The organism is Planococcus donghaensis, from assembly GCF_001687665.2.
In the GTDB taxonomy this organism is placed as follows: domain Bacteria; phylum Bacillota; class Bacilli; order Bacillales_A; family Planococcaceae; genus Planococcus; species Planococcus donghaensis.
Genome location: NZ_CP016543.2, coordinates 115,343 through 230,685 on the forward strand (window position 1 = coordinate 115,343; position 115,343 = coordinate 230,685).

A 115,343-nucleotide genomic window follows, 5' to 3' on the forward strand; every position below is an offset into this window, starting at 1 on the left:
GTCACACCACGAGAGTTTGTAACACCCGAAGTCGGTGAGGTAACCCTTGTGGAGCCAGCCGCCGAAGGTGGGACAGATGATTGGGGTGAAGTCGTAACAAGGTAGCCGTATCGGAAGGTGCGGCTGGATCACCTCCTTTCTAAGGATAAATTCGGAACCGGGCGCCTAGCGCTCCGGGGTTGACGTTTTGCGTTCAGTTTTGAAGGTTCACCTTCAGGCGGCAACGCCTTTTTTTGTGACTTTCAACAACTTGTTCTTTGAAAACTGGATAAAACGACATTGAAACAAATGCAAGAAATTCAAGTACGCGTGACTTTTAGTCACAACTTTTTAATTAACCATTGGTTAAGTTAGAAAGGGCGCACGGTGGATGCCTTGGCACTAGGAGCCGAAGAAGGACGGCACTAACACCGATATGCTTCGGGGAGCTGTAAGTGAGCTGTGATCCGGAGATTTCCGAATGGGGGAACCCACTACTTTTAATCGAGTAGTATCCATGTGTGAATCTATAGCACATGAGAAGGCAGACCCAGGGAACTGAAACATCTAAGTACCTGGAGGAAGAGAAAGCAAATGCGATTCCCTGAGTAGCGGCGAGCGAAACGGGATCAGCCCAAACCAAGAGGCTTGCCTCTTGGGGTTGTAGGACACTCTATACGGAGTTACAAAAGGTAGGATTAGGCGAAGCGACCTGGAACGGTCCGCCGCAGTGGGTAACAGCCCCGTAGCCGAAAACCTTGCCCCTCCAGAGTGGATCCTGAGTACGGCGGAACACGTGAAATTCCGTCGGAATCTGGGAGGACCATCTCCCAAGGCTAAATACTTCCTAGTGACCGATAGTGAACCAGTACCGTGAGGGAAAGGTGAAAAGCACCCCGGAAGGGGAGTGAAATAGATCCTGAAACCGTGTGCCTACAAGTAGTCAAAGCCCGTTAATGGGTGATGGCGTGCCTTTTGTAGAATGAACCGGCGAGTTACGATTGCATGCAAGGTTAAGCTGAGAAGGCGGAGCCGCAGCGAAAGCGAGTCTGAATAGGGCGACAGAGTATGCAGTTGTAGACCCGAAACCAGGTGATCTACCCATGTCCAGGGTGAAGGTAAGGTAACACTTACTGGAGGCCCGAACCCACGCACGTTGAAAAGTGCGGGGATGAGGTGTGGGTAGCGGAGAAATTCCAATCGAACCTGGAGATAGCTGGTTCTCTCCGAAATAGCTTTAGGGCTAGCCTCAAGATTGAGAATCCTGGAGGTAGAGCACTGTTTGGACTAGGGGCCCATCCCGGGTTACCGAATTCAGACAAACTCCGAATGCCAGTGATTTATGCTTGGGAGTCAGACTGCGAGTGATAAGATCCGTAGTCAAGAGGGAAACAGCCCAGACCACCAGCTAAGGTCCCCAAATATCCGTTAAGTGGAAAAGGATGTGGCGTTGCTTAGACAACCAGGATGTTGGCTTAGAAGCAGCCATCATTTAAAGAGTGCGTAATAGCTCACTGGTCGAGTGACACTGCGCCGAAAATGTACCGGGGCTAAACGGATTACCGAAGCTGTGGATGGATCTCGTAAGAGATCCGTGGTAGGAGAGCGTTCTAAGGGCGTTGAAGTCAGACCGGAAGGACTGGTGGAGCGCTTAGAAGTGAGAATGCCGGTATGAGTAACGAAAGACGGGTGAGAATCCCGTCCACCGAATGCCTAAGGTTTCCTGAGGAAGGCTCGTCCGCTCAGGGTTAGTCGGGACCTAAGTCGAGGCCGATAGGCGTAGACGATGGACAACAGGTTGATATTCCTGTACCACCTCCCCGCCGTTTGAGCAATGGGGGGACGCAGAAGGATAAGGTGAGCGTGCCGTTGGTTGTGCACGTCCAAGCAGTGAGGCGTGGAATGAGGCAAATCCCATTCCTGATACGTTGAGCTGTGATGGCAAGAGACTGAGTCTCAGAGTCCCTGATTTCACACTGCCAAGAAAAGCCTCTAGCGAGGCGGGAGGTGCCCGTACCGCAAACCGACACAGGTAGGCGAGAAGAGAATTCTAAGGTGAGCGAGTGAACTCTCGTTAAGGAACTCGGCAAAATGACCCCGTAACTTCGGGAGAAGGGGTGCTCTGGTAGGGTGTATAGCCCGAGAGAGCCGCAGTGAATAGGCCCAGGCGACTGTTTAGCAAAAACACAGGTCTCTGCAAAACCGTAAGGTGACGTATAGGGGCTGACGCCTGCCCGGTGCTGGAAGGTTAAGAGGAGTGCTTAGCGCAAGCGAAGGTGCGAATTGAAGCCCCAGTAAACGGCGGCCGTAACTATAACGGTCCTAAGGTAGCGAAATTCCTTGTCGGGTAAGTTCCGACCCGCACGAAAGGCGTAACGATCTGGGCACTGTCTCAACGAGAGACTCGGTGAAATTATAGTACCTGTGAAGATGCAGGTTACCCGCGACAGGACGGAAAGACCCCGTGGAGCTTTACTGTAGCCTGATATTGAATTTTGGTGCAACTTGTACAGGATAGGTAGGAGCCTTAGAGCCCGGAGCGCCAGCTTCGGAGGAGGCGTCGGTGGGATACTACCCTGGTTGTATTGAAATTCTAACCCACAAGCCTGATCGGCTTGGGAGACAGTGTCAGGCGGGCAGTTTGACTGGGGCGGTCGCCTCCTAAAGAGTAACGGAGGCGCCCAAAGGTTCCCTCAGAATGGTTGGAAATCATTCGCAGAGTGTAAAGGCAGAAGGGAGCTTGACTGCGAGACGTACATGTCGAGCAGGGTCGAAAGACGGGCTTAGTGATCCGGTGGTTCCGCATGGAAGGGCCATCGCTCAACGGATAAAAGCTACCCCGGGGATAACAGGCTTATCTCCCCCAAGAGTCCACATCGACGGGGAGGTTTGGCACCTCGATGTCGGCTCATCGCATCCTGGGGCTGTAGTCGGTCCCAAGGGTTGGGCTGTTCGCCCATTAAAGCGGTACGCGAGCTGGGTTCAGAACGTCGTGAGACAGTTCGGTCCCTATCCGTCGCGGGCGCAGGAAATTTGAGAGGAGCTGTCCTTAGTACGAGAGGACCGGGATGGACACACCGCTGGTGTACCAGTTGTTCTGCCAAGGGCATCGCTGGGTAGCTATGTGTGGCCGGGATAAGTGCTGAAAGCATCTAAGCACGAAGCCCCCCTCAAGATGAGATTTCCCATTGCGCAAGCAAGTAAGATCCCTCAAAGACGATGAGGTAGATAGGTTCGAGGTGGAAGCGTGGCGACATGTGCAGCTGACGAATACTAATCGATCGAGGACTTAACCAAAACCATGTATGCGAAGACTTGCCCGTTCCAATGTCGTTTATCCAGTTTTGAGTGAACAAGCACTCAACCAAATAGTCCAGTGATGATGGCAAAGAGGCCACACCCGTTCCCATCCCGAACACGGCAGTTAAGCTCTTTTGCGCTGATGGTAGTTGGGGGTTTCCCCCTGTGAGAGTAAGACGTCGCTGGGCCATAAAAAGAAAGTCGTTACCGATTCCGGTAACGGCTTTTTTGTATGAAAATAAATACAAGGTACATTATGAATTGCTTATAAGATAGCAGTTATAGTGAATAAAACAGGAACAAAAATTTAAAATGAAATTAATATAACTGAAGCCTTTATTGAAGTAACTGAAAGGCTTTTTTGTTTGATTATCAATTTCGATACTTACTATTTGATAAGTGTAAAAAACTTGTTGTATAATTAAGTCAAATATAGTCAAAGTCAACTTTTTCATATTATGTATCGAAGAGGTGAAAGCGATGCGGAACATTTCGGATGTAATTGAAGGTTATTTGAGGCAAGTTATCGAATTAAGCGAGAGAGACCATATTGAAATTAAGCGCAGTGAAGTGGCAGAAAAATTTCAATGTGTTCCATCTCAAATAAATTATGTTATAAATACTCGGTTTACTGTTGATCGGGGATACTTGGTAGAAAGTAAGCGTGGTGGCGGAGGGTATATTCGCATTAAAAGAATTCGGCTCCATCAAAAATCAGATGTTATAGCAGAAGTTATTGAGCGATTGGAACATGGAGCTACGCAGATAATGGCAGAAGATATCGTTTTTAGACTACTTGATGAAGAAATTATTTCCAAGCGAGAAGCTAAACTAATTCTTAGTGCCATCGATCGGGGTACTTTGCTTCTCCCTCTTCCAACACGTGATGAAATTAGAGCACGTATTCTTATAGCGATGCTCTTCACAATTAAATATCAAACAAACACATAAAGAGGTGAAAAGATGATTTGCGATCAATGCGGAGAGCGTTCTGCATCAGTTATAGTTAAACAACAGCAACAAGGACAGATGGTTGAACGGAATTTATGTCATATCTGTGCTGCTGAAAACCATAGTATTAATATTGCTTTTGAACAAGATCCATTAGCTATTCATCAGTTATTATCAAATTGGTTCCCTAATGCGCAAGCATCCATTAACCCAGTCAGAAAGGAAATAGCAACTTGTCCTTCCTGTGGCTTCACTTTCTCTAAATTTTTACGTATCGGGAAGTTCGGATGTGCTTCTTGTTATGATGCGTTTTCCCCGCAGCTTAATGAGATCTTTAAACGCTTCCATAATGGGAATATAGAACATACCGGTAAAATTCCAGCTTCTTACGGCACAACTTTAAAAATAAAAAAAGAAATTGAAGAACTTCGAAAACAAATGCAAATATCCATTCAAGGTGAGCATTTTGAAGAAGCTGCTAGATTAAGAGATGAAGTAAAAGTTCTAAGTGCAAAGCTTGAAGGGGGTATCCAGGATGGCAGTTGAGCGTTTTCTTCAACCCCATGCAAGTAGCTGGATGGCTAACGATGGTAAAAATGTAGATATTGCAATGAGTACGAGAGTTAGGTTGGCCAGAAATTTAAACAATTTTAAATTCCCATATGCTTTTACAGAAGATGAAGCACTCAAAGTGGACAAAGAAATCTCGTCTGTATTATTAGATAAAGGAAATGAATTAGACTATACTTTTAGCCATATCAGTATTGAAGAGCTAGCTGAGTTGCAAAAAGAGATACTGGTAGAAAAACATTTAATTAGTCCTTATCTTATAAATAGTCATCACTCAGGTTCTGTTTTGTTGTCTGATAACGAAGAGCTGAGTATTATGGTGAATGAAGAAGATCATTTGCGAATTCAAAGTCTTCAGTCAGGGTTTCAACTTCAGCAAGCATATAAAATAGCAAATGAGCTAGATTCTCTTTTGGAAAAAAATTTATCTTATGCTTTCCATGAAAAACATGGATACTTAACTAGTTGTCCAACAAATGTAGGTACTGGGATGCGGGCATCCGTTATGCTTCATTTGCCTGCTTTAACTATGTCTCATCAAATCCAACGAATCATTCCCGCTATTTCAAGACTTGGAATGGTAGTTCGAGGCATTTATGGTGAGGGTAGTGAAGCTTTAGGAAATGTTTATCAAATATCTAACCAATTGACTCTTGGAAAATCAGAATACGAAATTCTTCAAGACCTAGAAAACATGACAGAGCAAATTATCCAACAAGAACGCAAAGCGCGTGAAGCAATTGCATTAAATTCCCCAGTGGTATTAGAAGATCGGATATATCGTTCACTTGGCGTTCTTACCCATTCGAGACTGCTGACGACAGAAGAAGCTGCGACGTGTCTGTCAGATGTTCGTTTGGGTATAGATTTAAAAATGATTCAAGATGTAGATATGTCGATTTTGAATGAGTTAATGATTTTTATGCAGCCGGCATTTTTACAGCAATATGCAGACAAGCCACTGCAACCGAAAGAACGCGATTTTGCTCGGGCGAAGTTGTTCCGAGAGAGGTTGAATAAAAACGGTATAAATAGTGAAGGAGAGGATCTTGCATGATGTTTAATCGATTTACACAACGCGCACAAAAAGTTCTTCAGTTAGCTCAAGAAGAGGCAATTCGCATGAAACATGAATCAATCGGTACAGAGCACATTCTTCTCGGTTTGATTCGTGAAGGTGGGGGGATTGCTGCTAAAGCTCTTGAAGCGATTGAAGTGAATACACAGTTGATCGAAGAAGGTGTTAAAGAATTGGTTGGAGTCGGCGAAAAAGAAGTCGGTCCAATTGTGCATTACACACCGAGAGCCAAAAAAGTTATTGAATTGTCAGTTGATGAGTCCCGTAAATTGGGTCACTCTTATATAGGAACAGAACATTTACTATTAGCGCTTATTCGTGAAGGAGAAGGCGTTGCAGCTCGTGTGTTAGGAAATGCCGGTGTTAGCTTGAATAAAGCGCGCCAGCAAGTATTACAGCTTCTAGGCAGCAATGAGCAGACGTCAACAGGGACGAGCCCGAATGCATCGGCGAATACACCAACATTAGATGGATTAGCTCGTGATTTGACACAAGTCGCTCGTGAAGGCGGGTTGGATCCTGTAATTGGCAGAAGCGATGAAATTACACGTGTGATTGAAGTGTTGAGTCGTAGAACAAAAAATAACCCAGTTTTAATTGGTGAACCTGGTGTTGGTAAAACAGCGATTGCTGAAGGATTGGCTCAACAAATCGTTAACAATGAAATTCCTGAAACATTGCGTGACAAACGCGTTATGGTTTTGGATATGGGTACTGTAGTTGCAGGAACAAAATACCGCGGGGAATTTGAAGATCGCTTGAAAAAAGTGATGGATGAAATTCGTCAAGCAGGTAACGTTATTCTTTTTATCGATGAGCTTCATACATTAATTGGTGCTGGCGGTGCAGAAGGGGCGATTGATGCGTCTAATATTTTGAAACCTTCACTCTCACGTGGAGAACTTCAATGTATCGGTGCTACAACGTTAGATGAGTACCGTAAGTATATTGAAAAAGATGCAGCTCTTGAGCGTCGTTTCCAACCAATTCAAGTAGATGAGCCTTCAGTTGAAGAATCGATTCAAATTATTCGTGGCTTGCGCGATCGTTATGAGGCGCATCACCGTGTGAAAATTACGGATGAAGCAATTGAAGCAGCGGCTAAAATGTCAGACCGCTATATTTCGGATCGATTCTTACCAGATAAAGCAATTGATTTGATCGATGAGGCCGGATCGAAAGTAAGACTTCGTTCTTATACAACTCCACCAGATTTAAAAGAGTTGGAATCTCGTTTAGAAGCGGCACGTTCTGAGAAAAATGAAGCTGTTCAAAGCCAAGAGTTTGAAAAAGCGGCTTCGCTTCGTGATGCTGAACAAAAACTGCAAAACCAATTAGATAAAACGAAGAAAGAATGGAAAGAAAAACAAGGCAAAGAAGAGTCTGAAGTGACAGTAGAAGATATTGCGAAAGTCGTTTCTATGTGGACGGGTATTCCAGTTTCGAAACTGGCACAAACAGAATCAGATAAATTGTTGAACTTGGAGTCTATCTTGCATAACCGTGTTATTGGGCAAAATGAAGCAGTAACTTCAATTTCTAAAGCTATTCGACGTGCGCGTGCAGGGTTGAAAGATCCAAAACGTCCAATTGGATCGTTTATTTTCCTTGGTCCAACAGGTGTTGGTAAAACTGAATTAGCACGTGCCTTAGCAGAGTCTATGTTTGGCGATGAAGAAGCGATGATTCGCATCGACATGTCCGAGTATATGGAAAGACATTCAACTTCGCGTTTGGTTGGGTCACCTCCAGGTTATGTTGGATATGAAGAAGGCGGACAGTTAACAGAAAAAGTTCGTAGAAAACCTTATTCTGTAGTACTTCTTGATGAAATTGAGAAAGCTCACCCGGATGTTTTCAACATTCTGTTGCAAGTTCTTGAAGATGGTCGTTTAACGGATTCAAAAGGTCGCAGAGTCGATTTCCGTAATACGGTTATTATCATGACTTCAAACGTAGGGGCAGAAGAGTTGAAATACAATAAATATGTTGGCTTTAATTTGGAAGATGCAAAAACGGATTACAAAGATATGAAAGGGAAAATGCTTGCTGAATTGAAAAAAGCATTCCGCCCAGAATTCTTGAACCGTGTAGATGATATGATTGTCTTCCATTCTCTTGAAAAAGATAACTTAAGAGAAATTGTGAACTTGATGACAAAACAATTGGTAGATCGCCTGAAAGAGCAGGATATCGAATTGGAATTAACAGATGCAGCGCTTGAAAAAGTAGCAAACGAAGGATATGATCCAGAATACGGGGCGCGTCCATTGCGTCGTTCACTTCAAAAACATGTAGAAGATCGCTTGTCAGAAGAGTTATTGAAAGGTACGGCTCTATCAGGACAAAAAATGATCTTTGATGTTGAAGGCGATGAATTTATCGTTCGAACAAGTAAGCCAGAAAAAGCAAAAGAAATAGCAATAGAAAAAAAATAAGAACATTCCGCTCTCCGGAGTTACTTTCCGGCGAGCGGTTTTTCTATTTAAGGAGGTACGCATGGCTAAGAAAAAGACGAAATTTATTTGTCAGTCGTGTGGCTATGAATCAGCCAGGTGGATGGGGAAATGTCCAGGATGCGCATCATGGAATACGATGACAGAAGAAGTAGAAGTCCAAGCTCCTAAAGGCACACGCGGTTCTTTTCAACATAGTGCATCTGTTCCGCAAAAAGCGACGCCTATCAATGCGATTGAAACACAAGACGAACCACGAGTAGAAACGGAACTAAGCGAACTAAACCGTGTACTTGGTGGAGGCATTGTGCCAGGGTCATTAGTGCTTATTGGTGGGGACCCGGGTATCGGAAAATCAACTTTGTTATTGCAAGTATCAGCGATGCTTGCAAACGGTGGAAACCGGGTATTATATATTTCCGGAGAAGAATCAATTCGCCAAACTAAATTGCGTGCAGAACGTTTAGATGCAACTTCTTCAGAGTTGTTCATTTATGCTGAAACAAACCTTGAATTGATTCACCATACCATTGAAGATGTAGCACCTGATTTTGTTATCGTTGATTCAATTCAGACCGTTCATCACCCTGAAGTCACGTCTGCACCAGGTAGTGTGACCCAAGTAAGAGAAAGTACGGCAGAATTGATGCGAATCGCTAAAACAAAAAACATTGCGATTTTCCTTGTTGGGCATGTAACCAAAGAAGGTCAAATTGCAGGACCACGTATTTTGGAGCATATGGTAGATACGGTATTGTATTTTGAAGGCGAACGCCATCACACGTACCGCATTTTACGTAGTGTTAAAAATCGTTTTGGTTCTACGAATGAAATCGCGATTTTTGAAATGCTTCAAAGTGGATTAAAAGAAGTACTGAATCCATCAGAGTTATTTTTACAAGAGCGTTCGAGTGGTTCGGCTGGTTCAACCGTTGTCGCTTCAATGGAAGGAACAAGGCCCATCTTGGTGGAAATCCAAGCATTAGTCACGCCTTCCAGCTTTAATTACCCGAAGCGGATGGCGACGGGAATTGATGTCAATCGGGTCACCTTATTGATGGCGGTGCTTGAAAAGCGTGTAGGTATGCTTTTGCAAGCTCAAGACGCGTATATTAAAGTTGCAGGAGGTGTAAAACTCGACGAACCAGCGATTGATTTGGCTGTGTTAGCAAGTATTGTATCGAGTTTCCGTGATAAAGCACCAAATGTGTATGATTGTATAATCGGCGAAGTCGGGTTGACCGGTGAAGTGAGACGTGTATCACGTATTGAGCAACGCGTTCAAGAGGCAGCAAAACTAGGATTTAAGCGTGCCATTATTCCAGCGTCTAATTTAGGTGGCTGGGATTATCCGGAAGGAATTCGCGTAGTGGGTGTAGAAAGTGTTAACGATGCATTAAAAGAGATTTTTCCACAGTAAGGAGGCAATGTTGCCTCCTTTTATTTCTAGGCATATGTCTTTGGAGCGTTCTTGTTTTATAATGTGTATAATTAAAAAAGGAGGTGGAGCTCGTGTTAAGACCTATTATTCAAATAATGTTTTTACTTATTGGTGCGACGATCGGAATTTTATTATTACCATCAGCATTTGAACTTATTCCCCTTCTCGACAATCCGTGGATCAGTAATCCTTATGTAGCAGCAATTGTTGGTGCTCTTATCTTTTTCATCTTATCTTTATTATTTGTCGATTCATTGATTCATTTTATGAAATGGATGGAAGAGAAGTTGTTGCGCGCCCCAACCCCGGACCTTTTATTTGGAACGGTCGGGATGGTTATTGGACTTGTGGTGGCGTTTTTAGTTGGATTTGCGTTAAGCACGGTTGATATTCCACTTGTGGCGACAGTAGCACCGTTAGTACTTTCAGTAGTACTTGGTTATTTAGGGTTTCAAGTTGGGTTTCAAAAGCGTGAGGAAATGGTAACAATGTTAACACCCGCTAAATTCGTCCCAGTAAGAAAGCCGGAAATAGAAGAACCGATTGAAAAAACATCTTATAAGTTGCTCGATACGAGTGTCATTATCGATGGACGAATTGCAGACATTTCTGCAACTGGCTTTATGGAAGGTACATTTGTCGTACCGCAATTTGTTTTGTCCGAACTGCAACACATCGCCGATTCATCAGATACGTTGAAACGAACTCGCGGTAGGCGAGGGTTGGATATTTTAAAGCGTCTCCAAAGCGAGCGTGTAGATGCTATTATGATTACAGAAGAAAGTTTCGATGAAGTCAGCGAAGTCGATTTGAAACTAATGCGCGCTGCGAAAAAAATGGGCGGCAAAGTGGTTACTAACGACTTTAACCTCAATAAAGTGTGTGAACTGCACAATGTTCCGGTATTGAATATTAATGATTTAGCGAATGCTGTAAAACCTGTGGTCATTCCAGGAGAAGATATGCATGTCGTAGTCATTAAAGACGGCAAAGAGCAAAATCAAGGTGTCGCTTATTTAGACGATGGGACGATGATTGTCATTGAAGGCGGTAAAGGGTTTATTGGTCAAGCGATCAACGTTACCGTTACGAGTGTGCTGCAAACTTCTGCAGGCCGAATGATTTTTGCGAAACCGCGTGAAAGCAAATAACGTGCAACATATGGATAAAGGATGTTTTTTATGAATTATACAGTCGTCTTGCCTGCTGCTGGCAGTGGGAAACGAATGAAAGCTGATAAAAATAAATTATTACTCGAACTTTTCGGTAAGCCTATTTTTCTATATACATTAGAAGTTTTTCAACAAGATTCAAACTGTGATGCGATTTGGTTGGCGGTAAAAGAGCAAGAGCGGGAACTAATTGAAAACTATGTAAAACGCTATAACTTAACAAAAGTACAAGGTTACGCTACAGGGGGAACGGAACGGCAAGATAGTGTGAGAGCTTGCCTCGAAGCGATTCCACCTTGTGGCGTTGTTTTGGTTCATGATGCAGCAAGGCCATTTATCGACAAAGAAGTCATTGCGAATTTAGTGGAAACAGCTCACACGTCTGGTGCAGCAATAGCCGCTGTTCCGGTAAAAGATACCATTAAAAAAGCAGAAAATGGCATTATTTCAGAAACAGTAGACCGCAATCAATTATGGATGATTCAAACGCCACAAGCATTTCGTTATTCATTAATGTTAGAAGCAGCTCAAAAAGCTCACAACGATGGCTTTATGGGAACAGATGAAGCGATGCTTGTTGAACGGTTAAATTACCCTGTCGCGATTGTTGAGAGTACATACGAAAATATAAAAATGACGACGCCAGATGATTTGATTTATGGAAGAGCCATTCTGGAAAGTCGCTTACAGGAGGAACAGAAATGATTCGAATTGGGCAAGGTTATGATGTGCATCAATTAGCAGAAGGACGCCCGTTTATTTTAGGTGGCGTTGAAATCGAACACGACCGAGGACTTCTTGGTCATTCAGATGCAGACGTATTATTGCATACCATCACAGATGCGGCACTTGGCGCAATTGGTGGAGGCGATATAGGCAAGCATTTCCCAGACACAGATCCGGAATTTAAAAACGCAGACTCTCGTAAATTACTAACGCATATTTGGCAATACGTGAAAGAACAAGGCTATGAGCTTGGCAATGTGGATTGCACTGTAATTGCGCAAAAACCGAAATTGGCACCTTATATTGAACAAATGCGCGAATCGATTGCTAACTTACTTGAAGCAGATATTTCGCAAGTTAGTGTCAAAGCTACAACTTCAGAACACCTCGGATTTGTTGGGCGTGAAGAAGGAATTGCTGCGCTTGCAGTGATCCTACTAACAAAACACCCAGTTTCTCTTGATGTGCCAGAGTGATAGAATAGTAAAAGGATAAACGATATTTTAGGAGGAAATAAAATGACACAAGAAGTTCGCGTACGTTACGCACCAAGCCCGACAGGCCATTTGCATATCGGGGGCGCTCGTACAGCTTTATTTAATTATTTATTTGCACGTCATAACAACGGGAAATTCATTGTTCGCATTGAAGATACAGATACGGCTCGTAATATCGAAACAGGGATTATGTCTCAGTTGGATAACTTAAAATGGTTAGGCATTGAACACGACGAGTCTATTGATGTTGGCGGAGAATACGGTCCTTATCGTCAAATGGAACGTTTGGATACGTACAAAAAGCATTCAGATCAAATGCTCGAAAAAGGATTGGCTTTTAAATGTTTCTGTACTCCTGAAGAGTTGGAAGTAGAACGCGATGCACAAAAAGCAGCGGGTATTGCAGCTCCTCAATACAGCGGAACTTGCCGTAACTTAACGGCGGCAGAAGTGGCTGAAAGAGAAGAGTCGGGTAAGACGTATAGTATTCGTGCAAAAGTTCCTACAAACGTAACTTATGAATTTAACGATTTAGTACGCGGTCCGATTTCATTTGAATCAAAAGATATTGGCGACTGGGTAATGGTTAAAACGACAGGGATTCCGACGTATAACTTTGCTGTTGTTATTGATGATTATTTGATGAAGATTTCTCATGTTTTCCGCGGAGAAGAGCATTTGTCGAACACACCAAGACAAATGATGATCTACGATGCATTTGGTTGGGATTACCCGAGCTATGGTCACATGACGTTAATCATTAACGAAGATCGTAAGAAATTATCGAAACGCGATGAGTCGATCTTACAGTTTATTTCACAATATAAAGAATTAGGCTATATTCCGGAAGCGTTATTTAACTTCTTTGCACTTCTAGGCTGGTCTCCAGAAGGAGAAGAAGAAATTTTCTCGAAAGAAGAATTTATTCGCATTTTCGATGTAGAACGTTTGTCTAAATCGCCATCGATGTTCGACAAGCAAAAGTTAATGTGGATGAACAACCAATACATTAAACAACTGCCGCTTGAAGAAGTTGTGAAATTAGCACTTCCGCATTTGCAAAAAGCAGGGAAATTGCCAGAAGAAATGACACCAGAACAAACAGAATGGGCAAACAAGCTTGTTGCTTTGTATCACGATCAAATGAGCTATGGTGCTGAAATTACTGAGCTATCAGAACAATTTTTCACTGACGATTTAACATATGGCGAAGCTGAAAAAGAAGTGTTAGCTGGAGAACAAGTGCCTGAAGTGATGGCCGCATTTAAAGAGCAATTGGCTAGCTTAGAAAATTTTGAACCCGCTGAAATTAAAGCGGCAATCAAAGCGGTTCAAAAAGCAACAGGTCATAAAGGCAAAAACTTGTTTATGCCAATTCGTGTGGTTATTACTGGCCAAATGCACGGTCCTGAACTACCAGATGCGATTTCTTTATTAGGAAAAGACAAAGCAATTGCACGCGTAGCACAATACGCAAGTGCGTAACGTTGACTTATTCGGCTGACGGTGTAAAATGAATTTACTATCATTAAAACGATGACGAGAAGAAGTACATGCAGCAAGCTCTTTAGAGAAGATCCTCACCGGCTGAAAAGGATCTGTGCCACTGCTGCATGGAAATGCCTCTCCGAGTGCTGAGTCGAAACAAGTAGACCAGACGTTTTGCCTGCGTTATAGGCTTTCGAGAGAAAAGGACGTTTTGTTCTTTTAATCAGAGTGGAACCGCGCAATTATGCGTCTCTGTCATTTACATGACAGGGGCGCTTTTTATTTTGGAACAGAAAGGAAGCGAGAAAAATGTTTAAGTTATTAAAAGACGATGTTGATGTCATTTTTGAACAAGATCCAGCAGCGCGTAATTATTGGGAAGTTATTCTTACGTATTCCGGTCTTCATGCCATTTGGTCGCACCGGCTGGCACATTTTTTCTTTAAGAATAAATTATTCTTTATTGCGCGTGTTATTTCCCAGATTAGTCGGTTTTTTACCGGAATCGAAATTCATCCAGGCGCCGTAATTGGCAGTCGGTTCTTTATTGACCATGGCATGGGTGTTGTGATTGGAGAAACATGTGAAATCGGCGATAATGTGACCTTATATCAAGGAGTAACATTAGGCGGTACGGGAAAAGAACGTGGCAAACGTCATCCGACATTAGAAGATAACGTATTGGTGGCGACTGGAGCTAAAGTTTTAGGATCTATCGTTATCGGTGCAAATTCCAAAGTTGGAGCGGGTTCGGTTGTTCTAAAAAATGTCCCAGTGAATTCTACAGTAGTGGGAATTCCAGGGAAAGTGGTTATACAAAATGGTGTGAAAGTAAAGCAAGATTTAAATCATCAAAATATGCCCGATCCTGTCATGGATAAATGTGATGGTATGGAAGCGAAAATTGCTCAATTGCAGCATGAAATAGAACAGTTAAAAACATCAACGCAGAGAGAAGGGCGAGGTTTATGAGTATCCAAATTTTTAATTCGTTGTCACGACAAAAAGAAGAGTTTATTCCTTTAGAAGAAGGCAAAGTAAAAATGTATGTCTGCGGTCCAACGGTTTACAATTACATTCATATCGGCAATGCTCGCCCGGTTATCGTGTATGATACGGTGCGTCGTCATTTGCAGTACCGGGGTTACGATGTGAAATATGTATCAAACTTCACAGATGTTGACGATAAATTAATTAAAGCAGCGAATGAACTTGGTCAAGAAGTTCCTGAAATTGCAGAGCGTTTTATCGCTGCTTATTTTGAAAATACAAAAGCGCTTGGTTGCGCAGAAGCGGATGTCCATCCGTTAGTAACCGATCATATGGCACAAATTATTGAATTTATCGTGGCATTGATTGAAAAAGGCTATGCTTATGAGTCGCAAGGTGACGTGTATTATAGAACGCGTAAATTTGAGGGCTACGGCAAATTGTCCCATCAATCTGTCGACGAATTAAAAATAGGCGCCCGAGTTGAAACAGGTGATAAAAAAGAAGATGAGCTAGATTTCGTTTTATGGAAAGCTGCCAAACCGAAAGAAATTTCATGGGATAGTCCATGGGGTAAAGGACGTCCAGGCTGGCACATTGAATGCTCGGTGATGGCACGTGAGCATTTAGGTGATACGATTGATATTCACGCAGGTGGACAAGATTTAACGTTCCCCCATCACGAAAATGAAATTGCCCAATCCGAAGCATTTACAGGAAAACCATTTGCGCATTATTGGATGCATAACGGGTATATTAATATTGATAACGAGAAAATGTCGAAGTCATTAAATAACTTTGTGTTGGTAAATGACATATTAAAAGAACTAGACCCACAAGTGCTACGCTTTTTCATGCTATCTGTTCATTACCGCCACCCAATCAACTACTCACAGCAATTGGTAGAAGATGCAGTAGCAGGACTTGAACGTTTACGCACAGCATATGCAAACTTGAAACACCGTTTGAGCGCGTCTGCCGACTTAGGCGATCATTCGGATACGTGGGTGCACAAAATCGAAGAAATCAAGACTGCGTTTATTGAAACTATGGACGATGACTTTAATACAGCAAATGCGATTTCAAGCTTGTTCGATTTGTCTCGTTTGTCGAATACGTATTTACTCGAAAAACAAACAGCAACATCCGTTTTAGAAACATTCATTGCGGTGTTTGATGAATTGGCGGGTATACTAGGATTGCCATTCAACCAACAAGAAGAATTACTAGACGAAGAAGTTGAAGCCTTAATGGCAGAGCGTATTGAAGCACGGAAAAACCGTGACTTTGCTCGTGCAGATGAGATTCGTGATTTATTCAAAGAGAAAAACATAATTTTAGAAGATACAGCACAAGGGACACGCTGGAAGCGAGGGCAATAAATTGAATGTGTTACGAAAAAATGATGTAGATCAATTAAATGCATTGGCTCTTGCGTATATGGGAGATGCGGTTTACGAACAAGCGGTACGTGAGCACTTATTGCGTTCGGGTCGCTCAAAACCGAATATTTTGCATCGTCAATCCACGACTTTTGTTTCGGCTAAAGCGCAAGCAGTGGTGCTGAAGCGACTAACAGAAGAAGAATTTTTAACAGAAGCGGAACTAGCGGTCATGAGACGCGGCCGCAACGCTAAGTCCGGATCGGTTCCTAAAAATACCGACGTACAAACCTATAATTTCAGTACCGCCTTTGAAGCGGTACTGGGATGGTTGTATTTAAAAGAAGAGCAAGCGCGTGTGGACGAAATCATTTCCTATGCGATTGAAATAATTGAAGAGCTGGGAGGCGTATTGAAATGACGGAAGAAGAGTTGGTACCAGAAATTATTGGTGGGAAAAACCCAGTACTCGAAGCGTTAAGAGCAGACCGTGATATCAATAAAATCTGGATTGCTGAAGGCGTACAGAAAAAAGGCATTACCGAATTATTGCAGTTAGCGAAAGATAAAGGCGTTATTGTTCAATCTGTTCCAAAGAAAAAAATCGATGGCTTAACTGATACCAATCACCAAGGCATTGCAGCAGCGGTAGCTGCTTATAACTACGCAAGCTTGGATGATTTGTTTGACGCAGCCTCAGCGAAAAATGAAGATCCGTTTTTCTTGATCTTAGATGAGCTAGAAGATCCACATAATTTAGGGTCTATTATGAGAACGGCTGATGCAATTGGTGTTCACGGATTAATCATTCCAAAGCGTCGTGCAGTTGGTTTAACGGGGGTTGTTGCAAAAGCTTCAACCGGTGCAATTGAACATGTGCCAGTTGTTCGCATTAATAACTTGTCACAAACTGTAGATGAACTAAAAAAGCGTGGAGTTTGGATTGCAGGTACTGATGCAAAAGAATCGGTGGATTATCGAAGAATGGATGCAGCTTTACCACTCGCAGTTATTATCGGCAGTGAAGGCAAAGGCATGAGCCGAATTTTACGTGAGAAATGTGATTTCTTGTATCAATTGCCGATGATTGGACACGTGACGTCGCTCAATGCTTCAGTAGCAGCAAGCTTATTGATGTACGAAGTTTACAGAAAGCGCAATCCATTAGGTTGATGCGATGAATATTCTGCTAGTTGATGGATATAACATCATTGGAGACTGGGTAGAACTGCAAGAACTAAAAAAAGATAAATTGGCAAATGCCAGAGATCGTTTGATTGAGCGAATGGCAGAATACCGGAGCTACAAAGGATGGCGCGTAATTATTGTGTTTGACGCCCATCTGGTTCCGGGAATCGAAGCTAAAAATCTTCACCACGATGTGGAAGTCATTTACACAAAAGAAAGTGAAACAGCGGATGAGCGGATTGAGAAACTTGTAGCAAGTCTACATAACCGCCGCGACCAAATTTATGTGGCGACATCGGATTTAACCGAACAATGGGTCATTTTTGGCAAAGGCGCGTTGCGAATTTCAGCACGCGAATTGGAAATTGAAATGGTTGAAATCCAGGAGAATATCACTAAAAAAGTAAAAGAAATCCAAGAGCAGCGTGGGATTTCTAAAATACCATTGTCTGGAGAAGTAGCCGAAATTTTCGAAAAATGGCGAAGAGGCTTGAAATGAACGGTTGACGCTCATTTTTTCCTTCATGTATACTGAGGATATCGAGGCTCACGCAATCGGAGGGATCAGCCGTGGAAAATCATGAGCAAGTTCAGCTTCAACGATTCACCGACATGACAGATGAAGAACTTGTCAGTTTAGTACACAGTGGAAACACGGAGGCATTGGATTTTTTAATAACGAAGTTCCGGCCTTTTGTTCGAATGAAAGCGCGGTCGTATTTCCTGATTGGTGCTGATAAAGAAGACATTATTCAAGAAGGTATGATTGGTTTATACAAGGCGATTCGGGATTTTAAGAGCGATAAATTATCTTCCTTTCGTGCATTTGCAGAACTATGCATTATCCGTCAAATCATTACCGCCATTAAAACGGCAACGCGTCAAAAGCATATTCCGCTGAATTCATATATTTCCTTGGACAAACCAATTTACGATGAAGAGTCTGACCGCACGTTAATGGATGTATTAACCGGAAACGGTGTAGACGATCCGGAAGATTTGATTATTCATAATGAAGAATTTCAGTATATGGAAGAGAAAATGGGCGAAGTACTTAGCGAATTAGAACGAGAAGTGCTGGCACTTTATCTTGATGGTCAATCTTATCAAGAAATCTCAGAAAAGCTTGAGCGTCACGTGAAATCGATTGATAACGCCTTGCAACGAGTCAAACGAAAATTAGAACGCCACTTGCAGATTAATGAGATGCCTAGCTCTTGATGCGCGGTTGACATGTCTGTTTTAAGGTGATAACCTTGAAAAAGCTGTAAACTTGAATAAGGTGATAAAATGGCTAAAAAAATTGCATTAAGCTGCTCAAAATGTGCAACTCGTAATTATACGGTTCCTGCGAAAGCAGAATCTAGCACACGTTTGGAACTCAAAAAATTCTGTGCTCATTGTAATGAGCATACCGTGCATAAACAAACGATATGAATTTTAACTGAATGCCGGACGATATAGAGTGATTTTGAAATTCGGAGGTTTTTTAAATAATGGGTAACATTGGCAGTTTCTTTAAAAACGTCGTTTCGGAAATGCGGAAAGTTAGCTGGCCAAAACGAAAAGAACTTACACGTTATACAATCGTTGTTCTTGCTACTTGTATTTTTATGGCTCTCTTTTTCACAGTAGTCGATGCAGGTATTTCTAAATTATTCCGTTGGTTCATCGCACTATAAGATCGATAAGAATAATGCATAAAAAATAGCCCGTCATTCTATGAGAACGGGTTTTTTCATTTGGTAAAAAAGGAGGGATGGACGTTTAGTCCGCACGATTATGGAGAAAAATTGGTATGTAGTCCACACCTATTCAGGATATGAAAACAAAGTTAAAGCAAACTTGGAAAAGCGAGTGGAAACTATGGGGATGGAAGATTTGATCTTCCGTGTCATCATTCCTGAAGAACAAGAAACAGATTTTAAAGACGGCAAGAAACGTACAGTAATGCGTAAAACTTTCCCTGGATATGTCTTGGTTGAATTAATCATGACAGATGAATCTTGGTATGTCGTTCGAAATACACCAGGTGTTACCGGGTTTATCGGTTCATCAGGTGGAGGAGCGAAACCAACTCCATTGTTAGATGAAGAAGTTGAATTCATCTTGAAACAAATGGGAATGACGGAACGCAAGGTAGATATCGACTTTGCTGTTGCAGATACAGTTGAAGTTATGGAAGGGCCGTTCGCTAACTTCCAAGGGAAAGTGGAAGAAATTGATGATACAAAAGGCAAAGTTAAAGTGTCGATTGACATCTTCGGACGCGAAACCAAAATGGAACTGGATTTCGAGCAAGTTCAAAAAGTATAAAAGCCACTTGCTATTCTAAATTATTAATGGTATTATTTCATAGGTCAGACTGTCATAGGACACTCTGTACAATTTAGCTAATTCTATCAACATCGTTGACAGACAGATATTGAGTGGGAGGGGAAACCCTATTACCACATCACGGACTTAAGGAGGTGTGTTTCGTGGCTAAAAAAGTTGTTAAAGTTGTAAAATTGCAGATTCCTGCAGCAAAAGCTAATCCAGCGCCACCAGTTGGTCCAGCATTGGGTCAAGCAGGTGTTAACATCATGGGCTTCTGTAAAGAGTTCAACGCGCGTACGGCAGATCAAGCAGGACTGATCATTCCAGTTGAGATTTCAGTATTTGAAGATCGTTCATTTACATTCATTACGAAAACTCCACCCGCAGCTGTTCTATTAAAAGTAGCAGCCGGTATTGAATCAGGTTCAGGCGAACCGAACCGCAATAAAGTAGCGACTGTGAAACGCGACAAAGTTCGCGAAATCGCAGAAACTAAAATGCCAGATCTAAATGCTGCTTCAGTTGAAGCTGCAATGTTGATGGTTGAAGGTACTGCTCGCAGTATGGGAATCGTAATCGAAGACTAATTCGAGCAGTTGTTTTTGGATGGGTTGCGCAGTTCATCATGAGCCGCGCAGCCTTTAATCGTGGGAGGTTCATTCCGTTATACCACAACAAGGAGGACGTTTAAAATGGCTAAAACAGGCAAAAAATTGCAAGACGCAGCAAAATTAATCGACCGTTCTAAACTATACGAAGCGAAAGAAGCTATCGAACTTGCTAAAAAAGCAAGCACAGTAAACTTCGACGCTACAGTAGAAGTGGCTTTCCGTCTAGGAATTGACACGCGTAAGAACGACCAGCAAATCCGTGGAGCAGTAGTACTTCCAAACGGAACTGGTAAAACTCAAAGCGTTTTAGTTTTCGCTAAAGGCGAAAAACTAAAAGAAGCTGAAGCAGCAGGCGCAGATTTCGTAGGCGACGCTGAATATATCCAAAAAATCCAACAAGGATGGTTTGACTTCGACGTGATCGTTGCAACTCCTGATATGATGGGTGAAGTTGGTAAACTTGGACGCGTTTTAGGACCAAAAGGCTTAATGCCAAACCCTAAAACAGGCACAGTTACATTTGATGTAACAAAAGCTGTTCAAGAAATCAAAGCTGGTAAAGTGGAATACCGTGCAGACAAAACAGGTATCATCCATGCGCCAATCGGGAAAGTTTCTTTTGATGACAGCAAACTTGCTGAAAACTTAGAAGCAATCTATGACGTAGTATTAAAAGCGAAGCCATCTTCTGCTAAAGGTACTTACATCAAATCATTGAACGTTACAACTACAATGGGACCTGCTGTTAAAGTAGATCCATCTAAAGTAGTTGCTAAATAAAATATTGACATCGTATTTCCGCTCTGCTATACTAGCGGAGTTGTGAAATACCCATTTGTACCGCAGACAGTAGGGGCGCTAGTCGCTTAATTTATCCCTGCCGAGGACATGATGAATTCAGTAAACATCTTTTTGATGCTGATTTTATGCCTCTGTGTCTGTAATGGACCAGAGGCTTTTCTTATGGACGGTATAAATGAAAAATCTATAGGAGGTGCCAAAATGAGCAAAGCAGTTGAAACGAAAAAAGTTGTCGTGCAAACAATCGCTGATAAATTCAATGCTGCAGCGTCAGTTGTAGTTGTTGATTACCGTGGATTGAACGTTGCACAATTAACAGAACTTCGTAAACAGCTTCGTGAAGCAGGCGTTGAGTTTAAAGTATACAAAAACTCAATGACTCGTCGTGCGACTGAAATGCACGGACTTGAAGCGATCAACGAACACTTTACAGGACCAAACGCAATTGCATTTTCTAACGAAGATGTAGTAGCACCAGCACGTATCATCAACAACTTCGCGAAAGCGAACGAAGCGCTTGAAATTAAAGCGGGTGTTATCGAAGGTGCAGTCGCATCTGCTGAAGACATGAAAGCATTGGCAGAACTTCCATCACGCGAAGGCTTGCTATCTATGCTACTCAGCGTTCTACAAGCTCCAATGCGCAACTTTGCAGCTACAACAAAAGCAGTTGCAGATCAAAAAGAAGAACAAGGCGCTTAATAAGTTAGCCGGCTAAGCACGACAAAAAAATTACCTATCAATAGGAGGAAACTATAATGACACAAGAACAAATCTTAGAATCAATCAAAGAAATGACAGTTCTTCAACTTAACGACCTAGTAAAAGCAATCGAAGAAGAGTTCGGCGTAACTGCTGCTGCTCCTGTTGCTGCAGCTGCAGCTGGTGGCGCTGCTGAAGCAGAGCAAACTGAATTTGACGTAGTTCTTGCTTCTGCAGGCGATTCAAAAATCAAAGTAATCAAAGCAGTACGTGAAGTAACTGGTCTTGGTCTTAAAGAAGCGAAAGCTCTTGTAGACGAAGCTCCTAAAGCAATCAAAGAAGGCGTTTCTAAAGAAGACGCTGAAGAAATCAAAGGCAAACTTGAAGAAGTTGGCGCGTCAGTAGAAGTTAAGTAATTTCATGACTTTATAAAAAAGGAGGAAAGTTCGTCAGTGTATACCGGCGAGCTTTTCTTCTTTTTAATTTATTAAGAAGACGAGCAACGGTCTATAATAAGGTGAATGCAAGGAGGACTAACTATGTCTCAACATTATTATTCCAAAAATCCTCAAACAAAAAGCAATCCTCGAGAATGGACAGACATACTACGAGGCGAGAAATTCCGATTCCAGACTGATGCAGGAGTTTTTAGCAAAAGTGAAGTCGATTTTGGATCGCGGTTATTAATCGAGACATTCCAAGATTCCGCTATAGATGGACCGGTGCTGGATGTCGGCTGCGGTTATGGACCGATTGGAATGACGGTCGCAAAAATATCTCCTCAAAAACAAGTTCATATGGTAGATGTTAATACACGGGCTATTGATTTGGCCAAAACAAACGCAGAGAAAAATAGTATTTCCAACGTTCGAATCTATGAAAGTGATGGATTGAGTGCGGTGGAGGCTAGTGGTTTTTCTGCAATTTTAACAAACCCACCGATTCGGGCAGGTAAAGAAACAATATTTCGTTTTTACGAAGAAGCTGCTGAGAAATTAGCGGACGGTGGATCGTTGTGGGTAGTCATCCAGAAAAAGCAGGGTGCTCCTTCTACACAGGTGAAATTAGAAGAACTTTTTGGTGAAGTAAAAGTGGTCGATAAGAAAAAAGGTTACTTTATTTTTGAAGCTCGAAAAGTTTGACTTGACAAAACGGCTGTGTTATTATAATGAAATGCAAAATTTATTATTTTGAGGTCGTTTGCCCTTTTTCGGGCTACGCATGACGACATAGCTAATCAAGTGTAAACCGAAAATGAGCTGATTTTAGTCTCGTTTTCTTTTTGTCTTTTCGATATCATACACTATTTTGTATAAATCGCAAAGACCTATAATCGTTTTATTGAGGGGTGAATAAGTTGGTAGGTCAACTAGTTCAGTACGGTCAACATCGTCAACGCAGAAGTTTTTCGAGAATCAGTGAAGTGCTGGATCTTCCGAACTTGATTGAAATTCAATCATCATCTTATGAATGGTTTCTCGAAGAAGGACTTCGCGAAATGTTCCGAGATATCTCGCCGATTGAAGATTTCACAGGAAATCTATCGCTCGAGTTTGTTGATTACAGTCTCGCGGAACCGAAGTATCCAGTCGATGAATCGAAAGAGCGCGACGTAACTTATGCAGCACCTTTGCGTGTGAAAGTACGTCTGCACAACAAAGAAACAGATGAAGTAAAAGAGCAAGATGTCTTCATGGGTGATTTCCCGTTAATGACAGAAACAGGTACTTTTGTAATCAACGGCGCAGAACGCGTTATCGTTTCTCAGTTGGTCCGTTCGCCGAGTGTTTATTTCCATGACAAGACAGATAAAAATGGTAAAAAAGGCTTTGGAGCAACTGTTATTCCGAACCGTGGAGCATGGTTAGAATACGAAACAGATGCAAAAGATGTTGTGTATGTCAGAATCGATCGCACGCGTAAATTACCGGTAACGGTTCTTTTAAGAGCGCTTGGTTTCGGATCTGATCAAGAAATCATCGATCTACTTGGAGATAACGAATATCTTCAAAATACACTTGAAAAAGACAATACAGAGAGCACAGACAAAGCGCTTCTTGAAATTTATGAACGCCTGCGCCCTGGTGAGCCACCAACAGTTGAAAGTGCGAAGAGCTTACTATACTCACGCTTCTTCGACCCAAAACGCTATGATTTAGCAAATGTTGGTCGTTATAAAATGAACAAAAAGCTTCATATTAAAAACCGCCTTTTCAATCAGACAATTGCAGAAACATTGGCAGATCCTGAAACAGGCGAAATTTTAGTTGAAGCTGGTACATTGATTGATCGTCGTGTATTGGATCGCTTAATTCCAAACTTAGAAAACGGTGTTGGTTTCCATACGGTTTCTCAAGTAGGTGGCGTTCTAGAAGGCGAAGTTACTTTACAGTCAATCAAAATTTATGCGCCAAACAACGAAGACCAAAAAGAAATTACTGTTATTAGTAATGCTTATATAGAAGATAAGATTAAGCACGTAACACCGGCTGATATTATTTCTTCTATTAGTTACTTCTTTAACCTTCTTTATGGTGTCGGAAACACAGATGATATTGATCATCTTGGTAACCGTCGTCTACGTTCAGTAGGTGAGCTTTTACAGAACCAATTCCGTATCGGTTTATCTCGTATGGAGCGCGTAGTGCGTGAGCGTATGTCGATTAACGATACACAAGCAATCGTGCCTCAGCAATTGATCAATATCCGTCCGGTTATTGCATCAATTAAAGAGTTCTTCGGTAGTTCTCAGCTTTCTCAGTTTATGGATCAAACCAATCCACTTGCTGAACTGACACACAAACGTCGTCTATCGGCGCTTGGACCCGGTGGTTTAACACGTGAACGTGCGGGCTTTGAAGTACGTGATGTTCACTATTCTCATTATGGTCGCATGTGTCCAATTGAAACGCCTGAGGGCCCGAACATTGGATTGATCAACACATTGTCAACATTTGCAAAAGTGAACAAGTTTGGTTTCATTGAAACCCCTTATCGCCGTGTAGATGCTGAAACAGGTGTTGTTACAAAACATATCGATTACTTAACTGCTGATGAAGAAGATAACTATGTAGTGGCTCAAGCCAATTCTAAATTGAATGACGATGGTTCATTCGTAGAAGAAGGCATTGTGGCACGTTTCCGCGGGGAAAACACGATTTACAAACGCGGCAGCATTGACTACATGGATGTTTCTCCAAAACAGGTTGTTTCTGTAGCAACAGCGTGTATCCCGTTCCTTGAAAACGATGACTCCAACCGAGCATTAATGGGAGCGAACATGCAACGTCAAGCGGTTCCGTTATTAAATCCGGAAGCTCCTTTTGTAGGAACTGGAATGGAACATTTGGCAGCGCGTGATTCTGGTGCAGCTGTTGTAGCAAAAAATGATGGTATTGTAGAATTTGTGGAAGCTAAAGAAATTGCAGTCCGCCGCATTGAAGTTGTGGATGGCAATGAAGTTAGAGGCGACCTTGATACTTACAAATTGCAAAAATTCGTTCGTTCTAACCAGGGGACAAGTTATAACCAACGCCCAATCGTTAAAGTTGGAGACCGAGTTTCTAAACGCGACATTCTAGCCGATGGACCTTCAATGGAACGCGGAGAGATGGCATTAGGAAGAAACGTATTGGTTGCCTTCATGACGTGGGATGGCTTTAACTACGAAGATGCGATTATCATGAGTGAACGTTTAGTTAAAGACGATGTTTATACATCTGTTCATATTGAAGAGTACGAATCTGATTCACGTGATACAAAACTAGGGCCAGAAGAAATTACGCGCGATATTCCGAACGTTGGGGAAGACGCATTACGTAACTTGGATGACCGTGGAATTATCCGTGTTGGAGCTGAAGTAAAAGATGGAGATATTCTTGTTGGTAAAGTAACACCTAAAGGGGTTACGGAACTAACTGCTGAAGAACGTCTTTTACATGCTATTTTCGGCGAAAAAGCCCGCGAAGTTCGCGATACTTCATTGCGAGTGCCTCACGGTGCTGGCGGTATTGTATTGGATGTTAAAATCTTCAATCGTGAAGATGGAGACGAACTACCACCGGGTGTTAATCAGTTAGTCCGTGCATACATCGTTCAGAAACGTAAAATTTCTGTTGGTGATAAAATGGCCGGACGTCACGGAAACAAAGGTGTTATTTCAAGAATTTTACCTGAAGAAGATATGCCGTTTATGCCTGATGGCACGCCAGTTGACATTATGTTGAACCCACTTGGTGTACCTTCTCGTATGAATATCGGCCAGGTACTTGAATTACACCTTGGAATGGCTTCTCGTTCACTTGGAATTCATATGGCTTCGTCTGTATTTGATGGAGCAAATGAAGAAGATGTGTTGGAGACAATGGAAGAGTCAGGTATGCCGCGCGATGGTAAAACGATTCTTTACGATGGCCGTTCTGGTGAAGCGTTCGATAACCGTGTGTCTGTAGGGATCATGTATATGATTAAACTTGCCCACATGGTCGACGACAAATTGCACGCACGTTCAACTGGACCGTACTCACTGGTTACACAACAACCATTGGGTGGTAAAGCACAATTCGGCGGACAGCGTTTTGGTGAGATGGAAGTATGGGCACTTGAAGCATATGGTGCAGCTCATACATTACAAGAAATCTTAACGGTTAAATCGGATGATGTTGTAGGTCGCGTAAAAACTTATGAAGCAATTGTTAAAGGTGAAAGTGTACCGGAACCAAGTGTACCGGAATCATTTAAAGTATTAATCAAAGAGCTTCAAAGTTTAGGTATGGACGTTAAAATGTTAACTATTGATGATGAAGAAATTGAGTTACGTGATTTGGATGAAGAAGAAGATCTTCAACCAGCTGACTCATTAAATATCTTACCAATTGCAGATGCAGAAGCACCGGTTGGAACAATTGATTAATAATTACTGGAATCGAGCGGCTTTAACCGGCCGTTCTCCAGTTATTCATTCAGCCATTACCGAGGAAGAGCCGTACAGAAACTCGAGACAAAAGGGAGGTAGGCTCCTTGATAGATGTTAATAATTTTGAGTATATGAAAATCGGATTAGCGTCACCCGATAAAATTCGCTCATGGTCTTATGGAGAAGTCAAAAAGCCAGAAACAATCAATTACCGTACATTAAAACCTGAAAAAGATGGTTTGTTCTGCGAACGTATTTTCGGTCCTACAAAGGATTGGGAATGTCATTGTGGTAAATACAAACGCGTTCGTTATAAAGGTGTTGTCTGTGATCGTTGTGGCGTTGAAGTTACACGTTCAAAAGTTCGCCGTGAGCGCATGGGACACATTGAATTAGCAGCTCCTGTTTCACACATTTGGTATTTCAAAGGAATTCCAAGCCGTATGGGACTTATCCTAGATATGTCTCCACGTTCGCTTGAAGAAGTTATTTACTTCGCTTCTTACGTAGTAATCGACCCTGCGGATACACCACTTGAAAAGAAACAGCTTCTATCTGAAAAAGAATACCGCGCTTACCGTGATAAGTTTGGGAAAAAATTCCAAGCTGCTATGGGAGCAGAAGCAATCAAACGTCTATTGCAAGAAATTGACCTTGAGCGCGAAACGGATTCTTTAAAAGAAGAGTTGAAAACAGCTCAAGGCCAACGCCGCACTCGTGCGATTAAACGCCTTGAAGTCGTAGAGTCATTCCGTAACTCAGGAAACAACCCTGATTGGATGATTTTAGATGTGCTACCTGTTATTCCACCTGAACTACGTCCGATGGTTCAATTAGATGGTGGTCGCTTTGCGACTTCTGATTTAAATGACTTGTATCGCCGCGTAATTAACCGGAATAACCGTTTAAAACGTCTTTTGGATCTGGGTGCACCAAGCATTATCGTTCAAAACGAAAAACGCATGCTTCAAGAAGCTGTTGATGCTTTGATCGATAACGGTCGTCGTGGTCGTCCGGTTACGGGACCAGGTAACCGTCCATTGAAATCTCTTTCTCATATGTTAAAAGGTAAGCAAGGACGTTTCCGTCAAAACCTTCTTGGTAAACGAGTTGATTACTCAGGCCGTTCAGTAATTGTAGTTGGACCTAACCTGAAAATGTATCAATGTGGTTTGCCGAAAGGAATGGCAATCGAGCTGTTTAAACCTTTTGTTATGAAGGAATTGGTTGAACGTGGATTGGCTCACAACATTAAGAGTGCAAAACGCAAAATTGAACGTCTTCATTCTGAAGTTTGGGATGTATTAGAAGATGTGATCAAGGAGCATCCGGTTCTATTGAACCGAGCACCAACTCTTCACAGATTAGGTATCCAGGCATTTGAACCGACACTAGTTGAAGGTAAAGCAATCCGTCTACATCCACTTGTATGTACTGCATACAATGCCGATTTTGATGGTGACCAAATGGCTGTTCACGTACCTTTATCTTCTGAAGCACAAGCTGAAGCAAGATTATTGATGCTTGCAGCTCAAAACATTTTGAATCCAAAAGACGGAAAACCTGTTGTAACACCATCTCAGGATATGGTTTTAGGAAACTATTACTTAACACTTGAGCGTAAAGGTGCTACAGGAGAAGGCGCTACTTTCTCAGGACCTGAAGAAGTTATGATCGCTTATCAAACAGGCCATGTGCATTTGCATACGCGTATTGCGATTCAAGCTGGAGCTGTAAACAACCCGACGTTCACAGAAGAACAAAACAAGATGCTTTTATTGACAACTGTTGGTAAAATTATTTTCAATGAAATTCTGCCGAAGTCATTCCCATATATTAACGAACCGACTGACTTCAACTTGCAGGTAGAAACACCAGCGAAATATTTCGTTCCCACAACGACTGATATTCGTAAGCATATTGAAGAAGCGGAACTTGTAACACCGTTTAAAAAGAAAATTCTTGGTGAAATCATTGCAGAAGTATTCAAACGTTTCCATATTACGGAAACTTCGAAAATGCTTGATCGCATGAAGAGCCTTGGATTTAAATATTCGACACAAGCCGGCATCACTGTTGGTGTGTCAGATATCGTAGTTCTTCCAGATAAGGGAGAAATTTTAATCAGTGCACAAGAAAATGTAGATAAAGTAATGAAACAATTCCGTCGCGGATTGATTACAGAAGAAGAACGATATGCACGTGTCATTTCGTATTGGAGTAATGCAAAAGATATCATTCAAGGTAAATTGATGGCATCTCTTGATAATTTAAATCCAATCTTTATGATGAGTGATTCCGGAGCTCGTGGTAATGCTTCCAACTTTACACAGCTTGCTGGTATGCGCGGATTGATGGCCAACCCGGCTGGGCGTATTATTGAACTTCCGATTAAATCTTCTTTCCGTGAAGGATTGACAGTACTTGAATACTTCATCTCTACCCACGGTGCTCGTAAAGGTCTTGCCGATACAGCACTGAAAACAGCCGATTCTGGTTACTTAACTCGTCGTTTAGTTGACGTTGCACAAGATGCAATTGTCCGCGAAAATGACTGTGGAACAGATAGAGGATTGTTGGTTGGAGCGTTGATGGAAGGTACAGAAGTGATTGAAGAGCTTGATGAGCGTATTGTTGGCCGTCATGCGAAGAAAACAATTCGCCATCCTGAAACAAAAGAAATTATTGTCGCAAAAGACGAATTAATCACACAAGATTTAACTCGTCTTATTGTAGAAGCGGGCATTAAAGAAGTTACAATCCGTTCTGCATTTACATGTAATACAAAACACGGTATTTGTAAGAAATGTTACGGCACGAACTTAGCAACTGGAGACGAAGTTGAAGTGGGCGAAGCAGTAGGTATTATTGCAGCTCAGTCAATCGGTGAGCCAGGAACTCAGCTTACAATGCGTACATTCCATACAGGTGGGGTTGCAGGAGACGATATTACTCAAGGTCTTCCGCGTATCCAAGAAATATTTGAGTCGCGTAATCCTAAAGGTCAAGCAGTTATTTCTGAAATTACAGGTACAGTTACTGAAATTGAAGAAATTCGTGAAGGTCAGAAGGAAGTAACGTTTCAAGGTGATGTTGAAACTCGTAAATATTTAGCTCCTTATAATGCGCGCATTAAAGTTCAAGTAGATGACGCTATTGTACGAGGTGAAGTATTAACAGATGGTTCAATTGATCCGAAACAATTACTTCAAGTAAAAGATGTTCAAGCTGTTCAAGTGTATCTATTGAAAGAAGTTCAAAAGGTATACCGTATGCAGGGTGTAGAAATCGGCGATAAGCACGTAGAAGTTATGGTTCGTCAAATGTTCCGTAAAGTTCGCGTAATTGAAGCCGGAGATACTGAATTGCTACCGGGTTCACTATTGGATATTCACCAATTTACTGAAGCGAATGTAAAAGCGGTTCTAGAAGGTAACTTACCAGCGACAAGCCGTCCTGTAATTCTAGGGATTACAAAAGCTTCTCTTGAAACAGAATCATTCTTATCAGCCGCATCTTTCCAAGAAACGACTCGTGTCTTAACGGATGCAGCGATCAAAGGAAAACGTGATGAGCTACTAGGATTGAAAGAGAACGTTATTATCGGTAAACTTGTTCCAGCTGGAACAGGAATGCAACGTTACCGTCAAATCAAAATTGCTCAAAGCGAAAAAGCAGCGCAGCAAGAAATTGTCGGTACCGAATCATAAAATAGATTTCTTGGATTCCGAGGAGGTTGAAAAATCTCCTCGGAATTTTTCAAGAACTTTGTTGACAGCACTAACATAGGATGATAATATGTTAAGGGTTGATGGTTAACGGTTTGATGCTTTGGAGGATATGCAAATGTCTAATGAAAAAGTAAAACAGACAAGTGAAATAATCATCGGTACAAAGCAGACAGTAAAAGCATTAAAAAGCGGTATTGTCCAAGAAGTAATAGTGGCAAAAGACGCGAACGATCGAATGACCAAACAGATCGTCCATCTAGCTTTAGAAAAAGGTATTCGGATCGAATTTGCAGATTCACGATTAAAGCTTGGCAAAGCATATGGCATTAATGTCGGTGCAGCTGCAGTAGCTATTACTGGATAACAGTTTTTGTGTAAATCACAAAGACTTTGTTTTTTACCCAAAAATGAACCACCTGGATATGTGGTATTAGAACACCTTTTGAGAGGAGGAAAAATCGATGCCTACAATTAACCAATTAGTTAACAAGCCTCGTAAACCAAAGAGCACTAAATCAGATTCACCAGCCCTAAACAAAGGGTATAACAGCTTTAAAAAGTCTCAAACTAACGTGACATCACCACAAAAACGTGGAGTATGTACTCGTGTTGGTACAATGACACCTAAAAAACCAAACTCGGCATTGCGTAAATATGCGCGTGTACGTTTGACTAACCAAATTGAGGTTAATGCTTACATCGGCGGCGAAGGTCACAACCTTCAAGAGCACAGTGTAGTTCTTCTTCGCGGCGGACGCGTAAAAGATTTACCGGGTGTACGTTACCATATCGTACGTGGAGCACTTGATACAGCTGGAGTTACTGGTCGTATGCAAAGCCGTTCTAAATACGGAACTAAACGCCCTAAAGTTAAAAAATAATATTTTAAATTAACGAAGTGACTTCGTTGAAAGGAGGAACATACATGCCTCGTAAAGGTCCTGTAGCTAAACGTGACGTGTTGCCAGATCCAATTTATAATTCAAAATTGGTGACACGCTTAATTAATAAAATGATGGTTGACGGAAAAAGAGGTACTTCACAAAAGATCCTATACGGAGCGTTTGAGTTAGTTAAAGAACGCAGCGGTAAAGATCCAATTGAAGTATACGAACAAGCATTGACTAACGTTATGCCAGTTCTTGAAGTACGCGCTCGCCGTGTTGGTGGAGCTAACTACCAAGTACCGGTTGAAGTTCGTCCTGAACGCCGTACAACTTTAGGTCTTCGCTACCTTGTAAACTATTCACGTCTTCGTGGAGAGAAAACAATGGAAGAGCGTTTGGCTAATGAAATTTTAGATGCTGCTAACAACACTGGTGCAGCTGTTAAGAAACGTGAAGATATTCATAAAATGGCGGAAGCAAACAAAGCGTTTGCACATTACCGCTGGTAATTTCTTTCGAGATGTTTACATCTTAATCCGAAATGGAAGGAGAAAAACAACATGGCTAGAGAGTTCTCCTTAGACAAAACACGTAATATCGGGATCATGGCACACATTGATGCTGGTAAAACGACTACTACGGAGCGTATTTTATACTACACAGGTAGAATCCACAAAATCGGGGAAACACATGAAGGTGCTTCTCAGATGGACTGGATGGAGCAAGAGCAAGAGCGTGGAATCACAATCACTTCTGCTGCAACTACTGCTTCATGGAGAGAACACCGCGTTAACATCATTGATACTCCTGGACACGTAGATTTCACTGTTGAAGTTGAACGTTCATTGCGTGTACTTGATGGTGCAGTTACAGTTCTTGATGCTCAATCAGGTGTTGAGCCTCAAACTGAAACAGTTTGGCGTCAAGCTACAACATACGGCGTTCCACGTATCGTATTTATTAACAAAATGGATAAAATCGGTGCTGATTTCCTTTACTCTGTAGGCACATTACATGAGCGTCTACAAGCAAATGCTCACCCGATCCAATTGCCAATCGGCGCAGAAGATGAGTTCTCAGCTATTATCGATTTAGTTGAAATGAACGCACGTTTCTACGCAAACGATTTGGGAACTGAAATTACTGAAGGTGAAATTCCTGAAGAATATAAAGAGCTTGCTGAAGAATGGCACACTAAATTAGTGGAAGCTGTTGCTGAGCTTGATGAAGAATTAATGGAGAAATACCTTAGCGGTGAAGAAATTACTGTTGAAGAACTTAAAGCTGGTATCCGTAAAGGAACATTAGACGTTGAGTTTTATCCAGTAGTTTGTGGTACTGCATTTAAAAACAAAGGGGTTCAATTAATGCTTGATGCAGTAATTGACTACCTACCATCTCCATTAGATGTACCACCGATGACTGGTGTTCTTCCAGACTCGGACGAAGAAGTATTACGTAAGCCTGACGAAAGCGAACCATTCTCTGCGTTAGCGTTTAAAGTAATGACAGATCCATATGTAGGGAAGTTAACTTTCTTCCGTGTGTATTCTGGATCACTTAAATCTGGATCATATGTTCAAAACTCTTCTAAAGGTAAGCGTGAGCGCGTAGGACGTATTCTACAAATGCACGCAAACTCGCGTGAAGAAATTGCTGAAGTGTATTGCGGAGATATTGCTGCTGCTATCGGTCTTAAAGATACATCTACGGGTGATACTTTAAGTGACGAGAAGCACCAAGTAATTCTTGAGCGTATGGTATTCCCAGAACCAGTTATTTCTCTTTCTGTAGAACCTAAGTCTAAAGCAGACCAAGATAAAATGGGTCAAGCTCTTGCTAAATTACAGGAAGAAGATCCAACTTTCCGTGCGCACACTGACCAGGAAACTGGCCAAACAATCATCGCGGGTATGGGTGAACTTCACCTTGATATCCTAGTTGACCGTATGCGTCGTGAATTCAACGTAGAAGCTAATGTGGGTGAACCTCAGGTATCTTACCGTGAGACATTCCGTCAGTCTGCTAAAGTTGAAGGTAAATTCGTACGCCAATCTGGTGGACGTGGACAATTCGGACACGTTTGGATTGAATTTTCTCCAAACGAAGAAGGAGCAGGTTTTGAATTTGAAAATGGTATCGTTGGTGGTGTTGTTCCACGTGAATACATCCCAGCAGTTGAAGCGGGTCTTCGCGACTCTCTAGACAACGGTGTAATCGCCGGATACCCATTAATCGATATCAAAGCTCGTTTGTTCGACGGATCTTACCATGATGTTGACTCGAATGAAATGGCATTTAAAGTAGCTGCATCTATGGCGCTTAAAAATGCGATCTCTAAAGTAAATCCGGTTCTTCTTGAGCCACTTATGCGTGTTGAAGTTGTTATCCCTGAGGAATACCTTGGAGATATCATGGGTGACATTACGTCACGCCGCGGCCGTGTAGAAGGTATGGAAGCTCGTGGAAACGCGCAAGTTGTTCGTGCTATGGTTCCACTTGCACAAATGTTCGGTTATGCAACTTCATTGCGTTCAAACACGCAAGGTCGTGGTGTGTTCTCAATGCACTTCGATCACTATGAAGAAGTACCGAAATCAATTTCTGAAGAAATCATCAAAAAAAATAAAGGTCAATAATTGAATTTTGATCTTTAATCAAGTATAAATAGTTTGTATGCCTGGAATAATAGGGCCCTATTATTCCGGCACTTCAAATGAACAATCACTTACATTTCGAGGAGGATTTTTCTAATGGGAAAAGCTAAATTTGATCGCTCTAAAACACACGCGAATATTGGTACAATTGGTCACGTCGATCACGGTAAAACTACTTTAACTGCAGCAATCGCTACAGTTCTTGCAAAACAATCAGGTGGGGAAGCTCGTTCGTACGCACAAATCGACAACGCTCCTGAAGAAAAAGAACGCGGAATCACTATCAACACTTCACACGTTGAATATGAAACTGCAACTCGTCACTATGCACACGTTGATTGCCCTGGACACGCCGATTATGTTAAAAACATGATTACTGGTGCTGCTCAAATGGACGGCGGGATCTTAGTAGTATCTGCTGCTGATGGCCCAATGCCACAAACTCGTGAGCACATCCTTCTTTCACGTCAAGTTGGTGTTCCTTACCTAGTAGTATTCATGAACAAATGCGATATGGTAGATGACGAAGAACTTCTTGAACTAGTTGAAATGGAAGTACGCGATCTTCTTTCTGAATATGACTTCCCTGGCGATGACATTCCTGTCATCAAAGGATCTGCTCTTAAAGCTCTTGAAGGAGAAGCTGAGTGGGAAGAAAAAATCGTTGAATTAATGAACGCTGTTGATGAGTATATCCCTACTCCACCACGTGACACTGACAAGCCATTCATGATGCCTGTTGAGGATGTATTCTCAATTACTGGTCGTGGAACTGTTGCTACAGGACGTGTTGAACGCGGACAAATCAAAATCGGTGATAACGTTGATATCATTGGTCTTACTGAAGAACCAAAATCTACAACTGTAACTGGTGTAGAAATGTTCCGTAAATTACTTGACTATGCTGAAGCTGGCGATAACATTGGCGCACTTCTACGCGGAGTTTCTCGTGATGACGTACAACGTGGACAAGTATTGGCTAAACCAGGCACAATTACTCCACACACTGAATTCAAAGCTGAAGTTTATGTTCTTTCAAAAGAAGAGGGTGGACGTCACACTCCATTCTTCACAAACTACCGTCCACAGTTCTACTTCCGTACAACTGATGTAACTGGTGTTTGTAACCTTCCTGAAGGTGTAGAAATGGTTATGCCTGGAGATAACATCGAAATGATCGTTTCTCTAATCTCTCCTATCGCACTTGAAGAAGGAACTAAGTTCTCTATCCGTGAGGGTGGACGTACTGTAGGCGCTGGCGTTGTTGCTACAATTACGAAGTAATAATTGCTAAGTGTTGATTAAAGACCCTGTCTCATTATTTAATGAGACAGGGTCTTTTTTTGCATATTTTTAGTGATAAAGAAGAAGTAAGAATGAAAGAAGAGCCTGTTCATAAAATATTCAAACTTTTTTAAAATTCTTTTAAACCCAATAATAGCAACAATGAAAACGGATACATAATTCTTGAATGTTCAAAATTAACAAAAAACTTGGTGAAAGTCGATTGACACGGGTCGCAATAGACGATATGATAGCAACAATTTACAAAACAAATACAGAATTCGATATATTGCATATTATAAAACTTTCGAGAAAGAAGTGGACATCATGAGTGAACAAGTAATTTATATGAATGGTGAATTCGTGAAAAAGGAAGACGCTAAGATTTCAGTTTATGATCACGGTTTTTTATACGGTGATGGAGTGTTTGAAGGGATACGTTCTTACAACGGTAATGTCTTTCGACTGGAAGAACACCTTGAGCGACTTTACGATTCAGCAAAATCTGTGATGCTCGAGATTCCACATTCTTTTGATGAAATGATTGAGATTGTTGTCCGCACGCTTAGAGAAAACAAGTTTAAAGATGCTTATATTCGTCTTATCGTTTCAAGAGGAGTTGGCAACCTTGGATTAGATCCTTATAGTTGTTCACATCCGAGTGTTATTGTGATAGCCGAACCTTTATCGTTGTTTCCAAAGTCCATGTACGAAACAGGGTTAGAGATTGTTTCTGTAGCTACACGACGAAGCAGATCGGACGTATTAAGCCCGAAAGTTAAATCTTTAAATTATATGAACAACATTCTAGTAAAGCTTGAAGCTAATCTAGCAGGTGTTTCTGAAGCGCTTATGCTGAACGATCAAGGCTATGTAGCTGAAGGTTCAGCAGACAACATCTTTATCGTTCGTAAAAATAAAATATTAACACCTCCAGGGTATGTAGGAGCTCTCGAAGGAATTACGCGTAATGCCATCATAGACATGGCGAATCAAAAAGGTTACGACATTCAAGAAGGTGTTTTCACAAGACATGATGTTTACGTAGCTGATGAAGTTTTCTTAACAGGGACTGCCGCTGAAGTCATTTCCGTAGTGAAAGTAGATGGACGAGTGATAGGTGAAGGAAAGCCAGGACCGGTTACAAACGATCTGCTTGTATCTTTTAGAGAGCTTGTTCAAAACGATGGTGTAAAAGTTTACTCAGATCAGTTAAATGTGGTTTAAAAAAACCGAATATTAGTTCAACTCAATGACGAGGTTAAAGTAAATGGAAGCTGTATTCACAGAGAGCCGGTATAGGTGGAAGCCGGTAATACAACCATTTGCGACATCCCCTCTGAGTGGATTGCTGAAAGGCTGCGGCTGTTTAGGTGATCCCGGTGACTTGTAAGTTAGAAGTTACCGTTATCAGCAGATAAGCATTGCTTATCTATGAGGCTGCGGTTGCGCGGTAAAGTAGGGTGGTACCATGAAACTTTTTCATCCCTATGCAAAGAACAAGTTTCTTTGTGTAGGGATGAAAAAGTTTTTTTGTTTTATAAGAGCTTTAGAAAAGGAGGCGGAAAGATTGGGAGTAAACGTAAAGGTTAGAGAAGAAGTTAAGCAAGAATTAACAGGCAGTGGGGCAGACGTACTAATTCAATCTTTGAAAAATCAAGGAGTAGAAATCATTTTCGGATATCCCGGAGGCGCAGTGCTACCAATTTACGATGCCTTGCATCAAAACCCGATCCGCCACATATTAGCGAGACATGAACAAGGTGCAATCCATGCAGCTGAAGGTTATGCAAGGGTGTCCGGTAAAACCGGTGTTGTACTTGCTACATCGGGTCCAGGAGCAACGAATTTGGTCACGGGTATAGCTGATGCCATGTTAGATTCCTTGCCGCTAGTCATCTTTACAGGACAAGTTGCAACTTCAGTAATTGGAACTGATGCATTTCAAGAAGCGGATATCGTCGGAATCACTCAACCGATTACTAAGCATAACTATCAAGTGAAGAAAGTATCCGATCTACCAAGAATTATAAAGGAAGCATTCTACATTGCTTCTACCGGCCGTCCAGGTCCAGTTTTAGTAGATATTCCTAAAAATATTGCTACAGAATTATTTTTAACTACAAAAGACGAAGAAGAAGTTAACTTACCAGGTTATCAACCAACAACCAAGCCGAACTACCTACAAATTCAAAAAGCTGCTCAACTATTATCGCAGTCGAAAAAGCCGTTAATTTTAGCGGGTGCAGGTGTACTAGCCGCTAAAGCGACAGATGAACTTAAAAACTTTTCGGAGCGTCATCAAATTCCAATTACTAATACACTACTCGGATTGGGCAGCATCGCTGGCGAACATGAACTATTCCTAGGAATGGCCGGCATGCATGGAACTTACACAGCAAACACCGCAATTTGTGATTGCGATGTGCTGCTAAATATCGGTGCCCGGTTTGATGACCGATTAACTGGAAATTTAGCTCACTTTGCACCAAATGCTCAAGTAATTCATATCGATATCGATCCAGCAGAAATTGGAAAAAATGTACCGACAGCAATTCCGATTGTTGCAGATGCAAAAGAAGCATTAATTCAATTGTTGAATCAATCATTTGAAAGCCCGAATACGAAAGAGTGGATAGCAAAATTAACCGGCGATAAAGCGGAATATCCACTTCAGTATCATGTGAAAGGCCGAGAAGGTATTCTTCCTCAACAAGCGGTTGAATTGATTCACCGATTGACTAATGGAGACGCTGTTGTAACGACGGATGTCGGGCAGCACCAAATGTGGGCGGCGCAATATTACCGATTTAACAATCCACATAACTGGGTAACTTCAGGGGGCTTAGGCACAATGGGATTTGGTTTCCCAGCAGCAATCGGTGCACAATTGGCAAAACCAGATGAAAAGGTTATTTCCATCGTAGGAGATGCTGGTTTTCAAATGACGTTGCAAGAGTTGTCGCTGCTTCAAGAGCTACGCCTTCCTGTAAAAATTGTTATCTTAAACAATCAAAGTCTAGGAATGGTAAGGCAATGGCAAGAAACATTTTACGAATCACGTTATTCGCAGTCGTTAATGCCTGTTCAACCCGATTTTGTTAAATTGGCAGAAGCTTATAACGTTAAAGGTTATAAAGTAGAAACGATGGAAGAAGCAGAAGCTGTTTTTACAGAAGCATTTAATTCAAACGAGCCGGTTTTGATTGATTGTCGCGTAGTGCAATTGGAATGTGTGTATCCAATGGTTGCGCCTGGTAAAGGCTTGAATGAAATGATCGGGGTGAAAGGCGAATGAAACGAGTTATTACCACAACGGTGATCAACCAAAGCGGGGTGTTGAACCGCGTTACCGGATTACTGATGAAGCGACAGTTCAACATCGAAAGCATATCGGTTGGTCACACAGAGCAGCCTGGCATGTCGAAAATGACTTTTGTGGTTAATGTAGAAGATAAAGGCAAATTGGAACAATTATTAAAACAACTGCAAAAGCAAATTGATGTAATTAAAGTAAACGATATTACAGATAAAGCCATGGTGATGAGAGAGTTGGCGTTGGTCAAAGTGGTTGTCCCACCAGCAGTCAGAAGTGAAATTCTCAGCATTGTTGAACCGTTCCGAGCAACGGTTGTTGATATGAGCAAAAATGTAACAACATTCCAAGTTACTGGCGACCCAGAAAAAATTGAAGCATTCATTGATTTAATGAGACCTTATGGTGTCAAAGAACTGACCCGAACCGGTGTATCCGCTTTTGTCAGAGAAACACAAAAAACTCAAGTACCACAATTAAACATCCTATAAAAAACCCAAACTCGAGGAGGAAATTAAAAATGGCAAAAATGTATTATAACCAAGACGTAAACGAACAGGTACTTAAAGGAAAGACAATCGCGGTAATCGGATATGGTTCACAAGGTCACGCACATGCTCAAAATTTAAAGGAATCTGGCTTTGATGTAGTAGTTGGCGTACGTCCAGGTAAATCATTCGAGCAAGCAGCAAATGACGGTATGAAAGTAATGACGGCTAAAGAAGCGGCAGAAGCGGCAGACGTGATCATGCTTTTAGTACCGGATGAAAAACAAACACAAATCTATAATGCAGATATCAAACCTTCATTAAAAGCAGGTAAGTCACTTGTTTTTGCACACGGCTTTAATGTTCACTTTAATCAAATTGTTGCACCAGCAGATGTAGATGTATTCTTAGTAGCTCCTAAAGGACCGGGACACCTTGTGCGTCGCACATACGAAGCTGGTGCAGGCGTACCTGGGTTAATTGCTATCCACCAAGATGTGTCAGGTCAAGCTAAAGAAGTAGCATTGGCATATGCAAAAGGAATTGGCGCGACACGTGCAGGCGTTTTAGAAACAACGTTTAAAGAAGAAACTGAAACGGATCTATTTGGAGAACAAGCGGTTCTTTGCGGGGGCGTAACGTCTCTAGTAAAAGCTGGATTTGAAACACTTGTAGAAGCTGGATACCAGCCTGAACTTGCCTATTTCGAATGTATGCACGAATTAAAACTAATTGTTGACCTAATGTATGAAGGGGGCTTGTCAGGAATGCGCTACTCGATTTCAGACACGGCTCAATGGGGAGATTTTGTATCAGGACCACGTATTGTCGATGCAGATACAAAAGCGCGTATGAAAGACGTCCTTACGGATATTCAAACTGGGAAATTTGCAAAAGGTTGGTTGCTTGAAAACCAATTAAACCGTCCAGAATTCACAGCAATCGAAAAAGCAGAAGAATCCCATCAAATCGAACAAGTTGGTCGCGAATTGCGTGCAATGATGCCATTCGTTAACGAAGGCAAAAAAGCAAAACAAAAAGAGGTGGTTGCTAATGTCACAAATTGATATTTTCGATACGACATTGCGAGACGGAGAACAGTCGGCCGGGATCAACTTGAATACAGCAGAGAAAATCGAAATCGCCCGCCAGCTTGAACGTTTGGGAGTGACGATTATCGAATCAGGATTTCCTGCTTCATCTCCAGGAGATTTTGACGCTGTGCAACGAATTGCAGGCACAGTGAAAAATTCAATTGTAACGGGCCTTGCTCGTTCGATTCAAAGTGACATTGACAGAACATGGGAAGCGTTAAAAGGAGCGGAACAACCGCATATTCATATCTTTTTAGCAACATCTCCTATTCATATGGAAACAAAATTATTTAAAACACCCGAGCAAGTGGTTGAACTAGCTGTGGAATCAGTAAAATATGCACGTAAGTTTTTCCCGCTCGTCCAATGGTCAGCAGAAGATGCTTCTCGTTCAGACCCGGAATTTCTTGCGCATATTATTCGCAAAGTAATTGAAGCAGGCGCAACAACAATCAACCTTCCGGATACGGTTGGTTATGCGACCCCTCATGAATACGGTGCGATGTTCAAATACATGACGGACAACGTAGCAGGAATTGAAAAAGTAAAACTATCTGCGCATTGCCACAATGATTTGGGAATGGCGACAGCTAATACATTAGCGGCTATCGAAAATGGCGCGACACAAATTGAAGGAACAATAAATGGAATCGGAGAACGCGCTGGTAACGTTGCGCTTGAAGAAATTGCGGTTGCCTTGCATATCCGAAAACAAATTTTTAATGTTGAAACGGGCATTAAACTGAACGAAATTAAACGCACTAGCCAATTGGTAAGTCAGTTGACAGGTAGCTTGATTCAGCCAAACAAAGCTGTAGTCGGTAAAAATGCTTTTGCTCATGAATCAGGCATTCACCAAGACGGCATGTTAAAAAATCCGTTAACATACGAAATCATTACACCAGATTTGATTGGCGACGCAGTAACTGAGTTGGTACTTGGCAAACATTCAGGGCGTCACGCCTTTAAAGACCGTGCTGTGAAAATGGGCTTTGATTTGACAGAAGAAAAGTTGAATAAAGCATTTGTTGAATTTAAGAAACTAGCCGATAGCAAAAAAGAAATCGTAGAAGCTGATTTATATGTATTGCTAACAGATCAACAAATTCATGATAACGATACACCGGTTTATAAACTGGAAAGTGTTCAAGTGCAGTACGGCACAGCGAATATTCCGACGGCGACAGCTTCTGCTTATCATCCAAATGGTGAGTTAATCAATGAAGCGGCGACAGGAGCAGGTTCAGTTGAAGCGATTTTCAATACGCTAGAGCGGATTGTAGAAGGCGAAGTTCATATATTGGATTACCGAGTAACGTCTATTGGTAAAGGTCGCGATGCACTAGGTGAAGCGGTTATCAACATGAGCTATAACGGAGAAACCGTTACAGGTCGAGACGTGGCGCAAGATGTTTTAGAAGCCACGGCAAAAGCGTATTTAAATGCAGTCAACCGCCAAATTGTTCAAGTAGGTAAGAAGGTTAGAATCCCAGCCATTTAAAAGAACAGATCGAAAGAGGAGGAATTTAAAATGAAAAAAACAATAGCGGTATTGCCAGGAGACGGAATCGGACCGGAAGTAACAGATGCAGCGGTAAAAGTGCTGCAATCCATTGCAATGCGTTATGGACATACTTTTCATTTAAAGCACGCGGTAATCGGGGGAGAAGCGGTAGATCAATTTGACAATCCGCTTCCTCAGCAAACCATTGAAGTTTGTGAAGCGAGTGACGCGATTCTCCTTGGTGCGGTCGGGGGAACAAAATGGGACAACAACCCAGCTCATTTGCGTCCTGAAAAAGGGCTTTTGAACATCCGGAAGCATTTCGATTTGTTTGCAAATATCCGTCCAGTAAAAGCCATTCCGGCATTGCTAGCATCTTCGCCGCTTAAAGAAGAGGTAGCGAAAGACGTAGATATGGTCATCGTGCGCGAATTGACAAGTGGTTTGTATTTCGGTGAACCAAAACGTCGCTCTGAAAAATCCGCTGTCGATACGTTAGTTTACACAAGAGAAGAAATTGAACGCATTGTAAATCAAGCGTTTGAAATCGCTCGTACACGAAGAGGCAAAGTAACTTCGGTTGATAAAGCCAATGTATTGGAAACGAGCAAGCTATGGCGTGAAGTGGTAGAAGAGCGTAAAGCTGCATATCCAGATATCGAAGTGGAACACATGCTAGTTGATTCAGCTGCGATGAAGTTGATCACAGACCCACGCACTTTCGATGTTGTCGTAACAGAGAATATGTTTGGAGATATCTTGAGTGATGAAGCTTCTGTTATTACCGGCTCACTAGGTATGCTGCCATCTGCTAGCGTCCGTTCAGACGGCTTTGGTCTTTATGAACCCGTACATGGTTCAGCTCCTGACATCGCTGGCCAAAACAAAGCGAATCCATCAGCTGCTATTTTGTCAGCTGCGATGATGTTGAAGCATTCGTTTGGCCTTCATTCAGAAGCGGCTGCGATTGAACAAGCCGTAATGGGTGTTCTAGAAGATGGTTATTGTACAGGAGATTTGGCTGGTAGCGGGAAACGTGTAGTGTCAACAGAGCAATACGTAACAAAAGTGATCGAAGAACTTGAAAGAGAATTTGTATCGGAACATATTATGTATTCTTATGTGTAAGTAAAAGGAGCGGTTCGCATGGCAAAAACAATCATAGAGAAAATTTGGGAACAACATGTCGTCTTCGAAGAGCAAGGGAAGCCGGACCTGCTATATATTGACCTTCACTTATTGCATGAGGTGACATCTCCACAAGCGTTTGAAGGACTGCGGTTAAACGGGCGCAAAGTACGCCGACCAGATCTTTGTTTTGCGACAATGGATCATAACGTGCCGACACGAAACCGAAATACGATTACAGATCCAATTTCACGTAAGCAAATCAAAACTTTGCAAGACAATTGCGATGAGTTTGGTGTTCCGCTTGCGGGCATCAACCATCCGGACCAAGGAATTGTGCATGTTATTGGACCAGAACTTGGGTTGACTCAACCAGGTAAAACAATTGTTTGTGGTGATAGCCATACGTCGACGCACGGTGCATTTGGTGCTTTAGCATTCGGTATTGGGACAAGTGAAGTCGAACACGTTCTTTCGACACAAACGCTATGGCAATCAAAGCCTAAAACGATGGAAGTTCGAATTGATGGCAAGTTAGGCTTTGGTGTAACTGCGAAAGATGTCATCCTTGCGATTATTTCGAAATTTGGTATCGATATGGGTACTGGATATGTCATGGAGTACACGGGCGAAGCAGTTCGTAATTTAACAATGGAAGAGCGCATGACTATTTGCAATATGTCTATTGAAGCTGGTGCGCGTGCAGGTTTGATTAGCCCAGATCAAACAACAATCGAGTATTTAAGAGGACGTCGACATGTACCTGAAGGCGAAGCGTTTGAACAGGCAACTGATCGTTGGCTAGCTCTTGCAACAGACGAAGGCGCGCAGTACGATGCGACCGTTTCAATTCATGCAGATGAAATTTCTCCATTCGTTACATGGGGCACAAACCCGTCAATGGGCTCAGGTATAGCTGAACGTGTGCCGTCTGCTGCAGATTACGATAAGCAGTCAGATAAAGACGCATTAAAGCAAGCATTGGCTTATATGCACTTAGAAGAAGGAATGCCGCTTTCATCGATTGCGATTCAACACGTCTTTATCGGTTCTTGCACAAATGCGCGTCTTAGTGATTTGCGTGCTGCAAGTGAAATCATTAAAGGGAAGAAAGTGCATCCGTCTGTAACGGCAATTGTTGTTCCTGGATCTGAAACGGTAAAACGTGCTGCTGAACAAGAAGGATTGGACCAAGTGTTTCTTGAAGCGGGCTTTGAATGGCGTGAGACAGGTTGCAGTATGTGCCTAGCGATGAACGAAGACTCAGTACCTGCGGGTGAACGTTGTGCGTCTACTTCTAACCGGAATTTCGAAGGTCGACAAGGAGCGGGTTCGATGACGCACCTAGTAAGCCCTGTAATGGCAGCAGCCGCTGCGATTGAAGGTCATTTAACAGATGTCCGTAACTACATGGAAGAACCTGTCGCATCTGTGTGACAAACGAAAGTGAGGAGACCCTTCGATGAAACCGATTAATAAAATTTCAAGCGTTTTAACGCCACTTGAACGAAAAAACGTAGATACGGACCAAATCATTTCAAAAGAATTTCTAAAGCGTATTGAACGAACGGGATTCGGCAAATATTTATTTTATCATTGGCGTTTTCATGCAGATGGTACACCCATAGAAGACTTTGTTTTGAATAACCCTCGATTCGAAAACTCCGAAATTCTAGTCGCACAAGAAAATTTCGGCTGCGGTTCTTCTCGTGAACATGCTCCGTGGGCAATTTTAGATTACGGATTCCGTGTGGTGATTGCGCCTAGCTATGCAGACATCTTCTATAACAACTGTGTTAAAAACGGCATTTTGCCAATTCGTTTGAAAGACCAAGAAGTAGATGAGTTGATTAACAAAGGGCAGCAACAAGACTTTAAGTTAGAGATCAACTTGGAAGACCAGTCTGTCACCGGACAAGATGGTACACGTTATGAGTTTGAAATTGATCCTTATTGGAAAGAAATGCTGCTAAAAGGCTGGGATGAAATTGCGCTGACCTTCCAGTATGATTCATACATTGCAGCTTATGAAGAAAAACAACGCGCTTAATGTTTTAGAAAGACCTTTTACTTAACCGTAAAAGGTCTTTTTTCATTTTAAGTAAATTAATCATCAGCTGTTGACAACTATTTTTTATTTTGTTAATTTATAAAAGGTGCTTTAACGCTTTAGCAAACTAAAGGAGAGTTTATTTATGAATGCAGTTATTATTGCTGTCTTAGTCATGCTCGTATTGAGCTTGTTGCGTGTGAACGTCGTCTTTGCTTTATTGATTGGCGCGCTGGCAGGTGGACTAAGTGGTGGGTTATCGTTTACAGATACTATTACATCATTTACAGATGGTTTAGGAGCAGGGGCGACCATCGCATTGAGTTATGCCATGCTAGGTGGATTTGCCGTAGCCATATCACGTACAGGAATTCCTGAGCTACTTGTCTCAGGTGTACTGAAGTTAGTAAATAAAGATGGCAAAGCAACGCGACAAAATTTAGCGAAGGCTCTGATTGTTTTAGCTTTGTTAGCGATGGCTATCTTCTCGCAAAACTTAATTCCGATTCACATTGCTTTTATTCCGTTATTGGTCCCACCGATTTTGCATATTCTAAATGAACTAAGAATCGATCGTCGTTTGATCGCTGCTGTCTTAACGTTTGGTTTGACAGCGCCATATATTTTGTTACCATATGGCTTTGGATTGATTTTCCATGAAATTGTTTTTACACAAATGGAACTAGCGGGATTGACGATTGACATGGCGGATATTCCAAAAGCAATGGCGATTCCAGTATTGGGCTTATTAGTGGGCCTAATCATTGCGGTATTCTTTTCTTACCGTAAGCCAAGAGACTACAAAACAATTCATTCTTCTTCTATAGAAGGAACGTTGAAAAAGACAGCTTCCGCGAAAGACGTACTCGTGACGATTGCTGCGTTAGTTGCGGCGCTGTTTGCTCAAGTACAAACAGATTCAATGATCATCGGTGCACTTGCTGGTATCTTGGTGCTGTATATCTTTGGTGCAATGAAATGGCGTGAAGCTGACGAGGTCCTAACAGAAGGAATGCGTATGATGGCGTTCATCGGCTTTGTCATGATCACGGCGAACGGTTTTGCTTCGGTTATACAAACGACAGGAGCGATCGCACCATTAGTCGACAGCGTATCGGATTTGTTTGCTGGCAATAAAGGTATTGCTGCACTAGCAATGTTAATTGTCGGTTTGTTTGTAACGATGGGCATTGGTTCATCATTTGCAACGATTCCGATCATTGCTGCGATCTTTGTTCCATTAAGTCTTGAGTTCGGCTTCTCAACGATGGCCATCATTGCTTTGATCGGAACTGCGGGTGCGTTAGGTGATGCTGGTTCACCAGCTTCTGATTCAACACTCGGACCAACAGCTGGGCTGAACGTAGATGGACAACACAATCACATCTGGGATACATGTGTTCCGACCTTCCTTCACTACAATATTCCGTTGGTGATTTTCGGTTGGGTTGCTGTTATGTTCTTAGGATAAACGTAAAGTGTTCCGACTATTATCATCTGGCTTGAAGTTCTAAAATATCCTGTTATACTAATAAAAGCGAATTAAAAAGAATTTCGTGAAACCACTTGCGGAATTCTTTTTTATTGTGTATAATATCTAATGTTGGTCTTTTGACTGCGATGAAGCGAGAGGTTACCGATACACCCGGCCGCTTTGCCATGGCGAGTGATTGGAAAATTTTCGTGGAGAATGTCTATCAAAAATAGGCGAAAAGGAGGGAAAATAATGGCAAAACAAAAAATTCGTATCCGTTTAAAAGCATATGATCATAGAATTCTTGATCAGTCTGCTGAGAAAATTGTTGAAACTGCTAAACGTTCAGGTGCAAGCGTATCGGGTCCGATACCGTTACCAACTGAAAGATCGGTTTACACAATCTTGCGTGCTGTTCATAAATACAAAGATGCTCGTGAGCAATTTGAAATGCGCACACACAAACGTCTAATCGATATCGTTAACCCAACACCACAAACTGTTGATGCGTTAATGAAACTTGATTTACCGTCAGGCGTTGACATTGAAATTAAACTTTAATCGGCAACGAAATAGAAAAACACAAATAACCACAGGAGGTGTGACAACATGACCAAAGGAATCTTAGGTAGAAAAATCGGTATGACGCAAGTTTTTGCTGAGAACGGTGATTTAATCCCTGTAACTGTTATTGAAGCTTCTCCAAACGTAGTTCTTCAAAAGAAAACAGTTGAGGTTGACGGCTACGAAGCTATCCAATTAGGTTTTGAAGACAAGCGCGATAAGCTTTCTAACAAACCTTCTAAAGGACACGTAGCAAAAGCTAACACTGCTCCTAAGCGCTTCATTCGCGAACTTCGCAATGTAAACTTAGCTGATTACGAGATTGGTCAAGAAGTCAAAGTAGATGTATTCGCAGAAGGCGATGTAGTAGATGTCACAGGAACAACAAAAGGTAAAGGTTTCCAAGGTGTTATTAAACGCCACGGACAATCTCGCGGACCAATGACACACGGTTCACGTTACCACCGTCGTCCTGGTTCAATGGGTCCGGTTGCTCCTAACCGCGTATTCAAACAGAAGAAATTACCTGGTCAAATGGGTGGAACAACAATTACGATTCAAAACCTTTCAATCGTGAAAGTGGATCTTGAGCGTAACTTGCTACTTGTTAAAGGTAATGTTCCTGGTTCTCGCAAAGCGTTGATCCGTGTTAAATCGGCAACTAAAGCGAAATAATATATTTTTTGAGAAAGGAGGAAACAAGAATGACTAAAGTAGCTTTATTAAATCAAACAGGTTCACAAGTTGGCGAAATCGAATTGAACGATCATGTATTCGGTATCCAACCAAACGAATCAGTGTTATTCGACGCAGTAGTGTCTCAACGCGCTTCACTTCGTCAAGGTAACCATAAAGTAAAAAATCGTTCTGAAGTTGCTGGTGGTGGTAAAAAGCCATGGCGTCAAAAAGGAACTGGACGTGCTCGTCAAGGGTCGATCCGTTCACCACAATGGCGCGGAGGCGGTATCGTATTCGGACCAACTCCACGTAGCTACAGCTACAAACTTCCTAAGAAAGTACGTCGTTTAGCTCTACGTTCTGCACTTTCATCTGCAGTAGTTGGAGAAAACTTGATGGTACTTGAAGGATTAACATTTGATGCACCAAAAACAAAATCTTTCAACCAGTTGATCGCTGACCTTTCAATTGGCAAAAAAGCTTTGTTCGTAACTGCTGACCTTGATGAGAACGTTGCAAAATCTGCACGTAACCTTAAAGGAATGACAGTTGTAGCAGCAGATGGAATTAACGTATTAGACTTGCTTGGACATGACAAAATTGTTATGACTAAAGCAGCTGTCGAGAAAATTGAGGAGGTGCTTAGTTAATGGAAGCACGTGATGTAATTAAACGTCCGGTCATTACTGAGCAATCGTCTGAAGTAATGGCGGAGAAAAAGTACACTTTTGAAGTGGACACTCGCGCAAATAAAACACAAGTAAAACAAGCCGTACAAGAAATCTTTGGCGTGAAGGTTGAGAAAGTCAACATCATGAACTACAAAGGCAAATTCAAACGTATGGGCAAACACGCAGGATACACAAACAAACGCCGTAAAGCGATTGTGAAATTGACTGCTGAATCTAAAGACATCGAGTTATTCGAAATTTAATTTTCTATAAGTTCTTATAGGACTATTAAAGAAGGAGGGAACTAACGTGGGGATCAGAAAATACAAACCTACCACTAACGGTCGTCGTAACATGACGAGTTCAGATTTCGCTGAAATCACTACGAACAAGCCTGAAAAATCGCTTCTACAACCTGTAAAGCGCAAAGGCGGCCGTAATAACCAAGGTAAAATTACTGTACGCCATCACGGTGGTGGACATAAACGTCAATACCGCGTGATCGATTTCAAACGTAACAAAGATGGCATTCCAGGACGCGTTGCTACAATCGAGTACGATCCTAACCGTTCTGCAAACATCGCATTGATTCATTATGCTGATGGTGAAAAACGTTACATCTTAGCTCCTAAAGGAGTAGAAGTTGGAACTCAAATCATGTCAGGTATTGAAGCAGACATCAAAGCAGGTAACGCATTGCCGTTATCAAATATCCCAATGGGTTCTACAATCCACAACATTGAATTGAAGCCAGGCGGCGGCGGACAACTAGTTCGTTCTGCAGGAACTTCAGCTCAAGTATTGGGTAAAGAAGGTAAATACGTAACAGTTCGTTTGCAATCAGGCGAAGTTCGCATGATCCTTGCTACTTGTCGCGCAACTATCGGCGCAGTAGGAAATGAGCAACACGAATTAATCAACATTGGTAAAGCAGGTCGTAACCGTTGGAAGGGCAATCGCCCAACTGTACGTGGATCTGTAATGAACCCTAACGATCACCCACACGGTGGTGGTGAAGGACGTTCGCCAATCGGACGTAAATCACCAATGTCTCCATGGGGCAAACCAACTCTTGGATACAAGACACGTAAGAAAACGAATAAATCCGATAAATTTATCGTGCGTCGTCGTAAAAAATAATTTGATTCCGCTACGGTTCGCCAAAAGAACCGTGGTGCAATCACGAAGGGAGGATCCCACATGGGCCGCAGCTTGAAAAAAGGACCTTTTGTTGATGATCATCTTATGAAAAAAGTTGAAGCACAAAAGGACTCTGAGAAAAAACAAGTGATCAAAACTTGGTCTCGCCGTTCTACAATTTTCCCGACATTCATCGGACAAACAATCGCAGTATATGATGGTCGCAAGCACATTCCTGTATACGTGACTGAAGACATGGTGGGCCATAAACTAGGCGAATTCGCTCCAACGCGTAAATACGCTAGTCATGGTGCAGACGATAAGAAAACAAGACGTTAATTGAGAGGAGGATTTCCCTATGCAAGCAAAAGCTGTCGCTAGAACAGTACGTATTGCTCCTCGTAAAGTCCGTTTAGTAGTAGATTTAATCCGAGGCAAGCAAATTGGCGAAGCTGTTGCGATTTTGAACCATACTCCAAAAGCAGCATCTGTTGTTGTTGAGAAGTTATTGAAATCTGCAGCTGCTAACGCTGAACACAACTACGAAATGGACCTGAATGACTTAGTCATCAGCGAAGTATTCGTTGACGAAGGACCAACACTTAAACGTTTCCGTCCACGTGCAATGGGACGCGCAAGCGCAATTAATAAACGCACAAGCCACATAACACTAGTGGTATCTGACCAGAAGGAGGGATAATTCGTGGGACAAAAAATACATCCAATTGGGATGCGTATCGGAATCATTCGTGATTGGGAATCTAAATGGTACGCTGAGAAAGATTATGCTACGCTTCTTCACGAAGATATTAAAATCCGTGAATATGTTGAAGCACGTTTGAAAGAAGCATCAGTTTCTAAAATTGAAATTGAGCGCGCCGCAAACCGTGTTAACGTAACTATTCATACTGCGAAACCAGGTATGGTAATTGGTAAAGGTGGATCTGAAGTAGAAGTACTTCGCAAACAACTTAACTCTATGACTGGCAAGCGTGTACACATCAACATTATTGAAATTAAAAGAGCTGATCTTGATGCAAGATTAGTAGCTGAAAGTGTTGCACGTCAATTGGAAAACCGAGTGTCTTTCCGTCGTGCACAAAAACAAGCGATCCAACGCACTATGCGTTCTGGCGCTAAAGGAATCAAAACTCAAGTATCTGGACGTCTAGGCGGCGCTGACATTGCGCGTGCTGAACACTACAGTGAAGGTACTGTTCCGCTCCATACGCTCCGCGCTGATATCGATTATGCGCATGCTGAAGCAGACACAACTTATGGTAAGCTTGGCGTAAAAGTATGGATCTACCGCGGTGAAGTCCTTCCAACTAAGAAGAAATCTGAGGAAGGAGGCAAATAATATGTTAATGCCTAAACGCGTTAAATATCGTAGAGAGCACCGTGGCAAGATGCGCGGAGAAGCTAAAGGCGGTAAAGAAATCGCATTCGGCGAATTTGGTCTCCAAGCGTTAGAATCATCTTGGATCACTAACCGTCAAATCGAAGCAGCACGTATTTCCATGACTCGTTACATGAAACGTGGCGGTAAAGTCTGGATTAAAATTTTCCCGCATAAACCATATACGAAAAAGCCTCTAGAGGTTCGTATGGGATCTGGTAAAGGTTCACCTGAAGGCTGGGTAGCCGTTGTCAAAACTGGTAAAATCATGTTTGAACTTGGTGGAGTATCTGAAGAAGTGGCACGCGAAGCATTACGCCTTGCATCTCACAAACTTCCGATTAAAACGAAGTTCGTAAAACGAGAAGAAATTGGTGGTGAATCGAATGAAAGCTAATGAAATCCGTGACTTAACCACTGCTGAGATAGAACAAAAAGTGAAATCACTGAAAGAAGAGCTTTTCAACCTTCGCTTCCAATTGGCTACTGGTCAATTAGAAAATACTGCTCGCATCCGCGAAGTACGTAAAGCGATTGCCCGTATGAAAACTGTGATTCACGAAAGAGTACTCAGTGGCAATAACTGATAAATCGAGAGGAGGTTTGCAAGTATGACTGAGCGTAACCAACGCAAAGTATACACAGGCCGTGTTGTGTCTGACAAAATGGACAAAACCGTTACAGTAATGGTTGAAACTCAAAAGAAGCACGCATTCTATGGCAAACGTGTAAAATACTCTAAGAAATATAAAGCTCATGATGAGCTAAACGAAGCGAAAATGGGCGACGTAGTTCGCATCATGGAAACTCGTCCGCTATCAGCTACTAAACGTTTCCGCGTATTGGAAATTGTAGAAAAAGCGGTTATCATTTAATTTAAATAATTTCGGAACCTAAGAAATTCCGAAGGGAGGTTACCTAAGTGATCCAACAGGAAAGTCGTTTAAAAGTTGCAGACAACTCGGGTGCTCGTGAAGTACTAACGATTAAAGTGCTTGGTGGTTCTGGTCGCAAGACTGCAAACATCGGTGACGTAATCGTTTGTACCGTGAAAAAAGCAACACCAGGTGGCGTTGTTAAGAAAGGTGAAGTCGTTAAGGCTGTCATCGTTCGCACGAAAAGCGGAGCTCGCCGTAAAGACGGTACTTATATCAAATTTGATGAAAATGCATGTGTCATTATCCGTGACGACAAAGGTCCACGCGGAACTCGTATTTTCGGACCTGTTGCGCGCGAACTTCGCGATAACAGCTTCATGAAAATCGTATCACTTGCTCCTGAAGTTCTTTAATAAATCAATGTGCCATACCAAGGAGGTGCGACAGAATGCATGTTAAAAAAGGCGATACAGTTAAGGTAATCTCAGGTAAAGATAAAGGCAAAACAGGTGTTGTTTTGACAGCTTTACCTAAGAAAGACCGTGTGCTTGTTGAAGGTGTAAACATCGTGAAAAAGCATACAAAACCGAACCAGGCAAATCCACAAGGTGGAATTGTCAGCCAAGAAGCAGCAATTCACGTTTCTAACGTAATGTTACTTGACCCTAAATCAGGCGAGCCGACTCGTGTAGGTTATAAGGTTGAAGATGGTAAAAAAGTTCGTGTTGCAAAAAAATCCGGCGAAAAATTAGATAAATAAAATTCCTGAATGAAGGGAGGTACACACATGAACCGCCTAAAAGAAAAATATGTCAATGAAATCACTCCTGCTCTAGTGAGCAAGTTTGAATATAAATCGGTAATGCAGGCACCTGCAGTAAACAAAATCGTCATCAACATGGGTGTAGGCGAAGCTGTTCAAAACACTAAGTCACTTGACTCAGCTGTTGAAGAATTACAAACTATCACTGGTCAAAAACCAGTTATTACTAAAGCTAAGAAATCTATCGCTGGCTTCCGTCTTCGTGAAGGTATGCCAATCGGATGTAAAGTTACACTACGCGGAGAGCGTATGTACGACTTCCTGGATAAATTGATTGCTATCTCACTTCCACGTGTACGTGACTTCCGTGGCGTATCGAACAAATCGTTCGACGGACGCGGTAACTACACACTTGGCGTGAAAGAACAATTGATCTTCCCTGAAATCGATTATGATAAAGTTACAAAAGTACGCGGTATGGACATCGTGATTGTAACAACTGCGAACTCTGATGAAGAAGCTCGTGAGTTATTAACACAATTCGGAATGCCGTTCCAAAAGTAAACGTGAGGGAGGCGTAAACGTGGCTAAAAAATCTATGATCGCAAAACAAAAACGCACGCCAAAGTTTAAAGTACAAGAGTACACACGCTGTGAACGATGCGGACGTCCGCATTCAGTATTACGCAAATTTAAACTTTGCCGTATTTGTTTCCGTGAACTTGCATATGTGGGACAAATTCCTGGCGTCAAAAAAGCCAGCTGGTAATCCCCTAATTTGGGAAGGAGGTAAAAGTAATGACAATGACAGATCCGATTGCAGATATGCTGACACGCATTCGTAATGCAAACATGGTTCGTCACGAAAAATTAGAGCTTCCGGCTTCTAATGTGAAAAAAGACATCGCTGAAATCCTTAAGCGTGAAGGTTTCGTTCGTGACGTAGAATACGTTGAAGATGATAAACAAGGCATGATCCGCATTTTCCTTAAATACGGAGCTAACAACGAACGCGTTATTACTGGATTGAAACGCATTTCAAAACCAGGATTACGTGTATACGCTAAAACTAACGAGGTGCCACGTGTACTAAACGGTCTTGGAATCGCTTTAGTCTCAACATCACAAGGTTTAGTAACTGATAAAGAAGCCCGCGCGAAACAAATCGGCGGAGAAATCATAGCATACGTTTGGTAATAAGCAACAAACGAATGGAGGTGCAAAAGAATGTCACGTGTAGGTAAAAAACCAATTGAGGTTCCTGCAGGCGTTACAATTACTCTTGGAGACAAGAACTCTGTAACTGTTAAAGGACCTAAAGGCGAGTTAACTCGCGAATTCCATAAAGATATTACAATCGCTCTAGAAGATAACGTGCTAACATTGACACGTCCTTCAGATTCTAAAGACCACCGCACAAACCACGGTACAACTCGTGCTTTGCTTGCAAACATGGTTACTGGAGTTTCAGAAGGATTCTCACGCACACTTGAATTAGTGGGTGTAGGTTACCGTGCTCAATTGCAAGGTGAAAAATTGGTTCTTAACGTAGGCTACTCTCACCCGGTTGAATTCACACCGGAAAACGGAGTTACAGTTGAAGTTCCAGCTAACACTAAAGTTATTGTTAAAGGTATCGATAAAGAACGTGTTGGAGCTCTTGCTTCGAACATTCGCCAAGTACGTCCACCAGAGCCATATAAAGGCAAAGGGATCCGTTACGAAGGAGAAGCAGTTCGTCGTAAAGAAGGTAAAACAGGTAAATAATGCTGCTTAGGCAGGCTGAAAGGAGTGACCTCAGTGATTACGAAACTCGATAAAAACGCATCTCGTAAAAAACGTCATGCACGCGTACGTTCTAAAATTACGGGTACAGCACAACGCCCACGTTTAAACGTATTCCGTTCAAATAAATACATTTACGCTCAATTGATCGACGATATGAATGGCGTTACACTTGCAAGTGCATCATCTATGGAGAAAGATTTTTCTGTAGAATCTACTGGCAACGTGGAAGCAGCAACTAAAGTCGGCGAAACAATCGCAAAACGCGCTACTGAAAATGGCTTGAAATCGGTTGTTTTCGACCGCGGTGGTTATTTATATCATGGACGTGTAAAAGCATTAGCAGAAGCTGCACGTGAAAATGGTTTACAATTTTAAAAGAAGGAGGGACACATTTCATGCGTCGTATTGATCCAAACAAACTTGAACTTGAAGAACGCGTAGTTACGATTAACCGCGTAGCGAAAGTTGTAAAAGGTGGACGTCGTTTCCGTTTCTCCGCATTAGTTGTTGTAGGCGACAAAAATGGTAATGTTGGTTTTGGTACTGGTAAAGCTCAAGAAGTTCCAGATGCTATCCGCAAAGCTATTGAAGATGCGAAGAAAAACCTAATTGAAGTACCTATGGTTAAGGGTACTACTCCACACTTAGTTATCGGTCGTTTTGGTGCAGGCCAAATTCTTATCAAACCTGCTTCTCCGGGTACTGGTGTAATTGCTGGCGGACCTGTTCGTGCGGTACTTGAATTAGCTGGAGTACAAGATATTTTATCTAAATCTCTAGGTTCAAGCACACCAATCAACATGGTACGTGCTACTATTAACGGTTTAACTCAATTGAAAAGTGCTGATGAAGTTGCAAAACTTCGCGGTAAATCAATAGAAGAACTGTTAGGATAGGAGGGAAAATCACATGGCAACTAAATTGGAAATTACCCTCACAAAATCTGTGATCGGCGCTAAACCGGCACAACGTAAAACTGTTCAGTCATTAGGATTGCGCAAAATGCATCAAACTGTTGAGCACCAAGACAATGCAGCCGTTCGCGGAATGCTTGATAAAGTAGCTCACTTAGTAACTATTAAAGAAGTTTAATTACGGATTTCTATAGAAGGAGGTGCCAACCAAATGAAACTTCATGAATTAAAACCAGCAGAAGGTTCACGCAGCTCGAGAAAGCGTATCGGACGCGGTATCGGTTCAGGTACTGGTAAAACAGCAGGTAAAGGTCATAAAGGTCAAAACGCACGTTCAGGCGGCGGTGTTCGTCCTGGATTCGAGGGTGGTCAAAACCCATTGTTCCGTCGTTTGCCAAAACGTGGATTTACCAACATCAACCGTAAAGACTATGCAGTAGTGAATGTTGAAGTGTTAAATCGTTTCGACGAAGGCACAGAAGTAACACCTGCATTGTTGATTGAAACAGGTGTTGTGAGCAACGAACGTTCTGGAATCAAAATTCTGGGCAACGGTAGCTTAGAAAAGAAATTGACAGTAAAAGCTCACAAATTCTCTGGATCAGCTAAAGAAGCGATCGAAGCTGCCGGCGGACAAACCGAGGTGGTTTAATGTTTCAGACAATCTCTAATTTTATGCGCGTGACTGATATTCGAAATAAAATATTCTTTACATTATTGATGCTCATCATTTTCCGTATTGGAACTTTTGTTCCAGTACCAAATGTTGACGCATCGGTTTTGCAAGCTACTGACCAGATGGGTCTGGTTGGATTCTTAAATACTTTCGGTGGAGGTGCCCTTGCTAACTTTTCGATTTTAGCAATGGGAATTATGCCATACATTACAGCATCAATCATTGTGCAATTATTGCAGATGGATGTTGTACCGAAATTTGCAGAGTGGGCGAAACAAGGAGAAGTCGGAAGACGGAAACTTGCTCAATTCACTCGCTACTTCACAATCGTTCTTGCCTTTATTCAAGCAATCGGTATGTCTTATGGATTTAACCAAATGTACGGAGGTTCTTTAATCCAGAATGACACGATTTCAACTTACGTTGTCATCGCTATTGTTTTGACTGGAGGTACAGCGTTTCTACTGTGGCTTGGCGAGCAGATTACGGCAAAAGGTGTGGGGAACGGTATTTCGATTATCATCTTCGCAGGGATTGTCGCTGCAATACCAGGTGCTGTTAACCAATTATATGCACAGCAGATCCAAGGAGCTGGAGATCAGCTTCCGATCAATCTTGCCATCATGGCATTGCTTGCATTAGCTGTTGTTGCCATTACGGTTTTGGTCATTTACGTTCAACAAGCGTTGCGTAAAATACCAATTCAGTATGCAAAACGAGTTGCTGGCCGTGGTCAGACAACGAGTGGGCAGCAAACGCATTTACCTTTGAAAGTGAACGCGGCCGGAGTTATACCGGTAATCTTTGCAGTAGCGTTTATTATTACGCCACAAACCATTGCTTCTTTCTTTGGTGCCAACGCGTTTACAGAAGCGATTCAGAATACGTTTGATTATACGCGTCCAGTCGGCATGATTATTTATGTCGCTTTGATCGTAGCATTTACGTATTTCTACGCTTTCATTCAGGTTAACCCTGAAAACGTGTCGGATAACTTGAAAAAGCAAGGTGCATATATTCCGGGAATCCGTCCGGGTAAAAATACGCAGGATTATTTAACAAGTGTGTTATATCGATTGACATTCGTTGGCGCTATCTTCCTGGCAGTTATTGCTGTTCTTCCGATTTTCTTCATTAACGTAGCTAATTTACCGCAATCGGCGCAAATCGGTGGTACAAGTCTTTTGATTGTTGTAGGTGTAGCACTAGAGACGATGAAACAATTAGAATCACAACTTGTAAAACGTCATTACAAAGGCTTTATGAAATAATCAGTGGGATATAAAGGGACGTGAGAGCGTCTCTTGTCCAATTGTTTGAGGGGGAAAACGTATGAATATCGTATTAATGGGTCTACCAGGTGCCGGAAAAGGTACTCAAGCAGACGAAATTGTTAAGAAGTACGACATCCCTCATATTTCTACAGGTGACATGTTTCGCGCTGCTATAAAAGGTGGAACGGAACTGGGCTTGAAAGCAAAATCATTCATGGATCAAGGTGCATTAGTGCCTGATGAAGTGACTATCGGCATTGTCCGAGAGCGACTAAGTGAGAAGGACACGGAGAAAGGCTTCTTATTGGATGGCTTTCCACGTACTGTCCCTCAAGCTGAAGCGTTAGAATCTCTTCTGGCCGATCTTGATAAGCGAATCGAGCATGTCGTAAATATCCAAGTCGAACAAGACGAATTGATTGCACGTTTAACAGGCAGATGGATCTGTAAAGTTTGTGGAACTGCTTACCATACTGTGTTTAACCCTCCAGCGAAAGCTGGCGTGTGCGACAAAGATGGCGGAGAACTCTACCAGCGCGAAGATGATAAGCCTGAAACCGTCACTAAGCGTCTAGAAGTAAATATGCAACAAACACAGCCGCTTCTTGATTTCTATGAAAGCAAAAACGTGCTGCAAAATATAGATGGACAGCAGGACATCAAAAAAGTATTTGCTGACATTGATGCTCTTCTAAAGGGCGACCGAGGATAATCCCCGGCGCCGGGCGCAGTTAGTTGCCTCCATGTGGCTTTAAGGAGCACCGGAGATATGAATTTTCGAGAGCTGCAAAAGCAAACAAGGCTCAGGATATGAAAGTCGATGTAAACGCACTTTAGTGCAATTATGCATCGAAACTAGTATAATGGGTTTCGTGGAAGCATCTGTGTAACGGGTTTGGAACTCATCCAAGGCAGTCCGGGCAGTCGAGGATACATGAGACAGACTGGCTTTGCTGGATTAACGCCGGCCCGCTAATCTGCGGAGCTCGGATAATGTCTTTCAAATGTCACTCATGCATTTCTCGTGAATGAATGTACTACTACTATTCAATCAGCAAATACTGTTTGAAGATGAGATCCTGATTTGTATACAGAAGGGAGACTGGGTCGATGGCGAAAGACGATGTAATCGAAATTGAAGGAACTGTCGTTGAGACTTTGCCTAACGCGATGTTTAAAGTGGAATTGGAAAACGGTCATACGATTCTTGCGCACGTATCAGGCAAGATTCGCATGCATTTCATCCGCATTCTGCCAGGAGATAAAGTGACAGTGGAACTTTCTCCTTACGATTTAACACGCGGTCGTATCACATACCGTTTTAAATAATCTTTTGCACTCCGGACTACTAAGGAGGTTGGGTTAGATGAAAGTGAGACCATCTGTAAAACCGATCTGTGAAAAATGTAAAGTTATTCGCAGAAACGGTAAAGTAATGGTAATCTGTGAAAATCCGAAACACAAACAAAGACAAGGCTAATATGAAGGAGGTGCATCGCACACATGGCACGTATTGCTGGTGTTGACATTCCGCGCGACAAACGCGTTGTTATTTCATTAACATATATTTTCGGTGTTGGTAAAACAACTGCACAGAAAGTTCTTTCTGCTGCTAATATCTCTGAAGAGACACGAGTTCGTGATCTTACAGAAGATGAGTTGAACAATATCCGTGAACAATTAGATCAATACAAAATCGAAGGTGACCTTCGCCGTGAAGTTTCAATGAACATCAAACGCTTGATGGAAATTGCTAGCTTCCGAGGAATTCGCCATCGTCGTGGACTACCTGTTCGCGGTCAAAATACGAAGAATAATGCGCGTACGCGTAAAGGTCCTCGTAAAACTGTAGCTAACAAGAAAAAATAATCAGTAAAGGAGGTTTCTTCTTAACATGGCACGTAAACAACAAACTCGTAAGCGTCGTGTGAAAAAGAATATCGAATCTGGTATTGCTCACATCCGCTCAACATTCAATAACACAATTGTTACTATCACTGATATGCAAGGTAACGCTGTTTCATGGTCAAGTGCAGGTGCATTAGGATTTAGAGGTTCACGTAAATCTACTCCTTTCGCTGCGCAAATGGCTGCTGAAACTGCTGCTAAAACATCAATTGAACACGGTCTTAAAACTCTAGAAGTTACAGTTAAAGGTCCTGGTTCAGGTCGTGAAGCTGCTATCCGTGCACTTCAAGCTGCTGGATTAGAAGTTACAGCTATTAAAGATGTAACGCCAGTACCTCATAACGGTTGCCGTCCGCCAAAACGCCGTCGCGTATAATCGTTAATCTGAATAGGATTTTTGAACATCACGACTTACTGGATGGGTTCTGAATCGTAGCGAAAGTCTGTGACTATCGAATTCTTGATGAAACGAAAAAAAACCGACGTTTTGAAGGAGGGTAAAATGAATGCTTGAAATAGAAAAACCAAAGATTGAAACGGTTGAGATCGATAATAATGCCAAGTTTGGTAAATTTGTTATTGAACCTCTTGAGCGTGGATATGGAACCACTTTAGGAAACTCCTTACGTCGAATCTTACTTTCATCTTTACCTGGCGCAGCTGTTACTTCTATTCAAATTGATGGCGTACTACACGAATTCTCCACTGTTGAAGGTGTAGAAGAAGATGTAGCAACTATTATTTTGAATATCAAGAAGCTTGCTTTGAAAATTTACTCTGACGAAGAAAAAGTCATTGAAATTGATGTAAAAGGTGATGGAACGGTTACGGCTGCAGATATCACGCACGACAGTGACGTGGAAATTCTGAATCCGGATCTATATATTGCAACAATCGCTAAAAATGGTCACCTACGTATGCGTATGTATGCAAACAGAGGCCGTGGGTATGCTCGTGCAGATCAGAACAAACGTGAAGATCTTCCAATTGGCGTTATCCCGATTGACTCTATTTACACTCCAGTTTCACGCGTTAATTTCCAAGTGGAAAACACTCGTGTGGGTCAACTAGCTCATTTTGACAAATTATCTCTTGATGTTTGGACAGATGGAAGCATTGGTCCGAAAGAGGCGATTGCACTAGGAGCAAAGATTTTTACTGAGCATTTAAATATCTTCGTAGGATTGACTGACGAGGCACAAACGGCTGAAATCATGGTTGAAAAAGAAGAAGACCAAAAAGAAAAAGTATTAGAGATGACTATCGAAGAACTTGATCTTTCGGTTCGATCTTACAACTGCTTAAAACGTGCGGGTATCAACACGGTACACGAACTGGCAAGCAAGTCAGAAGACGACATGATGAAAGTACGCAACCTCGGACGCAAATCACTTGAAGAAGTTAAAGTGAAGTTGGAAGATTTAGGCCTTGGCCTTCGTAAAGAAGACTGAGAGTTAAGATCGGATCCGAACTATTGAACAAAGGAGGGAAACTTCAATGAGAAAGCTTCAACGTACAAGTTCTCAACGTAAAGCACTATTACGTGACCTTACAACAGACTTAATCGTACATGAACGCATTCAAACGACTGAAGCTCGTGCGAAAGAAGTGCGTTCGACTGTAGAAAAAATGATTACACTTGGTAAACGTGGAGATCTTCACGCTCGCCGTAAAGCAGCAGCATGGATGCGCCGTGAGTTGGTAACAACTGCAGACGCTGAAGGCAACGAAACAACAACTTATGCATTGCAAAAATTGTTTGATGATGTTGCACCACGTTACGCTGACCGTCAAGGCGGTTACACTCGTATTATGAAAATGGGGCCTCGTCGCGGAGATGGCGCACCTATCGTTATTATCGAATTGGTTTAATCAATCGAAGGGGGTTAATAGCCCTCTTCTTTTAGCATTATGATTTATACGACAATATGAAAAGCTGAGTGTTATGATGAGCGAGCCGAAAGGCGGCGTCTCGTCTAGCTCTACGCACCTCATTCAACCCTGGCTTAAGCAACCGGGGAAGCCATAGAGACAGAAAAGCGCATTTCTCTGAATGAGGTGCGCGCTTTTTTTATTTATTTTAAGTTTTACAAACGCGCATAAAAACCAGTAGAGTAGAGAAGAGAAGAGCCAAGCAAGTGTTTGAGGAGGTTAGCTTAGATGAATTCGATTATTTTGTCATTCGAAAATGTGACATTTACATATATGCAAGAAGATGAGTCGGTAAAACCGGCTGTAAAGGATCTGTCATTTTCCATTGAGGATGGAGAGTGGATTGCCTTAGTGGGCCATAATGGCTCAGGGAAATCGACTATCGCTAAATTGATGAATGGCTTATTGTTTCCGCAAGCTGGAAAAGTGGAAGCGATGAGTAAATTAATGACAGAGCAAAGTTTGTGGGATATCCGTTCCCAGATGGGCATGGTCTTTCAAAATCCAGACAATCAATTTGTAGGAGCGACGGTTCAAGATGACGTGGCTTTTGCGTTAGAAAATAATGGTGTGCCGCATGAAGAAATGGTTGTCCGCGTAAAAGAAGCGCTGCAGCAAGTAAAAATGGCTGACTACCTCGATCACGAACCTCATCATTTATCAGGCGGTCAAAAACAACGTGTGGCCATTGCGGGTGCACTTGCCCTACGACCGCGATTGTTGATATTAGATGAAGCAACGTCTATGCTCGACCCGCAAGGCCGTATGGAAGTAATCGAAACGATTCGTGAACTTAAGGAAGCAACGGGATTGACGGTCATCTCAATTACGCATGATTTAGAAGAAGCTGCGCTCGCTGATCGTATTTTGGTAATGAATGCAGGCGAGAAACAATTAGAGGGTAAGCCGGATGTTGTATTTCGTTCAGGAAACGAACTAACAAACTTAGGATTAGACTTGCCTTTTTCGATGCGCATGACCCATTTACTGCGTGAAGTTGGTATTGAGCTGCAAGGAGAACATATGACAGAAGATGAATTGGTGGATGAACTATGGACATTTTACTCCAGGAAGTAGGATATAGTTACGCAAAAGATACGCCGTTTGAAAAACGAGCATTAACGGATGTTTCGCTGCATATCCCTTCTGGGTCCTATACAGCAATTATTGGCCATACTGGTTCAGGCAAGTCGACAGTTCTTCAGCATTTAAATGCACTGTTAAAGCCAACAGAAGGATCGGTCATGATTGGTGAGCGTAAAATCGAAGCGGAAGTGAAAGCGAAAAACTTACGCGATGTACGTCGACAGGTCGGGATAGTTTTTCAATTTCCTGAACAACAATTGTTTGATGAAACTGTTTTAAAAGATATTATGTTCGGTCCGTTAAATTATGGTGTGCCTGAAGAAGAGGCGAGTCGTCGGGCGCATGAATTAGTGGAACAGCTTGGGTTACCACCCGAAGTATTAACGAAATCTCCTTTTGATTTGTCGGGTGGGCAAATGCGCCGTGTAGCAATTGCGGGTGTTTTGGCAATGGAGCCGGATGTGTTAGTGCTTGATGAACCAACAGCGGGACTAGATCCACGTGGACGTCGTGAAATTATGGACTTGTTCCACCGGCTTCACATTGAAAAAGGACTAACCACGGTGTTAGTGACTCATAGTATGGAAGATGCGGCGCGTTATGCCGATAACGTGGCGATTATGCACAACGGCCGTTGTGTCGTCACAGGCGAACCTGTAGAAATCTTTTCGAATGAAGAGCAGTTACGAGATTACCGACTAGAACCGCCGCGGACCATTCGTCTTCAACAAAAACTTGAAGATAAAATGGGCATTAAGCTCGATTCAATTTCCTTGACGGAAGAAGCATTGGCTAAAAATATTGCGCTTGCTTTATCGGAAGGACGTGATTCCGAATGATGGAGAAAATGATTTTTGGTCGCTTTATTCCAGGAAATTCTTTAATTCATCAGATGGATCCACGAGCAAAGATTTCATTTGTTTTTGTCTTTATCGCAATTGTCTTTATCGCAAATAGCGCAATAACATACGGTATTCTTTTAGGGTTTACTTTATTGGTCGTATTCTTATCTAAAATCCGCTTGTATTTCTTAATAAATGGTTTAAAACCGGTCTTTATTTTACTGATTTTTACGTTTCTTCTTCATATATTTTTTACGCGTGAAGGTGATTTGTTAGTAGATATCGGGTTTATTAAAATTTATGAAGAAGGATTGCGGCAAGGGATATTTATCTCGATTCGCTTTTTAGTATTGGTGTTTATCACTAGCATTTTAACATTAACGACTTCACCGATCTCGATCACAGATGGTATTGAAGTGTTACTGGGTCCATTTAAACGAGTAAAATTACCTGTGCACGAACTAGCGTTAATGATGTCTATTTCGCTGCGATTTATTCCAACATTAATGGACGAAACCGGAAAGATCTTGAAAGCACAAATGGCTAGAGGATCTGACATCGGCTCAGGTCCAGTAAAAGAGCGAATTAAAGCGGTTGTGCCATTACTGATCCCGTTGTTTGTTAGTGCCTTTAAGCGTGCAGAAGACCTTGCCACGGCAATGGAAGTGCGCGGCTATCGCGGAGGCGAAGGCAGAACACGTTATCGCCAGTTAAATTGGCGTTTAATCGATAGTTTGAGTTTAGTAGTACTGGTAGGGCTTGCGGGAATACTTGTTTATTTCCGTGTATAAGGAGAGTAATTATGAAACGATTAAAAGCGACAATCGCATACGATGGTTCGGGTTTTGCGGGATATCAAGTGCAGCCCGATTCCCGTACGGTTCAACTTGAATTAATGAAGGTGCTCGAAACCATTCATAAAGGAAAAGTGGTTCAAGTGGTAGCAAGTGGCCGAACAGATGCTAAAGTTCATGCAACAGGTCAAGTGATTCATTTTGATACTGAATTATCAATTCCAATAAGTGGTTGGCTAAAAGCGCTTAATGTGTTGTTGCCGGAAGATGTTCGAGTCCATTCGATAGAAGAAGTAGACACATCTTTTCATGCGCGCTACCATACAACGGGCAAAACCTATCGTTACAAATGGGATCGCAGTCAAATCATTAGTCCATTCACGCGTAGTTTAATGGTTCATATAAAACAACCATTGGATGTAGAAGCTATGAAAAAAGCGTCGCAAGCCATTATCGGTACGCATGACTTTTCTAGTTTTTGTGCAGCTAATACAGCGGTAGTTGATAAAATCCGAACCGTAAGGAGATTGGATTTTGAAGAACACGGCAATGAATTGCACATGGTTATAGAAGGAACTGGCTTTTTATACAACATGGTTCGGATTATTGCGGGAACATTAGCGGAAGTTGGCATGGGTAGAAGAAAAGCTGAAGAGCTCAAGAAAATTGTAGCTGCAGCCGACAGAGATGCTGCTGGAATTACAGCTCCAGCTCATGGTCTTTACTTGGAAAACGTGATGTACAAGAGCTGAAACAACTTTTCCTGGTGTTTTTAGAAAAACCCTTGACTTTTGTTGGTTTTCGTTATAACATGATGTATGGTATTTTCATTACCCCCACGATATGCCCCGGAAGGTTATTTGTGTATAGGGATAACGAAAAAACGGAACAGCGGAACACTGTAAATGATATTAAAAAGAGACGATTTATTAGGAGGACAATATACATGCGTACAACATTCATGGCTAAAGGTCACGAAGTAGAGCGTAAATGGTTGGTTGTCGATGCAGAAGGGCAAACTCTTGGACGTTTAGCTTCTGAAGTCGCTTCAATCTTACGTGGAAAATACAAACCAACATTCACACCAAACGTTGACACTGGTGATCACGTAATCATCATCAACGCTGAAAAGATTCACCTTACAGGTAACAAACTTGCAGACAAAATCTACTACCGTCACACACAATACACGGGTGGATTGAAACAACGTACTGCACTTGAAATGCGCACAAAATATCCAACAAAAATGCTTGAATTGGCTATTAAAGGGATGCTTCCTAAAAACTCTTTAGGTCGTCAAACGTTCAAAAAGCTGCATGTCTATGCTGGCCCAGAACATAACCACCAAGCACAACAACCGGAAACTTACCAGCTTCGCGGGTAATAATTAGTAAATAAGAGGAGGATACACCTTTGGCACAAGTTCAATATATTGGCACAGGTCGTCGTAAAAACTCAACAGCTCGCGTACGTTTAGTACCGGGTGACGGCACAATTACAATTAACAACCGTGACGTAGCAGACTACGTTCCTTACGAAACATTACAACAAATTATCAAACAGCCACTAGTTGCTACGGAAACTCTAGGAAGCTACAACATCCTAGTAAACGTAAACGGCGGTGGATTCACAGGCCAAGCCGGAGCAATCCGTCACGGTATCGCACGCGCTCTACTAACTGTAGACCCTGCATTCCGTCCTGCGTTGAAATCTGCTGGGTTATTAACACGTGACCCACGTATGAAAGAACGTAAAAAACCAGGTCTTAAATCAGCACGTCGTGCACCTCAGTTCTCAAAACGTTAATTTCGATTTTCGTTTACAAAGCACTTTCCGAAGAAATCCGGAAAGTGCTTTTTTTTATTTCTTTATATGAGGAAATGAAAATAAGATCTTCAAATTAGAGAACAATAAATGCTCTATTCTTATAAGGCTGAATACATTAAAAATAGGATTTGCTGTGCTATACTTTATGGTGAGCAAAATTGATAGGGAGTGTATCGATATGTTAACTGAAGTACAAGTACGCGAATTACTCGGAACATTAGAAGATCCGTTTTTACATAGATCGTTAACGGAAACAGATGGCATTACGTCTGTAACGATCAAAGAAGAGAAAAAGCACGTCAGCGTGAAGTTGGCAATTGCGAAAACAAATACGCCAGAACAAATGCAATTGCAGATGAAAGTTGTGGACGTATTAAAAGGAGCGGGAGCTGGATCTGTTGGTATCCGTTTTGAAGAGCTTCCTCCTGAAGCGTTAGCGAAGTTCCGTGGAACGGCGAGTGAATCAGAAGCACAAGATTTATTGTCTCCGTTAAACAAAGTGGAATTTATTTCGATCGCTAGTGGTAAAGGCGGCGTTGGTAAATCAACTGTCTCTGTTAACTTGGCGATTGCATTAGCGCGTCTTGGTAAAAAAGTCGGATTGATCGATGCAGACATCTACGGCTTTAGTGTGCCGGATATGATGGGGATCGATAAATCTCCAGTTGTTCGCGGCCAAACGATTATTCCGGTTGAACGATTCGGCGTAAAGGTTATTTCCATGGGCTTTTTCGTTGAAGACAACATGCCAGTTGTATGGCGTGGACCAATGCTTGGGAAAGTGCTTGATCAATTCTTCCGCGATGTAGAGTGGGGCGATTTGGATTACCTTCTATTGGACTTACCACCAGGCACAGGAGATGTTGCACTCGACATTCACCAAATGCTTCCGGCTTCTAAAGAAATCGTTATCACAACACCGCACCCGACTGCAGCATTCGTCGCAGCGCGTGCGGGGGCGATGGCAATTCAAACCGACCATGAAGTATTGGGTGTTATCGAAAACATGTCATGGTTCGAAAGCGCAGAGACAGGCAAAAGAGAATACCTCTTCGGGCAAGGAGGCGGACCAAAACTTGCAGAAGAGTTGCATACGCCATTACTTGGACAGATTCCAATGGGGCAGCCTGACTGGAACGAAGAAGACTTTGCTCCATCAGTTTACCTAGAAGATCATCCGACAGGAAAAATTTACGAAGACATCGCAAATCAAGTCATTAAACAATTTGCCGATAAAAAATAAAAGCATGAAAAGCTCGGAAGCCTCTATTGGTTTCCGGGCTTTTATTTTCCAAGGGTTTGAAACAGGATGTGGCGATTCGGTAACAAAGCTTCGATATTCGAGGTTTGTTCACAATCTATTGGTTACAGCGAATGGATTTTTCAATAGCCGGTTGGTACAATCTTAAAAGAACTTTAAATAACGGAGGCATTCAATTGACAATACGAAACTGGGTTAAGTTTTTCTTTAAAGCTCTTTTAATAGGTGGAATTGTAACAGGCGTACTTGGATTATTTGTCCGCTGGGAAGATATATTTGCAGAGCCTTTCCGTAACGGCCAATGGGGAGAATTTTTAGCGGGATTTGTTTGGCTAATCATTATCGGCTTAACGATGAGCATCATTAGCCAATTGTGTTTCTTTGCTTACTTAACGGTGCACCAAATTGGGATGAACATTTTCCGCACGTTGCGTTTGTGGAACTGGGTACAACTTTTAATTATTGTAGTGGTTATTGCGGATTTGATTTTATTCCGTTTTGCGCCTAATGCGCAAACGACAGAGCAAGTATGGTTATATGGAACGTTATTAACCATTTTAATTGTTACAGGAGTTGTGACAGCTTACATTAAAGCGAAGTGGACAAACAAAGAGACATTTATTTCTGCATTGTTTTTCATGATTGTGATTACGACAGTAGAATGGCTTCCTGCGTTGATGGTAGAAGCAGGGAATATTGATAGTTGGGTTACGTTATTGCTATTTCCATTCTTAGTGGTAAATGCGTATCAGCTTTTAGTATTACCGAAATACAACGCACAGTCCGATGTGGATCGTCAAAAATTAGAAGAGCGACGTGCTGCAAGAAAAGCAAAAGTAGAGTAAAATTTTTTTAGAAAAAATCATTTGTTCACTCGTTTTAGCGAAGTGAACAAATGATTTTTTATTTTCTTTATAGGTAACTTGTTTCAGTGAAAATGCAGGTGGCTGTAAGAGTGGAGAGTTTTTGAGAGAACTGGAAAAATCGGAATACAGAAGGGGAAATAGGTTTTCAAGAAAAACTTTCGCGAAAGTGTTGACAGGAATCTAAACATGCTTTAATATAATAAAAGTCGCCAAGCAACAACGAACAACATAAACAAAAAGGCGGCACACAATATTAACAAATTGAACCTTGAAAACTGAACAGCAAAACGTCAACAAACAGCAACGGCCGCGCAAAACGGCCCGCGCAAAACTTACTGATCAGCATTATGCAGATCAAAGCGAATCGTGCGTCTTCGGACGGCGATACGCCAGCAGTATTGAGCAATCAACACTACTCTATAATGGAGAGTTTGATCCTGGCTCAGGACGAACGCTGGCGGCGTGCCTAATACATGCAAGTCGAGCGGAACCAGAGGAGCTTGCTCCTTCTGGTTTAGCGGCGGACGGGTGAGTAACACGTGGGCAACCTGCCCTGCAGATCGGGATAACTCCGGGAAACCGGTGCTAATACCGAATAGTTTGCGGCCTCTCCTGAGGCTGCACGGAAAGACGGTTTCGGCTGTCACTGCAGGATGGGCCCGCGGCGCATTAGCTAGTTGGTGGGGTAATGGCCTACCAAGGCGACGATGCGTAGCCGACCTGAGAGGGTGATCGGCCACACTGGGACTGAGACACGGCCCAGACTCCTACGGGAGGCAGCAGTAGGGAATCTTCCGCAATGGACGAAAGTCTGACGGAGCAACGCCGCGTGAGTGACGAAGGTTTTCGGATCGTAAAACTCTGTTGTGAGGGAAGAACAAGTACCAACTAACTACTGGTACCTTGACGGTACCTCACCAGAAAGCCACGGCTAACTACGTGCCAGCAGCCGCGGTAATACGTAGGTGGCAAGCGTTGTCCGGAATTATTGGGCGTAAAGCGCGCGCAGGCGGTCCTTTAAGTCTGATGTGAAAGCCCACGGCTCAACCGTGGAGGGTCATTGGAAACTGGAGGACTTGAGTGCAGAAGAGGAAAGTGGAATTCCATGTGTAGCGGTGAAATGCGTAGAGATGTGGAGGAACACCAGTGGCGAAGGCGACTTTCTGGTCTGTAACTGACGCTGAGGCGCGAAAGCGTGGGGAGCAAACAGGATTAGATACCCTGGTAGTCCACGCCGTAAACGATGAGTGCTAAGTGTTAGGGGGTTTCCGCCCCTTAGTGCTGCAGCTAACGCATTAAGCACTCCGCCTGGGGAGTACGGCCGCAAGGCTGAAACTCAAAGGAATTGACGGGGGCCCGCACAAGCGGTGGAGCATGTGGTTTAATTCGAAGCAACGCGAAGAACCTTACCAGGTCTTGACATCCCACTGCCCGGTGTAGAGATACGCTTTTCCCTTCGGGGACAGTGGTGACAGGTGGTGCATGGTTGTCGTCAGCTCGTGTCGTGAGATGTTGGGTTAAGTCCCGCAACGAGCGCAACCCTTGATCTTAGTTGCCAGCATTTAGTTGGGCACTCTAAGGTGACTGCCGGTGACAAACCGGAGGAAGGTGGGGATGACGTCAAATCATCATGCCCCTTATGACCTGGGCTACACACGTGCTACAATGGACGGTACAAAGGGTTGCCAACCCGCGAGGGGGAGCCAATCCCATAAAACCGTTCTCAGTTCGGATTGTAGGCTGCAACTCGCCTGCATGAAGCCGGAATCGCTAGTAATCGTGGATCAGCATGCCACGGTGAATACGTTCCCGGGCCTTGTACACACCGCCCGTCACACCACGAGAGTTTGTAACACCCGAAGTCGGTGAGGTAACCCTTGTGGAGCCAGCCGCCGAAGGTGGGACAGATGATTGGGGTGAAGTCGTAACAAGGTAGCCGTATCGGAAGGTGCGGCTGGATCACCTCCTTTCTAAGGATAAATTCGGAACCGGGCGCCTAGCGCTCCGGGGTTGACGTTTTGCGTTCAGTTTTGAAGGTTCACCTTCAGGCGGCAACGCCTTTTTTTGTGACTTTCAACAACTTGTTCTTTGAAAACTGGATAAAACGACATTGAAACAAATGCAAGAAATTCAAGTACGCGTGACTTTTAGTCACAACTTTTTAATTAACCATTGGTTAAGTTAGAAAGGGCGCACGGTGGATGCCTTGGCACTAGGAGCCGAAGAAGGACGGCACTAACACCGATATGCTTCGGGGAGCTGTAAGTGAGCTGTGATCCGGAGATTTCCGAATGGGGGAACCCACTACTTTTAATCGAGTAGTATCCATGTGTGAATCTATAGCACATGAGAAGGCAGACCCAGGGAACTGAAACATCTAAGTACCTGGAGGAAGAGAAAGCAAATGCGATTCCCTGAGTAGCGGCGAGCGAAACGGGATCAGCCCAAACCAAGAGGCTTGCCTCTTGGGGTTGTAGGACACTCTATACGGAGTTACAAAAGGTAGGATTAGGCGAAGCGACCTGGAACGGTCCGCCGCAGTGGGTAACAGCCCCGTAGCCGAAAACCTTGCCCCTCCAGAGTGGATCCTGAGTACGGCGGAACACGTGAAATTCCGTCGGAATCTGGGAGGACCATCTCCCAAGGCTAAATACTTCCTAGTGACCGATAGTGAACCAGTACCGTGAGGGAAAGGTGAAAAGCACCCCGGAAGGGGAGTGAAATAGATCCTGAAACCGTGTGCCTACAAGTAGTCAAAGCCCGTTAATGGGTGATGGCGTGCCTTTTGTAGAATGAACCGGCGAGTTACGATTGCATGCAAGGTTAAGCTGAGAAGGCGGAGCCGCAGCGAAAGCGAGTCTGAATAGGGCGACAGAGTATGCAGTTGTAGACCCGAAACCAGGTGATCTACCCATGTCCAGGGTGAAGGTAAGGTAACACTTACTGGAGGCCCGAACCCACGCACGTTGAAAAGTGCGGGGATGAGGTGTGGGTAGCGGAGAAATTCCAATCGAACCTGGAGATAGCTGGTTCTCTCCGAAATAGCTTTAGGGCTAGCCTCAAGATAGAGAATCCTGGAGGTAGAGCACTGTTTGGACTAGGGGCCCATCCCGGGTTACCGAATTCAGACAAACTCCGAATGCCAGTGATTTATGCTTGGGAGTCAGACTGCGAGTGATAAGATCCGTAGTCAAGAGGGAAACAGCCCAGACCACCAGCTAAGGTCCCCAAATATCCGTTAAGTGGAAAAGGATGTGGCGTTGCTTAGACAACCAGGATGTTGGCTTAGAAGCAGCCATCATTTAAAGAGTGCGTAATAGCTCACTGGTCGAGTGACACTGCGCCGAAAATGTACCGGGGCTAAACGGATTACCGAAGCTGTGGATGGATCTCGTAAGAGATCCGTGGTAGGAGAGCGTTCTAAGGGCGTTGAAGTCAGACCGGAAGGACTGGTGGAGCGCTTAGAAGTGAGAATGCCGGTATGAGTAACGAAAGACGGGTGAGAATCCCGTCCACCGAATGCCTAAGGTTTCCTGAGGAAGGCTCGTCCGCTCAGGGTTAGTCGGGACCTAAGTCGAGGCCGATAGGCGTAGACGATGGACAACAGGTTGATATTCCTGTACCACCTCCCCGCCGTTTGAGCAATGGGGGGACGCAGAAGGATAAGGTGAGCGTGCCGTTGGTTGTGCACGTCCAAGCAGTGAGGCGTGGAATGAGGCAAATCCCATTCCTGATACGTTGAGCTGTGATGGCAAGAGACTGAGTCTCAGAGTCCCTGATTTCACACTGCCAAGAAAAGCCTCTAGCGAGGCGGGAGGTGCCCGTACCGCAAACCGACACAGGTAGGCGAGAAGAGAATTCTAAGGTGAGCGAGTGAACTCTCGTTAAGGAACTCGGCAAAATGACCCCGTAACTTCGGGAGAAGGGGTGCTCTGGTAGGGTGTATAGCCCGAGAGAGCCGCAGTGAATAGGCCCAGGCGACTGTTTAGCAAAAACACAGGTCTCTGCAAAACCGTAAGGTGACGTATAGGGGCTGACGCCTGCCCGGTGCTGGAAGGTTAAGAGGAGTGCTTAGCGCAAGCGAAGGTGCGAATTGAAGCCCCAGTAAACGGCGGCCGTAACTATAACGGTCCTAAGGTAGCGAAATTCCTTGTCGGGTAAGTTCCGACCCGCACGAAAGGCGTAACGATCTGGGCACTGTCTCAACGAGAGACTCGGTGAAATTATAGTACCTGTGAAGATGCAGGTTACCCGCGACAGGACGGAAAGACCCCGTGGAGCTTTACTGTAGCCTGATATTGAATTTTGGTGCAACTTGTACAGGATAGGTAGGAGCCTTAGAGCCCGGAGCGCCAGCTTCGGAGGAGGCGTCGGTGGGATACTACCCTGGTTGTATTGAAATTCTAACCCACAAGCCTGATCGGCTTGGGAGACAGTGTCAGGCGGGCAGTTTGACTGGGGCGGTCGCCTCCTAAAGAGTAACGGAGGCGCCCAAAGGTTCCCTCAGAATGGTTGGAAATCATTCGCAGAGTGTAAAGGCAGAAGGGAGCTTGACTGCGAGACGTACATGTCGAGCAGGGTCGAAAGACGGGCTTAGTGATCCGGTGGTTCCGCATGGAAGGGCCATCGCTCAACGGATAAAAGCTACCCCGGGGATAACAGGCTTATCTCCCCCAAGAGTCCACATCGACGGGGAGGTTTGGCACCTCGATGTCGGCTCATCGCATCCTGGGGCTGTAGTCGGTCCCAAGGGTTGGGCTGTTCGCCCATTAAAGCGGTACGCGAGCTGGGTTCAGAACGTCGTGAGACAGTTCGGTCCCTATCCGTCGCGGGCGCAGGAAATTTGAGAGGAGCTGTCCTTAGTACGAGAGGACCGGGATGGACACACCGCTGGTGTACCAGTTGTTCTGCCAAGGGCATCGCTGGGTAGCTATGTGTGGCCGGGATAAGTGCTGAAAGCATCTAAGCACGAAGCCCCCCTCAAGATGAGATTTCCCATTGCGCAAGCAAGTAAGATCCCTCAAAGACGATGAGGTAGATAGGTTCGAGGTGGAAGCGTGGCGACATGTGCAGCTGACGAATACTAATCGATCGAGGACTTAACCAAAACCATGTACACGAAGACTTGCCCGTTCCAATGTCGTTTATCCAGTTTTGAGTGAACAAGCACTCAACCAAATAGTCCAGTGATGATGGCAAAGAGGCCACACCCGTTCCCATCCCGAACACGGCAGTTAAGCTCTTTTGCGCCGATGGTAGTTGGGGGTTTCCCCCTGTGAGAGTAGGACGTCGCTGGGCTATTCTATGTTTATTTTTTATTCCTAATGATTCTTTTACCTTGCTTCCATAGCTCAGCAGGTAGAGTGCTTCCATGGTAAGGAAGAGGTCACCGGTTCGAATCCGGTTGGAAGCTTTTGTTTTTACAAGGTTTCTCTAATAGGGAATGAAATAAACGATTTTATTATGCAAGGCCCCTTGGTCAAGCGGTTAAGACACCGCCCTTTCACGGCGGTAACACGGGTTCGAATCCCGTAGGGGTCACCATTTTGGAGGATTAGCTCAGCTGGGAGAGCATCTGCCTTACAAGCAGAGGGTCGGCGGTTCGATCCCGTCATCCTCCACCATTCTTTTCATAACTGTATACGGTGGGGTAGCGAAGTGGCTAAACGCGGCGGACTGTAAATCCGCTCCTTCGGGTTCGGCAGTTCGAATCTGCCCCCCACCACCAGTTTTATTATGAGTACCGATGGGGTATAGCCAAGCGGTAAGGCAACGGGTTTTGATCCCGTCATGCCCTGGTTCGAATCCAGGTACCCCAGCCATTTTTTATTGTGAGCCATTAGCTCAGCTGGTAGAGCATCTGACTTTTAATCAGAGGGTCGAAGGTTCGAATCCTTCATGGCTCATTCTTTTAACATCCTTGCGCCTGTTCAGCGCGGGGCCTTAGCTCAGCTGGGAGAGCGCGTCGCTGGCAGTGACGAGGTCAGGGGTTCGAGCCCCCTAGGCTCCATTGTTCCATGTGTATTTGTACTATCCATGTGTAAAAAACCCGTATCCATTCATTTGGATACGGGTTTTTTTTAGGTTCCGATGTATTCGGACTGTGGACGGAAGATGACGTTGTTTTCTTGTTGTTCGATTGTATGAACTGTCCATCCCACGATGCGCGCCACACTGAAAGTGGGTGTAAACAATTGAGTCGGCATCTCAATAGATCGCATAATCGCTGCTGCATAAAATTCTACATTGGTGTAAAGTGCCCGACCAGGCTTTTGTTTATTGAGCTTTTTAACAATATAGGCTTCTGCTGTCACTGCTAAATCGAGCCACGCATCTTCTCCTTGAAGCGCTAGGCATTTTTTTCGAAGGATGATGGACCGTGGATCTTCTGTCCGGTAAACTCGGTGACCAAAGCCCATAATTTTTTCTCCATTATTTAATTTTTCTTCAATAATTGGAGCGATGCGATCTTCCGTTTTTATCGTATCCAGTAAATCGATAACGCCTGACGGGGCACCCCCGTGAAGAGGGCCTTTCATGGTGCCAAGAGCTGAGGTGATGGCGGATACTAAGTCGGACTCCGTTGAAATGGTAACACGTGCCGCAAACGTTGAAGCATTCATGCCATGTTCCATCGTTAGTTTTAAATACGTTTCGAGCGCTTCTGTTTGCACAGCAGAAGGCAGTTGTTCGTTGATCATCCAAAGATAATTAGCGGTGTGTCCTAAATCATCTCTCGGTTCAACGGGTTGCTGTCCATTTTGAATGCGGTAAAAAGCTGCGGTCATTACCGGTAACGCTGCTGTAAGTGCAATGGCTTGTTCTTGAGAAGATAAGGCTTGGAATTTGGTATGTGTATAAGCGGATACCAATGTTCGCATAGCATCCATTAATGAGATTTCTTTTGGCAAAAGCTCTGTAATTTGAACAATATGCTCAGGTAGTTTTCGGTAAAACAGCAATTGTTGTTGAAGTTGCTCGAGTTGTTGGACGTTTGGTGATTGACCGTACCAAAGAAAATAAGCTGTTTCCTCAAATGATTTCTCTTGGATAACCGCTTCAACCAGTTCACCACGATAGCGTAATTCCCCTAAGTCCCCGTCCACAGAAGCAATCGCAGTTTGAACAGCTACTACGCCTTTTAATCCTTTTTGAAACATGTGAATTCCTCCTTTTCTTTTAGTTTACTCCTAGCGATTGATAATAAAAATTAAAGATATATAATTAAGACAATTAAAAATATTAATCGAAATGAGGGATGTTATGGAAGTTCAATGGTTGAGAACGTTTGTGGATGCGGCAGAAACCTTGAATTTCAGAAAAACGTCAGAGCGCTTGTTGATGTCGCAGCCAAGTGTAACGGTCCATATTCGATTATTGGAAGAAAATTTAGGACTCTCTTTATTTAAGCGCAGTCATAATCGGGTATCGTTAACAGAAGAAGGCCGACATTTTAAAGAAAAAGCACAGAAAGTGTTAGAGCAACTAGATGGCAGTGTGGAAGAATTGCACGCTTTTGCTCAAGGCTACCGAAAGAAATGGACATTGGCGATTTCCCCGTTAATGGCCGAAACGGTTTTGCCTTATGTGCTGCGGTCTTTTACAGAACAACATCCAGAGGTTGAGCTAGTCATCCGGGTGGAAGAATCAGAAGCTATAGAGGATTTGGTTGAAACAGAAGAAGTATCGGCTGGAATTTCTGCTTTACCGTCTATTAGTCGTACGATTGAATCGCTTGTTGTATATGAGGATCCATTGTTATTTATTTTGCCAAGAGATGCTTATGACGATGAAACAGGACCAGCCATTTCAATAGAAGAAACTTTACGAAAATCGATTTTGTTTACGCATCATCATCCTGTTTTTTGGGAAGAGCTATTGGAAAAATTACGCCTCCAGATGCCTGGAATTCGAACAATGAAAGTGACACAAGCACATATTGTGAAACGCTTTATACAAGAAGGGCTAGGGACATCGTTTTTGCCCAAATCCATAGTGCGGCGCGAATTGGTGGAAGGTCGCTTAATGGAAGCACATTTTGATTTGTTTCCGCTGCCCGCAGTTTCTACTTATTTTCTAACAAAACAAATGGGTGCACTTGAAGAAGATTTTGTAGAGCACATCCAGTCGGTATACTTTACGTAAAAAGGAGAGATCGGGATGATTATTGAATCAGATGGCATTCGTTTACGGTTATTAAAAAGAGATGATTTTGAAGCGTTATGGGCTTTGTATACACCGAAGATTTTTGAGCATATGCTCAATCAAGTCGAAAATTTTGAAGATATGGTGGCGTGGCTAGAAGCGGGAATGAATCAGTCAAATGTACTTATTTTTGCGGTGGAAAATCCGGAAACAGCAGAAGTTATCGGTACGACCCGTATATATGCAATTGATGATACGAATAAAAGCTGTGAAATGGGAGCAACATTTTATGCGTTGTCAGCACAGCGGACGCATGTCAATACATCTGTTAAACGTGCGTTACTTAGCTATTGTTTTGAAGAACGTGGCATGATTCGTGTTCAGTTTAAGACAGATGCTGAAAATGTGCGCTCGCAGAAGGCGATTGAACGGATCGGAGCGGTTAAAGAAGGAGTTCTTCGAAATGAGCGAATTCGGTCAAATGGCAAACCGCGAGATGCAGTGGTCTATTCCATTATCGATAAAGAGTGGCCAAAAGTGAAAAAAGATTTGGCGAAAAAAGCGAATAAATATACGTGAAATTGTACAGTTGAGCCAAAGAGACCTTAGCGGTTACAATAAGTCTATCTTGCTAAGGGGGTATAAAATAATGAATAAATTAAATATTTCTATTATCGGAGTTCCAATGGACCACGGTCAAACTCGTCGTGGTGTTGATATGGGACCAAGCGCTATCCGTTATGCAGGTGTTGTAGACCGCATCGAAGAGTTAGGCCATCGCGTTACAGATGAAGGGGACATCCTGATTGGTCAAACAGACGGCAGTGTAGATACAGAAACAAACTTACGTAATTTGAAAGCGATTACTAAAGCAACAGAAGCGTTAGGCGATAAAGTATTTAACGTAGCAGAAGCTGGAAATTTCCCATTAGTATTAGGTGGCGATCACAGTATTGCGATTGGTACACTTGCTGGAATTTCAGAACGTCACGAAAACTTAGGCGTTATTTGGTATGATGCGCATGCAGATATGAACACAAGCGATACGTCACCATCAGGTAACATCCACGGCATGCCGCTTGCAGCAAGCTTTGGACATGGTCATGAAAAATTGACGAACATTCGCGGGTATTCACCAAAAGTAAAACCTGAAAACATTGTCATCATCGGAGCTCGTTCAGTAGACCCTGGTGAGCGTGAATTGATCAAAGAACACGGCATTCGCGTTTATAGCATGCACGAAATTGATAAAATGGGCATGCATGCCGTAATCGAAGAATCGATTAAGTACTTAAAAGAAGAGCGCAACACAGATGCGGTTCACTTATCATTAGATCTTGATGGCATTGATCCAATGTACACGCCAGGCGTTGGGACACCCGTTCCAGGCGGCATTAGCTACCGTGAAAGCCATTTAGCAATGGAAATGTTGTTTGATGCAAACATCATTACGTCTGCTGAATTTGTAGAAGTAAACCCGATTCTTGATGAGAAAAACAAAACAGCTGATGTAGCAGTTGCGTTGATCGGTTCATTGTTCGGCGAAAAATTATTATAAGTTCTTTTAGGTGAAAGGATCGTAGAAAACTCCATGGAGTTGTCTACGATCTTTTTTTATTAGACTCGCTTGAGCTATTATTTTTGTTATAAAAAATAACAATACGTCGCAACTTTTTCAAATCTAAATCGTTAAAAAATTAGTTGGATTTATTTGGGTATTGTCTGATACGATAGAATAAGAAAAAATAAGTGAAACTTTTTAAAGAGAGATACGTATATAAAGTACAGCCGCATAGGCGGAGGGAAATGAGATCATGGATGCGTTAGTGAACAAACGAATAGCAAAAGTAATAAAAGGCGATCAGAACGCATTCGCCGAAATCGTGGAGCTTTACCAGCATCAGCTGTATCAAGTTTGCTTTCGTATGCTTGGTAACAAGCAGGAAGCAGAAGATATTGCGCAAGAAGCTTTTATGCGTGCGTATGTAAATATTCATACGTTTGATCAGAATCGGAAATTTTCTACTTGGTTATACCGCATCGCCACCAATTTATGCATCGATCGAATCCGTAAGAAAAAGCCGGATTATCACTTGGATGCTGAAGTGCGCGGGACGGAAGGCTTGAATATGTATTCGAAAATTGCCAATGAGGATGAACTACCAGAAGAAGAGTTAATGCGGATGGAAGTTCAAGAGCGGGTACAGTACGAAATCAGCCGCTTGCCAGATAAGTACCGTGCCGCTATTGTATTAAAGTATATTGAAGAATTGCCACTTGCGGAAATCAGTGAAATTTTGGATTTGCCGTTAGGAACGGTAAAGACGCGTATACACCGAGGGCGAGAAGCTCTTCGTAAGCAATTGAGCAATTTGTAGGAGGCGAGCACGATGAATACGTGTCCGGAAAACGTGTTAGAGTTAATGAATCATTACCTCGACGGGGATCTTAATCCAAGCGAGGAACAACAGTTAAAAGAGCACTTGGAAAGCTGCCCTGACTGCAGAGAGCAGTACCAAGCTTTAAGCAAAACCGTTGCATTTGTCCAAAGTGCATCCCATATACAGGCTCCGTCTGATTTTGTCCAAAAGACAATGGAACGATTGCCGAAAGAAAGACAGCGCGCGGGCGTTCAGCGCTGGTTAAGAAGACATCCCATGCTTGCTGCTGCCGCGTTATTCTGTTTATTAATGAGCACAGCGTTGTTTACCAACTTTAACGACGACCAACAGTTTTCATTTACGAAACAACCGAATTTGGTTGTAGAAGGACAAACGGTTATTGTCCCTGAAGGGGAAACCGTGGTAGGCAACTTAACTATACGCAATGGCGATTTACGGGTAGAAGGTGAACTTCAAGGAGACGTCACGATTGTCAATGGTCAGTACATGGCATCAAGCGGTGTAATTACCGGAGAAATTGAAGAAATCGATCAAGCTTTTGAATGGCTATGGTTTACGATTAAAGAAGGATTTAAAGATGCTGCCGCTATTTTTGAAACAAATGACAATCAAACAACCGATTAAACCTATCCTCTCCTAAAGGATGGGTTTTTTCTATGAAGGCAAGCCTAATTCACTTATGATATACTTAATGCATATGCAGATGTAGAAAAGCGAGGGTTGCAGATGCCTTTTTTGGAAAGTTTAACAGACCAAACACCATTTAGACTTCTAGGAAATATCATCGACATTTTATTGGTGTGGTTCGTTGTTTATAAATTGATAACGGTCATCAAAGGAACGAAAGCCGTTCAATTGCTGAAAGGAATCTTTGTCATTATTATTGCACGCCTCGTGACGCAAGCGCTCAACCTAGAAACATTAGGTTGGATTATGCAACAGGTATTGGAATGGGGCTTTTTAGCCATCATTATCATATTCCAACCAGAGTTGCGTCGTGCACTTGAACAACTGGGACGCGGTAAACTGTTCTCAAGCAGTACGTTGAACGAAGAATCGGAACGCAATCGACTGATTGAAGCCATGTCCAAGTCCGTCAGTTATATGGCAAAACGCCGAATCGGAGCACTCGTCTCAATTGAGCGTGAAACCGGTTTGAGCGAATACATTGAAACGGGAATTCCGATGAACTCGGACCTTACATCTGAATTGATGATTAATTTATTCATTCCGAATACACCGTTGCACGATGGAGCGGTAATTGTTCAAAAAAACCGGATTGCAGCAGCCGCTTGTTATTTGCCGCTGTCTGAAAGTCCGTTTATTTCCAAAGAGCTCGGAACACGTCATCGTGCCGCTCTTGGCATCAGTGAAGTAACCGATGCGATTACAATTGTCGTATCAGAAGAAACTGGGGCCATCAGCTTAACGGCAAATGGTGATTTGCACCGTAATTTATCACTTGAAGACTTCGAAGTAAAACTGCGCCGCATTTGGTTTGGCGTAGCCCAGCAAGAAGTCGCTTCTTCTTGGTGGAATTGGAGGAGGAAAAAGAATGGATAAAATGATGGATAATCGCTGGTTTTTGCGAATTACGGCGCTGTTGTTAGCCTTCCTTTTGTTCTTCTCTGTACAAGCGGAAGATAATTCCTCGGGGTCGACGGACACTAGTCGAGTGTCGGAAGTGATTGAAGACGTAGAGATTGAGGTATACCATGACAATGACTTGATGGTTAGTGGCGTGCCGAAAACGGCCGACTTGCACTTAACAGGTCCGGTTAGTATTGTTCAAGCGGCACGTCAGTTAGAAGATTTTACGTTGTTTGTGGATTTGCGCAATTTGCCGCTTGGCGAACACCAAGTCCCCATCCAAACTGAAAACGTCTCGGAACAATTAACAACTCGAGTAGATCCTGCTTTTGTAAACGTCGTAATTGAAGAACGGGTGTCGCAAGAATTTCGAATTGACCCGGACATTAATGATCGTATGCTCGCAGAAGGCTTTGTTTTAGATAAAGTGACGGTTAATCCAGAAACCGTTATTGTAACCGGTCCTAAAAGTATGATTGATGCCATTAGCTTTGTAAAAGCAACGGTTTCTGGAGAACAAGGTGTCAATGAATCTTTTACGACGGCAGCACGTGTACGGGTACTAGCAGAAGATTTGACGAAACTGGAAAATGCGGAAATCGAACCGGAAGAAGTTGAAGTGACTGTTAAAGTTGTCGAATACAGCAAAACAGTGCCTGTTAGAATTGAGCCAACTGGAAAAGTTCAAGCAGGTATTAGCATTAACAACTGGACCACATCCACGGAAGAAATCCGGATTTTCGGTCCGAAAACAGTCGTCGATGAAATGACTGAGTATGTAGTAGAAGTAGACGCTTCCAGCATCACCGCTGAAGATAGCACAGTAGACGTAGAGTTAAGCATTCCATCTGGTGCTTCAGCCGTTTCACCAGCTCAAGTAACGGTGGAAGCAGAAGTAGTAAGCGATGATTCGGCACAGCTGCCAGTAGACTAATAAACAATCGTATAAAAGAGAAAAAATTGATTAAAAAAATAGTAGCAACTGACTGAAGGAGCGAATATTGTAATGGGAAAATATTTTGGAACAGATGGAGTACGGGGAGTTGCCAATAGCGAGCTAACACCTGAATTGGCTTTTAGATTAGGTCGTATAGGCGGATATATTTTAACAAAAAGCGCAAAAGACAAACCGAAAGTGCTAATTGGCCGTGATACACGAATTTCAGGTGAAATGTTAGAAGGCGCTTTGGCTGCCGGATTACTTTCTGTTGGAGCGGAAGTTATGCGTCTTGGCGTTATTAGCACACCAGGCGTTTCGTATTTGACGCGTGTAATGAGTGCAGAAGCGGGCGTTATGATTTCAGCTTCGCATAATCCTGTAGAAGACAATGGCATCAAATTCTTCGGTTCAGACGGCTTTAAACTGTCGGATGCACAAGAAGCGGAAATTGAAGCGTTATTAGATAGCGATGAAGATCTATTGCCACGTCCAACTGGTGGCGATCTTGGAAGCATCACGGATTATTTTGAAGGCGGACAAAAATACCTTCAATACTTAAAACAAACAGTGGATGAAGAGTTTGACGGCATTTTAGTAGCGCTTGATTGTGCACACGGTGCCACGTCTACATTAGCAACGCATGTATTTGCGGATTTAGATGCAGACATTACATCAATGGGTGCTTCGCCAAACGGCTTGAATATTAACGCGGGCGTAGGTTCTACGCACCCTGAGAAATTAGCAGAACTCGTTCTTGAAAAAGGGGCAGACATTGGCTTGGCGTTTGATGGCGACGGCGATCGTCTAATCGCAGTAGATGAAAAAGGCAATATTGTCGATGGCGATCAAATTATGTACATTTGTGCAAAGCATTTGCATTCAGAAGGTCGTTTGAAGAAAGATACTGTCGTTTCAACTGTAATGAGCAATATGGGCTTTTACAAAGCATTGGAAAGCCACGGCATGAAGAGCAACAAAACAGCTGTTGGTGACCGTTATGTCGTAGAAGAAATGAAGAAAAATGAATACAACCTGGGCGGCGAACAATCAGGTCATATCATTTTCTTAGATTACAATACAACTGGCGATGGCTTGTTAACAGGGCTTCAGTTAGTAAACATCATGAAAATTACAGGCAAGAAATTGTCGGAATTGGCATCTGAAATGACGATTTTCCCGCAAAAACTTGTGAATATTCGTGTGACGGATAAACATGCGGTAACGGATAACGCAAAAGTGGCAGAAGTGATTTCTGAAGTTGAAGCAGAAATGAACGGCAACGGCCGTGTGCTTGTGCGTCCTTCAGGTACAGAGCCATTGGTACGTATTATGGTAGAAGCAGCTTCAGCAGAAGACTGCGAAAACTATGTAGAACGCATTGCAGTGGTTGTGCGTAGTGAAATGGGTTTAAGCTAATCAAATCAATGATTTCAAGTCCGTGAGCATCTTTGCTTACGGGCTTTTTTTATATTTTTTGATTTTGTGAAGGCGATTTGGGGTAAAGGAAAGGGAAGTGTGGGTGTATAAGACGAAGAAAGCGCTACAGGCAGACGCTTTCTTCTAAGTATGGCTAGCTACTCCGCAAACTAGCTCTGCTTTCCTGCGGGCTTGCACCGAACTAACTCGGGCTACGTGCCCGAGTGGATTTCGGTACTTCGCTATCCCGCGGGAGTCTCCGCTAGTTTGCTGCGTAGCTTGCAGGTGAGTGGTTTGAGAAACAAAAAGCCATAAAACTAACAACAGCCTGTTATTTATCAAATTTTTAAAGCTTTGAAAATGGATTTGGACAGACAAATAGACCAGTATACGGAAAAAGGTGATGAAATAGACCTAAATAACTATTTGCTTTAATTGACGGGATTGTGTTGAGACGGTATGATAGTAGAGTCGGTTTACGGCCACTGAAAAAGGAGGATAGAAGTAGAGTGAGAGGAAAACAATTATAGCGCCTGTACTAGAGAAATTGGACGGACAAGTCATCTCTAGTAGACGAGGAGAAGGAGTATCGAATTTTCGGCGGATCCCTTCCGGCCATGAAGCCTGGTCGTGATGTCCATTCTTAAAACAGTCGAGTGATCGATTGGCCAACAAGATGGATAGGCTCATCACTTATATGAACGAGACAAATGGAGGAATTTAATTATGTGTGGAATTGTAGGATATATTGGAGAAAATGATTCAAAGGAAATTTTGTTAAAAGGCTTAGAGCGTTTGGAATACCGCGGTTATGATTCAGCAGGAATCGCTGTCCGCAACGGTAGTGGCGTGAAAGTGTTTAAAGAAAAAGGACGTATCGCAGATTTACGCGGCGTTGTAGAAAATGATGTTATGGGTTCAACTGGGATCGGTCATACGCGTTGGGCGACTCATGGTAAACCAACACGTGCAAATGCTCACCCACATCAAAACACATCTGACCGTTTCACACTTGTGCACAACGGTGTTATTGAAAACTACCACCACATTCAGCGCGATTATTTAGCTGACGTGGAAATGGAGTCAGATACGGATACAGAGATTATCGTTCAGTTGATCGGTAAATTTGTTGGAGAAGGCATGACAACTCAAGAAGCATTTACTAAAACTCTTACTTTGCTAAAAGGTTCATATGCAATTGCGTTACTTGACGCTGAAGAAGAGCAAACGATTTTTGTAGCGAAAAACAAAAGCCCGTTATTAGTAGGACTTGGCGAAGATTTCAACGTTATCGCGTCTGATGCAATGGCAATGTTGCAATTGACTGACCAGTTTGTTGAATTGATGGACCAAGAAATCGTTATTGTCCGCAAAGACAGCGTGGAAATTTTAACATTGGATGGCAAGTCGGTAAGCCGCCTACCATTCACTGCAGAAATCGACATGAGCGATATTGAAAAAGGCACATACCCGCATTATATGTTGAAAGAAATTGACGAGCAGCCAGCAGTTGTCCGCAAAATCGTTCAAGCATACCAAGACGAAAATGATAAATTAACGATCAAACCAGAAATTTTAGAAGCAATGCAAGCGGCTGACCGCATTCACATCATTGCGGCTGGAACAAGCTATCACGCTGGATTGATCGGTAAAGAATATATTGAAAAATTAGCTGGCATTCCAGTTGAAGTGCATGTATCAAGTGAATTTGGTTACAATATGCCATTGTTGTCGGAAAACCCATTGTTCATCTTTATTTCTCAATCAGGGGAAACAGCGGATAGCCGTCAAGTATTGGTGAAAATCAAAGAACTAGGCCATGCGTCATTAACAGTAACAAACGTTGCAGGATCTACGTTATCTCGTGAGTCTGACCATACGTTATTGTTGCATGCAGGTCCAGAAATCGCGGTTGCTTCTACAAAAGCGTACACTGCACAATTGGCAGTCTTGTCTATTTTAGCAGCGGTAACAGCTGAAGCACGCGGCCTTGATATCGGTTTTGATTTGGTTCAAGAACTAGGAATCGTTGCAAATGCTATTCAAGCACAAGTGGATTCGAAAGAAGAAATGGAACAAATTGCGACAGACTTCTTGTCGACAACACGTAACTGCTTCTTTATCGGTCGCGTAATGGATTATTTCGTTGGACTTGAAGGTTCATTGAAATTAAAAGAAATTTCGTATATCCAAGCTGAAGGCTTTGCAGGCGGCGAATTAAAACACGGTACGATTGCGTTGATCGAAGAAGGAACACCGGTTATCGCACTTGCGACACAAGAAGCGGTTAACTTGAACATCCGTGGTAACGTGAAAGAAGTAGCGGCACGCGGTGCAAACCCATGTATCATCTCAATGGAAGGCTTACAAGAAGAAGGCGATAGCCTTGTCTTGCCAAAAGTGAACGAATTGCTATCACCACTCGTATCGGTTATCCCGATGCAGTTGATCAGCTATTACGCAGCGCTTCACCGCGACTGTGACGTTGACAAGCCACGTAACTTAGCAAAATCAGTAACAGTTGAATAATAGCTTTTAGGAAAGACCCTTTTGGATAAATTCCAAAAGGGTCTTTCTGTTTTATAACAATAAATATTAAATTATTTCTTCGTCTTTAAATGGGCTTCTCCGCACTAAGCGGACGCTTTCCGCGGACGAAGTGCTGAGCCTCCTCGTCGCAAGCTCCTGCGGGGTCTCATCACTCCGTTCTTCCGCAGGAGTCGCCGCTTAGTGCTCCGAATCCTTGAGTAACCGTAAAAAAGAGCATCTTTATTGTTTATAGTTTGGTGATTCGTTCTCATCTTCCCTCTTAGCCAATGATATAATAGAGACAACATAAGAAAAGGTGTGAAACAAATGTCTTCTTTTAAAGACTTTTCCAAATACATAAGTGAAAATGCTGGATCGTTATCAGCGGAAGTGGTTGAATCGGTGGTGCAGGAAATGAGCTTGACCATTCCTGAGTGGGAAAAAGAGCGGGCTGCTGGGATGTATGTTCAGTTGCTTGAGTTTTTTGGACAAGCGCTTCTCGAGAGTGGACAAATTGAAGTTCCGGACGCATTGATCGAATGGAGTAAAAAGAATGCGGAGATGCAAATCGCTTCGGGCGGTGCTCTTTCAATGATTGCGATTCGGTACCCGGTAACGCGCAAAGTGTTTTCAGAAATTTTTACACGGCTGAGCGTAGAATTTGATTTAACGGTTGTTGAAAACGCTAAAGCGATTCAAGCCATTCATGCAGTTCTTGATGTAAGTTTAAATGAGACCATTTTTGCGTTTGAGCAGCTATCGGAAAGAAAGCAGGCAGAAACGCGTGTGGAGTTACTGAATCTATCAGCGCCTATTGTGCCGGTATTAGAAGACGTCGTTGTGTTACCGCTTATTGGGGTGATAGACAGTTACCGAATTGCGCATATCATGAATAACGTGATCCCAAAAATCGCTGAGAAAAAAGTTCTTCACGTCATTACGGATTTTTCAGGTGTTTTGACGATTGATGATCACGTGGCGTTGTCGCTTCAGCAAATTGGCAGTACGCTTCAATTGATGGGCATTCATGTGGTCATTGCCGGATTAAGACCCGACCTTGTGCAAGCGATTGTTCACAGTGGCATTGATATGCTCGATACAGAGTCGTACGCGACTGTAAAACAAGCGTTGGAAAGCGTGAAATAACAAAAAAAGCCAGGTTCCTTTTGCTGAGGAACCTGGCTTTTTTGTCGTTTTAATTTATTGGTGATGAGGCCGGTTGGTAAAGACGCTCGATTTCTTCAGGTGGCAACGGTCGGTTAAAGTAATAACCTTGCGCTTGGTCGCAATTTTTTTGTTGCAAAAATTGCAGTTGTTCTAAAGTTTCAACGCCTTCAGCAATAACGTTCAACCGTAAATTTTCGGCCATTTTGATAATGGTATCAACAAGTGCCGCGTCTTTCGGGTCGGTAATAATGTTGCGGATAAAGTATTGGTCGATTTTCAATGTATCGACTGGGAATAGCTTTAAATAGCGAAGCGATGAAAAGCCAGTCCCAAAATCATCTATCGACAAATGAATGCCCATAGCTTTTAAAGTTTGCATAGTTTCTATGGCGCTAGTAGAACTTTGGATAATGCTTTCCGTCAGTTCAAGTTCCAAGTATTTAGGATGTAGGCCGGATTCCGAAAGCGCCGTATGAACCGTTTCCATTAAATTGCACCGTGAAAACTGATGGGACGAAATATTAACCGCGACGCGGAAGTGCGGAAGTCCAGCATCTTGCCATGCTTTGTTTTGCAGGCAAGCTTGGCGTAAAACAAATTCACCGATTTGAATAATGCTCCCCGTATCTTCTGCCACGGGGATAAATTCAGCAGGTGAAATGTTCCCAAGTCTCGGATGTACCCAGCGAACTAAAGCTTCGAGACCCACTAGTTTGTTGGTTTTTAAATCGATTTGCGGTTGGTAATGGATAAAGAATTCGCCTTTTTCCAAACCTTTCCGGATATCAATTGCCAATTTCGATTTTCGAAGTGCTGCTTGGTTGGTGCTTTCTGTGAAAAACTGAAAATTGTTTTTGCCTTGATTTTTTGCTTGAGAAAGGGCGATGTCTGCATTTTTTACTAACGTATCCAAGTCGATTCCGTCAGTCGGGAAAATGCTGATGCCGATAGAAGGAGTGACAAATAAATCTTCTTGTTGAAAGCGAAAAGGTTCTTTAAACAGCTCTAATATTTTTTGTGCATGAGCAGTCGCTTTGAAGCTATCAGTATTCGGCAATAATAGTATAAATTCATCTGCACCAAGACGAGAAATCGTATCTTCCGCATGCGCGATGCTTTGAAAACGCTTGGCTACTTCAATGAGCATTTGATCGCCAGCGTAATGTCCGTATGTGTCGTTGATCAATTTAAAATGGTCCAAATCGATGTATAGCAAGGAAAGGCTTTGTTTGTTGCTGCTCTGTTGCTTGATTTTCAGAGCCAGTTGATCACTAAACATCCGGCGGTTTGGCAAGCCCGTTAACGGATCTCGGTACACAAGGCTATTGATTTTTGCTTCTGTTTCTTTTCGTTCGGTGATGTCCCGAATGATATTGCTGAAAAACAATCCTTCATCTGTTTTCCATGTTCCCACAGACATTTCAATCGGAATTTCCAGCCCATCTTTGCGGCGGCCAACCAATTCGACACGTCTGCCAATCACACTAGGGACACCCGTCTCCGAAAACTGTTGTAAGCCTTTACGGTGACCATCTATTAAAGACTCCGGAATAATAATTTCTAAGTTAACCCCAATAGCTTCTTTTTTACTAAAGCCAAAAATGGTTTCAGCGCCTAAATTCCATTGCAAGATGGTTCCATGCTGATCAGCAACAATCACCGCATCCGAAGTCGATTCGAATACCGATTCAAACTTCAACTCTAATTCAGTGGAATTGCTTTTCTTCTGGAGTTTTTGTTTATTCCGTATATGTACAACAAGTAAACTAATAAATAAGATAAGAGCTAACAAAATAAACGATAGTAAGATAACAAATACAGTATTGGAAAGTAAAAAAGCAGCCATGAAAAAAGAGGAGCCTCCTTTACAAATTAGGTAGTATAACGTGCTCAATCTAGAAGGTTAACCTGATAATAGCTTAGTGTTTACATATCATATCACAAAAATATACACGAATTGATAAAAATTTTATTTCAAATTATTGGTAGTTTCCGTCATTGTTTGCAAGGCGAACTTTGCAAAATGCAGCGCTTACTTTAAGCACTAAACAGAAACTAGTATAGCCTACATTTATTTTAAAAGGGGAATGAAAATTAAAATTTCTTAAGGAACAAGCCAAGGCGAGGTTTAGGACAGATAGACTGGGCATACTTTTAATAATGGATAATATTGCTTAATGTTTCACAACAAGATATGATCGACAAGAAATAGAAAAATACTAAACAAAAACAATAAAATGCTAAATATTCAACCAATAAGCAACCGGAGGAACCGCATGACGCACATAAAAGAATTGGAATTTAAAGTTCAAGAACTCGTTACCTTGTTAGAAGCGTCCAAGCAATTAAATTCAAACTTAGAAATGGGCGAAGTGCTAGAGAGCATTTTGTTGCAAATGGTGCAGATTGTCGGAGCGGAAGCCGGCACGTTATGGGTGCTCGATAAACAACGCCAAAAAATCAAAGTATCAGCGGCGTACGGACCATCAGCGGCTACGATTTTAAACATCGAATTGGATAAAGATGAAGGCATTGTCGGCAAAGTCATTCAGACCGGACAAGCGCAGTTAATCGAAAACGTGGCGGACAATCCAGATTGGACCGCACGCGTCGATCAGTCGAGTGGGTTTGTCACCAAATCAATGATTACCGTTCCACTCGCCGTTAAAGGCAAGGTTCTTGGAGCGATGCAGCTGTTAAACAAGCAGGACATCGCTTTTTTCTCTGAACAAGACATTCGCTTAGCGGACGCGCTGTCGAGTCAGTCTGCGCTCGCGCTTCATAACAGTCAAATGTACGAAGAATTGCAGCAAATGTTACTAAGCATGATTCGAACACTAGCAAAAGTGTTGGACGCGCGTGACCCGTATACGGCGGGACATTCAGAACGTGTCGCTAAATATTCGCTATGGATTGCGCAAAAGCTTGAGCTAAGTGCAGCAGATTGCGAAGAATTGTATAAAGCTGCCTTGCTGCACGATATCGGAAAAATTGGCATAACCGATGCCATTCTTCGAAAACCTGACCGTTTAACGACAGAAGAATATACGATAATCCAACAACACACAGTAATTGGCGCAGATATTTTATCAAATGTCGAACCAAAAGACGCCATGGTTCATGCCGTAGAAACCGCTTTGTCTCACCACGAACGACTTGACGGCACCGGTTATCCGCATGGGTTAGCTGGGGATGAGATTCCGTTGTTCGCACGCATTGTCGGAGTCGCGGATACATTTGATGCCATGACGACGGCTCGCTCTTATAGTAAGGGACTGTCTTATCAGTTAGGCGTAGAAGAGTTGCATCGCTGCAAAGAAACTTTGTTTGACGCTCAAGTAGTTGATGCGTTCGCGGCAATTTTAGAAGAATGCGATTACCAAATCGAGCAATACGAAGCAGGGCAGGAGAGAGGCTACCGACTATGAGTCAGTTTGATGTGTTATTGATTGGGCATTTAATCGGGGACTTTTTGCTGCAAACAAGTTGGATGGCCAAACACAAAGCGACAAAATGGCTGCCGTTATTAACGCATGTATCGATTTATACCGCTGTCATCGCCCTGTTTGGTGAGTTTTCAGGCGGACTATCGTTGCCCGCAATTCTCATTGTTTTTCTAGGCCATATTGTTTTAGACCGAAAAACCTTTGTTATGTTTTGGGTAGAACGCGTTCAAATGGCTAAGGGTCCAGAAAAAGGTTGGTTGTCGATTATGGCAGACCAAATTTTCCACATCATATTACTGGCCATTGCTATCGCAATTTCTTAGGAGTGAAAAAATGAAATTTAAAACGAAAACATACGTGTTAGAAAAAGACATAGCGTTGGACCGAAAAACCGCTTGGCAATTGTTAGCGGATAATAACCGAATGAACTTGTATATCGGGTTGTTCCCTGTAACGTTCAGCCCGACAAAGCAAGACGGAACGGAAATCTTTTACCGCGAAGCTTATGCGAAAGCTTTGGGTCTTGTGCCGATCAAATGGCAAGAGTTTCCGTTCCAGTGGCAGAAATACGATAGCTACACCGTTGAACGCCGTTATTTATCCGGACCACTCAAACAGTACAGCATGCAAGCCGAACTGTTCGATACAGTGGACAACGGTACGCGCATCAAATTAACGGCTCGTTTTTTACCGCTCAATCCGATTGGCTACGCAGGCGTGTTGATCAGCGGAATTCCCGCCGTGAAGAAAATGATGACCTACTTGAACGATTATTTGCAGTCTGGAGCGGAAAAAATATCCGAAGCGCCGCAAAAGCCGAGTAAGGGTAAGATTAACTTACCGGAACTCGAGCGGATGGCAGCGTTACTCGCGAAGTCGCCGGTTGACGACAAGTTTGTCGAGTTGTTGCATCGCTATTTAGCCGAGCGTGACGACCGAGACGTGGCGCAAATCGAGCCTGTCCAATTAGCCCATCATTGGGGAGCTGATTTAGACGAGACCTTACGTGTTTTGCTGTATGCCACAAAAGCAGGTATGTTAAATCTGAGTTGGAATGTCATTTGTCCAAATTGCCGCGTCTCAAAAGTTGAACACAATTCACTGTCGCAACTAGAAGAGCAGTTTCACTGTGATTTATGCGGCGTGAATTACGACGCGGATTTTGATCAGTTTGTGGAATTGAACTTCTCCGTTCATGAAGCGGTCCGAACAGCTTACGCAGAAGTGTATTGCATCGGTGGGCCAACGATCACGCCACATGTCCAAGCCCAACAAATTATCGAGTCGGGCGAGTCTAAGAGCTTTATGATTCCTCAAAGCGAAAAAGCATTGCGCTTTCGTGTGATTCAAGCAAATGACCGGGTAGTGGTAGACACTGGCGCGGAATCAAACGAACTTGTTTACTCTGATCTGGGTTGGTCGCATGATTCGGTGGCGGGATCGAGTGATGTTTCGGTCACAAACTCCAGTAGCGCAGACATCGTCGTGGCGTTAGAAAACGCAGACTGGACGACACAAACCGTAACCGCCGCAAAAGTGACAGCGATGCAAGAGTTTCGCGATTTGTTTTCTTCAGAAGTATTGTCTCCTGGACAGAAAATCGATATTGGCCACGTGACGATTTTGTTTACTGATTTAAAAGGCTCGACAATGTTGTACGAAACAGTCGGCGATTCGAGTGCTTACGGACAAGTACGCAACCATTTTGAATTTTTAACTGGACACATTGCCGGAAATTCTGGCAGTATTGTCAAAACGATTGGTGACGCGGTCATGGCCGTTTTCCACAAACCCGAAGATGCACTGCGAGCAGCACTCGCCATTCAAGAAAACTTAGCCGTGTTTAATCAAAGCGCTAAAGAAGAAGTTGTCTTGCGAATCGGATTATATAGCGGAGCGGCGATTGCGGTAAATTCTAATGATCGACTTGATTATTTTGGACGCACCGTGAACATTGCTGCGCGCATTCAAGGGCAAGGTGAAGGCGGCGACATTGTCATTAGTCGGGATGTGTTGGCGCAACCGATGTCGGCGAGCTTGCTTGCAAGTGACGATTTAAAGTTGGAAGAATTTTCAGCTATGTTAAAAGGAATTGATGGGGAAGTAGATTTGGTCAGAGTACGGCTAAGAGAAGGTTTGGTTGCTGAAGAGCAAGTTGGATAATTAAGAAACTCAAATAAAAATTGATTGTTAATAAATGTCTTGTAAGATATCTTTATCTTACAAGGCATTTAGTTGTTACGGAGGGAGTCGGACATGAAAATTCAAACAGAACAATTCGGAGAAATCGAACTAGCAGAAGATCGTGTCATTACATTTGATAAAGGAATTCCAGGATTTGAAGAGGTTAAAGACTATGTATTAATCCAAGCAGACGCAGAAGGCGAATCGCCATTCTTTTTCTTGCAGTCGGTAGAACACGTGGAAGTGAGCTTTTTCTTAGTCGATCCATTTACGTTTTTCAAAGACTATGACATTAAACTAGAAGAGCAAATGGTGGAGCGACTGCAGTTAGAAGAGCCGACTGACGCCATTGTCTTAACAACGGTAACAGTCAAAGGTGACATTAGCAGCGCAACAACAAACTTAAAAGCACCACTTGTGATAAACAATAAAAAACAACAAGGCATGCAAATCGTGTTGAACAATAAAGACTATCAAATCAAGCAGGCGTTATTTCAAGCAGACAACACCGCTGCAAGGCAGGTGTAAACGATGCTAGTACTCGGACGCAAAAAAGGCGAAACCATCGTCATCAACGACGACATTGAAATCACGGTAACTTCGATCGAAGGCGACATGGTGCGTCTTGGCATTAACGCACCAAAGCAAATTACCATTCACCGAAAAGAAGTGTATTTAGAAATTCAAGAAGAAAACAAACAAGCCACGTCAAATGTTATTAACTTGAGTGATTTTTTGAGTATGCGAAAAAAATAGAACGAAAGCCTGCAGAATGTGCAGGCTTTTTTGGTGAATAAAAATAAATAAGAAATTTTTTCAAAAAACACTAAACATTTAGTAAAGCCCTCCGATAATAACTTATGTAAGGCAGTGCAAAAGGATTTGGACGCTTACAAAAAACAAAAAACATTACACGGAGGTAATACACAATGATTATTAATCACAATATCGCAGCACTAAACACACACAGACAAATGGGCAATGCACAAAGTGCACAAATGGGTAATATGGAAAAGTTATCTTCAGGACTTCGTATCAATAGAGCGGCAGACGATGCAGCTGGACTTACAATTTCTGAGAAAATGCGCGGGCAAATTCGTGGATTAGAACAAGGCTCTCGTAATGCTCAAGATGGTATTTCAATGATTCAAACTGCAGAAGGTGCTTTAAGTGAAACTCATGATATTCTTCAGCGTATGAGAGAGTTAGCTGTACAATCAGCATCAGATACTAATACAGCTGATGATAGAGCGCAAATTCAAAAAGAAAATGCTGCTTTAATTACAGAGATTGATCGAATTGCAACGACAACCGCTTTTAACACTCAAAAATTATTGAATGCAACTGGCGGTACTGCTGGGGTATTCTCAATTCAAACCGGAGCTGAAGCAACACAAAAGATGGATTTGACTTTTGCTGATATGCAAGCAACTGCATTAGGAGTTAATGCTGTTGATTTAAGTACAAGTGCAGCAGCATCTTCAACTGCTATCACAACAATTGATGCAGCGATCAAACTGGTTTCAGACGAACGCTCAACTATGGGTGCAAATCAAAACCGTCTAGAACACACAATCAACAACTTGAATACATCTTCTGAAAACCTAACAGCTGCGGAATCAAGAATCCGTGACGTTGACATGGCGAAAGAAATGATGGAACAAACGAAAAATTCGATTCTTGCACAAGCATCACAAGCAATGCTGGCTCAATCCAATCAAATGACTCAATCAGTATTACAACTGTTGAGATAATTGGTTTTAGGGCGTCTGACCGGGTAACGGGTTAGAGTACAACTGGGTGAATTGCTGGAACTTCCTAAAGCCCCATCAACCACAACGTAACTGGAAACGGTCGGCGTGACGGTTTGAAAATGATGAGGATGCACCAATGGATAATCAGCAGCCAAGCTCCTGTGAGGAAACTCTGGGGAAGGTTCAACGACTAGGATAAACCGTCTAAGGCAGAAGCTATGGCGATGAAATCCGTAGGGTGGCAAGCGCCATTCGAAGTGCCCAGCCCCTCAAATGTGAGGGTGAAGATATAGTCTATTCTATGATCGAAAGACATAGTGGCAAAGCAAGCCAACCAAGCACCACAGCAAGTACTACAATTGCTACGTTAATTTTAAGAAATCAAAGGAGCCTGAATTTAGGCTCCTTTTTCTATAAGGAGGCGAGTCCATGGATATCGCTGCGTTATCAATGGCCATGAGTCAGGCGAGCATGAGAACTGAAGCGAATGTTTCGGTGATGAAAAAGACGATTGATCAAGCGGAAACGAATGGTCAAGAGGTTGTAAAGATGCTTGAGCAGTCTGTTCAACCTCATATGGGAAGTTCAATTGATTTTAGAGCTTAATAAGGAAAAGGATCTCATGTTTTTGAGATCCTTTTTTCAATCTAAATATGGAAATGTAGCATTAGTTTTTCGTAACTCTCTCCATTTATAAACAACAGACCAGTAAGTGCGGTTTAAGTGAGAAGCTATTTCTTTATCTGTTTTTCCTTCCTTTTTCATTTTGAATATCATCTCGCATTCTTCGTTAGTATAATTTTTATGTCGATCTGAAGAGCTCACAATTACTTCGTATTCTGGATGAGATTCTTGGTAACGAGCTATTTCTTTTTGAAAACGAAAATTCTAATCTGTTTTGTGGTACATAGAGGGACAGTCTTTTGAGGCATCACCAACTATTTTCAAGAATTTCATGGTTTCACTCACTTTTATCGTTTTTAATATATAACCAAAGCCATCAGGTCTCTTACTAGTATTAAATTCGACCGCTAAATGAGTAGTGATATGCAATTTCAATTTGTCTAAATCTTCAAAGGAAAAAGATTGTAAGTACAAGTAAATATGAGGTGTTAAATAAATAGTTTTCTTTCTTTCATTTTTACTAACAGAAATGGACAGTGAGCCGTCATCTAAATACAAAGTCGTGAGAAATAAAGGGGATTTACATAGCTCAAGCATTGTTAATGAGATAATTTTATCTCCACTGGAATTGTAAAAGTGATCAAACATTTGTGTTAACAAGGGAAGCGATGGAGAAAGAAGCAAAGAATTTGATTGGTTAAAGTAAAAAGTAGAAGGCAGTAAATTCAATTTCCAAATTCGGTAGTCTAATTGTTGAATACTAAAATGTTCTCAGTAACTATTGTTTTTTCGGCGAGAACCTGGATATCTTTTGGTAATTTCTCCATCTCCTAAAATACTTGCAATTAAGACATTTTGTTCAGTAGAAGTTAGAGAGAACAAATTCATAAACTCAGCTCCTTATTAAGAACATACGTTCTTAATAATATACTGTAAAATAGCTATTAATATCTATTTTGAGTCTGAGTTTTCTGATTTTTATTTAAAATCTTTTTTACTACCACAATTATCCTATTCTTTTTTCACGCATTATCTTGTAAACTAAACAAGATTACTCTAACAAAGGGTGTGAGAACCGATTGACCAGTCCAATTTCTTCTAATTTCCTTTTATATAATACAATCGCCACGATGGCAAAAACGATGCCTGTTATGGGTCAAACTGGTAGTGATAGTAGTTCTATCAGCAGTTCAACAAGTCCGAGTACGTTTTTTGCGATGCTGATGAACGCCATGATGGAAAGCATCGAAGAAAACAATTCCACGGCTTCTCAAACAGGAGCTCAAGTTTCATTGCCAACTTTAACAACGCCATTAACCGCTCCACTAACAAACTCGTATAATCCAGCAATTTCAATACCGCCGCTTAATACAAAAGAAGTTCCAACAGCTGCGACGGATACGAGCGACTTAAAATTCAAGCCTACACAATTTATCAAGTTGGACAACACCTTAAAAGGTAAATTGAGTGGAACGGCAGCTCATTTTATCAATGCTGGTAAAAAATACGATTTGGATCCGAATTTATTGTCCGCCATTGCGATTCATGAAACTGGTAATGGTTCATCGAGTGCCGCGAAGGATAAAAATAATGTCGCTGGCATGATGGGCAAAAACGGTTTGCGTAGCTACGCATCTGTAGAAGACAGCATTTTTGATATGGCGCGTAATTTACGTCAAAATTATTTAAATCAAGGCAAAGACACCATTGCAAAAATCGGAGCGAAATACGCACCAGTCGGAGCAGCTAACGATCCAACCGGGCTAAACAACCACTGGACGAAAGGTGTTAGCAACCAATATTCCAAACTGACATAAAATAAGGCAGGTTTTCACAAACCTGTCTTATTTTTTTTTGCTTTTTTGCTAAAAAAATCGGTTTTTCTGCCGATAACTACTATATAGAACCCTTTAGTTTACCTAAAGGCCGAGGAGTGTAACCACATGGAAGTAACAAAACTACCTTCAATAGAATTTCCAAGAGTCAGCGAACCAAATCCAATAGGTCCTAAAAAGCCTATCGCTGCAGAAGAAAAACAAAATAAAGAAGTTGATAACCCAATTACTAAAGAAGCACTCAACGATAAAGTAGACAGCATGAACAAATTTTTAGAGTCAGCTACGACGAATGTGAAATTTCAGTTCCATGAAGAGTTGAATGTTTATTATGTTCAGGTAGTTAATTCTTTAACAGAGGAAATTCTGCGAGAAATTCCAAACAAGAAATTTTTAGATATGTACGCCTCAATGGCTGATTTGGCAGGCTTAATGGTGGATGAGAAATTATAAGATCGGAGTGAATAATATATGCGTATTGGCGGATTAGCATCAGGTATGGATACTGAATCAATCGTTAAAGATATGATGACTGTCCAAAAAATGCCATTAGATAAATTGATGCAACAAAAAACATTCACAGAATGGCAACAAGAAGCAATGCGTGATCAAAATCTTGCTTTCTCTAATTTGCGTACAAGCGCTAGTAGTATGCGTTTGCAATCGACATTCAATGCATTCAGTGCTGAGACCACAGGCTCTGGGAGTGCAAAAGTTACAACTACACCACAAGCGATGAATGGAAGTTATCAAGTAAGTGTCAATTCGCTTGCTACTTCAGCAAAAATGACATCTGAAGTTGGAATTAAAAATATGGATGGACTTTCTGCAAAATCAACTGATGCAATCGGCATCGCTGGAACAATCACTATACAAGGAACTTCAAATGTCGCTGTCGAGATAACTGCAGATATGACATATGCGGATGTTGCAAAAAAAATGCAGGATGCAACTGCAGGAAGCGAACCAGCTTTACGTGTAAATTTTGATAACACGACTTCCCGCTTTTTTATGGCTTCGAAAGAACTTGGCTCAGAACAAAATTTTACACTCGCTTTTACGGATGACAAAGGAAAGAAAAGCGATGACCTAGGTCTGCAAATTACCGGGAAAGCTCAAGATGAATTCACGTCAACAGTAGCTACTAACGGTTCGGTAACAATAGATGGCATTAGAGTTGATGGACTTAAAAGCAACCAGACAGTCATTAATGGCTTATCCATTCAACTGCAGTCAGTTGATCCAGCTGGTAGTTCAACGACTGTCCGTGTTCAATCAGATCCCACAAAGCCTGTTCAAGTAATAAAAGATTTTGTCGATTCTTATAATAAAGCAATCGATGACTTGCAAAAGAAAATCATTGAAAAGCGCTATCCAGATTTCCAACCATTATCTGATGAACAGAAAAAAGAACTAACAGAAACTGAAATTGAGTTATGGGAAGAAAAAGCGCGGAGTGGATTATTACGAAATGACCCAATAATGAAGTCGGCCTTGCAAGATTTACGAAGAGCCTTTATGGATACCGTAACAGGAGTTGCAGATGGAAATATCAATCATTTATCGCAAATTGGTATCAATACTGGTTCCTATACAGAAGGCGGTAAGTTATTCATCGATGAGGAAAAATTAAAAGATGCGTTAACGAAAAAACCGGATGAAGTAATGGCACTCTTTACGACAAGAGACGCAGCAGGCGATGGAGTAGGAGCACGTGTCTACGATACATTGAATGCGGTTATCAAAAATCTGAGTGCTAAAGCGGGAAGCCCTTCAAGTTCAATAGATAATAGCACGCTTTCTCAAAAACTGAAACGAATGGATACGGAAATTAGTCGCTGGCAAGACCGACTAGCAAGTATTGAAGATCGCTACTGGAAGCAATTTACCGCGATGGAAAAAGCATTGAGCAAGATGAACTCACAAAGCACATGGATGCAACAAAGCTTATTCGGTGGTTCGTGATGAGTGATTCAAAGCCAATCATGTATGCTTTTCTCAAACAGGCTCGTGAGATTTATGAAAAAGCGCAACAGGTCAATTCCCGAATGGAAGACAACGAAGAAGGAATCGTCGAATCGCTTGAAAGCTTGTTTACCCAACGCGAAAATACCATTCGACAATTGGAAACTTTCATGAAACAACGAAATTTCCGTTGGTCAGAAGAAGAACATTCGATTATTGAACAACTAAAAGAAGTTGACCAAAAGCTTCAACCGTTGATCAACGGGTTGCATCAATCCTTTTTTACGCAAATTACACGTATTACTCAAACAAAAGAAATCTCCAAAAAATACGGCGGGGCCTATCAAACCGTAGCAACAGCAGGTTCATTTATCGACAAGCGCAATTAATATCAAGGGGGAAAAAGAATGGTCACCATCAATCCGTACCAGACTTACCAGCAAAACTCAGTCATGACAGCATCACCTCAAGAACTAACATTAATGCTTTATAACGGCTGTCTAAAATTCATGAAACTAGCAAAACGTGCTATGGCTGATAAAAAAATCGAAGAAAAAAATACCAATATCATTAAAGCTCAAAACATTATTCAAGAACTGCGCAGCACATTAAAAGCAGACATCGAAATGTCAGCTGGCCTTGAGCAAATGTACGAATACATGTATAGCCGCCTAGTAGAAGCCAACATGAAGAATGACGTAACAGCACTAGAAGAAGTAGAAGAGCTGATGACAGATATTCGTAATACATGGAAACAAGCTATGGCTTTGATGAAGAAATAAATAAAAAATATTATTTGAATATACCTTCACTATTTAGAAGAAAGAGCGTAAGGCGGCGACTCCTGGGGGAATAGTACGAGCTGAAGACCCTGGACTGAGCATAGCGAGGGAAGCGGCTGAAGCCGTACCCCCGGAAAGCGTCCGCCTGAAGCGAATTCTTCAAGAACCTCTAAACTTAAGTAAAAGAATGAGGTTGCTATTTTGAAAATTAGATATTTCGTAAAACAACGGAGACTCTCGCAGGAAAGTGGAGTTGTTTTACGGAATATCATGCATACAATAATGAAACTACACAAGTAATGAAATGAGGTATAAACGTGGACAAGACATCTTGGATAGGAGTCATCATGGGATTTGTCGTGTTGATCGGCGGGATGATCCTAAAAGGATCAAATCCGATTGCACTTTACAATCCAGCGGCGCTAGTCATTATCTTTGCGGGTACCATCGCCTGTCTTCTTGTTGCCTTTCCTATGGATGAAATTAAAAAAATCCCGAGCTTGTTCAAAGTGATTTTCAGCGAACAGAAGAAAATTCCCGTTAAGGAAATGATTCCGATGTTCACGGGATGGGCAATGCTGGCACGAAAAGAAGGCTTATTGGCATTAGAAGAAAAATCAGAAGAAGTAGAAGATCCGTTTTTGCAACGCGGCTTGAAAATGGTGGTAGATGGTCAGTCACAAGAACATATTCGTGATTTGATGGAAGAAGAAATCGCCGCTATGGAAGAACGTCATGAACTGGGAGCGAAGATTTTTGCACAAGCCGGTACATACGCTCCGACACTAGGTGTACTGGGTGCCGTTATCGGACTCGTTGCGGCACTTGGTCACTTAGACGATGTAGCACTTCTTGGTAAATCCATCTCCGCTGCTTTTATCGCAACACTATTCGGGATTTTCTCAGGTTATGTATTATGGCATCCATTTGCCAATAAACTAAAACGGAAATCAGAAGCCGAAGTAAAAACGAAAATGATTATGCTAGAAGGCTTGCTTGCCGTTCAAGAAGGCTTGCCAGTTCGAACCGTAGAAGAAAAACTATTAACGTACTTACCAGCGAAAGACCGTAACCTTGAATCTGACGAAGAAGAGAGCGGTGTTCAAGTTGAAGCGTAAAAAAAAGCATGAAGAACATGTAGATGAAGCATGGCTATTGCCTTATGCAGACGTGCTAACCTTGTTGCTTGCATTGTTTATCGTTTTGTTTGCCTCGAGCCAAGTAGATGCTCAAAAATTTAATGCGATCGCGGAATCATTTAATAGCGAGTTGCAAGGCGGATCTGGCGTATTAGATGAACAAGCACCCGTTGAAAGTTTTGAGACATCGCCAACTGCAGAGTTGAGTGAAGATCCGGTTACTGGCGAAAGTCCAGAAGAAGTATTTGAAGCAAAAGATCAGCAAGAATTGCTGGATTTTCAAACAAAAATTGATGCGTATATTGACGACAAAGGGTTAGCCCCTCGCTTGCAAACCGATATGACGCGAAAAGGCTTGAAAATTATTATTAAAGAAGGGGTGCTGTTCGAATCGGGAAGCGCCACTATTCTAAAGGGATCTGAGAAAATTACAGACGAGATATCGAATTTATTGATCACGGATCCTCCGCGAATGATTTTTATCGAAGGCCATACGGACAATGTCCCAGCTGGCACAGCGGAATATCCAACCAACTGGGAGTTGAGTTCAGCGCGTGCGATTAACTTTATGAGAAACCTTCTTGAAAACGATAAACTGAGTCCGCAGAAGTTCAGTGCGACGGGCTATAGTCAATATCAGCCAATCGCGTCAAATGATACTCCTGAAGGACGTGCGGAAAATCGCCGCGTCGAAGTATTGATCTCACCTTTTGAAATAGAAACCGAAGAATAAGAGGTGCATTATGGGGAAAATAATAAAAATAATTGTCGCTTTTGTCGTGGTGGCAGCGATTGGTGCAGGTGCTTATTTGTACTTTATGCCTAAAGAGGAAAAAGCTGAAGAGCATAAATCGTTAAGTGCTGAAGAAATAGCAGAAATGAGCATCGACACGGATATTATCACCACCAACTTGGCATCAGCTGGGAATTTCGGGGTTGTGCAGTTTAATATTTTGTTGAGTGACAAAGATACAAAAGAAGAAGCTGAAAAGCGTACTGCTGAAGTTCGTGCCGCTGTGATTTCGACAGTTGCAAGTTTTACAAAGGAAGAATTGATTGGAGAAAGTGGCATTTCTATGATTGAGGAAGAACTCGTAACGCGATTAGCCGAAGTGTTTGAAAAAGGCACGGTTGAACGCGTACTCGTAACGGAATTTAAATTGCAATAATATTAAATTTCGCTAAACATTTTGGCAAAGTTGCCGATATAAATAGATAGAGAAGGTCAGGTGAGTACATGTGGGAGCAAATCAGCTGGATAATTGCCGATTTTGCGGTATATTATTCCTAAAGGACTACACTGACTATTGCATAGACTGTTTTAAAGAAATTGAAAATAATTTTAATGCAATAAATGATTTTCTAAAAGATAGCAGCAATCACGACAAAGATATTTACGAAATTAGTCAGGCTACAAACATATCGGTACGACAAATTACGGATTTTATCCGCAATGGCCGGATTTACGCAGAGGATTTTCCCAATCTAGGGTATCCTTGCCAACATTGTGGTGAGCTCATAAAAAGACAGATGCTTTGCCATAATTGCTTTGATTCGTTTTCAACAGAAATCGAACGAACATTAAAGTTTGAGGGCTCGCCAGAAATGTCCGGGGAGCCACAACTATGGAAAATGCGACAAGGCACCAAAAAATAAAAGACAGGGTGGTGAAGGAATGAATATCGATAAAACAAATAGTTCTTCCTTTATTCAATCTTATCAAAAAATGCAAGTAACTCCGGCAGCTAAGACCAAGCCGTTACAAAAAGAAGACGAGCTGCAGATTTCAAATGAGGCGAAAGCGATGTTCGAGAAAAATGCCAGTGTAGACGTTGAAAGACAAGAAAAAATTGAGTTTTTAAAAGCACAAGTAGCATCAGGTGAATACAAAGTAGATGCGGGGAAAGTCGCAGATAAAGTGCATCAATTTTGGTTTGATAAATAAGTTAGCGCATGCAAAAGAGGAGGGTATCGGATGCTGAACTTAGTAGTAAACACGCTGGACGAATTGATCAGCATACAAAAACAGCTTATCCGTTATGCCGAGCGCAAACAGACGGTGTTGATCGAACGAAAAGTCGATGAACTGACAGAGCTTGTAAAAGAAGAAGCAAAACTGGTCAAACAACTTGGCCAACTAGAAGATGAGCGGCAGCAACTTGTAGCCGACGTATTGGAAGAGCATCCAGGGTTAACTTTTAGCCAGTTTGCCGAACAAATTCCAGATGAAGCTGTAAAACAAGATCTTCACTTACAATTGAAAACCTTACAAACGCTTTTGACTGAACTTCAAGCAAAAAACAAAACCAACGAAAAACTGCTTGAAGATTCGATGAGCTTTGTTCAACATATGATTACGGAAGTCACAAAAACAAAACAACAACATTTTAACTACCAATCACCAGCAGGGCAACAAAAACCACAATCAAACAATCAAGGCTTTTTCGATACAAGAGCTTAGAAATTGTTGGGAGGCAAAGAATCATGGTTTCAACATTTCATGGATTAGAATTAGGAAAACGCGGCTTATCCGTTGGTCAGGCGAGCCTTTCAACGACTGGACAGAACATTGCCAACGTAAACACGAAAGGCTATTCACGTCAGCAAGTAAATTCAAGCGCATCTCCTTCTTTAAGCGTTTGGACAGCCCAAGGCGCGAACACAGGCCAGCTTGGAACCGGCGTTACGATCGATTCGATTACCCGTGTGAGAGACCGCTTTCTCGACCAGCAATTTCGTGACCATTCCGAAACACTCGGACAATGGCAAGCAAAACAAACAACGCTCGATCGTTTGGAAACCATCGTCAACGAACCGAGTGATAGTGGGTTAAACAGTGCAATGAATAGCTTAAATAGCGCTTGGCAAGACTTGGCGAATGAGCCGGATAGTTTATCTGCACAAGCAATTGTGAAAGAACGTGCTCAAGGGTTCGTAGAAGTAGCTCAGTCGATGAACAAATCGATGACGAATTTAAAAAGTGAACTTACTCAGCAAACACAAGAAGCAGTAGCTGAAGCTAATGATTATTTAAAGCAAATCACAGAACTCAATAAAAGCATCGTCCGCAACGGCAATCAGTCAAATGACTTGAAAGATAAGCGGGACGCTCTAGTAGAAGATCTGTCGAAATTGATGGCTGTCAAAGTGGATGAAAAATCAGATGGCAGTTATTCAATTAGCCTTTCTTCAAACAAACAAGCATTGGTTGCAGGTGAAAAAGTTTCTGAAATCGATGTGGACAGTGTTACCACTAATCCGAAAAGTTACGGTGGTAAATTGGCTGGATTAGGCGCGTCAATGGACAGCGCAATCCATTATCAAGACAAATTGATAAGTGTAGTTAAAAACTTTACGCAAGCAAACACGATGACAAAAACAGGTGGCGCAGATCAAGCTTTGTTTATCGGGGATGCTGACAACTTCAACCTATCAGAGCTAAAAGTAAATTACGCAGCAAAGCCGTTAAAACAACCGGCGGCAACGGATAAACCATCAGAAGACGCACAAAGTTACTTTAGAGAACTGGTAAGTGAACTGGGTGCAGAAAGTCAGGCAGCAATTAGCTCGGTTACCAATCACGAAGCAACTCTTCAAGCCACAGAAAACCGGAGACAATCGGTAACGGGTGTTTCGCTCGATGAAGAAATGGCCAACTTAGTAAAATACCAACATTCCTATAATGCCGCAGCACGGTTAGTATCAATGACGGATCAAATGCTGGATACCATTATTAACCGAATGGCGAACTGATAGCAGAAGGAACGTGGAGGGAAAAACATGAGAGTCACGCAACAGATGCTGAACCAGAATTCCATACGCAATATGAGCCAAAACTTGAGCCGCTTTGAAAAAACCAACAGTCAAGTATCGAGTGGCAAATTACTTCACCGACCGTCAGATGACCCAAACGGTGTCAGTAAAGCGATGAACTTGAAAAGCACGCTGGCAGCGAATGTTCAGTTTGAACGCAATACTAGCGAATCAAAGTTATGGATGGACGAAACCGGTCAAAACGTTGATTCAATGGTGAGTGCCATGCAACGTGTACGCGAATTTGTTGTTCAAGGCAATAACGGTACGTATTCTGAACTTGATCGTCAGGCAATTGATGCTGAAATTGGAGAACTAACTGAGCAAATGCGAGGATTAGCCAATGCAAAAGTTAATGGCCGTTCATTATTCAATGGTCAAAAAACAGGTGAATCACCGTTTCCTGTAAAAGGAAATTTTGATTTTGACAGTACAGGCTTAGAAGCTCGCAAGTTTACTATCGGAGAAGGCATCAACATTAAATCGAGTGTCTTACCAGATGAACTATTCGGAGCTTCGGATGAAGAAACAAACCTTTTCAAAACATTGGAAAGCATTTCTGCTAACTTAAAAGCTGGAAATGCCAGTGACGTATCCAAAGTTGATGCAGCAATTGACCGGTTATTATCAGTAGGCGCAGAAAACGGTGCACGTCAAAATCGTGTAGAAGCCGTTGAAAATCGCTTGCTTGATAGTAACTTGGACCTTCAATCGATGTTATCAAGAGTTGAAGATGTCGATTACGCAGAAGCGGTTATCAGATTAAAGAGTGAGGAAAGTGTTTACCAAGCAAGCCTCGCAGCAACATCAAAAATCATTCAACCAAGTTTAATGGACTTTTTGAGATAATGAGTGAGTAGTTTAATAAGTAGTAGTTGACTTGGATATTCCGCAAACCAACTACGCTTTCCTGCGGGCTTGCGCCGAACTAACTCGGGCTCGATGCCCGAGTGGATTTCGGCACTTCGCTATCCCGCGGGAGTCTCCGTTGTTTTGCTCCATATCCTACTAGTTCGAAGTTGAACCTTTTATTATTTTGTTACTCTTAGAAGAAAGAGTGGAAGGCGGCGACTCCTGGGGGACAGCGCGAGCTGAAGACCCTGGACTGAGCGCAGCGAGGGAAGCGGCTGAAGCCGTGCCCCCCGGAAAGCGTCCGCCTGGAGCGATTTCTTTAATTATGAAATTAAATCAAAAAAAGCATGCACCCCGCGGGGTGCATGCTTTTTTATTTATCCTTTAATGGTATTGACTAAGCCCATCATATCATCTGCGTAAGAAATGGCTCTACCTTGTGATTGAAATAATCGTTGAGTGGTAATCAGTTCAGTCATTTCGTCGCTCAAATCGACATTGGACATTTCCAAAAAGTTTTGCTTAATTTGGATAGCTCCGTCATTGGGTTGAGACAAATTGATAAACTGCAAATTGCCGTTTGCAAGTTGTTCAGCTTCTGTTCCGTTTAAGCGGAATCGATTTTCACCGATTTTCGCTAATGAATCTTGTCGGTTAATTTGGGCAACGCCCATTTGAATTTCAGTTGGTTGCTTGTCAGAGTCTTTATAAGAAATCTCTAAAGTTCCTTGTCCATTCAAGCGGATGTTTTCGAAATCAGCGTCGAAAACAATCGGTTGGTTATCAGCGCCTAATACGGCATCACCGTTCGCTGTTACTAAGCCAACTTGTGTTGAATTCAAAATCGGCTGAACTTGGAAAGATCCATCTTTTGTATAAAGTGTTTCGCCATCGGATGCAATACGAAAGTAAGCCGATTCGCCTTGAATCATGAAATCTAATGGGCGACCTGTTTCTTTAATAGACCCAGGATCGTTGCGGACGGCTGTTTGTGAAAGAATCGCACCGGCACCGATGCGTAACCCATTAGGTGTAATGCGCCCAACTTCGTTTTTTTGTCCGACTTGTTTTTCAAGAGACAGAACGAGCGCGTCAGAGAAGCTAGCTTCTTGTCGCTTATACCCGTTAGTATTGACGTTCGCGATATTATTGCCGATCAAATCTAATTTTTTTTGCAACTCACTCATTGTGTTGCTGGCTGTATTCATCTGGATATTCAACTTGTCAAATTCCTCCTTATACGCGCCCGATTTCATTGACGGCTTTTTCCATGCTGCGATCATATGCTTGAATTACTTTTTGGTTGGATTCAAATCCGCGGTAGGTGGTCATCATGTCTGTCATGGTCTTTGTCAGATCCACATTCGATTGTTCTACAAATCCTTGTTTCATGAAGCTAGGTGTTCCATCAAGTAAATCGACGTTGTCGATAAATTGAGGAGAGGCTTCAGGAGCTCCCGCCCAGCGTAAAAGATTTTGGCCTTCTTTTACAAACTGTTGAGGATTTTCAGTATAACCCACCCATAAGCGATCCCCTTGAGCGCCGTTGGCTAAAATAATTTCGCCATTATCTTGTACCGTAAAGTCAGCAGACCCGACTTGAATCGGTTGCAAGTCTTCACCTAACACAGAGAAACCATCACTCGTAGTTAAGAAACCTTGAGTATCAACAGCAAACGATCCATTTTTGGTATAGCGCACTTCGCCATCTTCCGCAGCTACCGCAAAAACCATCGAACCTTTTTGTTGGGTGTCGGGATTTGTTGGCAATAACTCATCAAGCAAGGCGATATCTGTTTCGTTTCCGGTTTCTTTCAAAGGACCTTGAAGAAATGAGGGAATTCCTTCTTGCGTATACACTCCAGTAGTTAAAGTGCCAATATTATGAGGGACTATTGTACCTTTTTTGCTGTTTTCAACTGCTTTAATTAACTGTTCTGGAAAAGCCCGGAAAACGGTTTGATCTTCTTTAAAACCAGGAGTATTTGCATTTGAGAGATTATTCGTCAATATTTGTTGTTGCCTGTTATTCGCCATCATTCCTGATGTAGCAGTATATAACCCACGAAACATGTCGTTTCTTCCTTTCAAAATCGATTCTTATATTTACCGCGTATCATAACATTTTAAATATAAAAAAAATAGTGATTTTTATATTAATATGGAAAAATTAGCATTAAAAATTTTAAAAAGAAAAATATACAAAATTATTGAAACATGATACTATCACTTTGATATAACATTTCCGAAAATAGTACAAAATAATTAGTTTAACCATAAAATAGATCAGTTTCATTGTAGAAATGGCAAAAATATTTAAGAGATCCAAGCTATTCCCTATCATTCTTATTAAACATTATACTAGAGAATGAGGGACGGTGATCGACAGATTTTTGATCCATCTTTTCCCAAAGGTGGATTTTTGTTTTAATGATAAATGTTAAAAAAAGGAGTTTATCAATGAATATATTCCCTAAGTCAATTGAATCGATGGAGCAAGCGTTATCAGCTGCGACTCTTAAACAGCGCGTTCATTCAGCGAATATTGCCAACGTGGATACGGCCAATTACAAAAGTAAAAAAGTCGATTTCCAAGCAGCTTTGGATACAGCTATGTCCAATCAAAACTTGTCTAGCTACAAAACAGACAATCGCCACGTATCATTTAGCAACGAATCGTTAGTAGGCACAACAAGAGTTTTGACCAACAACTCAACTCAATACAATAACAACGGCAATAATGTCGACATGGATTTAGAAATGGCCGAACTGGCGAAAAACCAATTATGGTATAACGCCGTGACGGAACGCGTCAATGGTAAACTCAACAGTCTCAGTTCAGTTATTAATGGAGGGAGATAAAAAGGATGAGCTTATTTACGGGATTTAATATTAGTTCATCGGGGCTGACAGCAAACCGGCTTCGTATGGATGTAGTATCCGCCAATATTGCCAATGCCAACACCAATCGCGCCGAATTAGTCGACGGTGAATGGATGCCTTATCGCCGAAAAACGGTGGAATTGTCTCAAAGCGGCACATCCCCTTTTTCCAATCAGTTGCAATCCGCCATTAATAGAGGGAACACGGCTGTGACGGGTGTTAAAGCCTCAGGAATTAAAGAAGATCAAACGCCTTTTACATTAAGATATGACCCAGAACATCCAGATGCGGGAGAAGACGGTTATGTCCGCATGTCCAATGTCGATCCATTGCAAGAAATGGTGGATTTGATGTCCGCAACTCGTTCTTATGAAGCCAACGTTACTGCACTAAATGCTTCAAAAAGCATGTTTATGAAAGCATTGGAAATCGGAAAATAATTCATAAATTCCCATCAGTGATATTACGCAAAACAGCTGCGCTTTCCTGCGGGCTTGCGCCGAACTAACTCGGGCTGACCGCCCGAGTGGATTTCGGCACTTCGCTATCCCGCGGGAGTCTCCGCTGTTTTGCTTCATATCAATATTTTAATAAGAAATTAGTAATGACTTCGTGATTTATAAAATGGAAGATTATTTCAACCACCTACAGAACATTAAGGAGGCACTTATGGAGAAAATAAGTGGGATTCAAACGCCTTTTATTCAAAATCAATTGTTCAACAACGTAAAACCCGAGAACAAAGTTGAAGGATTTGGCCAGATATTTAAAGATGCGTTACAAGAAGTGAGTGCTGCACAAAACGAATCCGATAAATTGACCAATCAGTTGATAACAGGAGAAGTGCAAGACGTTCATGAAGTGATGATTGCTTCGCAAAAAGCCAGCTTGTCATTGCAAATGACGATGCAGGTACGCAATAAAGTGGTTGAAGCTTATCAAGAAGTTATGAGAATGCAAGTATGATGAAAACCGGTAGGATGTTGATGAAATGAAAGAAAAGATTTCGGTATACAAATCAAAAATGAGTGAATCATGGACCAGTTTTTCTCCTGTTACAAAGTGGTCTGTAATTGGCTCCTTTTTTCTCACGTTAATTATTCTTGGTGTCTTTGTATTTTTCAGCAATCAATCTAATTTTTCCGTATTATATTCTGATTTGACACCAGCTGAAGCCGGCGAGATTAAGACAGCTATTGAAGCACAAGCGATTCCAGTAGAAGTATCGAGTGACGGCAAAACCATTAGCGTACCCGAAGAGCATTTAGCCAATTTGAAAGTCAGTTTGGCGGCAGAAGGCATTCCGAAAAACGGCAATGTCAATTACGGGACATTTAGTGAAAATATGGGACTGGGTATGACCGATCGTCATTTTGATGTGGTTGAACGCGATGCTATGCAAAACGAGCTGGCGTATTTGATCAAGCAAATTGATGGGGTAACTGAAGCCAATGTCATGATTACGCTTCCAAAAGAAAATATTTGGATTACGGATGAAGAACAAACTTCAACTGCTTCTATTGTAGTGAAGGGTGATTCGACGTTGCAGTTGGATCAAAAGCAGATTAATGGCTTGTACCATTTAATCAGTAAATCCGTTCCGAGCTTGCCGGCAGATCAAATTGTTATTATGGATCAAAACGGGCAAGTGTTTGAAGTGCAAGATGAAAATCAGTTAGATACTAATTTATCGGTTTATCAGCAGCACCGCGAAATCCAAAAAGGCATCGAGCAAGATATTCAACGTGAATTGCAGCAAATGCTTGGGTTATTGCTTGGGCAGGATAAAGTGGTTGTTTCCGTTATGACAAATATCGATTTTACAAAAGAAAAACGAGAAGAGCAATTGGTTGAACCAGTTGATGTTGAAAACAATGAAGGATTGGATATTAGCGTTGAACGAATTATTGAAACCTATTCAAGTGAAGGGGTAGTTATTGAAGATGCGGCAGGAACTGGTGAAACAGAAGTTGCCAATTATCCAGGTGTCGACGGCACGGGCAATAGCGAATCTGAACGGACAGAAGAGCGGATCAATAGTGAAGTCAATCGGATCAACCGACAAATCGAAATGAGTCCTTATGTTATTGACGATATTACGATTAATGTAGGGGTAGAACCACCAATTCCTGACAATCCAGCGAGTTTATCACAAGAAAATATTACAGATATAAGTAATTTACTAAAAAACGCTGTGAGTACATCATTGAGTATGAATGAAGTTCAAGCGACTGAGATTGAACTAGAAGATCGAATTTCTGTCTTTGCGACAGAATTCCAGGGACGTCCGGATATTGTAGAAGAAGAACCGGAAGTAACATTCTTAACAGGTATTCCAAATAATTTACTTATGGTAATTATTGCAGCAATTGTATTGGTAATCATTATTGTAGTTGCCTTGTTATTGCTTCGCAAAAAGAAAAAAGTAGATGTAGAAGAAGAAGAATATAGCTTTGAAGGTTTTGAACAGGCACTAGCTAAATCAAATCAAGTAGAGATAGAAGAGGAAGAAATCGATTTGTCCGAATTTAGTAGCAGGTCGAATCCTAAACGGAAAACGATTGAAAAGCTTGCCAAAGGTCGACCTGAAGACTTTACAAAATTGTTGCGGTCATGGATGGCGGATGACTAGGAGAGTGTCAAATGGTTAGAGGAATGAATGAATTGACGGGGATTCAAAAAGTGGCCATTTTATTGGTTGGCTTAGGACCTGAAGTCTCAATTGAAATATTTAAACAACTGACAGAACCCGAAATTGATCAATTGACTATGGAAATTTCGAATGTTCGAAAGTTGAGAAATAGCCAAACTGAAAGAGTCATAAATGAATTTTACGAAATGATCTTGGCGCAGGATTATATGAACGAGGGCGGGTTGGTTTATGCCCGCAATATTCTTGAGCAAGCGCTAGGAAAAGACAAGGCGATGGACACCATTAGCCGGTTGTCGAACCGACTTCAAGTTAAGCCGTTTAACTTTGCCAGAAAAGCGGATCCTACTCAGATTTTGAACATACTTCAACATGAGCAAGCGCAGACGATTGCATTGGTCCTGTCTTATTTGGATGCCAAGCAGTCGTCGAAGATTTTATCTGAGTTACCGAGCGACAAGCAGGCGGAAGTCGCAAGGCGAATCGCGTTGATGGAAAGTACATCTCCGGATGTTATTCATCAAGTGGAGCAAATTTTAGAGCGCAAACTGACAGCTACAGGGAACCAAGATTATGCAGCAACAGGTGGCGTGGAAGCGATTGTGCGCGTATTGAGTAATGTAGACCGTGGTACGGAAAAATCCATTTTGTCTGAACTTGAAAAAGACAATCCAGATCTGGTTTCAGAGATCAAAAAACGCATGTTTGTTTTCGAAGATATTGTCAATTTGGAAAGTCGCTCGGTTCAACGTATTGTGCGTGAAGTGAGTGACGCTGATTTGACGTTTGCATTGAAAGTCGCAAGCGAAGAAGTCAAAGAGGCTATTTACCGCAATATGTCTTCACGTAGATCTGAAGTGATTCGCGAAGAAATTGATGTAATGGGTCCTGTGAAGTTGAAAGATGTGGAAAATGCACAAACGAACATTGTTGGATTGATCCGAAACATGGAAGAAAAAGGAGAAATCGATGTGTCGCGTGGAGAAGGAGAGGAAATGATTGTCTAATATCATTCGTCTTTCGAACGCTCATTCTACTGAAAAGAAAATTATCCAAACGCGAAAAATTGAAGCAAAAAAAGCAGTCTTTGCTGAAGAAGATTTTGATCCGAAAAAGCAACGGCAACAATTGCTTCAAGAAATTCATGGATTGGAATCACGCCGCGAAGAATTGCAGGCGCAATTAATAAGCGAGCAAGAACATGCACAACAGGAAATAAATGATTGGTGGCATGAAAAACAACTCGAATCACAGCAATATGCTGAAAAACTCGGGCAAGAAGCAACGCAAAAAGGATTTCAAGAAGGCTATGAAAAAGGATTGCTATTGGCTGAGCAAGAAAGTGCCGAACAAAGAACCGAGATGAACCGGTTGCTTGAAATGGCCTATGAAGAAAAAGCGAATATTATTCAGCAGGCAGAGCCTTTCTTATTGTCGTTAAGTGTGACGATTGCCGAAAAAGTGATTCACAATGAGTTGGGTCAAAACACGCAGCAATTATTAAGCATTGTGCAGCGAGCATTAAAACAAGTAGAAGAAGCAGAAGACGTCACGATGCAAGTGTCTCCTGAAGATTACCCAATCATCATTCCCTTTTTAGAGGAATTGAAAACCTATATTAAAGCAGATTCAGAACTAAAACTAATTCCCGTAGCGAACTTAACGCCAGGTGGTTGCCGAATTCATACAGCGAGCGGTTCTTATGATGCCATGGTTGATAATCAGCTCGAAGAAATTAAAAACAAATTACTCGCTTACTGTGAGGAGAAAACCAACGATGAACTTGTGGGAAGATGAATACCTGGAATTGATGAGTGACATTGAACCAATTAAAAAACACGGCAAAGTAATTCAAGTAATTGGTTTAACCATTGAATCACGTGGCCCGAATGCAAAAATTGGTGAACTTTGTTTGCTTTATCCAAATCGCAACGAGCCGCCGATTGAAGCAGAGGTTGTGGGATTTAAAGAAAATAGAATTATGCTCATGCCATTACAGGATCTATCACAAGTCGGGCCAGGATGTTTGGTCGTTGCGACGGGAGGTCCACTCCAGATTAAAGTAGGGCCGTCTATTTTAGGAAAAGTTTTGGACGGAACCGGAATGCCGCTTGACGAAAGTTTATTGCCTCGAGGGTTAAAAAAGTATTCTACCAATAACGCACCACCAAATCCATTAAAACGCCCAAGAATCGATAAACCGTTAGAAGTGGGTGTTCGTGCAATTGACGGCTTGTTGACTGTTGGCCAAGGCCAACGTATTGGGGTTTTTGCTGGGAGTGGTGTCGGAAAAAGTACGTTGATGGGCATGATTGCTCGCAATACCGAAGCGGATATTAACGTGATCGCTTTAGTAGGAGAGCGTGGTCGAGAAGTGCGTGACTTTATTGAACGTGATTTAGGTCCAGAGGGACTAAAAAAATCTGTGGTCGTCGCTGCTACTTCCGATCAAACACCAATGCAACGGATCAAGGCAGCGTTAACCGCAACCGCTATTGCAGAGTATTTTCGCGATCAAGGCAAAAATGTCATGTTAATGATGGATTCGGTGACGCGTTTTGCAATGGCGCAGCGGGAAGTGGGTCTTGCAGTAGGGGAACCACCAACTAGTAAAGGCTACACTCCAAGTGTATTTGCGCTACTGCCAAAGCTATTAGAGCGATCTGGTACTTCCAGCAAAGGTTCCATTACAGCTTTTTATACAGTTTTAGTCGATGGCGATGACATGAACGAACCGATTGCCGATGCGGTTCGCGGAATTTTAGATGGCCATATTGTGTTAGATCGTAAAATTGCTCAAAAAGGTCAATTTCCAGCGATCAACGTAATGGCCAGTGTAAGCCGTGTTATGCACGAAGTAGTCTCGCATGAACACCAACTAGCGGCGCGCGACTTTAAACGCCTGCTGGCAGCGTACGAGACGTCTGAAGACCTGATCAACATTGGAGCTTATAAAAGTGGCGCTAACAAAGAAATTGATGACGCCATTCGCGCATATCCTGTGATTAAAGAATACTTGCAACAAGACATTTATGAGAAAGCCAAAATAGAAGAAAGCGTCGAACGGCTATCAGCACAATTTGGAGGGGTTTAAACTGACACAATTCAATTTTCGATTTCAAAAAATATTGGATTTAAAAGAAAATGAAAAAGGCTTTGCGCAGATCCAAATGGCTGAAGCCATGAAACAACATGAAGTAGGACACCAGCAAAAAAGAATGATCCAGAAAAAAATATCAGATGCAGAACAATTAAAAATTGCCAAACAGCTGAGTGGCGTCAATATTTCAGAGCTCCGAATGTTGGAAGATTATATTTACCAGCTTCAAGATCAATCGCTTTCTTCTGAAAGAGAATTAGAGTATTTGCAGAAGAAAGTTTCAGCATCTCAAGGGGTGTTGCAAGAAAAGGCCAAGGAAGAAAAAACATGGGAAAACTTGAAACAACAAAAGTTAACTCATTTTCGAGAAGAAAACAAAGCTGTTGAACAAAACTTTTTCGATGAAATGGCAAGTACGCGGTTTTATCGCTTAACCAAAGCGAATAACTTAGCGGAAGGAATATAACGACATGGAAGCGCTAAAGCCTGTTTCTCAACAAACCATTAGCCTCTCCCCCAAAACATCTGCTGGACCAGTTGCACCTAAAGCAATGTTTGCTTCTTTACTCGATTCGTTAAATGCAGAAACAGCAGTGCCTAATGCTAGCGCAGAAAAAGCATCGATAGAAGAGTTAATCACAAGTTTAGAATCCTTTTTAGCATCTTTGGAAGAAGTGCCTGTCGAAGAGGAATCAGCTGAACAACTGGAAATTCAGTACGCGATTTTTCAGCTACAAGAGTTTCAAGCTGAAAACAAACAAAGTGGAGTAATCGGAATTAGCCAGGCAGACGTGAAAGCATCCGGCGATTCTAGTGAAGTAGTTAAGCTGCTCGAGAAAATTCAAGAGACACTACAAACTTTAGTCGGTAAATCAACGGTGGAAACCGATAAACCTCTAGTAGTTAACGACTTAGCACGTATCACGAAACAACTAGACGAATTAATCGGGATGTTTGAAAAACCACAGTCTGCAATCAAAGCGGCCTCATTGCTAAAAACAATGGAACAAGAAATACCGATTTTTTCAGTAACTGAAGAAAATCGTTTAGTAAAAGAAATTCCTAAGCTGGTAAGTGAGCTGCTAGAACCGGTAAAAGACACTCCAAAATTAGCTGTTGAAAACAAAGAACTAGTAAAAGAAAGTGGAGCACCCGAAGTGAAAGTGGCTCAAGAACCTCCTTCTCAGCCTTTGTCTATGGCAGCAGATGCCGGTAAATCTGGAGCAACTCTTAGTAAAGCAGAAGCTGCTACACAACCTGTACCAGTTGTGCGATTACCGAATCTTTTAGAAGATTTGAGTGGGATGCTGAAAAACTCAATGCGAATGATAGAAAGCCAAGAAGGCACCAAAATGCGAGTCAATATTTTCCCGGAACATTTGGGTCATTTAGAAATTTTATTGACATCAACAAATGGCAAGTTGGCCGCTCAAATCATGGCAAGCACGCCAATGGCAAAAGAAGCACTTGAACTCCAGTTAAATCAGCTTCGAGTTTCGCTAATTCAACAAGGTGTAGAAGTAGAAAAAATTGAAGTATTAGAGCAAAGTTCGCAGCAAGCTTTTAGTCAGCAACAACCTCGTGAACAACAACAATTCACACAACAACAGCATGGCAAAACTACACGCACCAATAATAGCTATTTTCAATCTGAAGATGAACTGGTTAGAGAAGCGAGAAAACCACTGTCTGAAGGCTTTATGAAAGTGGATTACACCGTATAGAAGAAAGGGTGTTTAGATGAATATTTCGACAGCAACAAGTGGAATAGCTACTGCGTCAGCTTCGGCTACTAAAGAAGAACCGACAAATGCACTTGGACAAGATGCTTTTTTGAAAATTTTAGTGACTCAAATGAAACACCAAGATCCAATGGAACCTTTGAAAGACACGGAATTTATTGGCCAAATGGCACAGTTTACAAGCTTAGAGCAATTGACCAACTTAAATAAGACGATGACGCAATTTGTTAGCAGTCAAGGAAGTTCTTCGTTAGCAGATTATGCGCATTTAATCGGAACATCCGTTAAATGGGAGTCGGAAACCGGATCAGGCGAAGGAATGGTCAAGGCTTTGTCTAGCAAGAATGGGGAATTGTTAGCTGAACTTGAAGGGTCGGATACAAAGGTACCAATCGCTTCTATTATTCACATTGAAAAAACCGAAGGATAAGTAAATGAACAAGAAACTAGGTGATAAACCTAGTTCTTGAAAGGGGAAAATTAAATGTTACGTTCAATGTACTCAGGTGTGTCAGGTATGAAAAATTTCCAAACAAAATTAGATGTTATTGGTAACAATATCGCCAACGTCAACACAATCGGTTATAAAAAAAGCACAATCAACTTTCAAGATTTACTCAGCCAAAATATGTCGAATAGCGGCACGAACCCGATGCAAGTTGGACTGGGAACAACTACTTCTGCCATTAACGTAAATCATAACCCAGGTTCAGTTATGTCTACGGGTATTGAAACAGACTTAGCCATTATGGGGAATGGATTTTTTGTAGTACAAGATCCAGAAGCACCCGGTGCAGATGGTCAGTTTCTAACTCGCTCGGGCAGTTTTAGTGTCACAACAGCTGGTAATTTAGTTACAGCTCAAGGGTATAACGTGTTAAATAGCGCAGGAGCACCAATCAACGTAGCGGGCTATGATTCGTTCAGCATCAATCGTTCGGGTGA

Annotated in this window: 122 protein-coding genes, 7 tRNA genes, 6 rRNA genes and 2 other annotated features (2 of these 137 running past the window's edge); of the genes, 130 read left to right on the top strand and 5 right to left on the bottom strand. The window is 42.3% G+C overall.

Annotated elements, in window-relative coordinates:
• From BCM40_RS00550 to BCM40_RS00985, 89 genes are all read left to right on the top strand, one after another.
• Positions 1-139, top strand: a 16S ribosomal RNA gene (locus BCM40_RS00550) (it extends 1,412 nt beyond the left edge of the window).
• A 204-nt stretch (positions 140-343) separates the two neighbouring features.
• Positions 344-3,276: ribosomal RNA gene (locus tag BCM40_RS00555) — 23S ribosomal RNA — on the top strand.
• Between the two features lie 75 nt (positions 3,277-3,351).
• Positions 3,352-3,467: ribosomal RNA gene (gene rrf / locus BCM40_RS00560) — 5S ribosomal RNA — on the top strand.
• The 16S, 23S and 5S rRNA genes sit together here, the layout of an rRNA operon.
• A gap of 292 nt (positions 3,468-3,759) precedes the next feature.
• Entirely contained in the window at positions 3,760-4,230 is a 471-nt protein-coding gene (locus tag BCM40_RS00565) for a CtsR family transcriptional regulator (protein WP_008432439.1), read from the top strand.
• Between the two features lie 12 nt (positions 4,231-4,242).
• Positions 4,243-4,776, top strand: coding sequence for a UvrB/UvrC motif-containing protein (locus tag BCM40_RS00570; RefSeq protein WP_065527589.1), 534 nt, complete (start codon positions 4,243-4,245; stop codon positions 4,774-4,776).
• Positions 4,766-5,857 (top strand): protein-arginine kinase McsB, encoded by a 1,092-nt coding sequence (locus BCM40_RS00575; protein WP_065527588.1) that lies wholly within the window; start codon positions 4,766-4,768, stop codon positions 5,855-5,857. The genes BCM40_RS00570 and BCM40_RS00575 overlap by 11 nt, the downstream gene beginning before the upstream one ends.
• Positions 5,854-8,316 (top strand): ATP-dependent Clp protease ATP-binding subunit, encoded by a 2,463-nt coding sequence (locus tag BCM40_RS00580; RefSeq protein WP_065527587.1) that lies wholly within the window; start codon positions 5,854-5,856, stop codon positions 8,314-8,316. Before BCM40_RS00575 ends, BCM40_RS00580 begins: the two co-directional genes overlap by 4 nt.
• A gap of 61 nt (positions 8,317-8,377) precedes the next feature.
• Positions 8,378-9,754, top strand: a complete 1,377-nt coding sequence (radA, locus tag BCM40_RS00585; RefSeq protein ID WP_065527586.1) for a DNA repair protein RadA — start codon at positions 8,378-8,380, stop codon at positions 9,752-9,754.
• Between the two features lie 92 nt (positions 9,755-9,846).
• Positions 9,847-10,926 carry a PIN/TRAM domain-containing protein gene (locus BCM40_RS00590; protein ID WP_065527585.1) on the top strand — a complete coding sequence of 360 codons (1,080 nt, stop codon included), beginning with the start codon at positions 9,847-9,849 and terminating at the stop codon, positions 10,924-10,926.
• 30 nt (positions 10,927-10,956) lie between these two features.
• Entirely contained in the window at positions 10,957-11,652 is a 696-nt protein-coding gene (ispD, locus tag BCM40_RS00595) for a 2-C-methyl-D-erythritol 4-phosphate cytidylyltransferase (protein ID WP_065527584.1), read from the top strand.
• Positions 11,649-12,149, top strand: coding sequence for a 2-C-methyl-D-erythritol 2,4-cyclodiphosphate synthase (gene ispF, locus BCM40_RS00600; protein ID WP_008432451.1), 501 nt, complete (start codon positions 11,649-11,651; stop codon positions 12,147-12,149). The genes ispD and ispF overlap by 4 nt, the downstream gene beginning before the upstream one ends.
• 42 nt (positions 12,150-12,191) lie before the next feature.
• Complete coding sequence (gene gltX, locus BCM40_RS00605; RefSeq protein ID WP_065527583.1) at positions 12,192-13,655, top strand: glutamate--tRNA ligase; 1,464 nt, start codon at positions 12,192-12,194, stop codon at positions 13,653-13,655.
• A gap of 42 nt (positions 13,656-13,697) precedes the next feature.
• Positions 13,698-13,915: a binding site (T-box leader), on the top strand.
• Between the two features lie 52 nt (positions 13,916-13,967).
• Positions 13,968-14,630, top strand: coding sequence for a serine O-acetyltransferase EpsC (gene epsC / locus BCM40_RS00610; RefSeq protein WP_065527582.1), 663 nt, complete (start codon positions 13,968-13,970; stop codon positions 14,628-14,630).
• The gene (gene cysS, locus BCM40_RS00615) at positions 14,627-16,030 is read left to right on the top strand and encodes a cysteine--tRNA ligase (RefSeq protein WP_065527581.1); all 1,404 of its coding nucleotides are present in this window, start codon (positions 14,627-14,629) and stop codon (positions 16,028-16,030) included. The genes epsC and cysS overlap by 4 nt, the downstream gene beginning before the upstream one ends.
• Before the next feature lies 1 nt (position 16,031).
• Positions 16,032-16,451: a Mini-ribonuclease 3 gene (locus tag BCM40_RS00620; protein ID WP_008497411.1), complete on the top strand. Its 420-nt coding sequence runs from the start codon at positions 16,032-16,034 to the stop codon at positions 16,449-16,451.
• The gene (gene rlmB, locus BCM40_RS00625) at positions 16,448-17,203 is read left to right on the top strand and encodes a 23S rRNA (guanosine(2251)-2'-O)-methyltransferase RlmB (RefSeq protein WP_065527580.1); all 756 of its coding nucleotides are present in this window, start codon (positions 16,448-16,450) and stop codon (positions 17,201-17,203) included. The genes BCM40_RS00620 and rlmB overlap by 4 nt, the downstream gene beginning before the upstream one ends.
• Positions 17,204-17,207: 4 nt before the next feature.
• Positions 17,208-17,717, top strand: a complete 510-nt coding sequence (locus tag BCM40_RS00630; protein ID WP_065527579.1) for an NYN domain-containing protein — start codon at positions 17,208-17,210, stop codon at positions 17,715-17,717.
• 71 nt (positions 17,718-17,788) lie between these two features.
• Positions 17,789-18,439 carry an RNA polymerase sporulation sigma factor SigH gene (sigH, locus tag BCM40_RS00635; protein WP_008432464.1) on the top strand — a complete coding sequence of 217 codons (651 nt, stop codon included), beginning with the start codon at positions 17,789-17,791 and terminating at the stop codon, positions 18,437-18,439.
• A gap of 69 nt (positions 18,440-18,508) precedes the next feature.
• Positions 18,509-18,655 carry a 50S ribosomal protein L33 gene (rpmG, locus tag BCM40_RS16200; protein ID WP_008432466.1) on the top strand — a complete coding sequence of 49 codons (147 nt, stop codon included), beginning with the start codon at positions 18,509-18,511 and terminating at the stop codon, positions 18,653-18,655.
• A gap of 59 nt (positions 18,656-18,714) precedes the next feature.
• Positions 18,715-18,900, top strand: coding sequence for a preprotein translocase subunit SecE (gene secE, locus BCM40_RS00640; RefSeq protein WP_008432468.1), 186 nt, complete (start codon positions 18,715-18,717; stop codon positions 18,898-18,900).
• Positions 18,901-19,000: 100 nt separating this feature from the next.
• Positions 19,001-19,534, top strand: coding sequence for a transcription termination/antitermination protein NusG (gene nusG, locus BCM40_RS00645; RefSeq protein ID WP_008432469.1), 534 nt, complete (start codon positions 19,001-19,003; stop codon positions 19,532-19,534).
• 164 nt (positions 19,535-19,698) lie between these two features.
• On the top strand, positions 19,699-20,124 hold the full coding sequence (gene rplK / locus BCM40_RS00650; RefSeq protein WP_008432470.1) for a 50S ribosomal protein L11: 426 nt from the start codon (positions 19,699-19,701) through the stop codon (positions 20,122-20,124).
• 105 nt (positions 20,125-20,229) lie between these two features.
• Positions 20,230-20,928 (top strand): 50S ribosomal protein L1, encoded by a 699-nt coding sequence (gene rplA, locus BCM40_RS00655; protein ID WP_008432471.1) that lies wholly within the window; start codon positions 20,230-20,232, stop codon positions 20,926-20,928.
• A gap of 42 nt (positions 20,929-20,970) precedes the next feature.
• Positions 20,971-21,119, top strand: a sequence feature (ribosomal protein L10 leader region).
• Between the two features lie 31 nt (positions 21,120-21,150).
• The gene (gene rplJ, locus BCM40_RS00660) at positions 21,151-21,651 is read left to right on the top strand and encodes a 50S ribosomal protein L10 (protein WP_008432472.1); all 501 of its coding nucleotides are present in this window, start codon (positions 21,151-21,153) and stop codon (positions 21,649-21,651) included.
• 56 nt (positions 21,652-21,707) lie between these two features.
• Entirely contained in the window at positions 21,708-22,067 is a 360-nt protein-coding gene (gene rplL / locus BCM40_RS00665; protein ID WP_008432473.1) for a 50S ribosomal protein L7/L12, read from the top strand.
• Positions 22,068-22,190: 123 nt separating this feature from the next.
• Positions 22,191-22,793 carry a class I SAM-dependent methyltransferase gene (locus BCM40_RS00670; RefSeq protein ID WP_065527578.1) on the top strand — a complete coding sequence of 201 codons (603 nt, stop codon included), beginning with the start codon at positions 22,191-22,193 and terminating at the stop codon, positions 22,791-22,793.
• A 215-nt stretch (positions 22,794-23,008) separates the two neighbouring features.
• On the top strand, positions 23,009-26,563 hold the full coding sequence (gene rpoB, locus BCM40_RS00675) for a DNA-directed RNA polymerase subunit beta (RefSeq protein ID WP_008432475.1): 3,555 nt from the start codon (positions 23,009-23,011) through the stop codon (positions 26,561-26,563).
• A gap of 107 nt (positions 26,564-26,670) precedes the next feature.
• The gene (rpoC, locus tag BCM40_RS00680; protein WP_065527577.1) at positions 26,671-30,276 is read left to right on the top strand and encodes a DNA-directed RNA polymerase subunit beta'; all 3,606 of its coding nucleotides are present in this window, start codon (positions 26,671-26,673) and stop codon (positions 30,274-30,276) included.
• Between the two features lie 136 nt (positions 30,277-30,412).
• Complete coding sequence (locus BCM40_RS00685) at positions 30,413-30,661, top strand: ribosomal L7Ae/L30e/S12e/Gadd45 family protein (protein WP_065527576.1); 249 nt, start codon at positions 30,413-30,415, stop codon at positions 30,659-30,661.
• A gap of 97 nt (positions 30,662-30,758) precedes the next feature.
• A complete protein-coding gene (gene rpsL, locus BCM40_RS00690; protein ID WP_008432479.1) occupies positions 30,759-31,178 on the top strand; it encodes a 30S ribosomal protein S12 in 420 nt (139 codons plus the stop codon).
• A gap of 44 nt (positions 31,179-31,222) precedes the next feature.
• A complete protein-coding gene (gene rpsG, locus BCM40_RS00695; protein ID WP_008432480.1) occupies positions 31,223-31,693 on the top strand; it encodes a 30S ribosomal protein S7 in 471 nt (156 codons plus the stop codon).
• 51 nt (positions 31,694-31,744) lie between these two features.
• Entirely contained in the window at positions 31,745-33,823 is a 2,079-nt protein-coding gene (gene fusA / locus BCM40_RS00700) for an elongation factor G (protein ID WP_065527575.1), read from the top strand.
• Between the two features lie 114 nt (positions 33,824-33,937).
• Complete coding sequence (gene tuf / locus BCM40_RS00705; RefSeq protein ID WP_065527574.1) at positions 33,938-35,125, top strand: elongation factor Tu; 1,188 nt, start codon at positions 33,938-33,940, stop codon at positions 35,123-35,125.
• Positions 35,126-35,452: 327 nt separating this feature from the next.
• Entirely contained in the window at positions 35,453-36,352 is a 900-nt protein-coding gene (gene ilvE / locus BCM40_RS00710) for a branched-chain-amino-acid transaminase (RefSeq protein WP_065527573.1), read from the top strand.
• 343 nt (positions 36,353-36,695) lie between these two features.
• Complete coding sequence (ilvB, locus tag BCM40_RS00715; protein ID WP_065527572.1) at positions 36,696-38,423, top strand: acetolactate synthase large subunit; 1,728 nt, start codon at positions 36,696-36,698, stop codon at positions 38,421-38,423.
• The gene (gene ilvN, locus BCM40_RS00720; RefSeq protein ID WP_008432488.1) at positions 38,420-38,932 is read left to right on the top strand and encodes an acetolactate synthase small subunit; all 513 of its coding nucleotides are present in this window, start codon (positions 38,420-38,422) and stop codon (positions 38,930-38,932) included. The genes ilvB and ilvN overlap by 4 nt, the downstream gene beginning before the upstream one ends.
• 29 nt (positions 38,933-38,961) lie before the next feature.
• Positions 38,962-39,996 carry a ketol-acid reductoisomerase gene (gene ilvC, locus BCM40_RS00725; RefSeq protein WP_065527571.1) on the top strand — a complete coding sequence of 345 codons (1,035 nt, stop codon included), beginning with the start codon at positions 38,962-38,964 and terminating at the stop codon, positions 39,994-39,996.
• Entirely contained in the window at positions 39,983-41,524 is a 1,542-nt protein-coding gene (locus BCM40_RS00730; protein ID WP_065527570.1) for a 2-isopropylmalate synthase, read from the top strand. Before ilvC ends, BCM40_RS00730 begins: the two co-directional genes overlap by 14 nt.
• A 30-nt stretch (positions 41,525-41,554) precedes the next feature.
• A complete protein-coding gene (gene leuB, locus BCM40_RS00735; RefSeq protein WP_065527569.1) occupies positions 41,555-42,655 on the top strand; it encodes a 3-isopropylmalate dehydrogenase in 1,101 nt (366 codons plus the stop codon).
• Between the two features lie 18 nt (positions 42,656-42,673).
• Positions 42,674-44,092, top strand: coding sequence for a 3-isopropylmalate dehydratase large subunit (gene leuC, locus BCM40_RS00740; RefSeq protein WP_065527568.1), 1,419 nt, complete (start codon positions 42,674-42,676; stop codon positions 44,090-44,092).
• A gap of 25 nt (positions 44,093-44,117) precedes the next feature.
• A complete protein-coding gene (gene leuD / locus BCM40_RS00745) occupies positions 44,118-44,705 on the top strand; it encodes a 3-isopropylmalate dehydratase small subunit (RefSeq protein WP_065527567.1) in 588 nt (195 codons plus the stop codon).
• A 145-nt stretch (positions 44,706-44,850) separates the two neighbouring features.
• Positions 44,851-46,176, top strand: a complete 1,326-nt coding sequence (locus BCM40_RS00750; RefSeq protein ID WP_065527566.1) for a Na+/H+ antiporter family protein — start codon at positions 44,851-44,853, stop codon at positions 46,174-46,176.
• Positions 46,177-46,431: 255 nt separating this feature from the next.
• Positions 46,432-46,740 (top strand): 30S ribosomal protein S10, encoded by a 309-nt coding sequence (gene rpsJ / locus BCM40_RS00755; protein ID WP_006828927.1) that lies wholly within the window; start codon positions 46,432-46,434, stop codon positions 46,738-46,740.
• Between the two features lie 48 nt (positions 46,741-46,788).
• Positions 46,789-47,418 carry a 50S ribosomal protein L3 gene (gene rplC, locus BCM40_RS00760; protein WP_008432504.1) on the top strand — a complete coding sequence of 210 codons (630 nt, stop codon included), beginning with the start codon at positions 46,789-46,791 and terminating at the stop codon, positions 47,416-47,418.
• Between the two features lie 29 nt (positions 47,419-47,447).
• Entirely contained in the window at positions 47,448-48,071 is a 624-nt protein-coding gene (rplD, locus tag BCM40_RS00765) for a 50S ribosomal protein L4 (protein ID WP_008432506.1), read from the top strand.
• Positions 48,071-48,355, top strand: a complete 285-nt coding sequence (gene rplW, locus BCM40_RS00770) for a 50S ribosomal protein L23 (protein WP_006828930.1) — start codon at positions 48,071-48,073, stop codon at positions 48,353-48,355. The genes rplD and rplW overlap by 1 nt, the downstream gene beginning before the upstream one ends.
• 46 nt (positions 48,356-48,401) lie before the next feature.
• Positions 48,402-49,232 carry a 50S ribosomal protein L2 gene (gene rplB / locus BCM40_RS00775; protein WP_065527565.1) on the top strand — a complete coding sequence of 277 codons (831 nt, stop codon included), beginning with the start codon at positions 48,402-48,404 and terminating at the stop codon, positions 49,230-49,232.
• Between the two features lie 60 nt (positions 49,233-49,292).
• Complete coding sequence (rpsS, locus tag BCM40_RS00780; protein ID WP_006828932.1) at positions 49,293-49,571, top strand: 30S ribosomal protein S19; 279 nt, start codon at positions 49,293-49,295, stop codon at positions 49,569-49,571.
• A 19-nt stretch (positions 49,572-49,590) separates the two neighbouring features.
• Positions 49,591-49,932 carry a 50S ribosomal protein L22 gene (gene rplV / locus BCM40_RS00785; RefSeq protein WP_008432509.1) on the top strand — a complete coding sequence of 114 codons (342 nt, stop codon included), beginning with the start codon at positions 49,591-49,593 and terminating at the stop codon, positions 49,930-49,932.
• Positions 49,933-49,935: 3 nt separating this feature from the next.
• Positions 49,936-50,592, top strand: a complete 657-nt coding sequence (gene rpsC / locus BCM40_RS00790; RefSeq protein ID WP_006828934.1) for a 30S ribosomal protein S3 — start codon at positions 49,936-49,938, stop codon at positions 50,590-50,592.
• Position 50,593: 1 nt separating this feature from the next.
• Entirely contained in the window at positions 50,594-51,028 is a 435-nt protein-coding gene (gene rplP / locus BCM40_RS00795) for a 50S ribosomal protein L16 (RefSeq protein WP_038701916.1), read from the top strand.
• Positions 51,018-51,218, top strand: coding sequence for a 50S ribosomal protein L29 (rpmC, locus tag BCM40_RS00800; RefSeq protein WP_006828936.1), 201 nt, complete (start codon positions 51,018-51,020; stop codon positions 51,216-51,218). Before rplP ends, rpmC begins: the two co-directional genes overlap by 11 nt.
• A 24-nt stretch (positions 51,219-51,242) precedes the next feature.
• Complete coding sequence (gene rpsQ, locus BCM40_RS00805) at positions 51,243-51,506, top strand: 30S ribosomal protein S17 (RefSeq protein ID WP_008432511.1); 264 nt, start codon at positions 51,243-51,245, stop codon at positions 51,504-51,506.
• A 47-nt stretch (positions 51,507-51,553) separates the two neighbouring features.
• Positions 51,554-51,922 (top strand): 50S ribosomal protein L14, encoded by a 369-nt coding sequence (gene rplN, locus BCM40_RS00810; protein WP_006828938.1) that lies wholly within the window; start codon positions 51,554-51,556, stop codon positions 51,920-51,922.
• A 35-nt stretch (positions 51,923-51,957) separates the two neighbouring features.
• Positions 51,958-52,269, top strand: coding sequence for a 50S ribosomal protein L24 (rplX, locus tag BCM40_RS00815; RefSeq protein ID WP_008432514.1), 312 nt, complete (start codon positions 51,958-51,960; stop codon positions 52,267-52,269).
• A 27-nt stretch (positions 52,270-52,296) separates the two neighbouring features.
• Entirely contained in the window at positions 52,297-52,836 is a 540-nt protein-coding gene (gene rplE, locus BCM40_RS00820; RefSeq protein WP_008432516.1) for a 50S ribosomal protein L5, read from the top strand.
• Positions 52,837-52,855: 19 nt separating this feature from the next.
• The gene (gene rpsN, locus BCM40_RS00825) at positions 52,856-53,041 is read left to right on the top strand and encodes a 30S ribosomal protein S14 (protein ID WP_006828941.1); all 186 of its coding nucleotides are present in this window, start codon (positions 52,856-52,858) and stop codon (positions 53,039-53,041) included.
• Between the two features lie 29 nt (positions 53,042-53,070).
• Positions 53,071-53,469 (top strand): 30S ribosomal protein S8, encoded by a 399-nt coding sequence (rpsH, locus tag BCM40_RS00830; RefSeq protein WP_006828942.1) that lies wholly within the window; start codon positions 53,071-53,073, stop codon positions 53,467-53,469.
• 30 nt (positions 53,470-53,499) lie between these two features.
• Positions 53,500-54,039: a 50S ribosomal protein L6 gene (gene rplF, locus BCM40_RS00835; RefSeq protein ID WP_065527564.1), complete on the top strand. Its 540-nt coding sequence runs from the start codon at positions 53,500-53,502 to the stop codon at positions 54,037-54,039.
• A gap of 33 nt (positions 54,040-54,072) precedes the next feature.
• Positions 54,073-54,435, top strand: a complete 363-nt coding sequence (gene rplR, locus BCM40_RS00840; RefSeq protein WP_058386719.1) for a 50S ribosomal protein L18 — start codon at positions 54,073-54,075, stop codon at positions 54,433-54,435.
• 20 nt (positions 54,436-54,455) lie between these two features.
• Positions 54,456-54,956 (top strand): 30S ribosomal protein S5, encoded by a 501-nt coding sequence (gene rpsE, locus BCM40_RS00845; RefSeq protein WP_008432520.1) that lies wholly within the window; start codon positions 54,456-54,458, stop codon positions 54,954-54,956.
• Positions 54,957-54,969: 13 nt separating this feature from the next.
• Entirely contained in the window at positions 54,970-55,152 is a 183-nt protein-coding gene (gene rpmD, locus BCM40_RS00850; RefSeq protein ID WP_008432521.1) for a 50S ribosomal protein L30, read from the top strand.
• A 33-nt stretch (positions 55,153-55,185) separates the two neighbouring features.
• Positions 55,186-55,626 carry a 50S ribosomal protein L15 gene (rplO, locus tag BCM40_RS00855; protein WP_008432523.1) on the top strand — a complete coding sequence of 147 codons (441 nt, stop codon included), beginning with the start codon at positions 55,186-55,188 and terminating at the stop codon, positions 55,624-55,626.
• On the top strand, positions 55,626-56,921 hold the full coding sequence (secY, locus tag BCM40_RS00860) for a preprotein translocase subunit SecY (RefSeq protein ID WP_065527563.1): 1,296 nt from the start codon (positions 55,626-55,628) through the stop codon (positions 56,919-56,921). Before rplO ends, secY begins: the two co-directional genes overlap by 1 nt.
• A 61-nt stretch (positions 56,922-56,982) precedes the next feature.
• Entirely contained in the window at positions 56,983-57,636 is a 654-nt protein-coding gene (locus tag BCM40_RS00865; protein WP_065527562.1) for an adenylate kinase, read from the top strand.
• A gap of 398 nt (positions 57,637-58,034) precedes the next feature.
• Positions 58,035-58,253 carry a translation initiation factor IF-1 gene (infA, locus tag BCM40_RS00870; protein ID WP_006828950.1) on the top strand — a complete coding sequence of 73 codons (219 nt, stop codon included), beginning with the start codon at positions 58,035-58,037 and terminating at the stop codon, positions 58,251-58,253.
• 37 nt (positions 58,254-58,290) lie between these two features.
• On the top strand, positions 58,291-58,404 hold the full coding sequence (gene rpmJ / locus BCM40_RS00875) for a 50S ribosomal protein L36 (protein ID WP_006828951.1): 114 nt from the start codon (positions 58,291-58,293) through the stop codon (positions 58,402-58,404).
• Between the two features lie 23 nt (positions 58,405-58,427).
• The gene (gene rpsM, locus BCM40_RS00880) at positions 58,428-58,793 is read left to right on the top strand and encodes a 30S ribosomal protein S13 (protein WP_065527561.1); all 366 of its coding nucleotides are present in this window, start codon (positions 58,428-58,430) and stop codon (positions 58,791-58,793) included.
• 25 nt (positions 58,794-58,818) lie between these two features.
• Positions 58,819-59,208 (top strand): 30S ribosomal protein S11, encoded by a 390-nt coding sequence (gene rpsK / locus BCM40_RS00885; RefSeq protein WP_006828953.1) that lies wholly within the window; start codon positions 58,819-58,821, stop codon positions 59,206-59,208.
• Between the two features lie 130 nt (positions 59,209-59,338).
• Positions 59,339-60,283, top strand: coding sequence for a DNA-directed RNA polymerase subunit alpha (locus tag BCM40_RS00890; RefSeq protein ID WP_008432529.1), 945 nt, complete (start codon positions 59,339-59,341; stop codon positions 60,281-60,283).
• A gap of 46 nt (positions 60,284-60,329) precedes the next feature.
• Positions 60,330-60,704, top strand: coding sequence for a 50S ribosomal protein L17 (gene rplQ, locus BCM40_RS00895; RefSeq protein ID WP_008432531.1), 375 nt, complete (start codon positions 60,330-60,332; stop codon positions 60,702-60,704).
• A gap of 288 nt (positions 60,705-60,992) precedes the next feature.
• Complete coding sequence (locus BCM40_RS00900; RefSeq protein ID WP_065527560.1) at positions 60,993-61,841, top strand: energy-coupling factor ABC transporter ATP-binding protein; 849 nt, start codon at positions 60,993-60,995, stop codon at positions 61,839-61,841.
• Positions 61,817-62,689, top strand: a complete 873-nt coding sequence (locus tag BCM40_RS00905) for an energy-coupling factor ABC transporter ATP-binding protein (protein ID WP_065527559.1) — start codon at positions 61,817-61,819, stop codon at positions 62,687-62,689. The genes BCM40_RS00900 and BCM40_RS00905 overlap by 25 nt, the downstream gene beginning before the upstream one ends.
• On the top strand, positions 62,686-63,483 hold the full coding sequence (locus tag BCM40_RS00910) for an energy-coupling factor transporter transmembrane component T family protein (RefSeq protein WP_065527558.1): 798 nt from the start codon (positions 62,686-62,688) through the stop codon (positions 63,481-63,483). The genes BCM40_RS00905 and BCM40_RS00910 overlap by 4 nt, the downstream gene beginning before the upstream one ends.
• 11 nt (positions 63,484-63,494) lie before the next feature.
• Entirely contained in the window at positions 63,495-64,238 is a 744-nt protein-coding gene (truA, locus tag BCM40_RS00915) for a tRNA pseudouridine(38-40) synthase TruA (protein WP_065527557.1), read from the top strand.
• A gap of 194 nt (positions 64,239-64,432) precedes the next feature.
• Positions 64,433-64,870, top strand: a complete 438-nt coding sequence (gene rplM, locus BCM40_RS00920) for a 50S ribosomal protein L13 (protein WP_008432541.1) — start codon at positions 64,433-64,435, stop codon at positions 64,868-64,870.
• A 29-nt stretch (positions 64,871-64,899) separates the two neighbouring features.
• Complete coding sequence (gene rpsI / locus BCM40_RS00925) at positions 64,900-65,292, top strand: 30S ribosomal protein S9 (RefSeq protein ID WP_008432543.1); 393 nt, start codon at positions 64,900-64,902, stop codon at positions 65,290-65,292.
• A gap of 199 nt (positions 65,293-65,491) precedes the next feature.
• Positions 65,492-66,556, top strand: coding sequence for an Mrp/NBP35 family ATP-binding protein (locus BCM40_RS00930; RefSeq protein ID WP_065527556.1), 1,065 nt, complete (start codon positions 65,492-65,494; stop codon positions 66,554-66,556).
• Positions 66,557-66,750: 194 nt separating this feature from the next.
• Positions 66,751-67,419, top strand: coding sequence for a KinB-signaling pathway activation protein (locus tag BCM40_RS00935; protein WP_065527555.1), 669 nt, complete (start codon positions 66,751-66,753; stop codon positions 67,417-67,419).
• A 440-nt stretch (positions 67,420-67,859) separates the two neighbouring features.
• A 16S ribosomal RNA gene (locus BCM40_RS00940) occupies positions 67,860-69,410 on the top strand.
• A 204-nt stretch (positions 69,411-69,614) separates the two neighbouring features.
• A 23S ribosomal RNA gene (locus BCM40_RS00945) occupies positions 69,615-72,547 on the top strand.
• A 75-nt stretch (positions 72,548-72,622) separates the two neighbouring features.
• Positions 72,623-72,738 (top strand): 5S ribosomal RNA (rrf, locus tag BCM40_RS00950).
• Between the two features lie 42 nt (positions 72,739-72,780).
• Positions 72,781-72,853: transfer RNA gene (locus BCM40_RS00955), tRNA-Thr, on the top strand.
• Between the two features lie 56 nt (positions 72,854-72,909).
• Positions 72,910-72,984: transfer RNA gene (locus BCM40_RS00960), tRNA-Glu, on the top strand.
• 4 nt (positions 72,985-72,988) lie between these two features.
• A tRNA-Val gene (locus BCM40_RS00965) sits at positions 72,989-73,064 on the top strand.
• A gap of 20 nt (positions 73,065-73,084) precedes the next feature.
• A tRNA-Tyr gene (locus BCM40_RS00970) sits at positions 73,085-73,168 on the top strand.
• Positions 73,169-73,187: 19 nt separating this feature from the next.
• Positions 73,188-73,262: transfer RNA gene (locus BCM40_RS00975), tRNA-Gln, on the top strand.
• 11 nt (positions 73,263-73,273) lie between these two features.
• Positions 73,274-73,346 (top strand) — tRNA-Lys (locus BCM40_RS00980).
• A gap of 31 nt (positions 73,347-73,377) precedes the next feature.
• Positions 73,378-73,450, top strand: a tRNA-Ala gene (locus BCM40_RS00985).
• A 70-nt stretch (positions 73,451-73,520) separates the two neighbouring features.
• Here the strand turns inward: BCM40_RS00985 and BCM40_RS00990 are convergent.
• Positions 73,521-74,600, bottom strand: coding sequence for a citrate synthase/methylcitrate synthase (locus BCM40_RS00990; RefSeq protein WP_065527554.1), 1,080 nt, complete (start codon positions 74,598-74,600; stop codon positions 73,521-73,523).
• Positions 74,601-74,703: 103 nt separating this feature from the next.
• Between BCM40_RS00990 and BCM40_RS00995 the strand changes: the two genes are divergently transcribed.
• The 10 genes from BCM40_RS00995 to BCM40_RS01040 all read left to right on the top strand — a co-directional run bounded on the left by BCM40_RS00995 (position 74,704) and on the right by BCM40_RS01040 (position 85,608).
• Positions 74,704-75,585, top strand: a complete 882-nt coding sequence (locus BCM40_RS00995; protein WP_065527553.1) for a LysR family transcriptional regulator — start codon at positions 74,704-74,706, stop codon at positions 75,583-75,585.
• Between the two features lie 15 nt (positions 75,586-75,600).
• Positions 75,601-76,164: a GNAT family N-acetyltransferase gene (locus BCM40_RS01000; protein ID WP_065527552.1), complete on the top strand. Its 564-nt coding sequence runs from the start codon at positions 75,601-75,603 to the stop codon at positions 76,162-76,164.
• Between the two features lie 70 nt (positions 76,165-76,234).
• On the top strand, positions 76,235-77,143 hold the full coding sequence (gene rocF / locus BCM40_RS01005) for an arginase (RefSeq protein ID WP_065527551.1): 909 nt from the start codon (positions 76,235-76,237) through the stop codon (positions 77,141-77,143).
• A 256-nt stretch (positions 77,144-77,399) separates the two neighbouring features.
• Entirely contained in the window at positions 77,400-77,963 is a 564-nt protein-coding gene (gene sigW, locus BCM40_RS01010; RefSeq protein ID WP_065527550.1) for an RNA polymerase sigma factor SigW, read from the top strand.
• A gap of 12 nt (positions 77,964-77,975) precedes the next feature.
• Complete coding sequence (locus tag BCM40_RS01015) at positions 77,976-78,611, top strand: zf-HC2 domain-containing protein (RefSeq protein ID WP_065527549.1); 636 nt, start codon at positions 77,976-77,978, stop codon at positions 78,609-78,611.
• 102 nt (positions 78,612-78,713) lie between these two features.
• Positions 78,714-79,550, top strand: a complete 837-nt coding sequence (cdaA, locus tag BCM40_RS01020) for a diadenylate cyclase CdaA (RefSeq protein ID WP_065527548.1) — start codon at positions 78,714-78,716, stop codon at positions 79,548-79,550.
• The gene (locus BCM40_RS01025) at positions 79,543-80,511 is read left to right on the top strand and encodes a CdaR family protein (protein WP_065527547.1); all 969 of its coding nucleotides are present in this window, start codon (positions 79,543-79,545) and stop codon (positions 80,509-80,511) included. The genes cdaA and BCM40_RS01025 overlap by 8 nt, the downstream gene beginning before the upstream one ends.
• A gap of 72 nt (positions 80,512-80,583) precedes the next feature.
• Entirely contained in the window at positions 80,584-81,933 is a 1,350-nt protein-coding gene (gene glmM, locus BCM40_RS01030) for a phosphoglucosamine mutase (RefSeq protein ID WP_065527546.1), read from the top strand.
• A 726-nt stretch (positions 81,934-82,659) separates the two neighbouring features.
• The gene (glmS, locus tag BCM40_RS01035) at positions 82,660-84,462 is read left to right on the top strand and encodes a glutamine--fructose-6-phosphate transaminase (isomerizing) (RefSeq protein WP_008431697.1); all 1,803 of its coding nucleotides are present in this window, start codon (positions 82,660-82,662) and stop codon (positions 84,460-84,462) included.
• 327 nt (positions 84,463-84,789) lie between these two features.
• The gene (locus BCM40_RS01040; protein ID WP_065527545.1) at positions 84,790-85,608 is read left to right on the top strand and encodes an STAS domain-containing protein; all 819 of its coding nucleotides are present in this window, start codon (positions 84,790-84,792) and stop codon (positions 85,606-85,608) included.
• Between the two features lie 49 nt (positions 85,609-85,657).
• Here BCM40_RS01040 and BCM40_RS01045 read toward each other — a convergent pair whose 3' ends face one another.
• Positions 85,658-87,475 (bottom strand): putative bifunctional diguanylate cyclase/phosphodiesterase, encoded by a 1,818-nt coding sequence (locus BCM40_RS01045; protein ID WP_065527544.1) that lies wholly within the window; start codon positions 87,473-87,475, stop codon positions 85,658-85,660.
• A gap of 430 nt (positions 87,476-87,905) precedes the next feature.
• Between BCM40_RS01045 and BCM40_RS01050 the strand changes: the two genes are divergently transcribed.
• The 7 genes from BCM40_RS01050 to BCM40_RS01080 all read left to right on the top strand — a co-directional run bounded on the left by BCM40_RS01050 (position 87,906) and on the right by BCM40_RS01080 (position 93,619).
• Positions 87,906-89,057 (top strand): GAF and HD-GYP domain-containing protein, encoded by a 1,152-nt coding sequence (locus BCM40_RS01050; RefSeq protein ID WP_065527543.1) that lies wholly within the window; start codon positions 87,906-87,908, stop codon positions 89,055-89,057.
• Positions 89,054-89,398, top strand: coding sequence for a DUF3307 domain-containing protein (locus BCM40_RS01055; protein ID WP_065527542.1), 345 nt, complete (start codon positions 89,054-89,056; stop codon positions 89,396-89,398). Before BCM40_RS01050 ends, BCM40_RS01055 begins: the two co-directional genes overlap by 4 nt.
• A gap of 10 nt (positions 89,399-89,408) precedes the next feature.
• Entirely contained in the window at positions 89,409-91,238 is a 1,830-nt protein-coding gene (locus tag BCM40_RS01060) for an adenylate/guanylate cyclase domain-containing protein (protein WP_065527541.1), read from the top strand.
• 93 nt (positions 91,239-91,331) lie between these two features.
• Entirely contained in the window at positions 91,332-91,787 is a 456-nt protein-coding gene (gene fliW, locus BCM40_RS01065) for a flagellar assembly protein FliW (protein ID WP_065527540.1), read from the top strand.
• A 3-nt stretch (positions 91,788-91,790) separates the two neighbouring features.
• A complete protein-coding gene (gene csrA / locus BCM40_RS01070; protein WP_008431704.1) occupies positions 91,791-92,015 on the top strand; it encodes a carbon storage regulator CsrA in 225 nt (74 codons plus the stop codon).
• A 173-nt stretch (positions 92,016-92,188) separates the two neighbouring features.
• Positions 92,189-93,013, top strand: coding sequence for a flagellin N-terminal helical domain-containing protein (locus BCM40_RS01075; RefSeq protein WP_065527539.1), 825 nt, complete (start codon positions 92,189-92,191; stop codon positions 93,011-93,013).
• Between the two features lie 429 nt (positions 93,014-93,442).
• Positions 93,443-93,619 (top strand): YjfB family protein, encoded by a 177-nt coding sequence (locus BCM40_RS01080; RefSeq protein WP_065527538.1) that lies wholly within the window; start codon positions 93,443-93,445, stop codon positions 93,617-93,619.
• Positions 93,620-93,901: 282 nt separating this feature from the next.
• Here the strand turns inward: BCM40_RS01080 and BCM40_RS16625 are convergent, their stop codons facing one another.
• Positions 93,902-94,366 carry a hypothetical protein gene (locus BCM40_RS16625; protein ID WP_083394448.1) on the bottom strand — a complete coding sequence of 155 codons (465 nt, stop codon included), beginning with the start codon at positions 94,364-94,366 and terminating at the stop codon, positions 93,902-93,904.
• A gap of 350 nt (positions 94,367-94,716) precedes the next feature.
• Between BCM40_RS16625 and BCM40_RS01090 the strand changes: the two genes are divergently transcribed.
• The 13 genes from BCM40_RS01090 to flgL all read left to right on the top strand — a co-directional run bounded on the left by BCM40_RS01090 (position 94,717) and on the right by flgL (position 104,020).
• Positions 94,717-95,454 (top strand): glucosaminidase domain-containing protein, encoded by a 738-nt coding sequence (locus BCM40_RS01090; RefSeq protein WP_065527537.1) that lies wholly within the window; start codon positions 94,717-94,719, stop codon positions 95,452-95,454.
• 126 nt (positions 95,455-95,580) lie between these two features.
• Positions 95,581-95,925, top strand: coding sequence for a flagellar protein FlaG (gene flaG, locus BCM40_RS01095; RefSeq protein ID WP_065527536.1), 345 nt, complete (start codon positions 95,581-95,583; stop codon positions 95,923-95,925).
• An 18-nt stretch (positions 95,926-95,943) separates the two neighbouring features.
• Positions 95,944-97,437: a flagellar filament capping protein FliD gene (fliD, locus tag BCM40_RS01100; protein ID WP_065527535.1), complete on the top strand. Its 1,494-nt coding sequence runs from the start codon at positions 95,944-95,946 to the stop codon at positions 97,435-97,437.
• Positions 97,437-97,826 (top strand): flagellar protein FliT, encoded by a 390-nt coding sequence (gene fliT / locus BCM40_RS01105; protein WP_065527534.1) that lies wholly within the window; start codon positions 97,437-97,439, stop codon positions 97,824-97,826. The genes fliD and fliT overlap by 1 nt, the downstream gene beginning before the upstream one ends.
• Before the next feature lie 18 nt (positions 97,827-97,844).
• Complete coding sequence (fliS, locus tag BCM40_RS01110; protein ID WP_065527533.1) at positions 97,845-98,219, top strand: flagellar export chaperone FliS; 375 nt, start codon at positions 97,845-97,847, stop codon at positions 98,217-98,219.
• A 317-nt stretch (positions 98,220-98,536) separates the two neighbouring features.
• A complete protein-coding gene (gene motA / locus BCM40_RS01115; RefSeq protein WP_065527532.1) occupies positions 98,537-99,337 on the top strand; it encodes a flagellar motor stator protein MotA in 801 nt (266 codons plus the stop codon).
• Positions 99,327-100,091 (top strand): flagellar motor protein MotB, encoded by a 765-nt coding sequence (motB, locus tag BCM40_RS01120; protein WP_065527531.1) that lies wholly within the window; start codon positions 99,327-99,329, stop codon positions 100,089-100,091. The genes motA and motB overlap by 11 nt, the downstream gene beginning before the upstream one ends.
• Before the next feature lie 10 nt (positions 100,092-100,101).
• Positions 100,102-100,527 (top strand): flagellar basal body-associated FliL family protein, encoded by a 426-nt coding sequence (locus BCM40_RS01125; RefSeq protein ID WP_008431726.1) that lies wholly within the window; start codon positions 100,102-100,104, stop codon positions 100,525-100,527.
• 70 nt (positions 100,528-100,597) lie between these two features.
• The gene (locus tag BCM40_RS01130) at positions 100,598-101,014 is read left to right on the top strand and encodes a flagellar protein (protein ID WP_065527530.1); all 417 of its coding nucleotides are present in this window, start codon (positions 100,598-100,600) and stop codon (positions 101,012-101,014) included.
• Between the two features lie 19 nt (positions 101,015-101,033).
• The gene (gene flgM, locus BCM40_RS01135; protein ID WP_008431730.1) at positions 101,034-101,303 is read left to right on the top strand and encodes a flagellar biosynthesis anti-sigma factor FlgM; all 270 of its coding nucleotides are present in this window, start codon (positions 101,034-101,036) and stop codon (positions 101,301-101,303) included.
• A gap of 30 nt (positions 101,304-101,333) precedes the next feature.
• Positions 101,334-101,819, top strand: a complete 486-nt coding sequence (locus BCM40_RS01140; protein WP_008431732.1) for a flagellar protein FlgN — start codon at positions 101,334-101,336, stop codon at positions 101,817-101,819.
• 23 nt (positions 101,820-101,842) lie between these two features.
• On the top strand, positions 101,843-103,111 hold the full coding sequence (gene flgK / locus BCM40_RS01145; protein WP_065527529.1) for a flagellar hook-associated protein FlgK: 1,269 nt from the start codon (positions 101,843-101,845) through the stop codon (positions 103,109-103,111).
• Between the two features lie 27 nt (positions 103,112-103,138).
• Entirely contained in the window at positions 103,139-104,020 is an 882-nt protein-coding gene (gene flgL, locus BCM40_RS01150) for a flagellar hook-associated protein FlgL (RefSeq protein ID WP_065527528.1), read from the top strand.
• Positions 104,021-104,400: 380 nt separating this feature from the next.
• Here the strand turns inward: flgL and BCM40_RS01160 are convergent, their stop codons facing one another.
• Both BCM40_RS01160 and BCM40_RS01165 read right to left on the bottom strand, forming a co-directional pair.
• On the bottom strand, positions 104,401-105,243 hold the full coding sequence (locus BCM40_RS01160; RefSeq protein WP_065527526.1) for a flagellar hook-basal body protein: 843 nt from the start codon (positions 105,241-105,243) through the stop codon (positions 104,401-104,403).
• A gap of 16 nt (positions 105,244-105,259) precedes the next feature.
• On the bottom strand, positions 105,260-106,096 hold the full coding sequence (locus BCM40_RS01165) for a flagellar hook-basal body protein (protein WP_065527525.1): 837 nt from the start codon (positions 106,094-106,096) through the stop codon (positions 105,260-105,262).
• A 387-nt stretch (positions 106,097-106,483) separates the two neighbouring features.
• On the opposite strand from BCM40_RS01165, the gene flgB reads away from it, so the two are divergent.
• The 11 genes from flgB to flgF form a co-directional block, all read left to right on the top strand.
• Positions 106,484-106,885, top strand: coding sequence for a flagellar basal body rod protein FlgB (flgB, locus tag BCM40_RS01170; RefSeq protein WP_065527524.1), 402 nt, complete (start codon positions 106,484-106,486; stop codon positions 106,883-106,885).
• Positions 106,886-106,890: 5 nt separating this feature from the next.
• The gene (gene flgC, locus BCM40_RS01175; RefSeq protein WP_008431742.1) at positions 106,891-107,346 is read left to right on the top strand and encodes a flagellar basal body rod protein FlgC; all 456 of its coding nucleotides are present in this window, start codon (positions 106,891-106,893) and stop codon (positions 107,344-107,346) included.
• Between the two features lie 229 nt (positions 107,347-107,575).
• Positions 107,576-107,872: a flagellar hook-basal body complex protein FliE gene (gene fliE / locus BCM40_RS01180; RefSeq protein WP_065527523.1), complete on the top strand. Its 297-nt coding sequence runs from the start codon at positions 107,576-107,578 to the stop codon at positions 107,870-107,872.
• Positions 107,873-107,897: 25 nt separating this feature from the next.
• Positions 107,898-109,538 (top strand): flagellar basal-body MS-ring/collar protein FliF, encoded by a 1,641-nt coding sequence (gene fliF, locus BCM40_RS01185; protein WP_065527522.1) that lies wholly within the window; start codon positions 107,898-107,900, stop codon positions 109,536-109,538.
• 11 nt (positions 109,539-109,549) lie between these two features.
• Positions 109,550-110,563, top strand: a complete 1,014-nt coding sequence (gene fliG / locus BCM40_RS01190; protein WP_065527521.1) for a flagellar motor switch protein FliG — start codon at positions 109,550-109,552, stop codon at positions 110,561-110,563.
• Positions 110,556-111,353 carry a FliH/SctL family protein gene (locus tag BCM40_RS01195; RefSeq protein ID WP_065527520.1) on the top strand — a complete coding sequence of 266 codons (798 nt, stop codon included), beginning with the start codon at positions 110,556-110,558 and terminating at the stop codon, positions 111,351-111,353. The genes fliG and BCM40_RS01195 overlap by 8 nt, the downstream gene beginning before the upstream one ends.
• Positions 111,334-112,650 (top strand): flagellar protein export ATPase FliI, encoded by a 1,317-nt coding sequence (gene fliI, locus BCM40_RS01200; RefSeq protein WP_065527519.1) that lies wholly within the window; start codon positions 111,334-111,336, stop codon positions 112,648-112,650. Before BCM40_RS01195 ends, fliI begins: the two co-directional genes overlap by 20 nt.
• Positions 112,637-113,122, top strand: coding sequence for a flagellar export protein FliJ (fliJ, locus tag BCM40_RS01205; RefSeq protein ID WP_083394449.1), 486 nt, complete (start codon positions 112,637-112,639; stop codon positions 113,120-113,122). Before fliI ends, fliJ begins: the two co-directional genes overlap by 14 nt.
• 4 nt (positions 113,123-113,126) lie before the next feature.
• On the top strand, positions 113,127-114,380 hold the full coding sequence (locus BCM40_RS01210) for a flagellar hook-length control protein FliK (RefSeq protein ID WP_065527518.1): 1,254 nt from the start codon (positions 113,127-113,129) through the stop codon (positions 114,378-114,380).
• A 16-nt stretch (positions 114,381-114,396) separates the two neighbouring features.
• On the top strand, positions 114,397-114,828 hold the full coding sequence (gene flgD, locus BCM40_RS01215; protein WP_065527517.1) for a flagellar hook assembly protein FlgD: 432 nt from the start codon (positions 114,397-114,399) through the stop codon (positions 114,826-114,828).
• A 54-nt stretch (positions 114,829-114,882) separates the two neighbouring features.
• A protein-coding gene (gene flgF, locus BCM40_RS01220) for a flagellar basal-body rod protein FlgF (RefSeq protein WP_065527516.1) crosses the window boundary here: on the top strand, positions 114,883-115,343 show its 5' portion. The gene runs 307 nt beyond the window's last position; 461 of the gene's 768 nt are visible here — the first part of the coding sequence; it begins with the start codon at positions 114,883-114,885; the stop codon falls past the right edge of the window.

What these genes read in the sequence shown, in the direction of transcription:
- BCM40_RS00565 (WP_008432439.1), top strand. Translation starts at nt 3,760, where the DNA reads ATGCGGAACATTTCGGATGTAATTGAAGGTTATTTGAGGCAAGTTATC.
- BCM40_RS00570 (WP_065527589.1), top strand. Translation starts at nt 4,243, where the DNA reads ATGATTTGCGATCAATGCGGAGAGCGTTCTGCATCAGTTATAGTTAAA.
- BCM40_RS00575 (WP_065527588.1), top strand. Translation starts at nt 4,766, where the DNA reads ATGGCAGTTGAGCGTTTTCTTCAACCCCATGCAAGTAGCTGGATGGCT.
- BCM40_RS00580 (WP_065527587.1), top strand. Translation starts at nt 5,854, where the DNA reads ATGATGTTTAATCGATTTACACAACGCGCACAAAAAGTTCTTCAGTTA.
- radA (WP_065527586.1), top strand. Translation starts at nt 8,378, where the DNA reads ATGGCTAAGAAAAAGACGAAATTTATTTGTCAGTCGTGTGGCTATGAA.
- ispD (WP_065527584.1), top strand. Translation starts at nt 10,957, where the DNA reads ATGAATTATACAGTCGTCTTGCCTGCTGCTGGCAGTGGGAAACGAATG.
- ispF (WP_008432451.1), top strand. Translation starts at nt 11,649, where the DNA reads ATGATTCGAATTGGGCAAGGTTATGATGTGCATCAATTAGCAGAAGGA.
- gltX (WP_065527583.1), top strand. Translation starts at nt 12,192, where the DNA reads ATGACACAAGAAGTTCGCGTACGTTACGCACCAAGCCCGACAGGCCAT.
- epsC (WP_065527582.1), top strand. Translation starts at nt 13,968, where the DNA reads ATGTTTAAGTTATTAAAAGACGATGTTGATGTCATTTTTGAACAAGAT.
- cysS (WP_065527581.1), top strand. Translation starts at nt 14,627, where the DNA reads ATGAGTATCCAAATTTTTAATTCGTTGTCACGACAAAAAGAAGAGTTT.
- rlmB (WP_065527580.1), top strand. Translation starts at nt 16,448, where the DNA reads ATGACGGAAGAAGAGTTGGTACCAGAAATTATTGGTGGGAAAAACCCA.
- BCM40_RS00630 (WP_065527579.1), top strand. Translation starts at nt 17,208, where the DNA reads ATGAATATTCTGCTAGTTGATGGATATAACATCATTGGAGACTGGGTA.
- rpmG (WP_008432466.1), top strand. Translation starts at nt 18,509, where the DNA reads ATGGCTAAAAAAATTGCATTAAGCTGCTCAAAATGTGCAACTCGTAAT.
- secE (WP_008432468.1), top strand. Translation starts at nt 18,715, where the DNA reads ATGGGTAACATTGGCAGTTTCTTTAAAAACGTCGTTTCGGAAATGCGG.
- nusG (WP_008432469.1), top strand. Translation starts at nt 19,001, where the DNA reads ATGGAGAAAAATTGGTATGTAGTCCACACCTATTCAGGATATGAAAAC.
- rplA (WP_008432471.1), top strand. Translation starts at nt 20,230, where the DNA reads ATGGCTAAAACAGGCAAAAAATTGCAAGACGCAGCAAAATTAATCGAC.
- rplJ (WP_008432472.1), top strand. Translation starts at nt 21,151, where the DNA reads ATGAGCAAAGCAGTTGAAACGAAAAAAGTTGTCGTGCAAACAATCGCT.
- rplL (WP_008432473.1), top strand. Translation starts at nt 21,708, where the DNA reads ATGACACAAGAACAAATCTTAGAATCAATCAAAGAAATGACAGTTCTT.
- BCM40_RS00670 (WP_065527578.1), top strand. Translation starts at nt 22,191, where the DNA reads ATGTCTCAACATTATTATTCCAAAAATCCTCAAACAAAAAGCAATCCT.
- BCM40_RS00685 (WP_065527576.1), top strand. Translation starts at nt 30,413, where the DNA reads ATGTCTAATGAAAAAGTAAAACAGACAAGTGAAATAATCATCGGTACA.
- rpsL (WP_008432479.1), top strand. Translation starts at nt 30,759, where the DNA reads ATGCCTACAATTAACCAATTAGTTAACAAGCCTCGTAAACCAAAGAGC.
- rpsG (WP_008432480.1), top strand. Translation starts at nt 31,223, where the DNA reads ATGCCTCGTAAAGGTCCTGTAGCTAAACGTGACGTGTTGCCAGATCCA.
- fusA (WP_065527575.1), top strand. Translation starts at nt 31,745, where the DNA reads ATGGCTAGAGAGTTCTCCTTAGACAAAACACGTAATATCGGGATCATG.
- tuf (WP_065527574.1), top strand. Translation starts at nt 33,938, where the DNA reads ATGGGAAAAGCTAAATTTGATCGCTCTAAAACACACGCGAATATTGGT.
- ilvE (WP_065527573.1), top strand. Translation starts at nt 35,453, where the DNA reads ATGAGTGAACAAGTAATTTATATGAATGGTGAATTCGTGAAAAAGGAA.
- ilvN (WP_008432488.1), top strand. Translation starts at nt 38,420, where the DNA reads ATGAAACGAGTTATTACCACAACGGTGATCAACCAAAGCGGGGTGTTG.
- ilvC (WP_065527571.1), top strand. Translation starts at nt 38,962, where the DNA reads ATGGCAAAAATGTATTATAACCAAGACGTAAACGAACAGGTACTTAAA.
- BCM40_RS00730 (WP_065527570.1), top strand. Translation starts at nt 39,983, where the DNA reads ATGTCACAAATTGATATTTTCGATACGACATTGCGAGACGGAGAACAG.
- leuB (WP_065527569.1), top strand. Translation starts at nt 41,555, where the DNA reads ATGAAAAAAACAATAGCGGTATTGCCAGGAGACGGAATCGGACCGGAA.
- leuC (WP_065527568.1), top strand. Translation starts at nt 42,674, where the DNA reads ATGGCAAAAACAATCATAGAGAAAATTTGGGAACAACATGTCGTCTTC.
- leuD (WP_065527567.1), top strand. Translation starts at nt 44,118, where the DNA reads ATGAAACCGATTAATAAAATTTCAAGCGTTTTAACGCCACTTGAACGA.
- BCM40_RS00750 (WP_065527566.1), top strand. Translation starts at nt 44,851, where the DNA reads ATGAATGCAGTTATTATTGCTGTCTTAGTCATGCTCGTATTGAGCTTG.
- rpsJ (WP_006828927.1), top strand. Translation starts at nt 46,432, where the DNA reads ATGGCAAAACAAAAAATTCGTATCCGTTTAAAAGCATATGATCATAGA.
- rplC (WP_008432504.1), top strand. Translation starts at nt 46,789, where the DNA reads ATGACCAAAGGAATCTTAGGTAGAAAAATCGGTATGACGCAAGTTTTT.
- rplD (WP_008432506.1), top strand. Translation starts at nt 47,448, where the DNA reads ATGACTAAAGTAGCTTTATTAAATCAAACAGGTTCACAAGTTGGCGAA.
- rplW (WP_006828930.1), top strand. Translation starts at nt 48,071, where the DNA reads ATGGAAGCACGTGATGTAATTAAACGTCCGGTCATTACTGAGCAATCG.
- rpsS (WP_006828932.1), top strand. Translation starts at nt 49,293, where the DNA reads ATGGGCCGCAGCTTGAAAAAAGGACCTTTTGTTGATGATCATCTTATG.
- rplV (WP_008432509.1), top strand. Translation starts at nt 49,591, where the DNA reads ATGCAAGCAAAAGCTGTCGCTAGAACAGTACGTATTGCTCCTCGTAAA.
- rplP (WP_038701916.1), top strand. Translation starts at nt 50,594, where the DNA reads ATGTTAATGCCTAAACGCGTTAAATATCGTAGAGAGCACCGTGGCAAG.
- rpmC (WP_006828936.1), top strand. Translation starts at nt 51,018, where the DNA reads ATGAAAGCTAATGAAATCCGTGACTTAACCACTGCTGAGATAGAACAA.
- rpsQ (WP_008432511.1), top strand. Translation starts at nt 51,243, where the DNA reads ATGACTGAGCGTAACCAACGCAAAGTATACACAGGCCGTGTTGTGTCT.
- rplX (WP_008432514.1), top strand. Translation starts at nt 51,958, where the DNA reads ATGCATGTTAAAAAAGGCGATACAGTTAAGGTAATCTCAGGTAAAGAT.
- rplE (WP_008432516.1), top strand. Translation starts at nt 52,297, where the DNA reads ATGAACCGCCTAAAAGAAAAATATGTCAATGAAATCACTCCTGCTCTA.
- rpsH (WP_006828942.1), top strand. Translation starts at nt 53,071, where the DNA reads ATGACAATGACAGATCCGATTGCAGATATGCTGACACGCATTCGTAAT.
- rplF (WP_065527564.1), top strand. Translation starts at nt 53,500, where the DNA reads ATGTCACGTGTAGGTAAAAAACCAATTGAGGTTCCTGCAGGCGTTACA.
- rpsE (WP_008432520.1), top strand. Translation starts at nt 54,456, where the DNA reads ATGCGTCGTATTGATCCAAACAAACTTGAACTTGAAGAACGCGTAGTT.
- rpmD (WP_008432521.1), top strand. Translation starts at nt 54,970, where the DNA reads ATGGCAACTAAATTGGAAATTACCCTCACAAAATCTGTGATCGGCGCT.
- rplO (WP_008432523.1), top strand. Translation starts at nt 55,186, where the DNA reads ATGAAACTTCATGAATTAAAACCAGCAGAAGGTTCACGCAGCTCGAGA.
- secY (WP_065527563.1), top strand. Translation starts at nt 55,626, where the DNA reads ATGTTTCAGACAATCTCTAATTTTATGCGCGTGACTGATATTCGAAAT.
- BCM40_RS00865 (WP_065527562.1), top strand. Translation starts at nt 56,983, where the DNA reads ATGAATATCGTATTAATGGGTCTACCAGGTGCCGGAAAAGGTACTCAA.
- infA (WP_006828950.1), top strand. Translation starts at nt 58,035, where the DNA reads ATGGCGAAAGACGATGTAATCGAAATTGAAGGAACTGTCGTTGAGACT.
- rpmJ (WP_006828951.1), top strand. Translation starts at nt 58,291, where the DNA reads ATGAAAGTGAGACCATCTGTAAAACCGATCTGTGAAAAATGTAAAGTT.
- rpsM (WP_065527561.1), top strand. Translation starts at nt 58,428, where the DNA reads ATGGCACGTATTGCTGGTGTTGACATTCCGCGCGACAAACGCGTTGTT.
- rpsK (WP_006828953.1), top strand. Translation starts at nt 58,819, where the DNA reads ATGGCACGTAAACAACAAACTCGTAAGCGTCGTGTGAAAAAGAATATC.
- BCM40_RS00890 (WP_008432529.1), top strand. Translation starts at nt 59,339, where the DNA reads ATGCTTGAAATAGAAAAACCAAAGATTGAAACGGTTGAGATCGATAAT.
- rplQ (WP_008432531.1), top strand. Translation starts at nt 60,330, where the DNA reads ATGAGAAAGCTTCAACGTACAAGTTCTCAACGTAAAGCACTATTACGT.
- BCM40_RS00900 (WP_065527560.1), top strand. Translation starts at nt 60,993, where the DNA reads ATGAATTCGATTATTTTGTCATTCGAAAATGTGACATTTACATATATG.
- BCM40_RS00905 (WP_065527559.1), top strand. Translation starts at nt 61,817, where the DNA reads ATGGACATTTTACTCCAGGAAGTAGGATATAGTTACGCAAAAGATACG.
- BCM40_RS00910 (WP_065527558.1), top strand. Translation starts at nt 62,686, where the DNA reads ATGATGGAGAAAATGATTTTTGGTCGCTTTATTCCAGGAAATTCTTTA.
- truA (WP_065527557.1), top strand. Translation starts at nt 63,495, where the DNA reads ATGAAACGATTAAAAGCGACAATCGCATACGATGGTTCGGGTTTTGCG.
- rplM (WP_008432541.1), top strand. Translation starts at nt 64,433, where the DNA reads ATGCGTACAACATTCATGGCTAAAGGTCACGAAGTAGAGCGTAAATGG.
- BCM40_RS00930 (WP_065527556.1), top strand. Translation starts at nt 65,492, where the DNA reads ATGTTAACTGAAGTACAAGTACGCGAATTACTCGGAACATTAGAAGAT.
- BCM40_RS00990 (WP_065527554.1), bottom strand. Translation starts at nt 74,600, where the DNA reads ATGTTTCAAAAAGGATTAAAAGGCGTAGTAGCTGTTCAAACTGCGATT.
- BCM40_RS00995 (WP_065527553.1), top strand. Translation starts at nt 74,704, where the DNA reads ATGGAAGTTCAATGGTTGAGAACGTTTGTGGATGCGGCAGAAACCTTG.
- BCM40_RS01000 (WP_065527552.1), top strand. Translation starts at nt 75,601, where the DNA reads ATGATTATTGAATCAGATGGCATTCGTTTACGGTTATTAAAAAGAGAT.
- rocF (WP_065527551.1), top strand. Translation starts at nt 76,235, where the DNA reads ATGAATAAATTAAATATTTCTATTATCGGAGTTCCAATGGACCACGGT.
- sigW (WP_065527550.1), top strand. Translation starts at nt 77,400, where the DNA reads ATGGATGCGTTAGTGAACAAACGAATAGCAAAAGTAATAAAAGGCGAT.
- BCM40_RS01015 (WP_065527549.1), top strand. Translation starts at nt 77,976, where the DNA reads ATGAATACGTGTCCGGAAAACGTGTTAGAGTTAATGAATCATTACCTC.
- cdaA (WP_065527548.1), top strand. Translation starts at nt 78,714, where the DNA reads ATGCCTTTTTTGGAAAGTTTAACAGACCAAACACCATTTAGACTTCTA.
- BCM40_RS01025 (WP_065527547.1), top strand. Translation starts at nt 79,543, where the DNA reads ATGGATAAAATGATGGATAATCGCTGGTTTTTGCGAATTACGGCGCTG.
- glmM (WP_065527546.1), top strand. Translation starts at nt 80,584, where the DNA reads ATGGGAAAATATTTTGGAACAGATGGAGTACGGGGAGTTGCCAATAGC.
- glmS (WP_008431697.1), top strand. Translation starts at nt 82,660, where the DNA reads ATGTGTGGAATTGTAGGATATATTGGAGAAAATGATTCAAAGGAAATT.
- BCM40_RS01040 (WP_065527545.1), top strand. Translation starts at nt 84,790, where the DNA reads ATGTCTTCTTTTAAAGACTTTTCCAAATACATAAGTGAAAATGCTGGA.
- BCM40_RS01045 (WP_065527544.1), bottom strand. Translation starts at nt 87,475, where the DNA reads ATGGCTGCTTTTTTACTTTCCAATACTGTATTTGTTATCTTACTATCG.
- BCM40_RS01050 (WP_065527543.1), top strand. Translation starts at nt 87,906, where the DNA reads ATGACGCACATAAAAGAATTGGAATTTAAAGTTCAAGAACTCGTTACC.
- BCM40_RS01055 (WP_065527542.1), top strand. Translation starts at nt 89,054, where the DNA reads ATGAGTCAGTTTGATGTGTTATTGATTGGGCATTTAATCGGGGACTTT.
- BCM40_RS01060 (WP_065527541.1), top strand. Translation starts at nt 89,409, where the DNA reads ATGAAATTTAAAACGAAAACATACGTGTTAGAAAAAGACATAGCGTTG.
- fliW (WP_065527540.1), top strand. Translation starts at nt 91,332, where the DNA reads ATGAAAATTCAAACAGAACAATTCGGAGAAATCGAACTAGCAGAAGAT.
- csrA (WP_008431704.1), top strand. Translation starts at nt 91,791, where the DNA reads ATGCTAGTACTCGGACGCAAAAAAGGCGAAACCATCGTCATCAACGAC.
- BCM40_RS01075 (WP_065527539.1), top strand. Translation starts at nt 92,189, where the DNA reads ATGATTATTAATCACAATATCGCAGCACTAAACACACACAGACAAATG.
- BCM40_RS01080 (WP_065527538.1), top strand. Translation starts at nt 93,443, where the DNA reads ATGGATATCGCTGCGTTATCAATGGCCATGAGTCAGGCGAGCATGAGA.
- flaG (WP_065527536.1), top strand. Translation starts at nt 95,581, where the DNA reads ATGGAAGTAACAAAACTACCTTCAATAGAATTTCCAAGAGTCAGCGAA.
- fliD (WP_065527535.1), top strand. Translation starts at nt 95,944, where the DNA reads ATGCGTATTGGCGGATTAGCATCAGGTATGGATACTGAATCAATCGTT.
- fliT (WP_065527534.1), top strand. Translation starts at nt 97,437, where the DNA reads ATGAGTGATTCAAAGCCAATCATGTATGCTTTTCTCAAACAGGCTCGT.
- fliS (WP_065527533.1), top strand. Translation starts at nt 97,845, where the DNA reads ATGGTCACCATCAATCCGTACCAGACTTACCAGCAAAACTCAGTCATG.
- BCM40_RS01125 (WP_008431726.1), top strand. Translation starts at nt 100,102, where the DNA reads ATGGGGAAAATAATAAAAATAATTGTCGCTTTTGTCGTGGTGGCAGCG.
- flgM (WP_008431730.1), top strand. Translation starts at nt 101,034, where the DNA reads ATGAATATCGATAAAACAAATAGTTCTTCCTTTATTCAATCTTATCAA.
- BCM40_RS01140 (WP_008431732.1), top strand. Translation starts at nt 101,334, where the DNA reads ATGCTGAACTTAGTAGTAAACACGCTGGACGAATTGATCAGCATACAA.
- flgK (WP_065527529.1), top strand. Translation starts at nt 101,843, where the DNA reads ATGGTTTCAACATTTCATGGATTAGAATTAGGAAAACGCGGCTTATCC.
- flgL (WP_065527528.1), top strand. Translation starts at nt 103,139, where the DNA reads ATGAGAGTCACGCAACAGATGCTGAACCAGAATTCCATACGCAATATG.
- BCM40_RS01165 (WP_065527525.1), bottom strand. Translation starts at nt 106,096, where the DNA reads ATGTTTCGTGGGTTATATACTGCTACATCAGGAATGATGGCGAATAAC.
- flgB (WP_065527524.1), top strand. Translation starts at nt 106,484, where the DNA reads ATGAATATATTCCCTAAGTCAATTGAATCGATGGAGCAAGCGTTATCA.
- flgC (WP_008431742.1), top strand. Translation starts at nt 106,891, where the DNA reads ATGAGCTTATTTACGGGATTTAATATTAGTTCATCGGGGCTGACAGCA.
- fliE (WP_065527523.1), top strand. Translation starts at nt 107,576, where the DNA reads ATGGAGAAAATAAGTGGGATTCAAACGCCTTTTATTCAAAATCAATTG.
- fliF (WP_065527522.1), top strand. Translation starts at nt 107,898, where the DNA reads ATGAAAGAAAAGATTTCGGTATACAAATCAAAAATGAGTGAATCATGG.
- fliG (WP_065527521.1), top strand. Translation starts at nt 109,550, where the DNA reads ATGGTTAGAGGAATGAATGAATTGACGGGGATTCAAAAAGTGGCCATT.
- fliI (WP_065527519.1), top strand. Translation starts at nt 111,334, where the DNA reads ATGAACTTGTGGGAAGATGAATACCTGGAATTGATGAGTGACATTGAA.
- BCM40_RS01210 (WP_065527518.1), top strand. Translation starts at nt 113,127, where the DNA reads ATGGAAGCGCTAAAGCCTGTTTCTCAACAAACCATTAGCCTCTCCCCC.
- flgD (WP_065527517.1), top strand. Translation starts at nt 114,397, where the DNA reads ATGAATATTTCGACAGCAACAAGTGGAATAGCTACTGCGTCAGCTTCG.